Consider the following 115,343-nt stretch of genomic DNA (forward strand, 5'->3'; position numbering starts at 1 on the left):
AATCATCGTTGAACGTGGTAAAGAAGTTCGCGAGCGTACTAAAGATACCTTTGGTTTCTGGCGTAAGCGTACTTTGAACACAGAATCAAACGTACAGTATGGTGAAGGTGGCGCAGGTACATTCTCTGACGGTAAGCTCTACAGCCAAGTTAAAGATCCAAAACACTACGGCCGTAAAGTGATCAAAGAGTTCGTTGCAGCTGGCGCACCAGAAGAGATCCTATACGTAAGTAAGCCGCACATCGGTACCTTCAAACTGGTTACCATGATCGAAAAAATGCGTGCTTCTATCATCGAGCTGGGTGGCGAAATCCGCTTCAGCACTCGTGTAGATGACCTTCATATGGAAGATGGCCAAATCACTGGTCTAACACTTTCTAACGGTGAAGAGATCAAATCTCGCCACGTTGTACTAGCTGTTGGTCACAGTGCTCGTGACACATTTGAAATGCTGCATGACCGTGGTGTTTACATGGAAGCGAAGCCTTTCTCTGTCGGTTTCCGTATCGAGCACAAACAGTCAATGATTGACGAAGCTCGTTTTGGTAAGAACGCAGGCAACCCAATTCTAGGTGCTGCTGACTACAAGCTGGTTCACCACTGTAAGAATGGCCGCACTGTATACAGCTTCTGTATGTGCCCTGGTGGTACTGTGGTTGCTGCAACCTCTGAAGAAGGCCGAGTTGTAACGAACGGTATGAGCCAGTACTCTCGTGCAGAACGTAACGCAAACAGCGCAATCGTTGTTGGTATCGACCCAGAACGCGACTACCCAGGTGACGCTCTAGCAGGTATCCGTTTACAACGTGAACTAGAAAGTGGCGCATTCGTACTCGGTGGTAAGAATTACGATGCCCCAGCACAAAAAATAGGCGATTTCCTGAAAGGTCGCGATCCAAGTGCTCTAGGTGATGTACAACCATCATTCACACCGGGTATCCACCTAACTGACATTTCAAAAGCGCTGCCTGACTTTGCAATCGAAGCGATTCGTGAAGCAATCCCTGCGTTCGAGAAGAAGATCAAAGGCTTCTCTACCCCAGATGGCCTACTGACAGGTGTTGAGACTCGCACGTCTTCTCCAGTATGTATCAAGCGTGGCAAAGACTTCCAAAGTATCAACCTGAAGGGCTTCTACCCTGCTGGTGAAGGCGCGGGTTACGCGGGTGGTATCCTGTCTGCTGGTATAGATGGTATTAAGGTTGCAGAAGCACTTGCGTTGTCTATGGCAGAGCAGAATCAAGCTGAGAAGATAGAGCTTATTAAATAACTCTCCTGATAAAAGTCTAACTTCAAGGCTTATGCCTAAACACATTATTGTAAGTATCAAGATACATTGTTTGATTACAGGGCTATCAAACCGTACATACTATGCTCAACAGTATGTGCGGTTTTTTCTGTGGACTAGTCCACCTTACTCGAAATAATTTCACCCCAAATTACATTTTTACACGAGTGTTTGTTAGAAAAAGCAGCTCTCTACCATGTTAATTACTTGAATAATAAATGTGGAAGCCACGCCCCCCAAAAAGTAAAGTTGCTATTGCGTGGTCATATCTCTACGAAAGTGATCTTGTTGTTTACAAATCCTGCCCATTATTAACATGTTCGATAATTTGAAACTATATTATTGATTTTTCAAGGTATTCCCATACACATCTAGCAGCATAAGAATAAAAACCACCACTTCTTTTAGCCAAACAAATTTGCCTGGGATATTCGGGCGATATTGGAACAACACAAACATCAGGATGACTTTCTGGGACAGCAAGCTCTGCTACAATGGAAATGCCCAACCCAGCCCTAACAAGGGCAAGTATTGACGTCAATTGTACTGCGGTGTGTTGAATTTTTAATCGAGAGTATAAACAACCAAACCACTCTTTTATCAGCGGCTCACTTCCTCCTTTAGTCAATATAAAATCTCGGTCAATAATATCCTCACTTTTTAGCTTATCTTTATTCGCCAAAGGATCATTTTTATGTACTAGGGCCACCAAGCAGTCATTCTCAATATGAATAAAATCTAAGTCTAAATCTTCACGATCTAATACAATCGCAAAATCTACCCTGCCTTCTTTTAGTGCTGATAAGGCTTCATCATCATTAAACTCTAGAATTTCCACTCTGAGATTGGGAAACACCCGATAGATGGCACGAGTGTACCGCGGTAGTATATGCGTGGATGCTGACGCACCAAATGAAGCAATTCTTATTAGCCCCGCCCCCGATTTTTTTATCGCATCAAGTTGACGTATTAACAGCTGTTCCTTTTGCAGCTGCTGTAGTGCATAGTCAGCGATTAGCTTTCCTTCAGCTGTCAAACTCAGAGGTCGACGGTCTCTCATCACTAACGCTGTGCCTAAAAGATGTTCAGCACTCTTGAGAGCTTTGCTTGCTGCAGGCTGACTGACACCCAGGGCCGAAGCAGCATTTGTAATACTCCCGGACTCCATCAAATCCACCAATAGTTTAGGGACTAGTGATGGGATGTCATCAATTCTGTCAATTGCCACCTAACATAACCTCAGGTTATTTTGATATCCATCAGTATGCCACCAAAATACAGACTTACAAATGCCCACGCGAAAACTCTTTGGGAATTATGTACAAGTTAAATCTCACCTGATAAGGAGAATTCAAATGACCGTTGATACATGGTTAATATTTATCACTACTTCACTTATTTTAACGGTTACACCCGGGCCCAGTATTATTTTAGCTGTTGTTCATTCTGTTAAATTTGGTCCGAAGGTCACTCTATTTACAGCTTTGGGGGACATATCAGCTAACTTCATACAAATGACACTCGTTGCCATTAGTTTAGGGGCATTAATATCGATTTCCGATATTGTCTTTATGGTGATCAAATGGTTCGGTGTCGCAACATTATGTTACATGGGTGGGAAAATGTACTTCACGCCCAAAAGACTAGAAATATCTAATTCTTGCTCAATAAGACAAACAATATCTCCTTACAAGCTATATATCAGTGGCTTCGTAGTTGCGATTAGCAATCCAAAAGCGATTGTATTTTTTACAGCACTTTTGCCTCAGTTTATCGATACCACAAAGCCTCTTCTGGCACAAATGATGATTATATGCCCAACAATAGTAACCCTGGATTTTATTTGTGTTATGGTTTACGCAATTACCGCTAACCGGTTTCTTAGATTAATTCACAAAGCCCCACAGTATCTTAATAGGCTCGGGGGATTAACACTAATAGTCGCAGCCATTATGCTTTCGATAAGTAGCTATTAGGCGATTTAGATTAAGTAACGAATAGCTACATTCTAAATACCCTCGTCATAATCTAGACTTGGTCCCTAATACCGTTATAAAGCATCACTAAAGGCACAAAAGCAAAAGGGATTAAGTTTTCAATAACAATACCGACCTCTCACGGTCGGTATTTATACGTTGTCAGTACTGGGTAAACGCTACAGGCGGTTCGATACCTCTACCAAAGACTCTATCTCTGTAATCTGAGACCATATATCCATAAGAATCATCTGCTCAAATGGACGCCAACGAATTTCCGGTAATGCTAACACATGACTAAGCTGTTCATTAATCTCTATCCAATACTGGTCTCCAAGATAGACATTCTCGGGCACCGATTGGGTTAGATAGTAATGATGCGATTGTCCCTGATATAATGTCCAATTTGTAGTACTAGTTCTCCCATCAGAGAATGGTAATGCTTGAGCCCAGGGCTGACGAGAGTAGTACATGTATGTTTTGTCTAAAAAAGCACTAAACAACACACCTTGAGGCTGAGAAGGCCAAATGGCTTGCTGCCACTGCAAAGGTAGGAAGTTGAGCGATTGATGTTGACGCTGTTCATATTGAAATCGAAATATAAAATCGCCAAGTTTCGTCCAAGCGGTTTGGATATCTTCTTTAAACATCCTATTTCTTATCAATTGAAACAAAAACGGTTTAGCCTGTTCCGCTGATAAGTGACTTGGGATCTTCTCGAATATCTCAAACAACTCTGGCATGTCTTTTTTAATCACTTCCAACGAAGGGTTACCTTTATAAGGCAAAGCTGACAGACTTACATCTTCTCTATTTTGCCACTGTTGCCAAAGATTAATATAAGGCTCATCAAGCTCAACGTTTGTCCATCCACGTATAACACGCTCGTTGATGTAACTGCTCAAGTCGATGTTGTCCAAGGGCTCAGACAGCTTTTGTAAAAGTGGATCAGAGTCTTCATCAAAAAAGACTTCTCTGCCTTGATAAACTTGGCAAGAGTACACTCCGCAGATCAGCTCTCCTTCCCCAACAAGAAATCGCCCTGTTCGCTGCTCCTCTTCGGTAGCACGTCGCTGTAAAATCGACAAAGAAAAGTTATCAATCGCAATTCGCCGCGCACGTTGATATAAATACAGTCGATAACTTCGAATACTTCCGCTGTTTAAAGTGTCACGCACTAGAGTGTCAATACTATTGCGCTGAATTTCGAATATCTTTTCTCGCCATTCAATAATATGGCTCACTGCATTCTCTATAATATTTTGTTTATAAGCGAGGATATCGCCACGGACTTTGTCGATATGTGGATATTTTCCGATACCATAAAGTTGCCCGACATTTCCCATTAACATTCGATAGCTACATGCCCTCAAATTGTTAATAGCTCCACTAGATACAACACCCAAATTATTAAGTTCCTCCCGAACCTCTAACTTTGGGTTGATACAAGCTTGCTCACCAAATTTCTGAATCACGTGCGGTGGACGGTTATACAAATCCAACATTGTGCTGGCGTATTCGATATCAATTGCAGAAAACATTTTATTGATGACCTCCTGCAACTCTAATACTTTTGCACTATACGTTGCGTCATAGTGAAGTAATTGAATAGAAGCAAGTCTCTTAGTCAACTCGATAATATGCAGCTTTAATTGTTCATGTTGATGCTCAATGGATTCTGCAGACGCGGTGTTTAGCCTTTGGAGCACGGTTTCTTGTCCATAGCTGTAGTGCCCATTTTTCAGCCATTGATTAAGCCGCTTTTCTGGGTTGTCCAATGTAGACAGGTAATCATAGTACCCAATAGCAAAACCGACAAAAGGGATAGGCTCAGCAGTAACACTCAGTCGGTGTAATTCGCTTGCAGAGTCATCCCACATTGTTCTCGTTAAATCTTCAACCCAAGGTGCGAAAAAAACAATATCTAACACGCTTGAAAAAGCCCTACCTCCATTTTTAGCTAGTTGCCAAAGAGCTTGGCGCTCAGACACACGCTCCAGTTGGGCAATTCTTTTTGCACTGTTAGGCTGACTATTTTTACTATCTATTACAGCTGTAACTCCAGCCCAATGTTCAGCAAACATACCTTCATCGCTTATAGGAAGCACTAGACTTGGAATTTTATCCAATGCTGCAATTTCTTTAACATCAGTCAGTTCACTCTCAAATTCATAGTCCAACCGAGCCAGCCACTCGTGCTCTTCTTCAAGTGTTTCAGCTCCAAGATTACAAGTTTCCAATGCATTGGCATTCAAGCTTACGCAAAGACCAATGAACAATATTAAATTTTTGATCTTCATTATAGGCTCCAACACTTCTTTGACTTAGGTAATCTAGAGTTTGCCACTAGCGTTACATTGTCTTTTTCTGCGAGCTTAGACCAGCGCAAACGATTCGCGTATATCACACTTGGATTGGGTTGGTCAGATCTCACGATCCGATTGACTAATAGTTTTTGAGAGCTACCAGCAATATTTTCGGACATCGTCAACGCGGAAATATCGTCATTGGTCGAAATCAGGACCACTTGTTCCGATTGAGTTAACAAATCTCTGCCCTCATTACTAATTTCATCTGCGTTTATTTGAATGACAGAAGATGGGGTATTGCCTTTTTTAATACTATCCGCGGCCTTTTCAATCGTTGCTACTGTTAGGCGCTTTTCAACCTCTGTTAACGATGAAAAATTATCACCTTCGAGAAGAATAACTTTACGATCCGCCTTGATGGCTAATTCAAGGGCGGTACGCAACACTTTATCGAGTTTTGGGAAGCCATTTTTTCGTTCAATTAAGCTTGTGCTTATTAGTAAAAGAGATTGAGGGTTACTATGGAGTGCCTCACTTACTTTTGTCGTACTGAGTGATGTTGAGCTCAATACTCCAGAGGTAGTTTGTTTTACGCTTTTTAACGTTATATCGGTCGGAGTTGATGAGTAATCAATCATAGAACCCGGCCAATACATGTCACGAGCTTCATTTCCAAACTCTTTAGATAAATGGTATTCGGATACTGGCACTTCAGATTTCAAACGTTGAATATTAGTTTTAACGCGAGCGTAATCAGCCTTAGATACCGATTTATTCTTTAATGCTTCTTCCCAAACATTCATCACGCTTTCTCTTCTTTCGATAGACGATTGACGTGAAGTAGTGAGTGTTTTTAACTTTGTACTCCCTTTTTGGTAGGATAGTCCTGTCGCCTCTATCTCACGTTTCATTAAGCTAAATTCAACCACCTCTCCCTCTGTAAACTCTTCTCCATTATGAGTTGTACCAGCGACAGGTGCACGATGACGAATTCGTTGCGTACCCGTTGGTAATCCGCCAGTTAAATAGTCACGAGCATGTATAAGTTCATGCCCGAGTGCTATCGAAGGTTCAATAATAGTTGAGTCACCTGGGATTAAAACTGCATTATCGATGTCAAAATAGATTACTGCAGGAACACCAAGCCCATTTGATTGATAATTCACAAATTCAGGGGAGGCGATTAGAGGTTCTGTGACAAACTGCTTTCCGCCCCTAGGGGGCCTTATTACAACGTGAATCTTTTCTATAGTACCATCAACTAGACCTTCGGTATGGAACGCTAAAGCACGTTCTTTGTTTGGCAGCGCAATCGGGGCATAGTGAGAGGTTTGGTTGATAATGGCTCTCCCCGTACGAGTCTGCTTCAAGTTTTCAAATAAAGTAGCAATTCCGAGAACGAACTCCTCCGAATGTGCTTGTACATATATTCCACTTTCTACCTTAAATAAATAACCGTCTTTACTCTCTATATCAATAATGTTTTCCCCATCGGGGGGACCAAAATAAACTGATGAATGAGCGAAGGTTGATAAGAAAAGTGTGGTAATTGCTATTAGTAATTTCATAATTCTCCATAAAGCTATAAAAACATTTAAACCTCTTTATGCACTCTCCAACACTTATTAATACTTGTTATTAATGTGCATCAAAAATTATAACTAGCCAAAAAGCCCGACCATAGAAACCCCACAAAAAGAGGGCTATATTACAAGGCTAATTTCCCATAAATTTTAAACACTTCATGCTAAATCACTACAACGTATAAGATTGGCAAGATAAGATAATAAATATAGGAGGGTTATGTAGATAAAGGAGGGTTGCCAACATGCTTCAAAAGCACGAAAAATAAAACACTAACAGTTAAATAAAATTATGTCACCAACTATTACTCCATAAAAAAAAGAAGGTGATAATAGTATCAGTTTAAGGAGTAATTATGTTGTAGGTAAGTAGCAAAAGTTTCGTTTCATATTAATACTTATTTATAACTCTTTCTGAAAATCAAATTAATCCATTTCATAAAAATAGCAGTAAGTACTAAGTAAAATAATAGATTTTTCATTATACAAACTGCTTTTTAGGTTGCTGTTCAGACGTTCCAAACGATTATTAAGACATGTTAATCTGAGCGCCCACGCCCTTTTATTGTCCACTGGGAGACCACTTTTCCATCTTGTACGGCATACAAAGTATCGAAATTATTCAATGTCGTATCACAGTGGCTTGGCAACAGAATAACTTGCTGTCCAAGTTCAAAAATCTCGCAACCTTCTTCATGATGAAGGATACCGTGTTCATCCCCGCCAGTTTGATACCTTACTCCTTCACGACCTTCAACAATAGGCATGCCAAGATCAATAGAAAGACATTTCATCCCTGCATCAATCACGGTACGCGAAGGCGTTGGCTGACTAATCACGGTGCTTAGCACTTTGAGGGCAGGAGAAAATTGCTGATTCTTGGTTGCATTGGTTTCGTCTCCAATTGCAAGATAAGCCGCATCCATAAAAAGATACGAACCGGCTTGGATTTCACTGTACCCCAATCCTTGATAGGCAGTGTATGTCCCAGTTCCTCCTCCGCTAATTATCTGAGGGGCCATACCTTTAGGCTCTAAAGTAGATCTAATGAAATCAAACAAAGGCACCACAACAGATCTCGCCTGCTCATTTCGCGAACAGTACCCCTTAACATGTTGTAAGTGTCCACTATAAGCTTGGACTCCGGCATAGCTAACGCCATCCGTAATTTGAATCGCTTGGATAAGCTCCACTAAAGCGTCACCAACCTGAGCACCACATCGCTGCTGACCGCATTCCACCTCTATCATCAGCTCAACACAAATATTTGCCGCTGATGCGGCTTTGGCGATTTCTACAACATGATAATGATCGTCAATCACCTGAATAAAACGGGTGTCAGGATGACCTTGATGTAGAGTGATTAAACGCTGAATCTTCTTTTGTCCCGCAATAGGCGTGGTTATGAGAATATCCTTAATACCACCTTGTGCCATCACTTCCGCTTCGCCTAATTTGGCCACACAAATACCCTGCGCTCCCGCGTCTATTTGCATTTGTGCAACAGCAGGAATTTTGTGTGCTTTGGTATGAGGACGAAGAGCTAATCCTAAATCGTTAATGCGTTCCTGCATCAACTGAATATTAATACTCATTGCGTCAAGATCCGCGATCAATGAAGGAGTATCTAAATGACTGATATCCATAAAAGTATCCTAGCTAAAATAATAGTTTTTTATGACTGTAATATGCCCGGATTATAAGGTATGAATCACTTTGAGCAAGGCTATTTCTAGACAAATGAATAACATAACTTTTACTTGTGAACTAACAATAGGCTTTGGTTTAACACATATGCTCAGTTAAGATAATGTAAAGTGACCGAGAGAATTCCACTGCTGATTAGTTACCATTTACTTAACACTGATAGAGCTAAAAGCTTTTGATACTAGCGATACACAAGCAACATGGTAGAATGCCGCCATTAATCTTATCCTTGTATAAGATTGTTGAACCTTTCCATCGCTATTTAGCCAAATCATACCGAGAAACTTATGCCATTTTCCAAGCTTGGATTAAGCTCACCTATTGTTAAAGCCGTTGCAAAACAAGGCTACGAAAAGCCAACCTCTATTCAAGAAAAAGCAATTCCGATTGTACTTTCTGGTAAGAACCTTATTGCGGCAGCACAAACAGGTACAGGTAAAACTGCGAGCTTTGTTCTCCCTATCTTAGAAATGCTAAGTAAAGGTGAAACGCAACGTAAGAAGCGCATCCGTGCTGTGATCCTTACACCAACGCGTGAGTTGGCGGTTCAGGTTGAGAAAAACATCAAGAAGTACGCGAAGTTTTTAAACCTAACGTCTTTAGCAATGTACGGTGGTGTCTCTTACCAACATCAAAAAGATCGTCTGATTGAAGGTGTTGATATTCTAGTGGCAACACCAGGACGCTTGATCGACATGTATGGTCAACGCGCCGTCCACTTTGATGAAGTTGAAGTATTAGTACTGGATGAAGCAGACCGCATGCTAGACATGGGCTTCATCGAAGACATCAACAAGATCATCGCTCGTTTGCCACAAGATGTACAAAACCTGCTGTTCTCAGCAACGCTTTCAACACCGGTTCGTGCACTAGCGAAGAGTGCTATCAGTGATGCTGAAGAGATTTCTATTGCCAAAACAGACGCATCGAAAGCGAACATTGAACAATGGTTGGTAACGGTAGATAAAGATCGTAAGTCTGCGCTACTGAGCCACATGATTACTGAGGGTAACTGGGACCAAGCGCTTATCTTCATCGAAACCAAGCATGGTGCGGCTAAGCTCGTATCTCAACTTGAAAAGCGTGGCATTCATGCTGAAGCGTTCCACAGTGGGCGTAGCCAAGCGGTTCGTGAAAAGATCTTGGCTGACTTCAAGAAAGGTCACCTTAATTTCCTAGTGGCAACGGGCGTTGCTGCACGTGGTATTGATATCGACAACCTACCACGCGTTGTTAACTACGATATGCCTTTCCCAGCAGACGACTACGTTCACCGTATTGGACGTACTGGCCGTGCTGATGCAACGGGTGAAGCGATCTCTTTCTTGTCAAAAGACAACTTCAAGAACTTGTGCATTATTGAAAAGCGCCTTGGTCACTTGATTGAACGCCGAGTGGTTGAAGGTTTTGAACCACGTAAAGAAGTGCCTATTTCGGTGCTGAACTTTGTTCCTAAGAAGAAAAGAGAACAGCAAGCAAAAGAAGGCAAGTAATTAACCGAGCTTGATTTCAAGCCAAAGCGTATTGCTAAATTATGACAAAACGAAGCCAACTATGGCTTCGTTTTGTTCTTTAGACCAGTGAGAGTTAGAGGGAAGCCAATGATTAACCCAATTGCAACACGATTAACCCGAGGCCAAGACTTAAAGCTTGAACTACAAAAGCTAGTGGCTAAACATAACGTGGCAGCGGGCTCTATTGCATCTTGTGTGGGCTGTGTTTCCCAACTCAATATTCGCTTAGCAAACGCAAACCACACAAAGTTAATTCAAGCGCCGTTCGAAATCGTGTCTGCCATGGCAACACTGACACCGAACCACCAGCACGTTCACATTTCGGTAGCTGATGAGAATGGTGATGTGATTGGTGGCCATTTACTTGAAGGAACCATCATCGCAACCACCGCTGAATTAATTATTCATCGCTACGATACCTTGACCTTCAGCAGAGAGCATGACGATTCGACAGGTTACACTGAGCTCACTATCAGTGATGACCCACAATAAGCTGGATACACCGACAGCAATACCAACGCTTATATAAAGCGATACAGATAAACAGTTATTAGGAAACACCATGGCTCCACACTCCGCAGACTCCGTTATCGTTCTCGATTTCGAAACCACTGGCTTGTCCCCGAATATGGGCGATCGAGCGATAGAAATTGGTGCTGTGAAACTCGTTAACGGCGAAGTAGTCGGCACCTTTCAACAACTGATGAACCCAGGGTTTCGCGTGAGTGGGTTCATTGAAGGCTATACCGGAATCACTAATCGTATGTTAAGCACCGCTGCTAGCTGTGGAGAAGTAATGGATGAATTTGCAGACTTCATTCAAGACAGCCAATTAGTCGCTCATAATGCCTCGTTTGATAAACGCTTCCTTGATGCAGAGTTAGATAATATTGGTCGTGATTACAATGGACAATTTGCATGTTCAATGCTGATCGCTCGTCGCCTTATCCAAGACGCACCGACTCATAAGTTAGGTGACCTTGTGCGTTTCAAGAATATCGACAACGATGGTACTTTCCACAGAGCGTTAGCCGATTCAGAGATGACAGCAAGACTATGGTTATTAATGATTGATGAGCTACAGAGTGACCATGGTATACAACAACCTAGCTTCCAATTGATGCAGAAAATATCCAAGACAGCCAAAGGCGCTATTCCAAAGCTCCTTGTGAGTTGCCGAGGTTAATAGCGTTCACAACAAATAGTTTAGGTAAAAGGCCGCTTTATGTTTCTAGAGCGGCCTTTTCTTTTATTAGAAAGGCTTACTTACACCCTACTCTTGCAAGGTAATCAGTGTTGACTCAAGGCTCTCTAATTCATTTATGAAATAAGACCATTGCTTATCACTACTTACCGCTGCGATGTCCACTAAGAACTTGGCGGATGTCTGCATATTCTTATTGAGTTGAGATTCCAAACCGTCTGGGTAATAAGATTCATTGTTCAAAAGCAACTTCATAATAATCGGCTGAGAGATATGCAAGTCGCTCTTCTCTTCCATGAGCAGAGTGAGATCTTGATAAGTATTATTTTGATACTCTCGCCAGCTATCATTGGTATTTATCCACTCTTGAGACCAAGTCACAATAATCTGTTTTTGTTCTTTTGATATCGATCCTAACCATCGCTCTAAACGCTCTTCTATTCGATCGCGATATCGTTCTTTAGAATCATCATCATTCAAAGATAATCTCTCTTCGTAAAACTCTTGCTGCTTTTTTCTAAAGTTCGTTAAGAACTCTCTATCCTGCTTAGGGCTAAGCTGCATACTTAACGCGTAAATGTCAGGAGAGAATTTATTGACGATGCTTCGAATGTGATTCTTTATTTGCTCACTTTGCTCAACAACAAAAGCGGGGCTCAACTCTGAACGATTGATATTTTGTAGTACTTGCAACTGCTCAATATAAAGCGGCAGCTGAGTTTGTTTGTGCCATGCTTGAAGAGAGTCTAAACGAGCCTCTAACTCGGACTCTTGGCTATTAGAAAGAGAAACAAAGTCTTCTATGTAACTCACCACAAACCAACTGATGTTGTTATAAGCGAATTTAGTGCCACACCCAACAAATAGGAAACAGACCAATAGAAGTAACCAACGGCATTTTCTCATTACACCCTCTCACAGCCTATGACTAATCAGTAAACCCAAACGACAAAATAGATTTACTCTTGATCTTATAACATTAGCTATAAAAGCAAGTTCTCGTAAAACTTTCAGATAAATTGAGACTTAACCTTGCCAAATAAGCCATTTCGGCAAATGATTAAAATAAAACCTATTGTTAGCAGTGATGTTATTCGGCTTTTTTGCTTATTTGAAATGCAAGTTGGAAATAGCTGCATGATTTAAATGAGTATCGAATATTCAGTATTTGGGAGGGAAGCTATGGCCGCTATTCCTGAAAATACCAGCGCGTTAGAATACGAGCTTTGCTATTTTGACGATGGGAAAGTAACTACCATGACAATAATAGCGAGCAACCGACAGGAAGCGATGACTTGGTATCTTAACGAAGGGAAACATCTGAACGACCTTTATTCGATAAGGCCCGATGAATAGAGAGCAGATTAATCGTTATATAGCGTGGGGAAATAGACTAACCCATTGAGAAACACCCTTTACTGCGCCGTGCTTAACGTGACAGTAAAGGGCTAGAATCTCGAATTACTTCAGAATTCGGGCGCGGAATTGACGGCCCTTCATTTTGCCTGATTCGATCTTATTCAATGCTTTCTTAGCAACAGAACGCTCTACCGCTACGTAAGCGCGCATTGCAAATAAGTTAATCTTACCTACCGACTTGCCTTCGATACCACCTTGACCAGTCAATGCGCCAAGAATATCACCTGCACGAAGCTTGGCTTTCTTACCACCATCAATTTGGATCGTCACCATGTTTGAGTAGTACGGTTTTGCGATTGGTTTCGCTGGTAGTTCAGATGGCTCGATTGGCATGTCCATGTACTCATCAATTTGAGCCACACGGTACATCTCTTTTTCGCTAAAGAAGCTGATCGCCACACCTTTACTACCTGCACGACCTGTACGACCAATGCGGTGTACGTGAACTTCTGGGTCACGAGACAACTCGAAGTTGAATACTGCATCTAGGTTATCAACATCTAGACCGCGAGCCGCAACGTCTGTCGCAACTAGAATCGAGATAGTTTTGTTTGAGAACTGAACCAAAGCTTGGTCACGTTCACGCTGCTCCATATCACCATGCAGCTCGATAACGCTAAAGCCACGGTGGCTTAGTTCGTCAGTCACGTTCTGTACTTCTTTCTTCGTGTTACAGAACACAACCGCTGATTCTGGTTGATGATGAAGTAACAACAACTCTAGAGCATCGTCACGAGCCTCAGAACCTTCAAGCTTGTAGAAGTGCTGCTGAATGCTCGAGTGATCGTGCGTCGATTCAACTTTCACCATTTCTGGGTTACGCATGATGCGGTCAGCAACTGATTTAATTTGTTTAGGGAAGGTTGCACTAAACAGAAGAGTCTGACGATCTTTTGGTGCTGCATCGATAACTGCATCCAACGCGTCTTGAAAGCCCATCTCTAGCATGCGATCCGCTTCATCTAATACCAGCGTGTTCAGCTCAGATAGGTCAATGCGGCCTTTCTCCAAGTGATCAAGAATACGACCAGGAGTACCGACTAAGATGTGTGCGCCATGCTCTAGTGAGCCAATTTGTGGCCCCATTGGCATACCACCACACAGTGTCAGCACTTTAATATTGTGAATACCACGAGCAAGCGTACGAATCTCTTTTGCGACCTGGTCTGCCAGTTCACGAGTCGGACACAACACTAGAGATTGAACACGGAAACGCTTAACGCGTAGGTTTTGCAGCACGCCTAAACCGAAAGCAGCTGTTTTGCCTGAACCCGTTTTACCCTGACCGATAACGTCTTTGCCATTTAGGATAGTAGGAAGACTTAACGCTTGGATCGGCGTCATTTCAGTATAACCAAGAGAATCCAACGTATGCAGAAGCTCAGGTTTAAGGGCGATTGAAGAGAATTTTGAAGTGCTCAATGGAAATATCCAACTGGTGAAAAACAGAGTGCATTATGAGTGTTTTTGAAAATTATTCCACCTTAATCACAGTTTGGAAGAACCGCTCTGAGCGAAAAACAAAAAGCCAGCTTTGTTAGCTGGCTTTTACTTGTTTACGGATTGCTTTCTATGGCACACCATGGCCTTTAGAAGCCACCCACACGCGATACCATTGTTCGCGAGTCAGTTCGATTTTCAGTGCATCAACGGCTGTCTTAACGCGTTCAATCTTACCAGAGCCAATGATAGCAATTGGGTTAGATGGTAAACGACGTACCCAAGCGTAGATCACTTGGTCAATACTGTCTGCACCCACTTCTTGACGAATCGCTTCTAGTTCTTCACGAACTCGAATTGCTTGTTCTGAGTCACCAGTGAAGATACTACCGCCACCTAAACAAGACCATGCCATAGGACGAACACGGTTCATCTGTAGTTGATCCAAAGTACCGTCGTGGACAACGTCGAAATTCAATGGGTTGATTTCAACTTGGTTAGTCACTAACGGTTTGCCTAGACGAGATTGCAATAATTCGAATTGACGTGGTGAAAAGTTAGATACACCAAAGTGCTTAACCTTACCGACTTTGTGCAGCTCTGCGAAGGCTTCTGCTACTTCGCCAGCATCCATTAAGGCATCAGGACGGTGAATCAGCAATACATCGATATCGTGAACGCCTAGGCGCTCTAATGAGTTATTTACTGATTGGTAGATATGCTGTGCGCTAGTGTCGTAGTGATTGATCTTACGCTCAGGAGTGTGGTCACCACACAAGTTGATATCACACTTGGTGACGATTTGAATCTCGTCTCGAAGGCTAGGCTCTAGCGTGAGTGCTTCACCAAACAGCTTTTCACATTGGTAGTTACCATAGATATCCGCGTGATCAACCGTTGTGATACCAAGGTCTATGTGTTGCTTAAGGAAAGTTAGACGTTGTTGAGGGGTCATGCCCCACTCTGCCGTACGCCAGTATCCTTGCACCAACTCAGAAAATTCTGGGCCTTGTGGCGCTATCGTTACTTTTGCAACCATGGGTTGTCTCCTTTATCAATACTGAGCGTATCCTATGTTCGTTTTACCGACGGCTCAACGTTTAACAAATGGCAAAGGTAAACGCTTGCTAAAACTGTGAGAGCAACAGAAAAACGAACACTCAAATCAATAATAGCTTGCTGTCTGGCTCTCAGGCGTTCTACGAAAAAGGTGGTTTACTCGAATGAAAAATAACACTTTCTATAAATTTGAGTGATTAAAAGCGATTAAGTTCCACGGTCAAATTGTCTTCGTCACTCGTTAGAACGATCCAAGGAGAGTCAACATTTGGGACATTCCATTGGCTTATTTGCTCTGAAGAGTCGTGCGATCCATTCATAAACTCGATCAACTGCTTGTCCACTATGTCAGCACTTACTCCTTCCCTTTCTGCCAGTTCAAGTTGGCTCACAACATCGAACTCATCTTCCCCAATTCGAATTGAGCTGAGCGCAAAGCCATCTTGGCGCAGGTATGCTTGAAGTTTGGTGTAACTTAATTTGGAATATGGCAGTGTGAAACGAACGACTTCGACACTTGATGCTGTTAAGTCCAACTCTACATACACATCAAGATCGTAGTACTGCGTTAGGTCGCTACACAGCTGAGTGCCTTCGACTTCGCCACAATCCATTAAATCGATGTCGTTAATATAGTGTTGGGAACTAGGCTGAGCGTGGCTCGTGTTAAATACGGTCCGCAGCCACCAGCTTTCACTCGCTTGAACGGAGAAAGAGAGGATATTGAAAGCTAATAGTACGATTAGGGCAGAAAGACGTTTCATTAATGTTACTTATTCAAATCACTAGACGTGACTCATTATACGTAACCAAACAACCTACAACCTGTACAGCCACAAATGTTAGGCGAAAAAAAACGGGCATACATGCCCGCTAGATAAATTCATCGCCGAATAACGTAATCCGTCACGTTGAGAACCATTACGAAAGTAAGGATATCACTCCGCCGCCAACATTACAACATGACGTACCCATTATTTATATCCACCTTCAATAGCAGGTTCTTCAAGCGACAATCTCACTTTGTTACGTTGAATCGCTTCTGGCGGTAAGCTGATGAAACCGTACTGATTTAGTACCTCTTGATGGTCTTCAGAAAGCGTGAGGCCAATAAAGAACTTCTCTTGCTCGGTAAACCCTTTACGGTGTGCTGGGATGTTCAAGTACATATAGTACACAGTCGCTAATGGGTAACGCCCGGAGAGGATTGTCTCTTTATTAAGGTCGTAATTAACCCCTAAGTTATCGACAACACTCAGCCATTTTACATCAGAGATTTGATCCGAGTAGACGGTGTAACCAATCGCCGCCTCTTCATCCTCAATCTTGTTTATAAGATGTGGTAAGTCCGATAGGAACTGCGTATGTGCATATTCCCCATCCGCTCCACACTCAACCCAACTGGAAAAGGTAGTATGCCCTTTCAGGTTATGGTCAATGGCAAAGGGCAGCATATGGGTGTCTAGGCTTTCGCCGTTACGAGCATCACTACTTGATGACCATTTAGAGTGCTTAGGATCATTTGAGCATCCAAACACATCGATAAGTTCAGCGACCGTAATGGATGTGGCAGGGTTATCCTCATTGGCCAGAATTGCAATCACATCGGCGGTAAACATTAGCTCTGTCGGCCTATAGCCGTAGCGCATATCAAACCTTGCCATCTCTTTGTCGGTCCACTTTTTCGAAGTAATACCCACACGTGAACGCTGCATGATCATTTGTTCTGGCACGCTGTCACTCAACAAAAGCTCCAAGTCGATCTCTTGACTCTTGAGCAAGTCTTCAACTAAGGCTTCCATATTAGGTTCAATGGCGACTAAGCCGATCTCTGTGACGTCATTCGCCAATGTTACTGGCGAGAAAAGGGCCGGTATAGTGGCAAGCAGTAAGCCAGATTTACTCGATAGACTCTTCATTACTGGCCTCCTTCCGGGTCGATCATTATCTTAGATTCAACGTCACTGTTACTGTCTAGCTGCATCTCTGAAGTAAAAATATTCCAAGATGGATTCACTTCCATACTCTCGGTTTTTAACACAGCAATGGTTCTACGTTTACGCTTGTGAAGATGCTGAGTTAGGCTGGTTATCTGAGTAAATTCTTGTTCAAAGATACGCTTACTATCAATTCCGCGGTCGATCAGTGCGTCTCGGATAACGCCAGTCCTTTTCTTCGCCAATGCCTTGTTGTAAGTGTTGGTACCCTCTGAGCTGGTATCACCCACTAAGGTTACTGAAGCGTCTGGCTGCTCACCAAGCAAACGAACTAACTCATTCAACACCGCTGTATGCTCTGGTTTAAGGTCGTACTTATCGAAATCAAATGCCACGCTGAGTACTTCAACGTCTTCTACGATCTTCCAGTTCGCACAGCCTTTGATATCAACGGTTACGCCTTCAGGAGTGTCCGCGCACAGGTCTCGCTGGTTGATGACACCGTCACGGTCATTATCCGCTAAATCATCGATTTGGTGACGAGTCATCGTGGTGTCTGGCGTTTCAGCACAGCCCATCAGCAAAATAGAACTAAGTAGCGCGAGTTTAATATGTTTCATTACTTGTTCTCCCCTTGCCACTCTTCTGGGTGTTCAACCCTCAATGCGTAGGTCAACATGCCCATCGCGTTCAATACTCGGTATGCTGCCAGTGTCTGATCGTATTCTGTGCTGATGAAATTTCGTCTAGCTAGGAAAACCTCAACCTTGGCATCGAGAACATCCAATAGGCTTCGTCTGCCAACATTAAATTGCTGGATATAACCTAACTCGGCTATCTTGGCAGCATCCACGTTCTGTTGAAGCAACGACTTTTGCTGTTCAAGCATTTTGTAGGCATTCCAAGCGAGTTGAGTCCCCTCTTTCACTTCGCGCTCAGTTCTAACTCGAATCGCTCTAGCCTCTTCTACACGCCACGCTGACGATTCGACACGTGAGTCTGTAGAGAAACCATTAAACAGATCGTAATCCATGGTCAGCATGATTCTGGCATCTTCGTCGACGCCACCAGGCGGATTCGAGACGTTATCATTCTTATTCGCGTGAAGCTCTAATTTGACCTCTGGGTAGTAATCGCCTTTCTCTCTACGCATCTCTTTACGAGCAGCATCAATATCAAGTAAAGAGGCTTTGATTTCAGGGTGATTTTCTACCGCCTGTTCAAGAGCGACTTCAGCAGAACTAGGTAACAGAGCGTAATCAAAACGTGGATACACCAAGTTCACCGCTGGCTTGCCGACCAAACGTAGATATTGGGTTTGCAAATCAAACAGGTTGTTTTGAGCCGCGATCAATGAAGACTGTGCCGTCGCGACACGAGCCGAGATCTGAGCTAAATCTGAATTACTGCTTAAGCCTTTGCTCTTTTTATCTTGGATATCTTGATAGATCTCTTGGTGCTCTTTTACATTACGTTTAGACAGCTCCAAAAGCGCCTCAGCTTTCAAGATATCAAGGTAGTTTCGAACCACATCCAGTGACACATTTTCAGCACGAGAAATCAGCGTCAAACGCTCCGCTTCCGCTTCGTAAGTTAAACGGTAGACATTCGAGGTCGTTTTGAAACCATCAAACAGTAGCTGAGAGACTTTAACGCCAATTTCTGTTCGTGTTAGGCCTCGGTCGTCGGTATCAAGCTTACTGCCACTGTTATAACGAGTCTCTTCATAACCCGCTGCTGCATATAAATTGACTTGTGGCATATACAAGCCACTCGCCGCATCTCCGTCTCGTATTACCGATTGGTATCTGGAGTACTGCGCCAATATCTCTGGACTATAGTCAATAGCAAATGCCACTGATTCTTCTAATGAAGCAGCTTGAGAAAGCCCGCTCATTAGTAAGCAAGAAGAGAGTAAGAATTTTGAATGCATTACACTTCCTTTTATATTTATGCTTGACGCACTTCATCGCTCGCGAAGTGAGTTTTCCTTAGCTCGTAAAATAGGTTTCAACCAATAACTCAATACTGTTTTTTCACCGGTTAAGATATCAACCGCCACTTGCATCCCTGGGATAATGCTAAAGGCAGAGTTTTGTTGCTGGTCTTCGTTTAATTGAATATGGGCTCGGTAATACGCGTTGCCGTCTTCAGTTTGCAAGGCATCGGCACTCACGTAGGTCACTTCACCTTTTAACCCGCCATAAATCACAAAGTCGTAAGCCGAGAACTTGATCGTTGCCCCTAACCCTTTGTGAACAAATGCAATGTCTTGCGGGGAGATCTTAGCTTCCACAATCAGCTGACTGTTGGATGGGATCAGCTCAATAATCGGCTCACCAGGGCGAACAACACCACCGATAGTGCGAACAAAGATCTCTTTCACCGTGCCATCGACAGGCGCTACGATTTCCGTTCGTTTCAGTTGGTCTGCGATTGCCTGTTGGCTTTCGTTTAGCTGCGCGATTTTGCTTGTCACTTCATTGAGCTGACCTTGCACCTTAGTTCTAAAATCCAATGCAATGCTGCGGTGATCGGCAATAGATTCTGAGTACGCCGCCATCTGTTTCTGAGCTGCCACTCTTGAGTTCGCAATATCACCCTTAAGCTTCACCACGTCGCGATTCAGTTTTAATAACTCAACTTCTGCAACCGCACCGCTGGCCACCACATCTTTGAGCATGTTGCGCTCTCGAATCACGATATCTAAGCTGCTCTCAAGAGTCTGAATATTATTTAGGGTATCAACACGAGCCTGAGCTTGTTGCTCAATACGCAGTGCCGCCTCTTCCAGTTCCGACTTTAATTGCCCCAAACGCTCAAGATAGTTCGCTTTGGCGTTCATTAATGCAGGGTGGCTTGATACATCGACAACAATATCTTGTGGCACCAATACCACTCGCTCATACCACTCTTTAGCATCGTTATTTAACACCACAGTCGAGAGTTCGGCTCTTAACCTTAACTGTTGAGCAAGCAAAGTATCCGCTTGTTGAGCCGACTCTAAAAATGCAGCCTTAAAACGCGTGTCTTCTAATTTCGCCAGAGGCTGGCCTTTCACCACAGATTGACCTTGTCGCACCATGATCTCTTGAACCAAGCCCCCCTCTAAACTCTGAATCGTTTGTACGGAAAGGCTAGGCACCACTTTGCCCTCGCCAATCACCACTTCTTCGAGCGTTGCCCACGTCGCCCAGCCGATAATCGACACGATCAACAGTGCGCTTAGCCAAATCAACTTACGTGAACGAAACGCCAAGTGATTATTGGTCCATTGAATATCGTTACTCATAACGACCTCCTTTCACCACTGAAACCGTCTTAAAGCGGCTCGCCCCTTTAGGGACACTTTTCTTCTGTAGCGATAGAATATCTTTAGGCTCACCTTCAGCGACTATCTGACCTTTGTCCAACACAATCACGCGGTCACACATCATTAAGAAGGAAGATTTGTGCGAGCTGATCAGCATAGACGTTTCTCTCGGCATGCTTTGCAGTGCATTAAAGAACTGTATTTCAGCTTGGTTATCTAACGCGCTGGTTGGTTCATCCATGATCAAAAGCTTTGGACAGCGGTACAGTGCTCTTGCAATCGCCACCGCTTGACGCTGACCACCTGAGAGCAATCGACCGCCTTCGCCCACCGGCGTTTCCAAGCCATTACTTAAGCGTCCCATATAACCGTTCAAACCCGATTGCTGTAGTACAAGTCTTAACTTCTCTTCGTCAACGTTGGTCGCCCCTAGGGTGACGTTGTCGTATACGCTACCAAAAATAAGGTTGGTGTTTTGCCCTACCCAGCCCATACCACTTCGTAAGACACTGGTTGGCCAAAGTTGTCCATCAATTTCTTGATAGAATGCTTGCCCTGTCGTGGGCAGATATTGACGAGCAACAATCGATAACAGTGTGGTTTTTCCGGCACCTGCAGCACCAATCACACCCACTCGCTCACCCGGTTTGATCTCTAGTGAGATGTCCTTCAATACAGGGCTTTGCGTCTCTGGATAAGAGAAGGTCACTTCATCAAGTCTCACCCCACCATCAAAGTCGCCCTTGTCTATCACTTGGTGTTTCGACTCTTCCTGAGGTAGCTCCATAATCTGGTTCAAGCCTTCAACCGCCGAACGGGTTTGCTGAAACCTCAACATAAGCAGAGAAAGTTGATTAACCGAACTCGCGGCTCTGCCACTCAACATCACCACAGCAATTAAGCCACCCATGCTGAGCAAGCCCTCGGAGATCTGATACACGCCGAAGATAATGAGTGTGATGGTGACAATCTGCTGACTCGATTGAATGGAGTGCGTCACGATGTTGGAGTAATGGCGAGACTGAGTCTGCCATTGAGATAGCGAGGAGATCGTCTGCTCCCAACGCTTTTGAGTAATGCCTTCCGCGTTGTTCTGCTTGATGTCAGGGAGTGTTGTTAAACAATCGAACAGTTGTGCTTGTCTTTGTGTCGATAGACGTGCGGTTTCATCAAATGTTTTTTCTACTTTGCCCTTCATGGCAATGCTGAGCACGATCAGCACAAGCATGATAGCAACCGGAATGAACATCATCGCACCGCCGAGCCAACCGATAAGTAAAAGGAAAAGCAAAGTAAACGGTAAGTCGACCAGCGTGACCAAAGAAATGGAAGTGAAGAAATCTTTTACGCTATCGAAGTCTTGAAGCTGTCTTGCGAATGCACCTACCGATTGCGGTCGGTTTTCGAGCTTCATACCGAGAACTTTTGAGAACAACTGAGAAGACAGCTTGTTGTCCATATATCGCCCCGCCATATCAGTCACAGAGCTTCGTGAGCTTCTCAATACCCAATCAAAAATAACCACAATACCAACGCCAGCGGCCAGTACCCAAAGCGTGTTAAACGCTTGGTTTGGTACAACACGGTCGTATACGTTCATGGTAAAGAGCGGAACGACTAGCGCCAATACGTTAATCAAGAACGAAGCGATAAACAGGTCTCGGTACCAAGGTTTCACTTCTTTGACCACTCGCCACAACCAGCGCGTGTTTGATTTACTGTCACTGCGTTCGTGCGATTGAACACGAGCATCATCGAGAGCTTGAGCGCCAACTTGCCAAACATAAGGTTCGACTTGTGCAGCCAACTCTTTTAACGAGATAGTCTGACTAGAGTTAAATTCACAATCCAAAACTTCAAAATCATCATCAACGCCATGGGTAACAACTAGGGGAGCTCCTGTCGCTAATTTCACAGCAACAACCGGAAACTGACATTGCGTCAGTAATTCTTTCTTTACATGACTCAGAGTCAAGCCTGATTTCTCAATCGCTCTTGGGAAAAGGGACTCATTAAGCCTTCCTTGGTCTAAAGGTAGGCCAGACACTATTTTGGACGGGTGGCTACGCACATTAAAATGCTCGCATAACCACTCCACACAACCTAGCCAGCTGTCTTTTTGTTCTACCAATCTAAAACTTCCTTTTATAGACTGTACATCTAACTTACAGCGTTAAATTATTGTCTTCTATAATTTTTTGTAAAATTTGTGCTTCTAATGCACTGCTACTATCACCCTGATACAAATCATCATACGTAACATCGGCGAGCAAAATATTTTGTTGGACGTCATCGTCTCCATTGGCCTTGATAGAAATCGTTACGCCTTCCGCTGATTCTTCCAGATCGAGGTACTGTGTCGCACCAATACCCGTCGCGATACCTAAGCCACCCAGGATACCCGACAAATCAATCGCATCCGTGTCTGGTGAGGCATCAAAATCTTGAACCACATCGAAGCTCGGCGCATCAGCGCTACCTAAACCTGAAGATTCAAATACAAAACTATCCGAGCCTGTACCACCAATTAGCAAATCATTGTCGTCTGTTGCGTTAATCGTAGAGTCACCTTCAGCTACAAACTCAACCGATACGGTTTGTGGGAGACCAACCGCTTGGTTATTACCGATTTCTGCTGATGGCTCAATCGTTAGAGCAAATTGATCACCACTGTTGTAGCCGCCGGTAATCGCTAGGTTCGGCACATCCGCTAATTCCACGACATACTGACCATCAACCATAGAACCATGCGAGAAAGTTAAACCTGCAGGAATGTCATAGATGGTAATAAAACCCTCTTCTGAATCGGCAGGGTTAACAAGAGAAAGATCTAAACCAAGAGGAATAGTGCCGCTCGCTTCAGCGACAATTGATGGGTATTCAAGGCTTAGCAACGGAGCATCGGGCTCTGGTGTAATCACCAAAGTCATATCTTGTGAACTTGGTTCGCCAGTATCTGTGACCAAATTACCAAGCACCGTATTTTGGTCAACCGTTTGACCAGTGATCGTAATATCGAGGTTGCCCCAAGCGTCGCCAGCAAAGAACTCAAGCTCATCAACAGAACTTGCTTTAACGAGGATCGAAGCTTGTATAATGCCGCCAACATTAGTGAAAGAGCTTGTTTCAGAACCAATGCGAATTCTATCAAGCCCAGTTAAACCCGAAGGGTCCGAAGTCCCATTCACGGTGACTGTAATTAATAAGAACTCATCACTGTTGGTCTCGAAACTATTCGCATCAAGTGGAATAACAATGCCTTCATCTTCACTGCCTGTCATCTGCTCAGGTAAGTCGAAGAATTCCACCTTATCGCCAATAGGGTTAACACCAACGGTAAAGTCAGACTCGGTATAGCGGATTTCAGTGGTACCGATTTCTTGAGTGATAGCCTCAAGCACCAAATTCATGTCTCCACTGAAATCTCTTGGCGGCATAATGACCAAGTTCGAAAGTTGGCTTGGATCTAATTGCCACTCATAAGTAGGGTTTCCATTGAAGGTGCCGCCATCTGCACCGTTGTTTGGAACCAACTCATAAGAGTCTCCCACTTTAATCGCAACTACAGCGCCTTCAGGTACACCTTTTAATGCCAAAGACATGTTCTCAGAACCATCCTGGTCAATCAGTTCTGCACTGAGTGAGGACAATGAAATATAAGTGTCTTCATCTCCAAGAATGTCTTGTGTTACCAAATTAGCCTCATCGGCAACTGGCTCAACCGTGATAGTCACAACCGTGGTTTTATCTTGCGTATCGGTTTCAGTGACACAATCCGCTTCATCAGTAATGTTGGCTGTCACAGTCAGGGTAATTTCGCCACTATAATGTTCAGGAGGCGTGACTAAGACATCACTCAATCGGCTAGGGTCTGTAACCGTCCATGTACCGTTGCCATTATCAACCAGCAAACCTGTATCTGAAGGGCTTTCCGACAGCGTACCGCCGTTTGATACTGTGATGGTCAAAGAGTTAACGGTCTCTTTACCGGTCGCACTATTACCTTCACCAGTGATTAGCTGACCGTCTTCAATACTGTCACCCAACACAAGCTCAAGGTTAAGATCTGTCGCTGTATCTTCTTGAATTGTCGTGGAGTCAGCTTCCACTGTAATGTCATCAACAACAGGCAGAACTTGAATGCTAATTGTCTGTTCTGTGGTTACGGTCTGACCGTTACATGGCGAGGTCTCAATGGTCTCTATCGTAAAGTCGATACAACCAGCAAAGTCTTCATCCAATCCGGTTAAGGTTAACTTTGATAAACCATCAGCTGTAATCGAGTAACCAACAATTTCGCCCGATGCGTCATATTCTGCAATCACACCATCACCAGAAATCTCTACGCCTTCTGGTAGTGAATCTGCTGGAATATAGAAAGAGATTTCGTTGTCAGGGCCACTCGCTACATCGGTATTTAGCAAGCCCGTTAAGTCGATATCTTCACCTTCGGGAGTCTTAATCTCTCCAACAGGTTGGATTGGGCTAGGTGGTCCAACAGGGTCACAAGAGCCACCACCGCCATCATGCCCAGTGATCTGAATTTGAAATGAGGTATTAATGTACTTAGAGTCTTCGCCGTCAATAACACGAGCTCGAACAACGATATCTAGAACCGGTGTATCATTTGGGCTAGAGATTGTCATACCACTCAAGATTTCTTGAGCCAGTTCTTGAATAGAATCACTCGTCAGCCCATTTGCCGAAATAATCCAGTTCCCTGAACCATCTTGAGCTGCACCGTTAGGGTGATCGATAATCAAAGAATAACCATCAGGCACATCGATCAGGATGTAGTCTAAGTACTCTGAGCCATCGATATCAGCATCAACAAAAGTGACCGCATCCGATACGTTAACTGGTGAGCCATCATCGCTGATGTATATTTGCCCAGAACTTTCTAAACGAGTATCTAATTCAACTCTCGCATCGACAGTGACACTGATTGTGCCTGAAATGTCTTTTACATCCATTGCCCCTGTGGGAGAGGTGTCAGTCACTTCATAGGTAATTGGTATTGTGAACGTGCCACTCAAATCTTCGGTTGCGGTTACCGATAATCTGCCACTGTCTAAAAGCTCTGAAAGTGTTGGCGTCGTGCTATCTAATAGGCTCTCTAAATCTAAACCTGAAGCAGGCACTTCAATAACACTGCCGTCAAAGTAGAGAGTCAGGTCAGCAGGAAGACTGTCAATCACATACCCCGTCAAGGACTCACTGCCATCCACATCTTGATTCACAGATGGCTCTAGGTTCAAACCTATTTGGCTGTCTTCGATGCCTTGAGTGCTAACGACTTGACCATCTTCTTGATCAACGACAGGTGCTAGCTCGACCTTTAAGGTCATCGGAAATTCGCCCGAATCACCATCAGGTTCCGTTGAGATAGCAATAACAGTCAGCTCTAATTCACCACTGAAGTCAGGAACTGGCTTAAGGTACAAGTCATTGAGTTGAGCGTTAGAAACTTGGAAGACTGGCCCTGTAATGTCATCAATGTACGCAATTGTCAGCGATACTGGCTCTCCCAACGCATCCACCAGCAAAGTGCCTTCAGGGATGTTGGTGAGCAGTACGTTAATCTCTTCTGATACATCGTCGTCTGAAGTTTGGACCACAAAATCCAGTCGGATCAAAACATCTTCGTTAAGCACAGATTGATTACTGATAACTTTAGTATCGCTATCGTATTCCCAGTGCGCGTTGCCCCCGTCTACAACGATCGGCTGATCTACCACACCTTTAAGGAAAATATTGATGGTTTCAGTGTCGCTTGATGCCTGCCCATTGATCGGAATAAGCGAGTCGACAGTCGACTCTGTCGCAACTGCTGTTACTTTTATCGATAAGTCTTCAGTAAATGAACTGATGTCTTCTTTGGGTTGTATATAAGCAACACCGCTTTCGATTGCGCTCGCAGGCACAAAGTAAGTATTCGATCCGATTAGAGCAGTTCCATCTCCGAGTATTGACCACCCCTCTGGAACTTCAATAATATAACTGAGTGTTTCAGACCCATCGGTGTCAGTAAGAGAGCCCTCAATCACCTCTTTTAAATAGATAGGCTCGTCTTCAAGCCCTTTATAGTCTTTAACCGACAAGTTCGGGGTATCTGCATCTGGCGATATATCCACAGTGACAGTATGAACAATCTCGGCTGTTTTATCGTTAGGATCTGCAAAGGAGTTCCCGGCCTCAGTGGCAATCGCAGTTATCTCAAACTCGAATCGACCAGCAAGGTTCCCATCCGCTCTGACTTCCATTTTGTCGATTTGATTCTGAGTGTACTCTTTACCCTCTTTAACGGCATTGCCATTCAAGGTGATATTTAGCCCATTAGGAATACCTGTAATTTTATAAGTTAAGCTCTCTGAAGGGGTTGGAATGTCTTGGTCAAATAAAAGAGCTTCGATATCTAATTTAATGGGATCAGCATCATCTTCCACAGATTGGTAAGCGAATACTGAGTCAGACCAATCCGGCGCGTCGGCTACAGGCAAAACAGAAACAGTAATATCAGCGGTGAGCTCTTTTGGTACAGTGTCGGTACTTATGATGGCATTGATTGCCAAAATAACCGTCGATGTAGTATTCGACTCATTTAATGCAGGACGATAGGTTAACTGCCCATTAGGACCCGTAAACTGACTATCAATCATCTTCAGCTGGCTTCCTGATAAGGTGACCTTGCCGTCGACAACTTGAAGCAATACTTCATCAAGATACAAGCTACCGCCATTCAATGATGCTTCGGAGAACTCGATAGCGGTAACAGTTTCACTTTGGTCAATATCACCCGTTGAAACACTAACGACAATTATTGCATCGTTATCTTCTGTGGTTTCCGAATCTTCATAACGAATAAAACCTTCGTTATCGTCCAGCACGAGCTCTGCGTTACTGGTGACTTCATCGCCATCCGCATCCCGCACCAAATAATCAATGTCATCAACGATCTTTGGATCATTTGGATCAGTCGTTACATTAGGGTTCGTAGTGAGCTGGTAGCTACCATCAGGTGAAAGCGTAAACTGTCCGTAAGTCGATCCACCATCATAATCATTAATCAGGTTGATCGTGATTGGCGTGCCTGCATTATCAAACGTATAAGTGACATTACGATAAGTGAAGCTAATGATTTCTGCACCGTCGGCGCCTGCAAATTCTTCGGTTAAGAATTGTCCAGTAAGGTTATCACCCTCGACCATTTCAATAGAACCATCTCGAGCAGTCGGCACATCATCTTTTACGTTAACAGAATAAATAGCAGGGTCTGAGCTGTCTCCATCCGCATCGTTCACCACCAACTCAAAATTCAGAGCTAAGTTATTCTCGCCATTATTACCATATGCGTGATCTAGTGGTGCATAGAGGTCAAATTCAGTGGTCCCGTCAGTATTAAAACGAATTCTAAATACGTTATTGCCGTCAGTGTCTTGACCATAATACCAACCATCAGAATCAACAGTTTGAAGGGATATCGCTTTACCGGCACTGGTGTAGCCAAGTGAATCAAAAGCAGCGGTGTTGACCGTGACAGAAACAACATCATCAGAGCCTTCAATAATACCTAAAGAAGGACTGCTATCTTCGACTCCAACTTGCTGACCATCTCCTAGTAAACCATCTTCATCAACAGAGATGCTTCCAATCACCGAAATTTCAGGATCTTTACCGTCATAAATTTTAATATCAGACGCTTGCGTGTCTCTCGATCCATCGGAATCAATGGTGACGATAGAAGCAGGAATCGTCAGCTCGGTGTCTTTAGAAGCAGAGCCATGATCAATGGACTGATACAGCTCAATAACGACATCAACGTTTGTTGAACCATTGGCTTCGAGGCTGAAGCTATCCGGTAATTTAATTCTGAAAACAGCATCGCCATTACCAAGAACTGCATCAAAGGTACCATTACCGTTATCACGCCAAGTCAGTGCTTCACCATTGCTGGTTACCGCTGCACCATCGCTTCCAAGAACAGCTTGACCTGTGGTCACATCCAGACCTAAGAAAACCAGAGGGTCATTGCCCGCGGTAACAGCTAAGCTCACGTTCGCTGTTGAACCAACTCCCGATGGAGTGCTACCGGCAACAGGAACTTCACTCAATTCAACCATTCCAGAACCAATCGTTGGCTCGCCGCCATCAGTCACTGATACATTCAAGGTTAACTTGGTTTCATCGTTGTCATCATCTCTAGCGGTAACAACGAATGGAAGTTCGTCTGTAATATTATCTTGGTCGAGTCCCTTAAAGAGTTCAAAAGTATAAGTAACATCAGTATCCGCCTCACCTGAAGGAGAGGTAAAGCTCAAGGTGAATACTTTATTGTCAGCACTTTCAGAACCAACATAGCCAGTAAGTTCACTTCCATCCGCAGAGACCACATAAATGAGCTGTACACCGCCACTAAATAACTGCGGCTGATCTGCAGCATCGAAAAATACGGACTCGACAAAGTCACTCCCGACGTTGAGATTAAACACACCAGTATCAGAAACACTGCCATTAATAAGATCAGATTCGTCCACAGCAGCATTGCTAGTTGAAGTTAGTACCGAATCGGCCCCATCCTGGATAATCCAAACAAACTGCCCTTGTTCTAAAGCAGTACCATCCAAGTCTTCTCCATCGATGATAAGTGGCAGGGTAATAGAATCGTTGCTGATCAGGTGGTTTATAGGCTGCTCTAGGACTAATGTGACATCTGCGAGAACATCAATACCACTAGCAACCGCACTCAACGTTAGTGTGAATATCGTTTCACCATTTGCTTGTGCGGTAATCGTTTTACCATCAGTGGCTAACGTGTAAGTTAGAGGAAACTCCTCATCACCAGTCGTTAAGCCCAAGGCGTCTAACTGCACAAGGGTATTGGCATTAAATACAATCGAGGCAGGATCTGGATTGTCTGAACCTGCGGAAACAGTAAACTGACCGACTACAGTTTGAACTCCATCAGATACGTCACCTTCCGTACTGGTCGTTGTCCCATCTACTACGAATCCCGCATCACCATCGAAAATATCGATAACCGCGGTGCCATTTCCGAAGTCGTTACTGCTATCGCCAGCGACGTAGTTGAAACTGAAGTTTTGAGCTACCGTGTGATCTAAGTTTCTGTTGGCGACAAACGTCCAATGACCATTTGCAAAGGCGGTTAAAACACCTTCATCAAGAGTAAATGAAACTGGAGCGCTGCCTGATATTGTTTGTGTCGTCCCATCAACTTCAACGCTTCTTATAGTTAGCTGGGTATCGAGATCGATGTCGTTATTGAGTACATTGCCAGATACCACTTCACCTTCAATAACTTCATAAGATTCATCAAAAATGAGTGGGTCAGAATCTTTAATAACAATAGGTAGGTGGCCAATAACGAGCTCAGTGGTGCCGTCCGCATCCGTTTGTAAACCTTCAATGACCAGCGCGGTCTGAATTGAATCTAAACCAGCCTCTTGGTCGATCGCCTTATAGAAGTTGATGTTTACGTTACTGCCGGAAATAGCAGCATCGAATACGATTTGGCCATCGCTTCTTGTTCCAACCAAGCTTTGCTTGTCAGCCGATACTGCGACAGTAATCGTTAAGCCTTGAGAGGTTAATGACTCAGCTAGACTTTGATCATCACCAAATGAGAAGTCTGCAAAGTCGATACGGATATCGGATGTTTGTGTTTCGTCGCCAAAAATACCAATGATATTTTCCGAAAACACCACAGACTCAGGAAGAATAATCGTTGGCATATCATCGATGGCTTCGTTGCCGACAGTATTGAAAACTTTTGCGTCAATCGTCCATTCCGCAGACGAATCAAGGGCAGAAATATCAATATTCTCCACCAACCAGTTGCCCGAAGAATCAACAACGCCTTCAAAGACTAGGGTCTGAGTTCCATCGCTTACTTCAATGTAAACTGGCAACCCTTCAACAACATTGGTTGTACCCTGCATGGTGGTAAGTTGGCCACTACGAAATGCCAAAATACTAAAGCCATCTAGCGTATCAATATCAATAACAGGCGAAACGGTATCAATAACAATGACACCTGCACTATTTACTGCATTCGCTGGGTTACCAGCGATATCAATAGTGTCAGCCTCAATGGTAATACTGCCATCTGCAAAGCTCGTTAAATCTACGCCTTCGACAGACCAAGCACCGTTAACAACCGTTGCCGTCAATACGATAACATTGGTGGTGCTGTCTGAAATACGGATATTGACCGTTTGGCCATCCTCAACATTTTGGACGGTACCGAAGAACTTGGCAGACTGAACTTCGAAACTGTTGAGAACGCCATCGCCGCCATCGTCAACACTTGCAGTGATGCTCGCTAACGTATCTTTGATTATGGTGTCCGTCCCTATGGTTGGGTTTCCGGCAATATCGATAGTGTTAGCAACAACCGTCAGCTCCCCTTCCGCAAAACTTGAGTAGTCTTGTAGAGTAAGAGTCCATGTACCACCCGATACGGTCGTTGTGTATTCTTGCGTGAGGCCTTGGCTATCAGTAATAGAAATGCTTATCGTCTGACCATCTTCAACATTGGCAACGGTACCGACTAGCGCTCCGTTGGCAATTTCGAATTGGTTGTAGAACTCATCACCAAAACCATCGAAGTCAACATCGATTGTGGCTAGGGTGTCTTTGATTGTAGAGTCATTAGCTGCAATGCTATTGCCAAACTCATCAGCAATCACCGCATCGACCTTAAGATCCCCTTCAGCCAATGAAGAGAGATCAACGCCGTTTAACACATAGGTTTCATCGCTTGTGGTTGCCGTTGTGGTTACCGTATTACCATTGATGTCAGTGATCGTTAGAAGAACGGTGCGCCCGTCTCGAACATCAACAGCGGTCCCCGTTATCGTGACTGAAGGTACTTCGAACTGGTTTTCATACCCATCACCACCATCTAAAATATCAACAGTTAATGCAGCACTCGGTAAAAGTATGTCGAGGTTGCCTTCATTCGATGTTGTGTCTTCTTCAAAGTATTCTGTTGGTCGAGTATCAAAACCGGCTTCTGCCAGGGTTTCGTCTAGTGTAGATCGGACATAGGCAATAAAAGAGGCACTAGCGCTAGGTTGGTCGTTTGAAGCACTTGGCTGTTCTGGCGAGCTTTCAATGTTGTTTACAAGCTGTGTCACAACCTTTTCCAACTGTTGTTCTACAGCTTCTATTTGTGGTTCTGTCAGAGGTTGAGTCTGGTCCAAGTTTTGAGGTTCAATACTCACAACTTGAACACCATCGGCCTTCGCTTGGGAAGCGGGTAATGGCTGCCAAGTACCGTCAGGAAATACCTGCCAAATTACCCCACCAACTTCGATATATAAAATAGGATCCATCCTAAACCTCTTCCATACAAAACGCTGACATTGAGGGCATCAATGCGCTCAATAAAAGACTAAAAAATCAGCAAAAACACCCTAACCAACACTAGAGATCAACAAATTCTTAACAGTTAATTAATTACCATTGATATGCTGTAAAGTAAACCGATAGGCTGTGACTTTCATTCAGTTATATCTAACGTCACAAAATACATTCAGTGAATGTGTCATAATGTTGAAATTACTGGTTAATTTTCAAGGAATGTCATGACGGCAACGAACTACCTCAACCAACTGAATCACAAGTATCTTGCAACTCACAAAACCAAAGAAGACTTCTTTTGGGATACCTACATGGGCATCAGTGACGATCATGATGGTTCAACCCTCGCTCAAACTCAGTGGACCGAGTTTCTAAGCTCTGCTGAACAAATAAAGGCTATCGAAGCCCAACTAAAGACCGTCGACCAAATTCAAGATCATCTAGAAAAAGAGAGCACCTTAACCGGGCTAAATGGTTGGTTAGCTACGTTCAAATCGCATGCTATTGAATCGCAGAATTCACAAGCGCTAAAGGCAGACCTCATCAAGTTTGAAGGGGAATTGTTTGAGAAAAAGCAAAACCACGTGATGACTTACGTAAATGAAGCGGGACAAGAAACAGAAGGCTCGCTTCCTGTCCTAGGTTCAGCGGTGAGAAGTAACAGTAGTGAGCAAGTTAGACGTTCAGCACACCAAGCCTTATTGGGGCTAGAACAATGGCTACTTGTGAACGGCTTTATTGAACTCATCAAAAAACGTAATAAGTTTGCCCAATCTTTGGGGTTCAAAACGTTTTTCGATTATTCCGTCGTAAAAACGGAGCAGATGACCACTGAGCAACTGTTTGCGATTTTGGACGACTTTGAGGCACGTACCCGAGATAGTCACCAAAAAAGTCTCACCAACTTGGCTGCGCAAAAGGGTCAAAGCGCGCTCGAAGGCCATAACTTCACCTACTCTTTTGCTGGTGACGTGATGAATGACCTCGACCCTTACGTCCCTTTCTCAAAGTCATTGAGACGCTGGGTTGAATCTTTTGGCCGATTAAATATCGAATATTCTCAAGCCACACTGAAGTTGGATCTACTTGATCGTAAAGGCAAGTACCCAAATGGTTTTTGTCATGGACCTATTCCTTCGTTCTATGACCAAGACACTTGGGTGCCAGCTCAAGTCAACTTCACAAGTAACGCTAAGCCCGATCAAGTCGGAAGCGGCTATGATGGAATCAACACTCTGTTTCATGAGGGCGGACACGCGGCACACTTTGCCAACGTCAAAATGAACGCGCCGTGTTTCTCTCAAGAGTTTGCACCGACCTCAATGGCTTACGCGGAAACTCAGTCTATGTTCTGCGATAGCCTTTTAAATGATGCCGATTGGCTAAAACAATACGCAATCAATGATGAAGGTCAGCCAGTACCTGATGAGCTGATTAAAGCGATGATTGACAGCAAGCAGCCATTCAGAGCCTACCAAGAACGCAGTATTCTTGTGGTGCCTTACTTTGAACGAGCGCTGTATGAGATGGCTGAAGAAGATCTTACGCCTGAGAAGATCACAGAGCTCGCTCGTCGTAGCGAAAAAAGCATACTCGGTTTGGATTGCAGCCCACGTCCATTAATGGCGATCCCGCATCTGTTATCAGACGAAGCCTCTTGCGCATACCAAGGTTACTTACTGGCTCACATGGCGGTGTATCAAACGCGTGCTTACTTCACTGACAAGTTCGGTTACTTAACAGATAACCCTGAGATCGGCCCTTTATTGGCTGAGCACTATTGGTATAAAGGCAATAGTGTCAATCACAATGGAACAATAGAAAGCCTAACTGGAGAAGGTTTCAATGCCAAATACCTTGCTGATGAGTGCAACTTAACACCTGATCAAGCATGGGCAATTGAAGAGAAAAAGATCAAGCAACTGGCTTCTCGTGAACGTGCACAAGTCGCAGATTTAAATGCGAAAATATCGATCGTCGATGGCGCAACTGAATTAGCAAATAATGAAGAGTCGAACGAGAAAATGTGTGATGATTTTGAGCGTTTTATTGTTGAAAAATACGGACGATAATCAACGTTTCCAATTCACTATCACTCGTTGATTAAACCTTAGAAAGTAAAAAGGACGATATCAATCGTCCTTTTGTTTACTCGCCAATAAGAAGCAGTAGAAAATTAATCCAATTTACTTTACGCCGAAGTCTGCAAGCACCAGAACACAGATTGATAATTCTATTTATCTTGTTTTCCGCTACTCATCAGTTACTCTTTGCCTTCACTTAACGCGAACTTTATCTCATCCGATGAAAAACCTTTACGACAGAGCATCGCATAAGCCTTGGAGCGCTCTTTATAGTCATTAAGATCGTAAGACTTTTTCTGTAATTGTTCTAAACAAGACGAGTAGAAGTCCAGTTGCTCTTCGTTGATTAATCGGTCGATTAACGCTGATAACTCGCTGGTGTCGATTTGTCGCTGTTTCAGCTCTTGCTGAATGGCAGTCAACCCCTTCCCTTTTCGCGCGTATTTCAACACCTCTTTCTCCAAATCAGCCTTCTCGGCCTTGATCTGAAGATTACTCTTGAGCTCATGGGCTTGCGGATGCTGATCGATAGCAACCTTGATTTGTTGATAGCTGAAGCCACGTTTTTGCAGTGTCGCTACAAGCTTTTCATGGCTCATGGTAAAGCCTGAATAGTAATGATTGATTCGATCGATCAAGAGTACTTGTTCATCGATGTTTTTATCGGCAGATACCTTATGAATCGCATCCGAAATGACCGAATCGGTTAGCCCTTTCTTTTTCAACTTCTCAATGATGTATCGCGAGCCAAATTCACCAAAGAAGGCTTGCTCAACAAATTGCTCTGCAAAATCCTGATCTGACTTTAGATAGCCGTAACCTTTCAAGTTCCTTAAGGTTTCGTCAATCCAATCTTGATTGTCCGTTTTCACTTTCAGTTTCGCAGTCAACTCGCTCTCAGTCATATCCCTCTGAGTTAAATGCCACATGGCAGAGTTCATGACGCTTTCAATTCGTCGCGCTTTTCTTACCGTTGCTTTTTTAGTATCCGGGTTTTGCTGTGAATCATCCATTCAATTTCAACTATCAAGATTAAGCCTGCCCCATGATAACGTAATTCTGAGTCGAGCGTTGTAAAATCAAAGAATGAACCTTAAGCTAAAAAAGTAAGCTTAGATGGTTGTCTTGCTTTATAACACCAACTTCATCACAACTCCTATCATCATCAAAAACAACACAACTCAGATTAAAATAGATGACATTACAGTGGGTAAAATAACCTCTGTGTTTCGAATTAAATAAACACCACCTCGTAACCAATGTTGATAGTTCCAATCCATCGCCATTATCTGTAAAGTACTACCCCAATAACAAACCTAAGTAATCCAGGCCCTAAGCACATACAGTTAAGCGCCTTAGTCCCAGTAAGAGAATGAAAAATGAATAACGAACTTGATGTAATTAAAACGCTTGAAGAACTCGAGCAATTCCTTATTGCAGTAGAAGCTGGTGGTTTAGGCCTAGAAGGCGTTGAAGGCGTTGGTATGGCGACCAATAACTCTGACGGTCGTCACTTTGTTGCTGTATTCAATAGCAGTCACCAAGTCCTACTTGCTCGTTGGATCACTGACGAAGTTTTTGAAAATGGAAAAGACTTGGTACGTAATGGCTCACGTCGAAGTCACTAGCATGACTAATAAAAGTTTGAGAATTATCTCCCTCTAACGTCGTAAACATAACTTAAAGAGGCCCAATCAAGTCACAGGCAATGATTGGGCTTGCTTTCAACATAGTTTGTTACAAGCTATGATTGCGAGACTATGTTTGGATGAGACTATCGGACCCAAGCTATTTTTCAATTTCGACCAGCTTTATTTTGTAGAGTTTCACGCATTACATTAATGCTAAATGAACAGAATCTATCCTTTTTAGCTAACCTCTCTTAAAATCATATCAATTCACTAATAAATCAGAGGCGACGGTCAAATGATTTTAATCGAACTTTTAAAATATAACACACTCTATTATGTAGATATTTATAATTTATTAAAAAATTGTAAATATCACCCCGAAAAATAATTAAAAATACATTCTATATCAACAACACGATAGATTTTTATTTTCTTTATAATCCAAACAAGGTTAATGATGTGTCGATAAAAAGAACAACTACCGGTAAATAAAAGTACTATCACATTTCGACAATGTTGTTTGTTTAATAATATTAAGAGTTGAACAAGATCTTGGTTCATTACCTGACATACCTACCCGTATAGAAATATTCACTAGAAGTTTACTACGTTACTCTTATTTTTACTTTATTGTAATAGTCATTTACTTTTTATCCTATTGTTTATGTTGCTAATAATGAGAATATAAAAATGTTGATTGTCTATAGGCATTAACAGTTAGTAGTAATCATTTGCTATTAATTTTCACATTAACTGGCTAATAGCTCTAGTCTCAAAATAAAATGGAAATAATATGAAGACATTAACTGAGAAACCTGGTATCTCCCTGATAAAGTCTGGCTCTTTTAATCTTAATGATCTAAGTAAACTACTTAATGTCGAAGGGTTACAAAGTGATATGGCTGAAGTTACCGTGACAAACAAAGCTGCACCATTAACAATTGGTCATTTTGTAATGTCTCCCGGCGAAGAATTTGAGTATTTTTATGATTCAGTCGAGTATAAAGTAGTAACAAAAGGTAAAATCGTTATTCGCGATATAGAAGGCAATAAGTACGTTGCTGAAGTTGGTGACGTTATTATTTTTTCAGCCGATGTTAAAGTCATATTTGATGGAGAAAGCAATGGAGAGGCTATATATACTGCACACCGAAAAGCTGATGTAGACTTTCTACCAAAGAATAAAATCTAATTTCTCAAGTAACCAAAAAGTCCGTTTCTAAACTTTCGACTAATTAAAAGTTTGAGAATATTAAAATAAAGAATATTGGTAATAGAATTTAAGGAAGAAATAATGAAGAAGCGATTTATTGCATTTTTATTATCTAGTTCAGCTTTTTATACACAAGCTAACACATGCGATAACTTACCTAACTATCAAGAGCTAACCAGAGCCTTAAAAAGTGTAGTCGCAACTACTAGCCATGAGGCAAATGGAGGCTTGGAGTTAAATATGTGGGGAACCATAGTAGCAAGGGATGGTAGTGTTTGCGTTGTAACTAAAACAGGAGAAAACTTTGGCGACCAATGGCCAGGTAGCCGTGTGATCTCAGCACAGAAAGCAAATACAGCCAATGCCTTTAGCCTACCGGAGCTATCGCTATCCACAGCAAACCTCTGGAAAGCCACACAACCAGGAGGAAGTTTATTTGGCTTACAGTTCAGTAACCCTGTAAACTCAAAACTAGCATTTAAAGGAAAATCTAAATATTTCGGTCAAAAAAACGATCCAATGGTTAGTCACCGAATCGGTGGTCTAAATGTCTTTGGCGGTGGCCTCGCTCTGTATAACAATCAAGGTGAAATCATAGGTGGATTAGGGGTAAGTGGTGACACCTCATGTGCAGATCATAATATCGCTTGGAAAACTCGTCACGCTCTCAAATTAGACTATGTTCCTAAGGGGGTTTCTAATACTGGTGATGACAATATTATCTATGATATCGATAATGGGTTTTCTCATGTCAATTGTGGAAATGGTGAACAGCAAATAGCTGATAACTTGCCTAATAGTTTCCCTCTATCTAAGAGAAAATAAAATAAACTAGGCCTGGGGCGCCCTTAAGTACCTCAGGACCTATACTGCCTAGAATTATTGAAGTTCTTTATATGGGATAGGCTTTGCCCTGCGGTTACGGACTGCATAAAGTCTACTAGCTAAGTGTTCCAGAATATCGGAAATTCAATACATTATGAATGCTAAAAGCTCTTCACTAGCTCTAATTCTTTGAAAGGCCTCGTTATAAGTTTAACCTTTCTAATCAGGCCCTCAGCAAATGTTTCCAAACTCTTGGATAGGACTTTCAATAACATCGTAAAATGAATATTTCAAAAAAACAAAATTATGATGAACTTAACTCTAATCGCGGTGCCTTAACATTTAGGTTTGGTGATAGTACACCTGTGGGCTTTGACAGTTTTATGACTTGTAGCACGAAGCAAAGTTACCTAAGCTAGCCGCCGTGAAACGAGCTGTTTGATTACTCCGTGAGTAAACATAACTCGTCAACTTAAAGACCAAGACCCGATACTAACTGACTCTATTACTGATTGATTTGCTAAGCACACCTAGTTTCTTTTTAACTCCACAAAACCGCCAACTAAAGCAATCACTTTGGGCGCTTTTCCTTACCGGACTGGTTATCATAACTTGTCTGGAGAGCACGCTCTCTGCAAATAAAGTTACGTTTTCCAACTATTCTATTAGTCAATCAACGCGTCTTGGCACTGAAAGCAGTGATCCGCAAGCCTCTATGGCTTCGTCCGAAAAAATGTCTGAGCTTTATTCCAGCGTATTCGGTTCTCAAGCATCTAAATCACTGTCTGCGCCAACTTCGAGTGCCTGTGACCTGAGCTCTAAAATGCTCACCTTCGCGACACCTAAAACTAGCTGGCTAGTCCCTTTTATTCTTCTGATGGCTGTAGCATTCAGCCTTCCGCCTCAGATATCGAGATTATCTAGAGACAATCATCGCTCTGCTCGACCAACAAAGCACCGCTTACACTTAAAGCACTGTATATTTAGAGAATAAATAACCGGGCCATTACACCCTTTTATTTATTTTTTGGAGATACATTTGTGTACAACACACTTCTAACTAAGTTTGCCGATTGTTTGGCATTCTGCATGCGTACATGCGCGAAAACTATAGTCACTGCCCTACTGGTAATGACGTCATTTACAGCTCTGGCACAAACGACCGGCTGGCTGAGTGTGCCTGAGCACCCGCCTGTAAAGATGCGAATGATGTCGACTGGGGAACAATCCGATGACGGTTCTCAAATTCAGACCGTACTCGATGTCGTGCTCGATGGAGACTGGAAAACCTATTGGCGTAGCCCTGGTGAAGGAGGCATCCCGCCAAGCTGGGACTGGTCTGGCTCCACCAACATCAAATCAGTTGAGTGGCATTGGCCGATCCCTAAATATTACGAGCAGCTAGATGTAATGACATTGGGCTATAAAAAGCATGTCAGTTTCCCAGTTACGCTCACATTGAAAGACAACACCAAGCCTGCAATATTCAAGGCGTCTTTCACCTTTCCGTCATGTACCAATATCTGTGTTTTAACCGATTACGACATTGAATTGCCGATTGATCCACAAACATTGGAGCTCGATGAAGAAGCCATGTTTTTGTTCAATCAGGGCATGAGTCAGTCTCCACGCGAAGCTAATCGAACTTCTGTGAATGGCCTGTACTGGGACAAAAGCAAACAACAATTAGTAATTCAGCTGACGAGTAAAGATGGCTGGGATAAACCTATGGTACTGATTGACGGCGAAGAAGTAATCGACGACTTCTTCTCTCAGCCTACCGTTCATATTACCGACAATACAATGACCGCTGTGTTTGACGTGAGCAACTGGATTGGTGAAGTCGATCTAACCGATCGCACGCTAAGTGTCACTGTCTCAGATACCAACTTTGCTGAAGAGATGACAGCTAAAGTAGGCTCAGAGCCAATCGCTTATCAAGAGAGCAACAACGGCTTTATTGCGATGATCGGTTTCGCCTTAATTGGTGGTTTAATCCTCAATATCATGCCATGTGTGTTACCCGTATTAGGAATGAAGCTAAACAGCATCATTCAAAATCAAGGTGCCTCTCATCGTCATATCCGACTTTCGTTCCTAGCTTCTGCTGCTGGTGTGATTACTTCATTTGCACTGCTAGCGCTTGGCATGACACTTCTAAAAGTAGGTGGTAATGCGATAGGCTGGGGAATCCAATTCCAGAACGTTTGGTTTATCGGTTTCATGCTGATCATCACCTTGCTGTTCTCAATTAACCTATTGGGTTTATTTGAGTTCCGACTGCCTTCAGGTTTAAACACCTGGATGGCGACCAAAGGTGACGATTCACATTCGGGTCACTTCGTTCAAGGTATGTTTGCCACACTCTTAGCAACACCGTGTAGCGCGCCATTCCTTGGCACAGCCGTAGCTTATGCACTTGGGGCAAGCTACCAAGAACTATGGGCTATCTTCATTGCACTTGGCATTGGTATGAGTGCACCTTGGCTAATCTTTGCGCTGTTCCCAAGCCTAACCAAATTGCTGCCGAAACCGGGCGCGTGGATGTTCAAAGTTAAGTTGGTATTTGGCTTAATGATGTTCATCACCAGCTTATGGTTAACAAGCTTACTGACACCATTCATCGGTAAGTTCCCGACCATCCTGCTGGCTCTGTTTATTGTTGTTTCGGTATTGATTTGGATTGGCATGAAACTAGGTCGAAAGGTGCTGATTCCTATCATGGCGACCACGACTCTAACGTTTGGTGCTGTGCTTATCATCGGTAGCGTGACCGCTGATAACTGGGCGACCCCGATTGTCGATGACCTACCTTGGCAGAAATTAGATGCTAAACAAATTCCTCAGTTAGTTGAGGAAGGTAAAACGGTCTTTGTCGATGTAACGGCAGAGTGGTGTATCACCTGTAAAGCGAACAAGATCGGTGTGATTCTCCAAGATCCGGTGTACAGCCACCTACAGCAAGAAGACATTGTTTTAATGAAGGGCGATTGGACAACACCAAGCGAAAGTGTCACCCAATACCTGCAAAGTAATGGGCGATTCGGTGTTCCATTTAACATCGTTTACGGCCCAAGCTACAAACAAGGCACCCCTCTACCCGTGATTTTAGACAGCGACACGGTTGTTCAAGCTATCGATGCAGCGAGGTAATCAATGAAGACTCCCAACGCTAAAGATACAACTGGCACAACGGAAAGTGGCGATGCGAAGCACGAAGTGAAAAAGCAGAGCCGTCTTAAGAAGTGGGGAAAAGAGCTCATCTCAATGATCTTGATCGTAGGCGTTGTCTCTTTTGCCATGGATTTTTATCACAGTAGAAACATGCCTCAAGGAGATGCCATTCCAATCGTGGGTCAATCGATCCAAGGTGAGGATATTGACGTCATTGAGCTCAGTAAAAATGGCAAACCAGTGATTGTCTACTTTTGGGCTACCTGGTGCGGTGCTTGCAAACTAGTGAGCCCCACCGTGAATAGCTTAAGCGATTCACATCAAGTCGTCTCTGTTGCTTTGTCCTCCGGGTCAGATGAACGAGTACAACGTTTCATTGATGCCAAAGAGTATGATTTCCCTGTGATTAATGATCTTTCTGGTTCGATCAGCAGAAGTTGGGGCATCAATGTCACACCAAGTATTGTCATCATCAAAGATGGAAAGATAAGCAGTATCGCAACGGGCGTTACTTCTCCAATCGGACTTTGGCTAAGAACTTACTTTGCATAACATATCTGCAAAATAGATCGTTAGGTCAATTTAAACCAACTAAAGAACATTAGCGCGAGCGCAACTCAATTGGCGCTCGCCATTACAAGAATTTGAGATTAATAACATGAAAAAACTTCTGATTAGCACACTGATTTTAGGCTCAATGATGAGCGCAAGCGCTTTCGCAGAACTAAACAAAGAGCAAGTACAGCAGCTTGAGGAGATCAACCAATTCCTCAAAGAGAACCCTTCTACAATTTCGGGGCTACATGCCAGCTTAGAGCAGTATGTTGCAGGGCAAGCGCAAGCAAAGAAAGCTCAAGCAGAGAGCCATGATTGGCTGTACAACAACGATGCTCATCCCATTACCGGAAACCCTGATGGTAAGTCGGTGATCATTAACTTCACCGACTACAACTGCCCATTCTGTAAGCGTTTAGAAAAAGGCTTAGTTCAATTAGCTTCAGAAGACAGTGATATCAAGGTCATCAATGTTTACCTGTCGTTCAAGCAGCAACAAGTGAGCGGTCTTAATACCAATGCGGCGTTATATGCGATGAAAGTTTGGAAGGATAAGCCAGAAGCTTTCCCGGAAGTTGATCGACTATTGATGGCGAAAAGTGGTATCCACACCAAGTCATCACTGCAAGCTGTCGCGGAAAAAACGGGAACTGAAGCACAATTAGAAACGACACCTGATCAAAGCCAAACACTGCTAACCAACCACCAAACGTTTAGTGCACTTGGTTTAACAGGCACACCAACATTGATGATGAATGGGCAAATCTTACCAGGGTATGTTCCTTACGATCGCTTAAAAGAAATTGTGGATGAGGCTTTTTAATCACGCCAATAAGTAAAGATAAAGCCACCCAGTAAAAACCCCAAAAGCCTACTTGTTTAACTCACAGTAGGCTTTTTTGTTTATCAGTATTTGATCGCAGCGGTTTGAAGTCATGACTGTAAGGTCATCATTTTGAAATAGAAAAACACTCTAAGTGTCACCGTCTCGCAATGGATTCTTAATCTATTCTCGTTAGCCTAAAAGCAGTTCTGTCGAAGAGTGCGAAGACGTGTTAACTCGCGACAACTGTCCTTTGACCGAGCTTGGCTCGGTCTTTTTTAGGTGTTTCAAAGGTGATAGAGCAAGTGCCTAAAGGTGAAAGTCGATAGGAGCTAACTCAATAAACGACAGACAAGCGCACCAGGCTCTCTCAACGCATCCACGTTGTAACTGAGAACGCGCCCCGCCGATGGCGCATGATAGCGGCGGCACTCATTGCCAAACGCATCATATTGAACAGCCAACAAGTCTTCCTTTTCTACACTTTGTAGAAGTTCAACTTGAGGAAGGACAAATCCGCCAATATCAGCACGAATCGACACCACGTTGTTGCCTTCAACCCAATCCATTCCAGGTAATTGCTTATTTTCGAGGTCAGATACTTGAGCAGTTTCAAACATGTCATAGTAAGACAGCATATTAAAAACGCCGTTTACAGCTCTTTGAATCATATCCGGTTGGGTGAATTTACCCATCCCTACTTCGACCGTAATACTTGGGATTCCACTTCGATTCCAAACCGTTTCTAGAATACCGGGATCGCCGGGATCATTGAGCACGCAGTCCGGTCGCATCAGTCTTGCCATTTCTAAACATTGATCAATTCTGTAATCCGCGAACACATACAGCGGGTATACCGCACCACGAGTTTGAGTATGTAAGTCGACGGCAAAAGTAGCATTGTGCTTGAGTAAGCGCTCCCATAAAGAAGCAACAAAGCGCTCGGCTGCTAAGCCATGCGGGTCTCCGGGGAAAAGTCGATTGAGGTTCGCAGGGCAAGAACCCGGATCCGAAGAGATGAAGTCTCGGCTATGGTTTAGTAAACCTGACAGATTCACCGTTGGTACAACGGTCACAGTCCCTTTCAGCTCTTTCCCCACTAAATCTCGGATGATTTGCTGTGCAGCTAACACACCATTGAGCTCATCGCCGTGGATACCAGCGGTGATCATCAACTTAGGTCCATCTTGGCTACCTTTAAAAACAGAGACAGGCATATTTTTTGGTTGTCCTAACCCATCACTGGTGACTTGAAACCAAAACTGATGCTCTCCAATCGGCAAGTCTTCAACATTCAAAGAGCCAATAACCTGCCTACCTTGTAAAACATCCCCTAAGTACTCTGTTCTCATCCAACTTCTCCATGCTTTTGAACAAAATCTATTCTGTTGCCAGTTTTTGCATCATAGAGGATATCGTAATCAGTACAAGCAGTTAATCAGCCCAAGAGGCGCTACTCGCTTGCTCTCCTTTCCCACTTCCTCAATTTATCTTTCAGATTGAGACCAACCCGGTTACCACTCTCCAATTACTCTACTTGGATAACTATTCACTAATTACTCAACCAATTGAAATAAAAGTGCAATAAAATCAAAACTTAAAAAAGTTCCCTATTCACTGAAATGTAATTTTATGGAAATGAAAGCTTAATTTAGCTGCTCTAAATTAGCTTCATATCAAAACGGAGAGCACTTCGCTCACGGATTTTAAAATACAAGGTAAGTGATTATGAAAAAGGCAGTTCTAGCTTCTGCAGTGGTAGCAGCACTAGTTTCAGGTTCATCTCTAGCAGCAACAGTTTACAGCTCTGACGGTACTGAGCTTAAGATTGGTGGTCGTGCGGAATTCCGTGGTGACTTCATTGGTTCTGGTGGTGCTGAAGTTGAAGGTACAATGGAAGATAAGACTCGTTTCCGTTTAAACCTTGGCGGTAAAACAGAACTTACCGATACGGTTACTGCATTCGGTTTCTACGAAGCAGAGCAAAGCACTGGTGATAGCGAGTTTGATAACCGTTACATGTACGCTGGTGTTGATTTCGATGGTCAAGCAGTCTCAGTAGGCCGCCAAGACATGGCCTCAGTCATCGTATCTGACTTTACAGATATCACTGAATTCTCAGGTGTTCAGCAAGTAATCGACGCAGCTTCAGATAAAGAGGATAGCGTATTTGCATACCGCGGTGGCTTTGATGCCCTTCAGTTAGAAGCAACTTACCAAGCAAACAGTGAAAAAGACTCTGATGGTTACGGCATCTCTGGTGTTTATTCATTGCCAATCGGTCTGGATCTTGGTCTTGCATACTCTGGTCAAGATCTAGGAGCAGGTAAAGGAAGCGCAAACCAAATCCTTGCTGGCCTAGCATATTCACTAGATAACCTTTACCTAGCAGCAACTTACTCAACGGGTGACTTAAACGATAAAGCCGTTGGCCCTATCGCTGAGTCATTCACTGCAATGGAATTCGCAGCACAATATAAAATCACTAAGCAGTTTTCTGCTGCAGCAGTATACACATATCAAGAAGATGAAGCGGCAAACGGTTCTACGGCCGACTCTGTTGATGGCATCGAGCTTGTTGGCTACTACAAACTAAACAGCAACTTCCGTACATACCTTTCTTACTACATCAATGGCTTAGATGAAGTGAAAGACGTAACTACAGGACTAACAACTGAAGGTGAAGATACGCTTCGCCTAGGTGTTCGCTACGACTTCTAATCTAAATTTACTTTAGGTAGATACTAAAAAGGTTGGGCAATTGCTCAGCCTTTTTTCATCTTCGAATATTCTGACCAACTTCATCGATGCTTTTTCTGGTTAAGTGGTGCTAAATCCGTATCATAGGCAAACCACATCAAATAATTAGAAACATCATGTCACAACACCATCCGATCCAAGGCGCTAGCTGGATGCTTACCGCAGGCTTAGCCTTTGCCGTAATTAACAGCCTGACTCAAATTGCTAGCATTCATTTCGGACTGACTTCTACTACCGTTGCCGTCATTCAATACGCCATTGCTTTATTAGCCATTCTTCCTTACTTGAAAACACTAGGTATTCGCCGCGCACTCCAGACCGACAATCTCAAACTGCACGTATTCCGTGTCTTTTTGTCGGTCATTGGTATCCAGCTTTGGATATGGGCGCTCGCTTACCCTGTGCCGATCTGGCAAGGTATCGCACTGCTGATGACCTCTCCGTTGTTTGCGACGATAGGCTCGGGACTGTTCTTAAAAGAAAAAGTTGGTGCTGCACGCTGGGGAGCAACATTAGCGGGCTTCATTGGTGCAATGATCATTCTAGAGCCATGGGCCGAAGACTTTAGTTGGGCAACCTTATTACCTGTTGGCGCTGCATTCTTTTGGGCGTGCTACTCGCTGATGGTGAAGAAGCTGTCATCACAAGATAGCCCATCAACCATGGTGGTTTATCTCCTACTATTGATTACACCGTTCAACATCATGTTAGCCGTGCCTGACTGGCAAACACCAAGTGGCACTACCATTTGGGGTATTCTGGCTGTAATTGGTGTGTTAACCGCCCTCGCACAATGGGCCATTGTAAAAGCCTACTCAGTGGCTGATGCATCCTTTGTCCAACCGTTTGACCATGCAAAATTACCTCTAAATGTGCTGGCTGGGTGGCTAGTATTCAGTTGGGTACCGCCAGGTCGTCTATGGTTAGGTGCGGCAATCATTATTGCGTCTGTCGCCTTCATCACTCACTGGGAAACAAAAAAACCAGCTAAAACGAAGAAAATTTAGAAGGTTTGAAATAAATAGTTCTGATGTCCGTTCTATATTAATAAGAGAATTTGAAGCGAGGTCGTAACCATGAAGAAACCAATCAAGATTACACTGTACCGTTGGGCAGGCAGCTGGGGTCCATTTAAAGTAAACATCCCATGTGGAGAATGTACCCTTACCAAAGACATTCTGAAGGACACCTTTGAGAATGAACTGGCAGATGTCGATATCGAACTAAAAGTGAAAGATTGGTTGTCTCACTGGTGGGAGCCTCTAAAGCTTGGGGCTTGGCACGCTCCTATCTTAGTTGTGGAAGGTAAGGTAGTCAGCCAAGGTGAAGCGCTTAACCGTGGCGTACTCGTACAATCGGTAATCCAAGAGTGGACGAAACGAGATAGCCTAAAAGGCAATATTGTTTACGGTAAAGCGACCTGCCCATACTGCGTAAAAGCAAAGAAAATGTTGGATGAAGCGGGTGTCGAGTATACCTACCATGACGTGGTTAAAGACAGTGCAGCTCTATATCGAATGATTCCTGAGGTGAAAGCGCACATCGGTCAAAAAACGCCAGTAACCGTGCCTCAGATTTGGCTTGATGGTAAGTACATCGGCGGGGCTGATAACTTGGAAGCTTGGATGAAGGAAAACGGTTTAGACAGCATTCCAAATAACGTCGTCGACTTATCTAACCAATCAACAGGCTAATCTTCCTTAGAGAATTTCAGTCACCCATTAATGTTTTTTGTGTCCATCCACAATAGAACAAAGCGATAAAATCACCTATCGCGCATACGAAAAAAGCCTTAAACTTCAACGAGTTTAAGGCCTTTTAAAATTCCGTTTTGGAAAATGGTTACTTAGCCATTTTCTTCATCATTCTCTTGATGAAAGATGCTTTTTTCGGCTTTGACTTACCGTACATTGCTTCGTGCATAATGTTTTTTGCTGCCATTTGACCAAGGTATGCGTGGCCTAGTTCGTAGTTCATGCTGATCTCCGCACATAATCAACTTTCTTGTGCGCGGATTCTACACTGAAAACGCCTAAAAACAAGATCTAAATCACACTTTATTGCGAGTAACCTATTCTTATTACAACGCACCTTTTTAAGCGTAAGAGCGGCTTGAGATATTCACAAAAAAAGCAACTCAAGTGAGCTGCTCTTTATGAATGTTTTACTTAACAACATCCGTGTCAAACTATAACTGTTAGCGACAACGAACGCTTAGCTACGCTTTGGCTGACGATAAGTTTTACCAGCAATCTGGTAAGTCTCTTTTTGCTTTAGTTCGAACATTGTTTCAAAGAACCAAGCGGCAAATTTGATCAAGTCATCGCCTTCATTCATCACATGCTCGATGTACTCTTGCTCTTCACCCTGTTCGTTTTCTTGAAGTGTCACGTGGTAAATACGCTTTTCACCTTCAACTTCAGCTAGCGCAAATTGACCAGTCAGTGATGCGGCAGCCTCAGCGACTTCAGTATCTTCATTGGATTTCAATAGCTCAAGTGCCTGTGGTAGGCCATCTAGTGCACAGATAGCTTTTACCAGTACTTCAAATTCATTTTGCTGCATGTTTTATTACCTATTAAATGGACGCCGGTATTGTAGAAAACCATCTATCCAAATACAACGTATTAAAGGCCGCGTACACAAACATCAGCACAGGAAGCTAACCATATTCGACTTCAGTATCGCCAAGCTTCTTTTTCATTCGTGTTGAAGACCACAGCACCGAGCCCATAGCCGCACCAATCACTAAGTAGAATACACCGAGCTGCAGATGATTCGTCACCCAACTCTCTACCAAATAACCGCCCAATAAACCTGCTAAACACATTTGAATCGAGCCAGATAATGCAGAGACAGCACCCGCTTGTTTCTTATGTGGTTCCAACAACATGCTAATAGAGAGAGGGAATGAGATACCCTGGGCAATGGTCAGCCAAGTAAACGCCCATACCAAGTTAAAGATGGTTAATTCATGTGTCAGCAACCAAACTCCAGACGCTAAAATGATCAAGATTGCAAAGCTCATCAATTGAGGCGTACTAAAACGACGATTCAGAACATTCAATGTCACACTGCCAATCAGCAAGCCCGCCGAAGGCACAATCATTAATGACCCATATTCCGCAGCTGTTAGCCCCAATTGCTCCTGCATTAAGAATGGGAACAAAGACAACGACACCAAACTTGCCATGTAGCTCATCCAGTTGTAACTGGCACTACTCAGCACTTGTTGATTCGTTATTAAGCTTCCGTAGTTCTTGACGACTTGGCTTACTTGGAAACGACTCTTGCTATAAGGGAGCGTCTCGTGAAGAACAAAATAGCCCAGAGTGAATATCGCGAGTAAATAGAGCAAAACAAACAGGAACACCGCTTCCCAACCAAGATGGAATGAAATCCAGCCACCAAATACAGGCGCTATGATCGGCATGATCGAAGCGGTAATTGATATGTAAGACAAGGCCTTAGTAAGTTGTGCGCCATCATAACTATCGCGTAGAACACTGCGCCCAAGCACCGAAGCACTACCCGCCCCTAAACCTTGTAACAAGCGACCAACTTCTAACGCTGTCATGTTGTCAGAAAAGACGACACAAACAACAGTACCAATTAAATAAACACCCTGACCTAACAAGAAGATAGGTCTTCGTCCAACTGCATCTGACATCGGTCCGTAAAATAGTTGAGATAAGCCAAAGCCCACTAAAAATAGTGTGACGAGCAACTGTACATCAACTTGAGTGACACTTAAGTCAGCAGCAATCAGCGGCAGTGATGGCAGGTAAATACTGACACCCACTTGCCCAGTAGCAATGATCATCATTGCCAACAGTAATGGTGTTTTTTTAAAGGTCGATTGGCTCAAAAAATTTCCTTTTCGTTTGTTATTCGTTCAAAGATGAGTTTACATTCAGAGCCAGCAATTGATAATTAACCAAATTGGAATTTGATTAAGTCCCAACAGGAAAGAATATGGATTGGATACTTAACGTAAAAAGTTATGTAAAAGTAGTGGAAGAAGGCAGTTTTAATGGCGCCGCCCGAAAGCTTAATACCACCAGCTCTGCGATCAGTAAGCGGGTAAACTGGCTTGAAGAGCGTATCGGAACTCAGCTACTTAAGCGTACGACTCGCTCGATTAGCCAAACTGAAGCAGGTGCACTCTTTTACCAACGTGCCAAAGATCAGCTCGATAACTGGCAGTCGATCATTGATGAAACTCGCTCGGTTAACCAAACGCCCGCAGGCCTATTAAAAATTGGCGCAACCATCGCTGTTGGGTCTAAATTTCTGGTCCAACACATGGACGATTTCTTAGAAAAGTATCCAGACATAAAAGTACAGCTGATTACCACCACTTCAGGGCAACTGCCTGAACTTGGCTTAGATCTGGTGATAAGTCGCGAACTCGAGCAACTCAACTCGTTAAGCTTTAAAAAAACACCTTTGTTCGAGCACAAAGCCGGTTTCTACGCCGCTCCAAGCTACTTGGCGAAACATGGCTACCCAAGCTGTGAACAAGATCTAGAGCAACACAATTCGTTGATTTGGGGTGAGCGCCCTACTCGTGAGGTTACGTTAACGAAAGGACAACGAATCACATTGAATGGAAACTTTGCGACAACCAATCCTGAGGCTCTATTTCACGCGGCCAAGCGAGGCATGGGCGTATTATTAACCATCAAAGCCATGATCAAAGAAGATCTAAAACAAGGGACATTAGTTCCAGTATTGCCAAATATCACCGCTGATGAGGTGATGGTTTACGCTTACTACCCTAAGCTTGATTACTCGCATACACGAACCAAACTGTTTCTGGATCACCTCAAAGATAGGCTAGACAAAGAACGTAGCACTCAGATTTTGTGAAACTAGTCACAAATAAATTTGAAAAAATATGCAGCGAGGACAATAATAAACAAGACGCATATCACAATTGTACGCGATGATTCTGGTTAACTATGGATGGTGACTATGACTCAACATACACAGAAAGGCATAATAAACACAGAGCGCATAGGTCGCTTATTGAAGTTGGAAGGTGTCGATCTTCTTGAGTCTGCTGTACTCACCTTACATCAAACCTTTGATACGCAGTACACCAGCATCATTGAGAAGAAGTACTTTCCAGACCAAATTGTTCCTCTCGTTATCGCGCACTCTGATCATGTTTTACACGATAAGATAAACGCACGTCACGGGCATATCTACCAGCAGGCCGTTAATCAAAAGCACCCAGACTGCTCGTTTGCTCAGTATGTTGTTCAATCTCTACCGACATCCGCCTTTCGACAGGAGATCACTTCACAGAACTCTATCGCGATCCCAACTCGCACTCAGAGTGGTGAAGTGATGGGCGTACTGTTTTCAACTTTCACGTCACCGCTTAGCCCAACTCAGCAACAAGAGGTAATCAAACATCATCAGCTATTCGCCGATATCATTATCCATACACTAAGGGAGATGTGGTTCAACGACCGTTCTGAGCAACTGGTCAATCAACTTAGCTATGAAGTCTCGCACGACAGCTTAACAGGCTTACTCAACCGTAGCTGCTTGTCAGATACCCTAGAGTCAATCACTCAGCAAAGCGTGACGCCCTTCTCTGTTGCCTTACTCGATATCAACAGCTTTAAAGCGATCAACGACCAGCACGGGAACTATATTGGTGACAAAGTGCTGCAGTTCGTCGCTGAGACGTTACGCCGCACCTTACCCGAGAACAACCTTACATTTCGTACCGCAGGCAACGAGTTTGCTTTCATCACCTACCACTCCGATCCAATCGCCATCTGTGAGCAAATACTTGCGAAGATCAAACAAGGCTACTCAAGCGTCGATATCAAGATCGATTTTGAGGTCAGTATTGGTATTGCTCGCTCAGAAGGAGATAACAAGGATGTCGAGCAGATCATCTTCAACACAAGTTTGGCATTAAAAGAGTGTAAACAAAGCCCCGATACCCACATTCAATGTTATGACACCCATCTAAGATTTCGCTACCAAAGAAAGGCGGAGCTCATTGCCGCACTGCGAAGTGAACTTGAAAACCCTATTTCCAATAACCTAACGCCAGATGGCAATGGCATGTACGTGGTTGCCCAGCCTATCGTTGGCCAGGGGGAAAAACGTTGGGAATACTTTGAGGTGCTGACACGCTGGAAAACCGCGCAACATGGCGATATCTCTCCAGTGGAGTTTATTCAAGTCGCAGAAGAGTCTGGATTGATTGTTGAACTGGGTGAACGCATCATCGAGTTAGTATGCCGTGCAAAGAAAACCTTAGAGCAAGGGCTAGGCTATAAAATCAAGCTCGGGATAAACTGCTCTGCCCACGAGCTTAACGACTCTAAACGTTATATCTCTTACCTTACTCGGACCATTGAGCAACATCACTTTGCAGCAAACGAGTTTGTTATCGAGCTAACGGAGACCGTGCTGCTATCACCGACACAAGAAACGAAAGCCGCACTTAACTACCTCAGAGAGCAAGGTTTTACTATCGCTTTGGACGATTTCGGTACTGGCTACTCCAGTCTGAACTACATTCACAGCTATCCGATCGACTGTATTAAGATTGATGCTACTTTCATTCGCAATTTGCTGACTAACTCCACCTCGGAGAGCGTCGTTTGGTTGATTGTCCAACTGGCACATAGACTGGATGTATCACTAGTGGCTGAAGGCGTTGAGAAACGTGAACAGTTAGAAAAGTTACACGCAATGGGATGCGACAAGATCCAAGGATATTTCTACTCTCCTCCAATAAGACCAGAAGCCATTGTCAGCTACGTGACACACTCTGAGCCTCTCGCTTGAGCATGCCTAACATCGAAAAAGCCCCTAGCCTTGAGAACAAAAAAGCCGCGATACCTAGCCCAATAATTCAAAATTAGGCTCAGTATCGCGGCTATTTCATTAGTCTGGTCTTAAACAACTTATTAATGACGACTAATCGTCAATCATTAACTCTTGTTTGATTGCGCTTCTAGTTCTTTCTGTAGCAAAGCATCCGCTTCATCTCTCGCCACGATAAATGTTGATTTTTCCTTTTTCGGCACAGAGTCTGCCATTGGAATATTCGCTTTCATCGCATCGACAGGACGGCCACGTTCAATCAGTTCGTAATGAAGGTGTGCGCCAGTAACTCGACCCGTTTTCCCTGATAATCCAATACGTTGGCCACGAGAAACCGTTTGTCCTTTACGAACCAGAATCTTGCTCAAGTGCAGATAGCGCGTTTTATACGTACTACCGTGTTGAATCACTACGTAGTTACCTGCATAAGGGTGTTTGCGCGTCATGATCACTTTGCCATCGCCCGTAGCCTGAACTGGCGTACCAATCGGCGTTGCGAAGTCAGTACCATTATGCGGTGAAATTCGGCCTGTCACAGGGTGCAAACGCTTAGGGTTGAATTGGGAGCTTTGACGCCAGTTGCTGCCTACCGGATAACGCTGGAAAGCACGTTGCAAGCTATCACCGTTTGCATCGTAGTACTGTCCATCAGTATGCAGATACGCAGACACAACACGGTTCTTGTTGATGATCTTAATCGCTTCAATTTCGCGCTTGCCAGTGGCAACACCATCGACAAACTGTGCTTTCTGCAGCACTTCAAACTTATCGCCGGCACGTAGGTCGCGGCTAAAGTTCAACTTGTCTTTTAACAAGCTAACAACGTGGTCAATCTCAAGGCCATTTAGACCCAGTTTATTTGCTGATACAGAGAAACTGCCTTGAATGTCACCCACTAAAGGTTTTTGTTTCCACTCTCCTGGAATAGAGATGTCTTCAAATTCATAAGAGCCGTCTTCAAGCAGTCGGTAAACCACTTTGTCAGCAACGCTGAATTGAAGTTCCATTTTGGATAGATCACCTGTCGCCTCATCACGCCAGAAACGGAGCGTGTTACCAGGGCGAAGCGTATCAAGTGCAAGGAAGTTTAAGTCGGTTTCCATCACACTCATCATCGATTTGTAAGAGAAACCAAGTTGAGTGAAGATGCTACTTAGGTTGTCACCCGTTTGAATTTGATACTCAAACGTTGGCGGTTCAATAACCACGACAGAAGAAGGTGACAAAATAGACTCAATCACGGTTGAGTCAGGTAAGTTCAAATCGATCGTTTTCGTCAGATTCGATTGGGACGATTGCAGAGCAACGACGATTGCGGCAACAAGTGGCAGTCCTAAAATCGCTACTTTTTTTACAGGTGAAAGCTCAGCAAACGGAGAGGAAAATATTTTTGAATACACGGTAAACAGGTCTTTCTACAACATAAAGGTATAGGATATGCTTTTCAAACGCATAAATCATCAACGCATTGTCATAATATGACGCGAATCTTACTGGATATCGCTAAGTCATTGAGTTGCCGAGGCTGAAGCAAGGCATCCCATTAAATAAAATTAACCGCTAAATTTGAAAATAAAAAAGCAGAAACGGCTAGTCTCTGCTTTATATTGATTTACGTTATTCCGTTTCGATTGATTAATAACCGAAGCGAATTAGTGAGTAATTTCATCGAGCCTCGGAGTGGGCTTCGAGTCGCTCAACCAACTCACGTTTGGTAAAAAGTGCTTAGTTTCTGAGGCAGCGATTAAGCGCTTACCGTTGATACCAAGCAGTTATCTTCACCAAACTCATTAGGGATGTAACGATCGGCATTAGCATCGTTTACCCATTGCTGATCGTCAACAAGGTAACGGAATTGAAACTCGCCATCTTTAGGCAGACGAGTTTTGAACTTATATACTTTCCCTTTCGCCAACTTCTTCATTGGCGTCGCTTTCCAATCAAGGAAATCAGCAACGATAGACACAGAATTCGCTTCTTGAGCTTCGAGCTCAAAAGTCACTTCAACTTCATCTTTCGTTTTAAAAAAACGTTTATTAATCATTAGCAAGCTCCATTTGTAAAGTAAGCAGACACAAGGTTATGAATGTCTAAATTTCGTTCATCCACATAAGATAATATGTAATTTAGCTCACATAAACAACAGATCCTTACACTAACAAAAACGTTATTGCTTACCAATTGATTGCGTATCAAAAGAAAAGCTCATTAACACCTTTTCAGAAGGCGCTTCTGCAAATGATTGTTCCGCAGAATGCTGAGTAAAGCCGATAAAACCTTCCCCACTTTGTTTGCCTTTTGATTGAGTGCCCTCCTGTTTAGCGACCTCTAAAGTTTGGATCTCAACACGATCGCCGATGAAGAGTTGATCCACCAGCACCACACGACTGCGCTGTTGGTCATGCTTGAACAAGCCTAGATAATAAAAGACACCGCTACCTTGGTTAGACACCGACATTGGCGCGACATAAAAGTGAGTTTCTCCCAATTTGGCAGCGAATAGCTTTTGAGTATCAACGGTTACCACTCCGCGCTCCACGCCTGAATCGTAACGTCCAAAAGCCAGCGATTGAGGCTCATCTACTTCATTAATAAAAGCGTAAGCATTCGTTTCAGGTACTTTGATTGTCCATGGGTTAGTTGTCTTCAAGTCAAACACAGTTTCCACAACCGAGTCGTAACTGACCTGAGAAGAAGGGAACTTCGCCAAGATTTCTTCATCACTTAAGCTGAAGCGGTAAACCCCAGCTACGATGACAACCACCAACATCACAATGGGAATGAGTAAAATCAGGGGAATCGGTAAGATTTTCTTTTTCATGAGCCATTTTATTCTTTTGTTTTCATCCTGTTGTGCAGACCATAAAGGGCTTTAGTATAATTATCAATACAGGGTTAATCAGAACTGGAGCATGGATGGATATCAATCATAGTAAAGATAAAAATATCAGAAGTTGCGAATGTCGCTGCGGTGCAGTCAATCTCGTGTGTAGAGGGGAGCCTCAACGAACCTCTGTCTGCCATTGCTATGAATGCCAAAAACGCACCGGCAGTGTGTTTGGTGTACAAGCTCGATTCCCAACAGAACAAATTTCTCTGAGTGGAGAGGTAACCTCATTTTCGCGCATTAGCGATACAGGCAATGAAGTCACTTATCAATTCTGCCCAAAGTGTGGCACCACCATGCTGCTACAATCCGTCGCAGCCTCGGATTTTTACATCATCCCGCTTGGGTTGTTTAAAGAACAAGATTTCCCGCTTCCGAGCTTTTCAGTCTACGAAGAGCGCAAACATGGTTGGGTAAAATTTGACCATCAAATGAGTCACTATAGTTAGTGTCTTCTATCCTCCGAGTATTGTGACAATGTTTGTCGGAAAACGAACTGCAATACTGTTGCCTAAGATCAATTATCGATGCTCTACAACGCTAGCGAAACTTTTTGCTAGCGTTATAATCTGCCCCTCTTTTTAACCCAGGGTGAACCACATGATTTCTAAGCTACCTCGCTGGGTTGAATACGGCGCTCTCCTGTTAGCTGGCCTTGCTGGCAGCGTAAATGCTATCGGTCTACTTGGCTTCCAACACCAGGCGATCTCACACATTTCAGGCACAGTCTCTTTGCTAGGGAGTAGCTTACTTACACCTACTTCAGCTTCTTTGCACCTATTACTCGTTATCATGAGCTTTATGTTGGGCGCGGCTTTTAGTGGTTTTTTCATCGAAAACCAAGCACTGAAGCTAGGGCGCCGATACGGCGTTGCTCTCTGTATAGAAGGTGGGTTGCTGTTCCTAGCACTTTGGGCACTTCTACAAGGTTACACCTCAGGCCAATATTTTGCTTCGGCAGCTTGTGGCTTGCAGAACGCAATGATCACCACCTACAGCGGCGCCATTATCCGTACTACTCACATGAGTGGCATCATCACGGATCTAGGAATCATGATTGGTGCACGCCTAAAAGGTACCCCCTTTGATCGCCGAAAAGCAAAGTTGCTCATGTTCATTGTCGTAGGCTTTCTATTTGGCGGCTTAACGGGCGCATGCTTGTTCCAACGTTTTGAGATTTTGGCTCTCGCTATCCCTGCCTCTTTCGCCTTTATTATTGCGTTTAGCTACTGGCTTTATTTGACGTATCGAACAGACACCTCAGCGATTTTATAAAAAACTGGCAATATATCCTCAAATTACGTAACATCCGCAACACTTTATTCTAAACTCTTAATGTATAGCAGAATAACTCGCATGAATATTTAGCGATATTTGATGAATAGTATTGCAAGCAATATTAATACTGGGTAATCTTGCATCCAATAAGAAAACACGGACGTTTAGTGAATAAAAATGCCAAGGAAATGGCTTTTTTACGTGTAGAAATTCGAGAACAATAACATGTCTAACAACACGAATACTGCTCAACCAGAGAAATCTAAAGGCAGTTTCTGGGTTTTCCTAATCCCATCATTGATTGGTTTATTCCTTTTCATGGCTCCAATTAGCTACCAAGGCGATCTCACCATCCCTGTTGCTATCCTAGCCAAGTCAATTCAAGCGATTTTCGGTGAATATCTAGTCTCTATCATCACTGCGATCGTCGCTTTCATGTCTGTAGCTTCGGTTTTAAGCACCATTTTCAAGCCTACATTCATTACATCGAATTCATTTTTAAACGGCCTTTTCAACCCTTCTCCACTATGGTTGGCGGTTCGTCTGATTGGTGGTGCCGCTGCATTCATGGCGTTCTTCCAAGTTGGCCCTGAGTTTATCTGGGAAGAGAACACCGGCGGCTTGGTTCTAGAAGGTCTACTTCCAACACTATTCTCAGTGTTCATTTTTGCTGGTCTTTTACTGCCTCTTCTACTTAACTTTGGTTTGTTAGAACTGTTTGGCACGCTATTAAGTAAAGTTATGCGTCCTATTTTCAACCTACCTGGTCGTAGTGCTATCGACTGTATGGCTTCTTGGTTGGGTGATGGCAGTGTTGGTATCCTACTGACAAGCAAACAGTACGAGAAGAAATTCTACACTCAACGTGAAGCTGCAGTTGTGGGTACCACTTTCTCAGCAGTATCTATCACGTTCAGCCTTGTGGTTATTGCGCAAGTAGAGCTAGAGCACCTGTTCTTACCTTTCTACGCAGCAATCTGTCTAGCGGGTATTGTTGCAGCGGTAATCATTCCTCGTCTGCCACCTTTGAGCATGAAAAAAGACACTTTCATTGATGGTAGCAAGCCAGAGAAAGATGCAGATGCAATCCCTGCCGGTCACTCAACGTTCTCTTGGGGCCTTGAGCTAGCAGTAAACAAAGCATCACAAGTTAAATCAGTGAAATCTGTATTTGGCGAAGGTGTTCGTAACGCGGTGGACATGGTATTTGGTGTACTACCTGTAGTTATGGGTCTTGGTACAATGGCGTTGGTCATTGCAGAGTACACTCCTGTGTTCTCGTTCCTAGGTCAACCTTTCATTCCGTTCCTTGAGCTATTAGGTGTTCCTGAAGCAGTTGCGGCATCAGAAACTATCGTGGTTGGTTTTGCAGACATGTTCATCCCAGCGATCCTTGCAGCGTCTATTGATAACGAAATGACTCGCTTTGTGATTGCAGCAATGTCGGTAACTCAGTTGATTTACATGTCTGAAGTTGGTGCTCTACTTCTAGGCAGTAAGATCCCTGTAAATATCGCAGAACTATTTATTATCTTTATTCTGCGTACATTAATTACACTTCCTGTTATTGCTGGCGTTGCTCATCTAATATTCTAATTTAGATACTGCCTATGTGATTAAACCGTTTAAATTAAAAAGCCCCACTTTGTGGGGCTTTTTAATTGGACAAAATATGGACACCAGGTCACCTTATATTCAGATTCTTAGTTAACAGGCATATCAGTTAATTTCGTATCTTTTCTCTAAATCCCCTCTTCTATATAAAAAACAAAGTGCATAAAAGTAAAATTAATACATTTTTAATTTCACCTTAAAGTCCGAAACTTCTAACTCCTCAACTCATTGAAGCAATTAATAAAATTAACAATTATGTGATGTAGTGAATTTTGTATTGTTTAGGTTGTTGTATTTTTGTAGTCTATTTTGTGAATTTACATTCAAGTAAATTGCCATCCTGTCGATATATATAAATACAAAAACACAATTAACTTTAGTCTTCGCAAAGCCTGTGAGAAGGGGAAAATTCAATGAAATTTAGCCATAAGGTGGTTGCTGCATCATCAGCCTTGCTGCTAGTGACAGTATCATTGCTTTCAATACAACAACTTTACACTGTGAGAAGTGCTGTACAGAACAACGTAAATGCGAGCCTAGAAGAGATGGTATCTGGTGTTAAGAACACCGTGGTATCAGAAATGGACGCTAAAAAAGCATTGGCGCAGTCGACGACTGAAGTCATCGAAATTAACCCTCAAGATCGCACCTACGTTAAAACTATTCTTGAAAAGTCAAAGCTTAAAAACAGCTTCCTAGCCGTTGGTTTTGGTTATGAAGCAAACGGTTTCGTTATCGAGAATGATGACGGTTGGGAAGCGGGTCCAGATTACGACCCTCGAATTCGCCCTTGGTATATTGATGCTAAATCCAAAAACAGTTTAGTAGTCACCGCTCCTTACGTGGACGCATCAAGCAAGAAGGTGATCATCTCAGTCGGTACTCCAGTTAAAGACAACGGCCGCTTCACAGCAGGTATGTTCTACGATTTGGAACTCACTAACATGGCGAAATTGATCAACCAGGTAAACCTATTTGATGCAGGCTACCTATTCCTTGTGACTGCTGATGGTACAACGATCGCTCACCCGAACGCGAAAAACAACGGTGAAGTGCTTTCAAGCTACATGCCACAAGCAACCATTCGTGAGGGCTCTCAAGAGATCGAAGTCGACGGTAAGATGTTCCTAGTTAACTTCACTCATATCCCAAGTGAAGATTGGTACATTGGTGCCATCCTTGATGAAGAGATCGCTTACCAAACGGTCGAAGACTTAAAACACAGCTCAATGATCTATTCTTTGATCGCTGTGGTTCTTAGTATCGTTGCACTAACGGTTCTGATTCGTGTGCTAATGCGTCCACTGGATGCTCTTAACGAAGCGATTCAAGACGTAGCGAGTGGTCAAGGTGACCTGACTAAGCGTCTAGATACCAACACAGACAAAGAGTTCTCTGACTTAGCAAAAGGCTTCAATACCTTCACTGAAAACCTACAAAATCAAATCATTCAATCGAAGGCGATTGGTGTGGAGATTAAACGTGGTACTGAAATCACAGTAAGAGGTGCTGGTGAATCAGCAAGCGCTATGAGCACTCAACTGCAAGAGCTAGAGCAGCTTGCGACTGCAATGAACGAGATGGCGGTAACGGCAACCGAAGTAGCCAATAATGCTCAAGGTGCAGCAGCTGCGGCTCGTGAAGCGGACGAGGCTACATTAGACGGCACATCAGTCGTAAGTGAAACCACACAAGCGATTGATAACCTATCTGAGCGTATCGACCAAGCCGTTGCTGAAGTACAAGTTCTAGAATCAGCAACAGCGAATATCGAAACGATTCTTAAGGTAATTAACGATATCGCGGACCAAACCAACCTATTGGCACTAAACGCAGCGATCGAGGCAGCACGTGCGGGTGAGTCTGGTCGTGGTTTTGCTGTCGTAGCAGATGAAGTTCGTACTCTGGCGCAGCGTACTCAAGAGTCGACAACTGAAATCCGCAACATGATTGAACAACTTCAAGCCGGTGCGAGCTCTGTATCGAATGCGATGAACCAAAGTAAAGACACAGCTACTGACGCCGTTGAACGAGCTCAGCAAGCCAACTCTTCACTAGACCGCATCCGTGACGCCATTCAACGTATTTCTGATATGAACATTCAGATTGCATCAGCGGCAGAAGAGCAGAGCTTAGTGGCGGAAGAGATCAACAACAACACGGTTAAGATCAAAGACCTTTCAACACAAGTGTCTACTGCAGCTCAAGAAGCAAATGAAGCGATGCAAGTGCAAACCGACAACGTTCGCCAACAAGACGAACTGCTGAACAAGTTCACGGTTTAGTCACCTTTAGCTTTGAGTAGCTAGATTCCTAGCTTCAAATCAAAAAGGCCCGCTTACTCAAACGAGTAGGCGGGCCTTTCTTTTAATCTCTTCTTAAAGTGATCCGATTAACTGTTCACAGGCTCGGGGTCATTGGTTGTCAGCATCATGCATTGATTGGATTCAACCTTGATCGTTACTTTGCTATCAATGCAATCAATCACTTTGCCTGACAGCAAGTCCGTTACAGGTCCAGTCCAAGAGAGCGATGCCGTTTTGCTTCTCTTAGACTTATTGATCACTACAATGCCTTTGTCTCCACGAACAAACACCATTAAGTCATCATTGGCTTCAACCACACGCATCGCCTCACCATGAACATGATTGTGGAATTGAATCATGCTTTTCATGTATGGCGCTTGCCAATCATTGAGCCAACGAGGCTGGCCATGTTGATCCAGAATACCGCTGGTGCTCAGCTCACTGTATATAAGCGGCACACCGCCATCGCGACCAAGAATGAAAGCGTGAGCAAGACGTTCATCAACTTCATCCATAATATGTTCCAAGAACACATCATTGTTTGGGATATCATGGGTCACAGCAAAGGTGATGGCTCTCATGTTCGATAGAGCTTGGCCAAAACAGTAAGGGTTGATCAAAGACTTAAAACTACCCTGTTCTTCAAACGCTTTATAGATAGTATTAAACAGTGGAAAATCGTAAGCACCTAAACGAGTGTGCTTTAGGTAGGGCTCGAGAAATAGTTGGTACTCTTCCTCCGTCGCGCCACCATCAGTGATAATTTCACCAAAGATATGCATTTCTTCACAGATATCATCCGTCCACACTTTTCTCAGGTGTGACAGTGTCATGTGTTTTGCTGCATCAATACGAAAACCTTTCACACCAATCGCTTTCAGAGCTTTTAAATACGCTCGCTGCTGCGCGACCACATTGTCGTTGTCTAACAGGGTTGGTAGGCCCGGATCACTGGCTCCCCCTGTAATGCGACCGTTTTGAACTTCCCACGTATCTTTCCAGTTTTTGATGCCGAACGCTTCTACAAAGTCATTTTCATTAAAAAGTGGCTTAGACAGATCACCAAACAAACGAATTGATTCATAGTATTCAGGAGCATTTTGATAAGACGTCAGATCCTGTGCGTTTGGATACGTTAAATCGCTGCGGATACTAGATTCATTCGCCATGTGGTTGAATACCACATCGACATAAGTACGAAGGCCGTGCTGCTTTAGCGCCTTCACCATCGCAATAAAATCGATCGTATCACCGAGCTGGTTATCAATCATACGATAGTCTTGTGGTTGATAACGTTGCCACCACTGAGTTCGAGACGCTCGACCGCTATCTTTGGACGCGCGTAGTGATTTCATCGCTGGTGAAACTAAAACCGATTTATATCCCAACTCCTGAATAAGTGGGGCGTTCTTCATTACGTCAGCATAGCACCAGTCAAAAGCGTGCAAGATAACATCTGTCGCTGGGTTGCTTAACATAGCTGAACTGTCCATGTTGTTCTCCTACCAAACTCGTTTACAGCTTTGTAGATAGGCTAAAGGCAAAGCTGTTTAAATGTCCTCAAGAATGGCATTTATTATATGAGTTACTCATTAAAACCCCTCCTCCTCCTGCCAATTACTCGCGGTGGATGATGAAGGGCGTAGCATTAATTATCGCATATCGTCCGGGATGAACACTCAGCCATAATCCAATTAAATTCATCAAAAAGTCACAAAAAAGGAGCGTATATACGCTCCTTTTATTCCATCTAATACATATCTTACACTAGGTTCTGTAAAGAACCTTAACCACGTGCCAACCAAATTTCGTTTTAACAAGATGTGGTACCAGCGTCTCGCCAGAGAAACAAACCTTATCAAACTGAGGCACCATTTGCCCTTTACGGAACTCACCTAAATCGCCGCCCTTTTTACCAGATGGACACGTTGAGTACTTCTTCGCTAGCGTTTGAAACTTAGCGCCTTTTTTAAGCTGCTTGATGATGTCTTCTGCTTGTTCTTTGTGCTTCACCAAAATATGAAGCGCTGCTGCTGTTCTTGCCATGATAACTCTCAGTTTGTTGCAGTCTGCTTGCCGACTTATTTCATCGACAGCGAGTATTTAGCGTGATTTTAACCCAAGTGCTACCATTCTTCACTCAATAACCGAAAACAAGCACCTTAAAGCCCCTAAAAACCGTATAGTTACTTGCCGCGGCTGATATTTACCTTTAAATTAATCTTTATAAATTAGGCGTATAGTAAACAGGAGCCACTTATGGCCAAACCGATAAGTAAAGCGAGTCAGTCACAGGGAATGTTGATGTTTAAGCTGTCCCTCACTCAAAGTTTTGCTATTGGCACGCTTAAGGTCAGGGAAATTGTTCCTTTTCAACCAATGACCCAAATCCCCTATTCTCATCACCATGTGATTGGCACAGTGCCCATCCGCGAGCTCACGGTTCCTGTCATTGATATGTCTGCCGCGATAGGCTTTCGTCCGATCACTCCGGCTGAATACCAAGATTGTGTACTCATCGTGACGGACTGTTTGAGAACCGTAGTCGCATTTTTGGTTCGCTCGATCGATAAAATCATCGAATGTGATTGGAAGAGCATTGAATCGCCACCAGCAAGCGTAGGACGAAATGTGTTTGTGACGGGCATTACGCGCTTTGAAGATCGTATCGTACAGATGCTCGACGTAGAGTTGCTACTCTCCAAGATCTACCCTGATTACGAGAACGCACAAATCCCTATGCTGACGGACGTTGAACGAGAGCGTCTAAAAGCACTGAATATCTTATTAGTGGATGACTCTTTGATTGCGCGTAAGCAGCTATCTGATGCTCTGGACAGCATCAACATTCCTTACAGTATTTGTAACAACGGATTAGATGCGATCGACCTAATGAGACGCCAAGCTAGCGTGGGCAATACGGTCGACCTGTTAGTGAGCGATATTGAGATGCCAGGACTCGATGGCTATGAGCTTGCGTTTGAAGTACAAAATGACAGCGCACTGAGCCATGCCTATTGTATTTTGCACACTTCACTATCGAGTGAGATCTGTGTGGACCGAGCTAATCAGGTTGGTGCCCATGAAGCACTTGAGAAATTCAATGCAGGTGAATTAATCGAAGCCATGCTGCGTGGTGCAAAAGTCTTAAACAACGCCTCTACGACCGCTTAAACTCTATCTTAGGAGCTAAACCATCATGCTTGATGGTTTAGCTTGGAAACTTCTTAGACTTTCATCGATTAATCAGAACAGGACTAAACGTTAGTCTTTCTTTTTAGGCATCGAGCTTTTTGGCATAGAATAGCTCTTACTCACAAACTCCACTTCCTCAACCTCATTGATACGATTGGTATAAGACGCCAAGGCATACAGAGTGTTCGCGACTAAGTTAGCGTATTTAAAAAGAATCGGATCCGGCGACTTTTTACTTTCATGGTGCTCAATGCTCACCAAAGCGCGAACAACTTTCTTCGCCTGACAACGGCACAAATGAAGTTCGCTCGATACTCGATGCCCGCCAGGCAAAACAAAACCTTTGAAGCCACCTTCTAGCTGCTCACGAATACGGTGGTAATCTTGCTTAAGCTCGACCAATTCGGACTCAGAAATCGCTAGCTTGCCACGCACCGAGCCATTCAAGTGGTAGATGTTCGGCTGTAGGCGTTGCAGGATCTCACGAACTTGTGGTTCTAACTCTAGAGACAGCACCAATCCAATTCGGCAACAGAGTTCATCCGATAGAATCTCAAAATCACAGATAGGACTGTCTTCATAAATAAATGGATAACAGAACTCGTCCCAATCTCGACTTACTGGTTTCACGTGGCGATCCTTACACATAACTATTAATCAGACGCCAATATAGCAAACTCTTTAGCTGAGTCTGCTTTTATCATCTCAACGACACTCAATTTCTTGGTTTACTGATGAAATAGCAGAGACAATCAAACGAAAAAAGCCCTCCGAAATGGAGGGCTTCTTAGTAATCCTTTAAATGAGATTACTCGTTCGATACTTTTTTGTGACCTTCTTGCAGGTGAACGAAGTCAACTAGGTCATCACCAGACACTTGGTACGCTTGACCAAAGCCTTTAACGAACAGGCCATTCTCTGCTTTCAATTTGAATAAAGAGAAATCTTGAAGTTGGCTCAAGCCATCAATGATCTCGCCAAAGCGCTCTTGCATCTGGCCAATCACTTGAGTCCAAAGCTCTGTTTCACGCTCAACAACACTTGCTTGAGCATCAAACGTTAAACGCTTACGCGCGTAAAGCTGCTTTGAACTCTCTTCATCTTCAATCATCATCAAAGAAACTTGTGGGTTCGCTTTCAAGTTACGAGCGTGACGAGCAATATCAGAAATTAGAACAAAGTAACCTTCTTGGTTTTGAACGAAAGGCGCGTAGCTCACGTTCGGGCGGCCCTCTTCATCAACCGTTGCCAATTGAAGGGTACGACGCTCTTGGCGAAACTCTTTAATTTCTGGACCTAGGCGACCTTGTAGACGTTCTTGTTTTACTTGTTGTTCCATGGGTAATTCCTTACTTCGCTTTCTCTGATTTATTATGTTTGCTCAAGGTTGAGCGACCCTAGTGGCGATTTACAACGGCCATTAATCTATGTGGTCCTCGAGCATGAATGTTTTATTAACTGCTGCTGATTTTTCTTAAGCTTGTTCTTTTAGTGCTTTGAAGCGTTCTACTTGGTCAGCGATAAGCTCACGCTTTTCATTGCGGCCTAGGTAAATCTTGAAAATGTTCTCACCAGATTCACTGAAGAAACCAAAGTAATGGCTTTCACGACCCATAAACGCTTTGCTCACCAAACCGATGTGTTTGATATTGTCTAATTTAAGGTGACCGTGAAGCTCACCATCTTTACCCATCAAGTTGTAGTAGCCACGCGCTACTTTACCTTTAGGGAACGGCGCCTTTACTTCAAAGATAGAGCCAAATGAGTGCACGATCGTGGTCACTGGTCCCCACCCCACTAAGCCTTCCAAAATTTCTTGAGCACGGCTGCCATCTAGCATCACTGCCATGTCGTTTGGAAAAGCAGCGACGACTTCAACCTCTGAGACGCCAAGCTTCTCTGCAATAGCAGTTGGCAGCAGTTTTGGTTCTTCTTCTAGGATGTTAGCAACACGTTGCTCTAGAGTTTCTGTTACTTCTAATGTTGTATCTGTCATTGGATATATTTCCGTGTAAACAAGTAATTACGTAAGTTATAAAATGCAAATTCGATATTAAGCGTGCTTCGAACTTGCGTGTGGATGAACACCCGCTGCAGCTGCAATCGGAGCCGGGTTCGCAGCCTGATACTCATCGTTAAACACTTGAATAACACTCCGAGCTAGGCTTACTGCCCAAAAGCTACCAGCAATAGTAAGACTCAGATAATCTTCTGAAAGCTCAACCAAACCATTCTGTTCCCAATGTCCGAATAGAGGTTTCAGGTAATCAAAAATGTCTTGTCCCATGAAGCTTGGAAGTGTGCTTTTTCTAACCACACCAGAATCAAAGCCGGCCTTTAATGCAGAAAACGTACGTTCCAAGGCACTCTGTTTGGTCATCATGGCTATTGGTAATTGCCCTTTCTTAATAGACTCCATATAGCCGTCTAAAGTTCGATGTTGCATCACACAATGACCACCGATATTACCACCAGCACCACAACCAATAGGCAAAACCTCGGTATAGGTTTTCGCTAAACTGTTGTAAATGCTGCGTTCGCGATTATCGCAAGTCCAGTGATTGACGCTCAGCTGTTTAACATTGTGCTTAGCCATGAACTCAACACCCGCTAAATACATACTTGCTTTATCTGGCGTATTAGCCGGTGGTGGGACCTTCCCTTTATCAACCAGATTAAGCATAGGAGCACTGCCCCCTACAATCAGTTGGTAAAGGTCAATACCGTGTGCCCCCGTCGCCATGTAGTCTTCTAGATCTTGTTGGAACACATCCATCTATTGGTACGGTAACCCATACAGTAAATCGAGAACGATCGGTGCTTGCTCGGTGCGACTCAAAGAGCTGATACGTTCAAGAACCACTTCACGGTCATCTAAACGTTTCGCGCTGCGTCGTACTTTGGTGTTGAAACTCTGAATACCAAATGAGAAGTGATTGAAGCCACCTTTAAGTGCACTATCGAACATGTCATCACCGAATCGGTTGATGCGTCCTTCTAAAGTCATTTCAACATCATTAGCGAGTAGAAAATGTTGGCGAATAACCTTGCCTATTAGCTCGACTTGTTTAGGCGACAAATCGGTTGGAGTTCCCCCACCGATATAAATGGCATGAAACAACCCAGACTGTGCCCATGGTGTTTTGGCTTTTTGCTTGAGCTCTACCATCAATGCATCGAAATACTCGTCTACCTATTTGCGACTTGCCGCATTTTGGAAAAAATTACAGAAAGTACAACGCACACGACAAAAAGGAATATGGATATACAAGCAACGTTTATCCTGTTTTTTCCCTTCACTCAGCATCAGTTCATCAAAGAGCTCCAACTTCTTGCTCGAATCAACCGGAATTGAGCTTCCTCCGGCGTGTGCAGAATGCTTTTTGGCAAACGCAAAACGAGCGGATCAGAGCTAGAAATGCCCAAGATTAATTCGTCAAATTTATAAATACCAAGACGCATATAATCTCTCTAAACACTTACGTAGCAAAGTCTGGAAGACTATTCGCTAAAAACTGAGAGAATCATAAATAGCCTAAAATGATAATGCAATTGATAATTGATCTTATTTAGATTCTAAGCAATAATCCGGTACAGAATTGAGATTTGGTAAAGGATTGAAAGTGAACGTTCCTAGGTATGTTATTGCAGGCGGTGCATCGTTAGTGATTCATGCGGCGCTATTATTTGTCGCTCAAGAATCCAAAGTATTTGCGATGCCTGCAGGTAGCCAATCGAACACGGTATCGATCAACTTCACTCCGAAGCGCGCACCTTCTCAAGCTCAACAAAAAACGGCCACTGAGCCCGTTGAACCAGAACCAATCAAAGAACCTGTTTCAAAGGCAGAACCTAAACCAGTAGAGCCAAAGGCCGTTGAGCCAAAACAGGCTAAACCAACACCGAAGAAAAAGGCGATCACCAATAAACCACAGCCAAAGAAAGTCGAAAAAAAGATTGTTCAAAAGAAGCCAGTTCAAAAAAAGTCAGTTGCTGAAAATAAGGTCGTTAGGAAAGAGCGCCCTGAGCCAAAAGCAAAGTCAAAACCTACGTCACAACCAGAAAAGCTAGCCGACAAGAAAGTCGATAAAGATATGGACGCGTCTGCCAACCAGCCTCAGGAAGTAAACCAAGGCCTATCAAACAAAGAGCCCGTATTAATCACGAAGCCATCATTTTCTTCTCGCCCTACACCACCGAATTACCCTCGCCAAGCACGACGTCGTGGTATTGAAGGTGTAGCAACTTACGAGATCTGGCTAGACGCTGAAGGTAAACAAGTTAAACAAGCATTAGTAAATTCATCAGGCGCACTGATGCTCGACAACGCCGCATTAGAAGCCATTAAACAATGGAAGTTCTCACCTCACACTGTCAACGGCCGAGCAATCGCTCACCGTGTACAAATACCTGTTCGCTTTAGGTTGGATTAATCATGCAACAAATCAGTTACTTACAAGATCAACTTGGCTTAATGACTTGGCCGCTTCTCATCTGTTCAGCACTCACCGCAATGATCATCGCCGAGCGAATCTTCCAAGTCATGCTCAGCATTGGTGTTGGCAAACGTGCGATTCGCCGCGAGCTAAACCAAATTTCACCAACTAACAGCCAAGAAATCGAAGCACTTGCTCATTCAATTTCAGGCAAAAGACCTTTGCTCTACAAAGGCGTCTCTATGCTGCTCGCTCACCACTCATTTTCCAAAGGGTTACGTGAAGATGCCGCTGGTATTTGGCTTCAAGAAAAACGCCACCAACTGCATGCAGGATTAAGACTGTTGGGCTTAATCGGTGTTATCAGTCCACTTATCGGCCTACTTGGTACGGTACTTGGTCTTATCGAGATGTTTCAAGGTGTTGCAGCGACAACAGGCAGCATCACACCCAATGATTTGGCAGATGGTCTTGGTTTAGCAATGAGAACGACCGCTGCTGGCTTGATGATTGCTCTACCTGCTATCTCTGGTGCGCAACTGCTCGGGCTGTGGGCTGACCGAGTACTTGCTCAACTAGAACACACTCTGAATTACGTAAATGTATGGCTAGAAGGCATGTCCATCCAAACGAACCAGTCTGGTGATGTAAATCATTCGTCTGCAAGCCAAGCCTCTGTAGGTAATGTGAGCCAAGCATGATTAAAACGCCAAACTCATCCCATACGCAGAGCCTGACGCCCGACTTAACGCCTCTGCTCGACATCATTTTTATTGTGATGGTTTTTCTACTGCTTACCGCTTCGGTAAAGCTGGAATCGCTAGAAGTTGAGCTACCAAGTTCAGACGTCAAAAACGTTTCAGAAGTCCACAAAGATTCGATTAGCGTCAATATCTTAGAGCATGAACCTTACTGGGCTATCAACGGAAAAGAGTACATTGAATGGGAAAACTTCAAGATCGCCTTACTGGAAGAAACAGGCTCAACGGATAAAAAGCCAATCATTATTGGGGCCGATAAAGCTGCCAACGTTGAGAACTTAGTGAAGCTATTGTCTTTCCTTCAAGAAAACGGAATTCCTGCGACTCAGCTGCTCACTGACGATGGCTAGAGCTACTCGATAACTTGAAACAAACACGATAGTTAGAACAACACATTATTCAAAAGGCTTGGCCCTTGGTTACTAAGACCAAACAGCCTGAACCTAGCCTCTCTTTTGATTAGAACTCACAATGCGAACGGACTGCTCACTGAGAATCTTCGCGATACAAAAAGACAGTATAAAGACAGTATAAAGACATTATTATGAACAACTTAAACGTGCTCAATAAATTAAAGACCAAGACTTCTCTCTTTTCATTGGCAGCAATGAGCTTAGCTCTTAGTGCACCAACCGCGATGGCTAACGACATTGAACAACCGCGAATCATCAGTGCTGGCAGCGCCGTTACAGAATTGGTTTTAGCGCTTGGCGCAGAAGAACAATTGGTTGGCATTGATGTGACCAGTCGTTTTCCTCAAACTGAAAAACTGCCAAAGATCGGCTATCACAGAAACCTATCTGCTGAAGGTTTGCTTGCTTTAGAGCCAACCACACTGATTGGTTCTGATGAGATGGGGCCGGACAATGCGATCTCTCAAATGAAATCTGCGGGCGTCAACGTCGAAATCGTGAACACTGAGGCTAACGTTGAAGGGCTACTAAAACGTATCGACCAAATCGCAAAGATCACCCACACCGAAGATCACTCACAGCAAGTCAAAGCCGAAGTGAATCAAAAGATCGCGGCACTTAAAGCGAATCAAGTACCGAGTAACCAAGCCAAGAAAGTACTATTCCTATTGCTGCACGAAGGTCGCCCTGCCAACGTAGCGGGTGGTGAAACATCACCAAATGCGATCATTGAATTGGCTGGCGGTATCAACCCAGCAGCTCAAAGCCTTACATCTTACAAACCATTATCAATGGAATCGCTTGTCGAGATGCAGCCTGATGTCATTTTAGTGAGTGGTCGCAGTTACCAAAAAATGGGCGGCGCTGATGCGATTCTTAAGTCGTTACCTATGTTAGCGGTAACCCCTGCAGGTATGAACAAGCAAATCATCACTGTAAATGGCAGCGCTTTAGTGGGCGGACTTGGTCTAGAAAGCCTTTCAGAAGCGAAACGACTAAACGCACTTATCTATCCGCTATAACTCGACTACCTATTCCAACTATTGCTGTAGCCTAGCTCCATTACCAATCCTTAGAACCATGTTGGTGATGAGCCTTCTAGATAGCAATAGACATTGAGGCCCTTTATGTTGCTACGATCCGTCCCCCTAAAAACAACGATGATAGGCCTAGGTGCAACCCTAGCCTTTGTCGCGCTGTACTCAATCACTGTTGGGCCAATGAATATTAGTTTAATGGACAGCGCAACGAGCTTAGTTATTCCAAACAATGACTTAGCGCCTCACATCAATTTAGTCATTCAAGAAATTCGACTGCCTAGAACCATACTATGCATGCTAATTGGTGCCATTCTCGCACTATGCGGTGCTGTTATGCAGGGGCTATTCCGTAACCCACTCGCTGAGCCTGGCATCATTGGCGTGTCAGCCGGTGCGGCCTTAGGGGCTGCGCTAGCTATCGTTCTGTTCTCTGAGCTTTCGCTTCAATACTCGGCATTCATGAACTTTGCCGCAGTACCTGTCTTTGCTTTCTTGGGCGGCGCTCTAACCACATTGTTGGTTTACAAACTTGGTACTGGCAAATTCGGAACTTCAGTAACTATCATGCTACTGGCAGGTGTCGCGATCAGCGCACTTTCAGGAGCAGGGATAGGCTTCTTAAACTTCATCGCTGATGATCAAATGCTGCGTGACCTTTCGCTATGGTCGATGGGCTCATTAGCTGGAGCTAAATGGTCAGGGATTATACTTGCTGCAATTACGCTCGTTGGACTGTTCGTCATTTTCTACCGACAAGCGATGTCTCTGAATGCCCTGCTCCTAGGTGAGTCAGAAGCTCAACACCTGGGTATTCCAGTTCAAAAACTGAAACGACAGCTTATTCTACTGACAGCAGCGGGGGTGGGTATCACGGTAAGCCTATCTGGCATGATTGGTTTTATCGGACTGGTTATCCCACATTTAGGTCGCATGCTCGCAGGCCCTGATCACCGAGTTCTGTTACCTTTATCAGCGGTACTAGGCGCACTACTATTAACAGCAGCAGACATGTTCTCACGCGTTGCTCTTGCCCCAGCAGAGCTACCAGTAGGGATTGTCACTGCGATTATTGGCGCACCCTTCTTCTTATACCTACTATTCCAACAGAAAGGGAGAATCCTTTAATGTTTCCTGCAGCGCTAAAAGCGACCGATATTGAAGTAAAGTTCGGCAGCAAAAAGATACTAGATAGTGTATCCATAGAAATTGAAGCAGGAAAAGTAACCACACTGCTTGGCCCAAATGGAGCCGGAAAAAGCACTCTGCTCAAAGCCTTATGTCAGGAAATATCCAGTACTGGTGACATTCAATATTTTGGGCATGCTAAAGACAAATGGCCTTCACACAAGTTGGCGAAACATCTAGCTATGCTTCCTCAACACAGTACGTTGACCTTCCCGTTTCTGGCGCACGAAGTTGTCGAGCTTGGTGGCATCCCACTGCAAGAGTCAAACAAGACGCTGACCAATATCGCGAACCAAAAGATGGACATCGCCGATGTATCTCACTTAGGAGAGAGACTTTATCCTTCTCTTTCCGGTGGTGAAAAGCAGAGAGTTCACTTGGCTCGAGTACTCACTCAGCTTCACTACTCTGGCGATCAATGCATCTTAATGCTTGATGAACCCACCTCTGCATTGGATCTTGCCCACCAACACAACACGCTAAAGATCGCGAGAGAACTTGCAGACAATCATAATGCAGCCGTCATCGTGGTGTTGCACGATCTAAACTTAGCTGCTCAGTATTCCGACCGATTGGTGGTATTGAAAGATGGGAATTTAGTATGTGATGGCAGCCCTTGGGAAGCTCTCAGGCCGTCAATGATTGAGGATGTTTATGGGTACAAAAGCATCGTAGAAAAGCACCCGACGATGAGCTTCCCTCAGGTACACCCAGCACAATAAATTCAATTTAGATCCTGCTCATTTTTAGCACCCGGAACTAATGACGATTAAATCATTATAAGCCTCGGTTTTATCGAGGCTTTTTTATTGGCTCATAGCCTCTCTCTCGCCTTAAACTTAATTTTACCAGTAACCATAGCAATACTCCCAAAACGTCTCACCTCGAGCCTTTGAGGCGCTAGAAATGAACATCATCAGTAGACACTCGCCAAGTTAGATTGAAAAAGATGAGCACAAGGCAAATGTAAGCCTATAAAAAGAAAAGAAATATCGCTATTAGAGAAGCGAATAAACGAGCTGCTTTAGAGAGTGACAAAAGAAAAGAAGTGACAGATATCAGACGATAGGCACAAAAAAAGCTCCCTCAGGAGCTTCTTTTAATATGTATTGATTATTGGCTCATACGAATCAGTGATTTACCAATCAACCACTCAAGTTCTTTACCGCTTGTATCACCAAACTGAGTCTCAGTTAGCTTGTAAAGACGATCAATACCGTTTGCCGCAAATTCGTGTGCGTTTTCAGCTGTAACGATATGGTGGAAAAGTAAACGTAAGATTGCTAGGAACTCAGCGTCTTCAAGCGCTTTAACCCAGCTAGCTGAAAATGCATCAAGACCATTTTCGAAATCAATGTGCTCCATGAACATCTTGAAGATTCGACCGTCTAGAGCAGCTGTGAAATCTGTTTTCTTTGGAAAGTGGTGGCTTATACCTGTACGAGAAACGCCCGTTTGCTGACTCAACGTCGTGTATGACATCTTGTCGTAACCCAACCTTAGTAACTGGTCTACAACGGCATCCATAATCTTCTGGATTGTGATTTCTGTATCTTCTTTACTACGCTTTGGCATATTCAGGCTCTTCTCTTTGTAAATCCATCTAACTCAATAAAATGAAGTCAGAATGAAAATTGTTATCAGCATTATGTGAGCAAGGCATTTTTTCGCAAGTATTTCCATTAAAATACCCGCCAGTACTTCGCATAAACAACTTTACAGTGCTGCCTCTTTGGGCACTTTGTCTAATTATTCTTCGAAAGTAACCTTACCGCTCTAAGTGGTTAATCTAAAATAACTACTTAGAATATCAAATACCCAACAATAAATTCATTGTATAAATACCTATCAAGCAATAGATAGTCTTATAAAATTAGTCACGACGCAACTAACTGAATGATATCCTAACAAATTAATGACACTGCTTTTCAACAAAACATGAGATAGATCACATACATATTTGTCGGCGCGAATGTACATATTCATTTAATCCCACAACAAACAACATAGCATACCAGTGCGAATTAGTTCAAAGATTTTAATTTTTGTAGATACAGTTCAAATTGCTCGTTAGAATAACCTCAGATTTTGTAAGAGGATTATTTATGAGCCAAGATATGGGTAACAACGACGTATGTGAAGCTTGCGGCTGTGCCGGCGAAATCGGGTTCATCATTAAAGAAGGTGACGATGTTGCTGAAGTAACTGTATATGGCAACTCGAAGGCACTCATTGAAGCTGAATTTGCAAAGTACGTAGAGCTAGCAAAGCAAGTGTCTAGCAATGTTGAGTATGAAGCGTCAGAAATGACCGAAGAAAGTACTGAATTGCATGCACGCTTCAAGTTCGAAGTAAGCGCAGAAAAGATTATTTTCGAACTTAAGACTCGCTCTCTAGCGCGTTGATATAAGCATTTATGCTCTTATATAAAGACGAGTTAAATTACTCGTCTTTTTTTATTTGTATCCAAGCAAGTGCGCCATTCGTTTCAAAATCGTTTTCCGCAGCACAATGAATCACAACACCAGAGACTTCGAGCACCGCTCCAATGCTGTATGCCTTGTCATCGTAATAACAAACTCGTTGCTGTTGACCACTTTGAGTAACCACCACCGCAGCCTTCCCCGATGTTGAAATTACTTTGTTCGCACTGGCAGGCATTGAGCAAAACATTGCACTTGCTACCAAAACGCTCTTAACTATTTGTATATTTACTCTAGTCATCCATTTACCTACAATTGTCGTTTAATTTCTGATTAGCCAAACGATTTCTATTTTATCTACCGCCAAATGGGTAAAACACTATGCGAGAATAATTTTTCCATTATAGTGTTAGCGTCTATCGTAATAAGAAGCCTATTATGCTCAGAATAATTGCACTTATTATTGGTTCTTTAACCATAACAAATGTCAGTGCAGAACCAATCGATCACTATCAAATATTGAACCATCTGGACAATTACGGAAACTTATATCTCCGAAATAAGCCTTACACAGCGCTTCCAACCGGTTTAGTTGTCGATGGTAATCTTAATATCGAAAACACCCCGATCACACGTTTACCTAAAGGGTTAGATGTTAACGGCAGCCTCAAGGCTTCTAATAGTCAGCTAACCAGAGTAACAAGTGGTATAAAAATCAAAGGCTATGCCGATTTCATGGGCAGCAAAATCACCAGCTGGCCAAAAGGCGTCAGAGTCGGCGGGTTCATCAATTTCACTGACACTCCACTGCAAAAGCTTCCCAACGGCTTGCGAGTGAGAGGCGACCTGAGTGTTATTCGCACCCCTTTAACCGAACTGCCAAATGGCATTGTGATTGACGGTGACCTATATATCGGCGGCTCAGCAATTACTGCATTCCCAGAAACGATGACGGTGAAAGGCAATATCTATTTAGGTGGCAACACCGTCACGACTTGGCCAACAAATTTGGAACTGGGCGGTGCCGTTGCTCGCTAGCCTTGCCTGTAGCTTTACCTTTTTCCATCAAAAGTATAAGCAGAAAAACAAAAAAAGGAGCTCAAGGCTCCTTTTTCAATTCAATCAATTCAGCGAAATGTTCGCTAACCAATGTTCTTCACTGGGTTCGCATAGCTGTCGATCAAGTACTGACGCGCACCTTTTGGTAACGTCGCTAACTTATCTTCGAACTCTTTCTTAACCGTAGCAGTGATCGAGTCATCTTCTTTCTCTGCCGCCAATAGATTTACTGGGAACAGTTTGTAGTTATCATGGATCTGGCGATCAATCTCTTCAGCCAATGCTTCTGGAGTCTCAAAGTCTTGATCGATAACCTGACCAAAACCAACATGAATGCGGCCTTTGTTGCCCACAATACCTTGGATAATGCTCTCAATATCTTCAAATTCGCCTTTTTCGTAGCTGCCGTTTACATCTTTTTCAAACAACTCGATCGCTTTCGCCGTATCACAAGGGTCATTTTCATATGAGATAGCAACAGGAACAATCTTCAGTGACTTCACGTATTCAGGGAATGCCACCTTCTGCTTGCGTCCTTCAACATGGAACATTTTAAGGATTGCAGGATCAGTGAAATCATTACCGTCTTTTGCACGGCCTTCTTTCTGAGCGATCCAGATAGAGTTACCAGTATCTAAAGAGTGCTTAATGTAAGAAGAGAGCTGACCTAACGCTTTCATCATTTCACGCGGCCCTTTAAGAGAGCGCTTAACGATAAAGCTCTTATTCAAGCGCATCAGTTCTGTCGCACACGGCTTCTTCAGAAGGTTATCACCAATCGCAATGCGACAAGTTTGGTGATTTTGTTGATGCAATGCGTAGTTCACCAACGCCGGATCCATAGCAATGTCACGATGGTTTGATACAAACAAGTATGCTTGATTCACATCCAATGACTCTAAGCCTGTGTACGTCACACCGTTTGTGGTGTTCGCTAACGTGTCACGTAAGTACTTTTTCACTTCAATCTGAATGGATTCAACGCTAGTCAGCTTGCTCCACTTCATTTTTAAGTAAACACGTAGAATTGGGCTCATTAATGCTTGGAACCAAGCTGCGTGATTCGAAAAACGGTAGTTCAGAATCGCACTGATGAATTCTTCATCATTAATAAGACGGTTTAGTGCCGCTGGAATTTCATCATCGCCGTAAGGACGAATATCAACATATGGATCGGTTGGAGAGGTCATTTTTTCATTCATATAATAAAAAGCTGGCTCATTCTACGCGTTGTTTTGACTTCTCGCAGCTACAGAGCCCATACTTTTGACAAGGTCAGACCAGAAACAGTGAAAATAGCCTGTTATTGTTGGCATTCTTTGAGATTAACGGTAATCTTGACGCCCCAAAATTAAGGTACTATCTATGAACTTCGCTATTGAATATACATCGGCTTACTTTTCACACCTGGTGATCACACCACGCAAGAAAGTACTAAAACATAGCCTTGTATCGGTTCAAAGTGGCTTGGTTTTGATCAAACTGGGTAAGCAAGAGTACGCCGTTGAACCTGGCCAAAGCGTTTGGATTCCATTTGACTGCTTAACTTCGTTGACCTACTTCCCTAACACTCAAGTTAGCCGTGTCGATTTCTCTGTTCGACTGACAGATGCTTTCCCACGCCAAGCAGGTTACATCACGCAAACTAACCTCTCTTTGGCGTTGCTAGAGAAGCTAGAGCTTACTCACGGCCGATCTTATGGTGCTAACAATACCGAGCAAGCGTGCAAAGACATGCTTTCTGTACTCAAGCAAGAAGTGTTGGCATTCAAACCACTGCTTTGTGAAAGTGCGTTGTCTCAACGATTCAATCAGTGGAACATTGATGACTCTAACCTGCCACAAGAACACACCTTAGTGATGGTAATGCGCGAGGCGAAGAAGCGCATGCAATCAGGTCAGAAGCGTGCAGCTGTGATCGATGACCTATTCTCAGGTAAAGAAGAAGAGTTTGAACAACTGTGTATGCTGGTGTTTGGTGACGACCTATAGTTGCTCATACGACATAATATCGCTGAGAAAAGCCAAGATTTAGATACTAAAAAGCCGCAAAACTGAGTTTCTGCGGCTTTTTTAATTCTTATTACTAATTCAGGATAAACAAAAGCTAGATTTACAATCTTATAGAAGGATCGCGTTCGTCTAAAACGGTAACTCGACTTGCATCATCAAATCGGCATCTCTTGAATCGTGCCAACGATAATCAAAACGCATACGAGGTTGACCTTCTACTTTCTCACCGAAGCCAATGCTCAATTGCAAACCATGATTCAAAAGCCACTCTTCAGTCGACATATCATACTGTTCGTCTTCTAAGTCTTCAGGGAACCACATTCCCAATCCAACATAGTTAGACTCGAGGCTTTGCGTTAACAGCGGCGTATCCTTGGTTTGAAGTACCCAGTCAGACCAATAGTCAGGTGTGCTCTCGGCTTCTTCTTCACTCATACCAGTGATTTCTAGCATGCGCTGACCGAAAGAATCGATGCTCGTAGAAAAATCTAGACAGCTATTTTCATCATCAGAAGCCAGCATGATTGAGTCTAAGCTAAAAAAGTCACATTCAGCCTGTGCAGGTAAACTGCATGCTGCAATGATCATCGTCGCTGGTATCGCGCGCTTTAGCATAGTCATCAGACCTCTTGAGTTAGTGAATCTACATTATTGTATACAGTCCACTATCTTGCAATATCTTTGTAACTGACTTTGTACTCAGTTTTGATACATCGCTTCCACTTATCAATGCATTACGAATGTCTGTGCTGCGGATCTTCACCTTCTCCGGGCAAGCCATTACAGACCATCGCTCGGTAATCTCATCTGATTTATAGAAAGATGAGAACTTGAAGAAGTTGTCCGGCCCAATCACAAACGTAAGTTCAGCGTCACCATGTAACTTTTGTAATTCACTGAGTACAGCATAAGTTGTCACACTTTCACCGGGTGTGAACAAACTCTTTTCGATCAATGATAGTTCAACTTGATCCAATGAAAGATCACTAATAAATGCATTAACTAACTGACATCTCGTATCAAAGTCTAGCATCTCTTTTCCCCAAGCATGGGCAATACTTGGTACCAGAAGAATCTTGTCGAAATGAGCCAGTGAATCAATCACACTTTTATGCCCTAAGCTCGGCGGATTAAACGCACTACCGAAAATGGCTATTTTTTTCATTATTAATTGCTGCCTTCTCTTTCTAAGCTTGTGCAAAGAGGTTTTTAAATCGAATGATTTAGGTATGATAACACTAGATTTTTAATTTGCTTGCAGGAAAGGAATACGAATGGAACAGTTAATTCGTGACGAAATGCGCGTACTACCTTCAATTGACCCTCACTTCGAAGTGACTCGTCGTGTGGACTTTATCAAAACGAAACTTCAGCAGTCTGGCTGCAAGTCCCTGATCCTTGGTATCAGTGGTGGTGTAGACTCGACTACTTGTGGTCGTCTAGCACAACTGGCAGTTGACAGCTTGAATGAAAGCACAGGTAGCAACGACTACCAATTCATCGCAGTTCGTCTACCTTACGGTGAGCAAAAAGATGAAGATGAAGCACAACTTGCTCTCTCTTTTATTCAGCCTTCTCAATCAGTTTCTGTAAACATTAAAGCGGGTGTTGATGGACTTCACGCGGCTTCTCACGTTGCACTTGAAGGAACGGGTCTACTACCAACAGACTCGGCGAAAATCGACTTTGTAAAAGGTAACGTAAAAGCTCGAGCTCGTATGATCGCACAGTACGAAATCGCAGGTTACGTTGGTGGTCTTGTGATTGGTACCGATCACTCAGCAGAGAACATCACTGGCTTTTACACTAAACACGGCGACGGTGCCTGTGATTTAGCGCCTCTATTTGGCCTAAACAAGCGTCAAGTTCGTGAACTAGCGGCAACACTAGGCGCGCCAGAGCTGCTAGTTAAGAAAGTGCCAACTGCCGATCTAGAAGAGCTTGATCCACAGAAAGCTGACGAAGCAGCGCTAAACTTAACTTACGATCAAATCGATGATTTCCTTGAAGGTAAAGAAGTACCTCAAGACGTATCAGACCGCTTAGTGAGCATCTACAAAGCAACACAACACAAGCGTCAACCAATTCCAACAATCTACGATTAATACTTTAAGTTAAACTCAATTAAAAAGGCCGGAAGTTCAACTTCCGGCCTTTGCTATTTTATGAAGGGAGTGACTTAATTAGCCATTAACCCACAACTTCGATATCGGTTTGAGGCACACTGCAACATGCTAAAATCTGACCCATATTTCGTTCGTGCTCCTGCAGCGCTGGTACATCCGGTTGATGAACTTGCCCAGACTCAAGGGTCACTTTACAAGCACCACAAAAACCGGCACGACAGCTTGATGCAATGGATACACCCGCCGACTCAGCTTGCTCTAGTAAGGTAGACTGATTGTTGCCTTCGAATAGATAGCCATTAACACTTAGCTGTAGTTGCTTAACTGTCTCTTCCGTTGATTGTGCGACACCAAATGCTTCTTGATGATAGTGCTGAGGATTCAAGCCCATTTGAATCAGTAGTTTCTTTGCATTATCCATGAAACCATCAGGACCACATACAAAGGCTTGGCGTTTATGAAGCGCTTCAATTTTCGCTACATGCGACACGCTCAAACGACCAGACAAACCCTCCCACTCTTTCGTTGGTTGGCTCAATAAATAGATCACACGTAAGCCCTCGTGCTCTTTGGCGATCTGGTCAATCTCAGCTTGATAAGGAATATCTTCTTCGCTGCTGCATTGGTGATAGAAAACCACATCATTAATTTGATCATGGTCTGCCAGATAACGAAGCATCGACAGCATAGGCGTGATACCGCTACCCGCAGAAAGTAATAATAATGGGTGCGTTGGGTTCTCTTCTAAGTAGAAAGCACCATCAGGGTTTTGCGCGACTAAGGTATCGCCAACTTGGAAATGGTCGTTCAACCAGTTGGAGATCTGGCCGTCATTGACGCGCTTCACTGAAATAGCTAAACGACCCGCGCGAGATGGGCTCGAAGATAGCGTATAACGACGAGACACTTTTTCACCATCAATAACCATTTCAATCGGCAGATGCTGACCTGGTTGGTAACTTGGTAAAGAGTGGTTCTCTTTCGCTGGCTCTAACCAAAATGTCGTAAAGTCTCTAGCGATCTCTTCACGCTCAACGCAAGTTAAATGTAGCGACTCTACCCATGTGTCTTCGTAATGTTCTTTTTCTTTGGTTTCGAGTACTTCAACCAAATCACCGGCTCTGACTAAGCCTTCGTTCTTAGCAACTAGGTTCTGACCAAAGAACACACCACCACGATCATTGGCTCTGAATTTAGAGAAGGTATTCAGTGGCTCTTTTGTCGCTCTTAACTCACCACTGTTAACATCAACCGTGGTTAGAATACAACGTTCACAAGGCTTCACCGCCTCGAACTCAACCTCACCAATTCGAATGCGCTTCCAACCATCTTCAGCAAACGCTTCAGTGTTTGAGACCACGAAGTTGGTACGGAACTGATCCATAGAATGCGTTTCAGGGCTGCGGCGATTCAACTCATCAAGCGAAGCTTGGCTGATGATCAACATCGGGTAACCGTCGGCAAAACTCACGTTATGGCCCAACTTTTCACGAACACGATTCGATTGTTCACCAGAGAAAAGTAGCTCAACACGTACACCCAATACATCACTAAACCAGTCATCAGCTTCATCACTCGTTGTGTAGGCCGTGAAGCTGTCTTTCCACACTGTTGCTGGCGCTTCTTGCATCTTGAAGTTCGCATACTTAAGGCGCAGTGGCTCTTTGCCTTCGTAAGTAAAAATCAAGCCATCTGGCAGCAAGCTGGAAGACACTTTGACCATTTTAGGATATTTACGCGCCGTAACCATTGAGCCGTCAGCCAATGCCAGCATGAAACGTCTGTCAAAAGTGAGACCTTGTTTTTCAACCCAAGCAGAAGAAAGCGCAATGCCGCCCACTGATTTAACCGGAAACACATTGATTTGAGATAAGGAAGGAGCTTGCTCTGAAGCCTTTCGATCTAGAGGTGACTGCGACATAACGATTCCAATGTTTTGTAGTTTGTCCCAATGCTAACAAATGGTTATAAAGAGATAAACTGGCAGCTATTAAACACTTGATACTAAGCGAATATCTTGAGATGTTTAACTCATTGTCTTCTATACATTAAGGCAGCAATGCATTAACACTCTTCAGACCTTCTATACTGTGAATACAGTTAGTGCATTGAACTTTCATTGAATAAAAAGGATTTATCATGAACAAACTCGTCATTATCATCTTATGTGTACTGCTTCCCCCTTTGGGTGTGTTTTTCGCACGAGGCGCAGGCAAAGACCTTTTGATCAACATCGTCCTCACTTTCTTCTTCTGGGTTCCGGGAATGATCCACGGGTTGTGGGTAGCGACTCGATAATCCATCTTCAAAAACAAATACCGAATAAAATACGCGGAAAGCAAGATCCCAACCCTGAAGAGTTAAAAATAGGATGAAATGAAAGTGCTTTTCCACTATCATCCTGTCGCCTAAACGTAAGCGATTGCTTTCACAGATTTCGCCGAGTTTAGGCTCCAACTACATAACACTTCAAATGGTGGGAGCCTTCAATGACACAACTTACGATTACTCGTCCTGACGACTGGCACGTTCATCTACGCGATGGCGAAGTATTAAAAGATACAGTGCGCGATATCAGCCGCTACAATGGTCGAGCGTTAATCATGCCAAATACCATCCCACCGGTAACTGATACCGAAATGGCTCTAGCTTACCGTGAACGCATCATGGCAGAGCAGCCAAGCGAGCAGTTCCAGCCTCTAATGGCACTTTACCTGACAGACAACACAACACCAGATGAAATTCGTAAAGCGAAAGAATCTGGCGCAGTTGTGGCTGCGAAGCTTTACCCAGCAGGCGCAACAACTAACTCTGACTCAGGTGTAACCTCTGCGAAGAACATCTACCACGTACTAGAAGCTATGCAAGAAGTTGGCATGCTACTTTTGGTACACGGCGAAGTAACGACGCACGATGTTGATATCTTTGACCGTGAAAAAGAGTTCCTAGACACCGTTCTTGCGCCAATCGTGAATGACTTCCCTAACCTAAAAATCGTTCTAGAGCACATCACGACTGCAGATGCTGCGAATTTCGTAAAGAACGCGAACGACAACGTTGCCGCGACAATCACAGCCCATCACTTGCTTTACAACCGCAACCACATGCTGGTTGGCGGCATTAAGCCACACTTCTACTGCCTACCAATCCTTAAGCGCAACACTCACCAAAAAGCGCTAATTGAAGCAGCGACAAGCGGCAGCAAGAAGTTCTTCTTAGGTACAGACTCAGCACCACACGCAAAAGGCGCAAAAGAGTCAGCATGTGGCTGTGCGGGTTCTTACACGGCACACGCAGCTGTTGAACTGTACGCTGAAGTGTTCGAATTAGAAGGCAAGATTGAGAACCTAGAAGCGTTCACAAGCCACAACGGCCCAGACTTCTACGGCATCCCACGTAACACAGACACTATCACTCTAGTAAAAGAAGAGTGGAACGTTGCTGAAACCATGCCATTTGGTTCAGACATCGTTGTACCAATTCGTGGCGGCGAGACCATCGCTTGGTCAGTAAAATAAGCACTCGCAAGGCAAAGTAAATACGTTGTAGATGCTTCGTAAAGACTTCGCTTCAACTAAAAAGGGTCACCCCATTATGGGTGACCCTTTTTGTTTAGTATCTGACAAACTCATTGCCTAAGAGGTTGTTTAAGCCCTACTTGCCCCGAACCTTCTCTATCACACTCCAAACCGCGACAACAAGTAACCCTGCCACTACACCAATCACGCCATTCAACAAAGTGGGAACAACTGCAGTCGCTATCGTATGCCCGCTGAAGTCCATGATGATAGGTTCAATCAAATGATGAATCGCAGGAACGTTATGAACCACGATACCACCACCAACCAAGAACATGGCAGCCGTACCGACAACAGCAAGCATCTTCATTAACTTTGGCGCAAAGGAAACAAGCCCATTGCCAAGCTTTGTTTTGACTGCGCTACCGTCAGATGTACGTTGAAGATAGAAACCTAAGTCATCCAACTTCACTATCCCTGCAACCAAGCCATAGACACCAATCGTCATCACGACAGCAATCAAGCTCACGACAATAATCTGGGTCAAGATGCTGGTCCCCGTCACGGTACCCAGAGCAATCACAATGATTTCTGCGGATAAGATGAAGTCGGTGCGAATTGCGCCTTTAACCTTTCTCTTCTCATAGCCCTCAATGGACTCACCGGTTTTATCTTCTTCTCCTTTGTCGTTATCTTGGTGGGCGTGCGGGAAGAACTTTTCTAAGATCTTCTCAGCCCCTTCGAAACAAAGAAACAAGCCACCAATTAACAACAATGGCATGATCAACCAAGGAATAAATGCACTAATCAATAAAGCGGCAGGCACAAGAATCAACTTGTTCTTGAATGAGCCTTTTGCAACCGCCCACACCACAGGGATTTCTCGTTCAGCAGACACACCCGAAACCTGCTGTGCGTTAAGTGCTAAATCATCGCCCAATACACCTGCGGTTTTCTTCGCCGCAACTTTAGACATCAGTGCAACATCGTCTAGCACTGTGGCTATGTCATCTAACAGTGTGAGTAAACTTGCTCCAGCCATTTTATTGTCTCTTTTAAAGGATTGAACAACAGATAAAATGTAACACTATCAATTCACTCATCAAAGTTATGAGTCTGTAAAAAATAAAGTCACAAACTGTGTTTTCTATTGCCGTCTCAGCGAGACAGGACTAGTCTGTCTGCATCTTTCACGAACATAAAAGAAAAAGTATAGATGAAAAGTGAATACAGCTACCCAATCGGTGAACCTGGAAAAAAATGGCAAGAAGCAGAACGTCAAGCATGGTTTGCTCAAAGAACCGTTAAGCGTGAATACCAGCAAGAAGTTGTTCCTAAAATCCAAGCATTAGCAGGCCGCTTTGATATCGAGCAATACGGCGCGCTGAGCTACGATGAGGCGCGTTTCCCTCTATTTGCAATCAAGAGCAAAAACTGGGATGCATCAAAACCAACCGTTCTAGTAACAGGCGGTGTTCACGGTTATGAGACCAGTGGTGTACACGGTGCGATCAAATTTGCAGATACTCAAGCAGAGAAATACGCAGCGCATTTCAACGTAGTAGTTGCACCTTGTGTTAGCCCTTGGGGTTACGAAGTCATCAACCGCTGGAACCCAAATGCCGTTGATCCGAACCGTTCTTTCTATGAAGGTACCCCTGCTGAAGAATCAGCAAACTTACGTGCATTAGTGGCGTCTCTACCAGAAGTGCTGGTTCACGTTGATCTACACGAAACGACAGATTCTGATGAAACTGAATTCCGCCCAGCACTTGCTGCTCGTGACGGCATTGAGTACATCGAAGGTATGATTCCAGATGGTTTCTACACAGTAGGTGACACGGAAAACCCTCAGCCAGAATTCCAAGCGGCTGTCATTGCTTCAGTTGAAAAAGTAACGCACATTGCACCAGCAGATGCAGACGGCAAGATCATTGGCTCAGAAGTGACACAGCACGGTGTGATTAACTACCCAATGAAAGAGCTTGGCCTTTGTGGCGGCGTAACGAACTGCAAGTACGGCACAACGACAGAAGTTTACCCAGACAGCGACAAAGTAACAGACGAAGAGTGTAACGACGCACAAGTTGCAGCTGTCGTTGGTGCTCTAGATTACGTGATTCAACACGAGCTAAATGCGTAAGCGAATAATTTATCTCTAGAGAACTAGAATAAAGTTGAAAAAAGCCACAAGTGACGAATCACTTGTGGCTTTTTTATTTCTGGATAGCGCACATAAAAAACTCCCTCGCAAAGAGTACAAGAGAGTTTCAGTAATACTTAGGGCGTCATTAGCGAGTAATTTACCTCACTAGAAAATCGCCCTATTTCGCTGTTTCGCTTACGTTTGCTTGGCCTTTATCTACTTCTGTAAATAGACCTTTCAGCAGGCTCACACAGCCAATCAGAAGAATGATAGTGAACGGCAGCGCTGCGATAATCGTAATAGATTGCAGTGCTTGGATAGATTGAGTACCACCAATCCACAGCATCACCATCGCAATCGCACCTGAGATAACCGCCCACACTACTTTCTGTTTCACTGGTACTTCAAGCTTACCACCAGCCGTCATGCCATCGATAACAATCGAACCTGAGTCTAGTGTCGTAACGAAGAACACAATGATCAGTGCTACTGCGATAACCGATAGAATGCTGCCAAACGAGTACGCATCTAACATGTGGAACAAGCTTAGCGATACATCGGTGATGCCTTGATCAAGACCAAGTTGACCAACATGATTAATGACCTGTTCAATAGCCACACCACCAAACACAGACATCCAAGCCGAAGTTACTAGCGTTGGGATAATCAGTACGCAGAACAAGAACTCACGAACCGTACGACCTTTAGAAATACGCGCTACAAACATACCGAAGAATGGTGCATACGCTACCCACCACGCCCAGTAGAACACCGTCCAACCATGTAGCCATGTCGTGTCTTCACGACCAGAGCTTTGGCTCAATGCCAAGATATTTTTCACATAGCCCGTTGCCGCTGTTGCTACAGAATCAAGCACAGTTGTGAAGTTAAGCACTGCAATAAGGCCAAGGAATACAAACGCAATAACCATGTTTAGGTTACTTAGGAACTTAACACCACCATCCATACCACGAAGTACAGAGATGATCGCCAGACCCATGATCAAAACAATGATAGATTGCTGAAGTAGGATATTGTTTTCCAAACCAAACACGTGGCTAATACCACTTGCTGCTTGTGTACCACCCAAACCTAACGAAGTCGCCAAACCAAACAGAGTAACCAGTACTGTTAGCACGTCGATCACATCACCTGTTTTGCCCCATACTCGCTCACCCAAGATTGGGTAAAATACAGAGCGCATAGATAACGGTAGACCTTTGTTATAAACAAAATACGCTAGGCAAAGCGCGGTCATGCCGTAGATAGCCCAAGCATGGAAGCCCCAGTGGAATACGGTTGCACCCAGCGCTAACTCACGACCTGCTTCTGTAAAAGGTTCTACGTTCAATGGAGTACCAAACCAGTTGGTAAAGAACGCAGTTGGCTCAGCAACACCCCAGAAAATAAGTCCAATACCCATGCCGGCTGCGAATAACATCGCAATCCAAGAGGCCATCGAATAATCTGCCGTTGCGTCTTCACCACCTAAGCGAACTTTACCTAGCGGTGAGAATGCCAAAATAACAGCAAAAATTAACATGATGTTGGCTCCCCACATGAACAGGAAGTCAAACTTTGATAGAACCGCACCCTTGATGGAGTCAATTGCCGCTTTGGCATCTGCAGGAGGCAGAGCAAGAAGGGTGATGATGAAGAGAAGAGATAAGCCAACAGAGGCTACGAAAACTGTGTTATGGACATCCATGCCCCATTTACTGACGTTGTCTTGACCAACTTGATAGTCAGTAGAATCAATACTGTACTTTTTTGATTTAAAACTCATAAATTATGATGTTCGTATATCCGATTCAACGAATATAAGGACTCGCTCCATATCCAACTACTACTTGATTGGCTCGCCAAATCACCCAAACAAAGCATGGTGAAAGTCACTATTTGAGATAGTGAATGGACTTATTTGCTCAATCCCAAGCCGCACAATATAGCACAACACGAAGCATTTTGACTGAGTTTTAGCTCAATAGTTACTCATAACCGCCTGGATAATGATAATTAACCTAATAAAACCAGAATAAAATAAATCAACAAAATCATTTAAATACAATAACTTAAATCAAAACCACACACCGTAAAGTCACATCCAAATTTTCTGTATATAATTTTAATAATCGTCCAATTTACTTATAGCTCTAATAAAAAAGCCCCGCTATAGGGGCGGGGAAATTACCAAAGGTAAAAGAGAAATTGATGTTAGCGCTGCGCACTGCAGCGCTCGATATTAGAGTGCGAAACAGAATCCAAGATTGTAATCATCACCATTTTTCGCAGTGAACTCTTTATCTTCACTTGATGCATTTGGTCGGCCGCTTTCATCACCCTTCACTAAGCTAACCCAATGTCGGATTCCAGAAGAAATACTTGCGTCTGTTTGACCAAATGTGGTGCATGTCTCTAGTTGGATGTCTTCGATATCAACAAGCTCAAGGTTACCTGTACCTTTGCGAGCACCAATCGTCACTTCCACATGAGTACCACTTTCATCACGGAACAGGATTGATGATGGCTTAGATTTATCACCTGTATATGCCACAAAATGCTTCGCGCGTTTTAGGCCTGTATGTTCACCATTTTTGAAGTAAACCTGAACATGTCGGTAGTCAATCTCATAGCTCACAACATCTTCATGAGAGCCCGACTCAAGAGGAAATAGAGTATCTAGCAACTGTTTCGCCATCTTCTGCTTTTCGAGTTGCTTGTCTGCTTTCACCATTTCGACGGCAAAGACAGCTTCAGCAATAAAAGTTGAATGGTTTCTGTGAAGTTCTGTTTTGTCTAGTGTCAGCATATTCATAGTCTATCCCTCGTACGGCTTTAAATTTCACTCGGGTCAAACATCCTAATTGACCCTTTTCAGATTTGTTCTTTACTGCTTGGTTTCCATGTTTTTAATACTACTGTTATTTTTGAAACAATTTCACAACAAAAATTACACACTGTGAATTTTACTAAATTGCTTTTTTACACAGCCTTACTTTTGGGGGTAATATGGATAACAAGCAACTAATTTTTATAGACTTATGGGGCGTAATATTCTCATTTCAGGTCTTGTTTGATTCGTGTACTAACTTCCTCGTGAAAATAGTGAGTAACAATTTAGTGATCCATTGACGGAAAGAGTACATTTTAGTTGCTCATCAATAAGGAACCACAATGCTCAAAATCAACAACAAGCAATTACTCTCTTTTATGGTGACAGAAGCAGATAGCGCGGTTGCGGTCACCAATCCAGCAACCGGTGAGCTCATAGGCTATGCGCCAATCTCTACCGAGGTAGAGCTAGATAACGCTATCAAGCGTACAAATATCGCACAGAAAGAGTGGGCAAAAGTTCCAGCCAAAACTCGCGCAGCGCTGCTGAATAATTGGTATAAGTTGATCCTTGAAAACAAAGATGATCTTGCTCGCTTGATGACAATGGAGCAAGGCAAACCGTTGGCTGAAGCGACTGGCGAAGTGGTTTACGGCGCAAGCTTTATTGAGTGGTTCGCCGAAGAAGCCAAACGCACCTACGGCGATTCGATCCCAAGTACTGCGGCAGATAAGCGTTTAGTCACTATCAAACAACCGATTGGGGTTGCCTGTGCCATCACACCATGGAATTTTCCCGTGGCGATGATCACCCGTAAAGCAGCGCCTGCATTAGCGGCTGGCTGTAGCTTCATTGTGAAACCTTCTGACGAGACACCACTTTCTGCGTTTGCGGTCGTTAAACTGGCTTACCAAGCTGGAATCCCTGAAGACCTTATTCAAGTGGTTTTAGGTAACAGTCCGGAACAAATCGGCGAACTGTTTACCTCTCACCCATTAATCAAAAAGATCTCATTTACTGGCTCTACCCGTGTTGGCAGCATCTTGATGGCGCAAGCTGCCAAAGGCATCAAACGTACCTCGATGGAGCTTGGCGGCAACGCACCCTTTATTGTGTTTGACGACGCAGACATCGACGCTGCCGTGCAAGGAGCAATGGCATCTAAATTCCGCAATGCAGGGCAAACTTGTGTTTGTGCTAACCGCTTCTATATCCACAGCAAGGTACACGACGAATTTGTGGCTAAGTTCGACCAAGCAGTACAACAGCTTAAGGTCGGAAATGGCTTAGATGAAGGCGTCAATATCGGCCCAGTCATCAGTGAAAGAGCAAAGCAAAATATCCAAAGCTTAATTGACCGAGCGATTGAGCAAGGTGCACAGCCAGTGACAGCAACTCAATTACTCGATGGCCAGTTTATTCAACCCGTCATTCTTAAAGACGTGAAACATGACATGGACATCGTTCAACAAGAGATCTTTGGCCCTGTCGCTCCAGTTATGAAGTTCGACAGCGATGAAGAACTCATCGAGATGGCGAACGATACCATTTATGGTTTAGCGTCTTACTTCTACAGCCAGAATATTCACCGTGTGTGGAAGGTAGCAGAAGCGCTTGAATACGGTATGGTTGGCATCAATGACGGCTTGATCTCTACTGAAGTAGCACCGTTTGGTGGGGTGAAACAGTCGGGTATTGGTCGTGAAGGGGCAAAAGAAGGCATCGATGAATACATGGATATTAAGTATCTATGTTTTGGGGGAAATTAAGGCTTCGGTGGAAACTAGGCTTTTCTCTTCGCTTCTCACAAACTATCTGAAAACGAAAGCAAAAAAAAGCCGCGCTATATTGCGCGGCACCTTGGGCTCGGTTAAGGGGGGTTACTTTTATCGTTGTTATTCTTTTCTTTCTTATTATCCAGTTGTTTTGCTACTTAAGTGATTTCAGCTTCAAGCGCATAGCGTGGAGTACTGGCTCGGTATAACCGCTTGGCTGAGCACAGCCTTCAAACACCAACTGACACGCTGCAGAAAACGCAATGCTGTTTTCAAAATTAGGCGCCATATTCTGGTAGCTTGGATCCCCAGCATTTTGCTCATCAACAACAGCAGCCATGCGCTTCATCGTTTTCATCACTTGGGCTTCATCGCAAATGCCATGGCGTAACCAGTTTGCAATGTGCTGGCTCGAAATACGCAGCGTGGCACGGTCTTCCATGAGTCCTACATTATTAATATCAGGAACTTTCGAACAACCTACACCTTGGTCAATCCAACGCACTACGTAACCTAGAATGCCTTGCGTGTTGTTATCCAATTCATTTTGAATGTCTTGTGCAGTCAGCTTTTGATTACCCAGTAGAGGAATGGTAAGGATATCGTCAACGTTCGCTCTCACACGCTCGCGCAGCTCTTTTTGGCGACTCGGTACACTGACCTTGTGGTAGTGCAATGCGTGTAACGTGGCAGCGGTTGGGGAAGGAACCCAAGCGGTATTAGCACCCGCTTGTGGATGACCAATTTTGGCATCCATCATCTTCGCCATGTTATCTGGTTCTGGCCACATACCTTTACCAATTTGGGCTTTACCTTGCAGGCCACAAGCTAAGCCCAGATCAACGTTTTGATCTTCGTAAGCGCCAATCCATGTCATAGTTTTCAGTTGTGTTTTAGGAGCAAATGGACCCGCTTCCATACTCGTATGAATCTCATCACCCGTTCGGTCTAAGAAACCTGTGTTGATGAACACAACACGATCTTTAGCGGCGCGGATACACTCTTTCAAGTTCACAGAGGTGCGGCGCTCTTCGTCCATAATGCCGACTTTAATCGTGAAGCGCTCAAGACCTAATGCATCTTCAATGCGACCAAAAAGCTCATTGGTAAATGCCACTTCTTCAGGACCGTGCATCTTAGGTTTTACGATATTGATGCTGTTAGCGGTCGAGTTTTGGTACGGGCTGTTACCTTTCAAGTCATGCATTGCGATCAGTGAAGTAATCATGCCATCCATGATGCCTTCAGGGACTTCATTCCCTTCATCATCAATGATCGCAGGGTTCGTCATTAAATGACCAACATTACGAACAAACAACATGCTTCGACCTTTAAGCGAGATCTCACCACCCGTTACGCTGGTGTATTGGCGATCTGGATTCAGGCTACGAACAATAGTTTTGCCATTTTTTTCTAGCGACTCTTGTAGGTCACCTTTCATCAAGCCTAACCAATTGCGGTAAGCCAATGCCTTATCTTCACCATCTACGGCGGCTACTGAGTCTTCGCAATCCATAATGGTAGTCAGTGCTGATTCCACAAGCACATCTTTAATACCGGCTGCATCAACGCTGCCGATTGGCGCACTAGGATCGATTTGAATTTCGATATGAAGGTTATTGTGTTTAAGCAGGATACATGACGGCGCACTAGCGTCACCTTGATAACCAATAAATTGATTGCGGTCGATTAGCGTGACTTCTTCGCCGTTATCGAGAGTCGCCGTAAGCGTGTTGCCGATGCTCACATTGCTGATGCTGTATTTGGTCACGTCTTTATGAGAAACGCCATTGAGCGGTGCGGCATCATCAAGGAAACCACGAGCATAACTCACCACTTTGGCACCACGTACCGGGTTAAAGCTACCGCCTTTCTCTGCGCCATCACTCTCGCTGATCACGTCTGTGCCGTAGAGCGCATCATATAGACTGCCCCAGCGCGCGTTTGCTGCGTTAAGTGCAAATCGCGCGTTCATGATAGGCACCACAAGCTGCGGCCCAGCTTGCGTTGCGATTTCAGGCTCAACATTGGCAGTCGTTACTTGGAAGTCATCGCCTTCAGGTACTAGGTAGCCGATCTGCTGTAGGAACTGTTTATATTCTGCAGCATCCAGTGTTTGACCAGTGCGTTCTTGGTGCCATACATCGATTTGATGTTGGAGATCTTCACGCTTGATAAGCAATGCACGATTCTTTGGTGCCAGATCTTTGAGGATGGTTGCAAATGACTGCCAGAAGTCTTCTGCAAGAATACCCGTGCCAGGGATGATCTGCTCATTAACTAGTTGGTAGAGGGTGCTATCTATGTTCAAGCTTCCCTGTTGAATACGACTGCTCATAAAATCTCTCTCAAGTTAATCACTGACTACTCACTTAAATTTACGTAACTGACGAAAATTTAGCTAATTTATGCCACTTATAATGGACATTCACACAAGAAATACCCTAAAGATAGGGTTATTCTGTCACACCACTTTCGATTTCATTGGCGACACTTTTGATCAAGCGGCGCATCCACTGGTGGTCTGGATTGGTTTGTAATAAGGGGCTCCACGCCATCTTCACTTCAAAAGGTTCGATGGCAAAAGGAGCCGGTTTGATCAATAACTTAGGGTTGTTGCGTTGCAGCTGTGCTGCTTTGGTTGGGATGGTAAGGATTAGGTTTTTCTGTTGCGCGAATAGAATCGCTGACAGGTAGTGTCGAGTAAACACAGTAATGTTTCGGGTTTTACCAATACGCATTAGCGCTTCATCGATCCAACCTAATTTCTGCGCTTCACTTGGGTTAATCCCAACCCCCGTACCCATGCCGGTTTTGCTCACCCAAATGTGTTGCGCTTTTAAATAAGAAAGAATATCGAAATTGTCAGCTATCGGATTGTCGCAGCTAAACAAGCAAGAGAAGCCGTCGTGCCATAGGCTCATCTGGTGAAAGGACTGGGGAATATCGTCGAAGCGGTTAATGATGATATCAACGGTACCCTGCTCTACATCCTGATAACTGACGTCACTTGGAGTCATAATATCGAGGCGTATTTTCGGCGCTATCTCACTCAACCTTTTTAATAACGGCTGAATAATTGTGGATTCAGCATAGTCACTCGCCATGATACGAAATACGCGCTCACTGTCTTCTGCGTTAAATTCTGTCGTCGGTTGCAAGGTCTTTTCTACATTCGCCAAGATGTTGCGAATCAAAGGTTGCAACTTTTGCGCACGCTCGGTTGGCACCATCCCTTCACTTGTCCTAACCAGCAACGGATCCTCAAGTAAATCGCGTAATCGGCGCAGTCCATTACTCATTGCAGGCTGAGTAATCCCCAACTGATTCGCTGCTCGCGTAACGTTTCTTTCACGTAGCAACATGTCTAAATACACAAGTAAATTAAGGTCTATACGAGCAATATTCATATAAAAAATACCGAATATAATAACTATAAATTAACAAAATTATCACATGCATGATTATTCTTTGTCCATAGCAAAGTTTTAATCCAAGCCAAGTTGGCAACCATACCCACGTGAAACTAAGGAATAGTTATGTCGCAAATTACACAAGATATCGAAATGATAGAAGTTGCAAAAAGCGCTGCAGGTGCTTCATGGGATGCAATCGATGCTGAATCTGCTGCTCGTATGCGAGCTCAAAACAAATTCAAAACAGGTCTAGATATCGCACAATACACGGCAGATATCATGCGTGCGGATATGGAGGCTTACGATAAAGACAGCTCTCAATACACTCAGTCTCTAGGTTGCTGGCACGGTTTTATCGGCCAACAAAAGCTGATTTCTATTAAGAAGCACTTTGATGGTAAAACAGATCGCCGCTACCTATACCTTTCTGGTTGGATGGTTGCAGCACTTCGTTCAGAGTTCGGTCCACTACCAGACCAATCAATGCACGAGAAAACATCAGTTGCAGCGCTAGTTGAAGAGCTATACACCTTCCTTCGTCAAGCAGATGCACGTGAACTAGGTGGTCTATTCCGTGAACTAGATGCAGCTCGTGAAGCAGGTGATGTTGACCTACAAGATCGCATCCAAGACCAAATCGACAACCACGTAACACACGTAGTGCCAATCATCGCAGATATCGATGCTGGTTTCGGTAACGCAGAAGCAACTTACCTAATGGCTAAGCAGATGATTGAAGCTGGTGCTTGTTGTCTACAAATCGAGAACCAAGTTGCCGATGAGAAGCAATGTGGTCACCAAGACGGCAAAGTAACCGTACCTCACGCTGATTTCCACGCGAAACTTCGTGCACTTCGTTACGCTTTCCTTGAGCTAGGCATCGACAATGGCATCATCGTTGCTCGTACCGACTCACAAGGTGCTGGTCTAACAAAAGAAATCGCAGTAGTGAAAGAGCCTGGCGACCAAGGTGACATCTACAACTCTTACCTAGATGTTGAAGAGATCGATGTAGCTGACATGAAACAAGGCGACGTTTGCTTCAACCGTGAAGGCAAGCTGGTACGTCCTAAGCGTCTACCATCTGGCTTATACCAATTCCGTCAAGGTACTGGTGAAGACCGTTGTGTATTCGACTGTATTGAAGCAATCAACGCGGGTGCTGACCTGCTTTGGATTGAAACAGAGAAGCCTCACATCGGCCAAATCAAAGAGATGATGGATGGCGTTCGTGAAGTACACCCTAATGCAAAACTAGTATACAACAACTCGCCATCGTTCAACTGGACGCTAAACTTCCGCCAACAAGCATACGATGCGATGGTTGAAGCTGGTGAAGACGTTTCTGCATACGACCGTGCGAATTTAATGAGTGCTGAATACGACGAAACTGAGCTGTCTAAGCGTGCTGATGACAAGATCCGTACGTTCCAAGCAGATGCTTCTCGTGAAGCGGGTATCTTCCACCACTTGATTACTCTGCCGACTTACCACACGGCTGCGCTGTCTACTGACAACCTTGCAAAAGAGTACTTCGGTGACCAAGGCATGTTGGGCTACGTTGCTAACGTTCAACGTAAAGAAATCCGTCAAGGTATCGCATGTGTTAAACACCAAAACATGTCTGGTTCAGATATGGGTGATGATCACAAAGAGTACTTTGCAGGAGAGAATGCGCTGAAAGCTGCGGGTGAGTTGAATACTTCACACCAATTTGACTAATCGCTAGCACTTTTGATTAGCCACTAAAACTAAAGCCTCCCCCGCCCTTCTCTCTTACTTCGGTAAGATCCGGGGGAAGGCTTTGAGATAAGGCTTGTACTGCCGGCTTTATCTCAAAGTCTCAGATTTGTGCCCTAACCTACGGCCAAGTGAGCAACTTCAGTTTAAGCTAACTGTATTCATGTTTTATGAGATTCCTGTTTGTTGAAATTTCTTTTGATTGAGAGCGCCTATGACTTCAATACCTAAACACCTACAAGATGCAAAAACACTGCTAACAGAGAATGGTTTCGCAACAGGTGATACTTGGTATCACGGAACCTCTTCAGCATTAATCGCTTCCATTAAAGGCCAAGGGCTAAGACGCTCGGGCGATAAAGCACTCAACCAAGCCGCCGTAAAAACCATGGCAACCATCGGCAATAACTACACCGAATCTGTAGAGCCGGTCTTCCTAACTCAGAGTAAAGAGCTTGCGTACTACTGGGCACAACAAACGGTGAGAGAGCGCAGCGTTCGTTTCGAAGGTGAGGAGCAACCTGTTGTCTTAGAGGTGAATTTATCTGAAAAGCAACGCGCTAAAGTAAGACCAGACGTTGGTGCAATGAGCTTGCTGATGATGAGTGTTGGCGAACAGTTCATGGCGCACCTCGCTAAGGTTTACCAAGAGAACGACATTGCAGGCCCAGATATCGATCTTCGTACTGCAGACCGCATGGAGTACCTGAACAAACTGGGCATGGCGTACATCGATGAAGACATCAGCCGAGCTTGCGTTGTGGAGTTATCCGAAAGCAAAGTATCAGAACCTGAATTATCTGAGGCGTAATAAACCGTTACGAGCTCGAGATAAAGCGCTAACCAGAATTAAAATGGCTCCCAGTCGGGAGCCATTTTTGTGTGAGATATTATGTTCGATATCTCATTGAGGCTATTGGCACAAGCGCCCTTGCTGCGCGGCCTGAACCATTTCGATATCGCCTTGTAGAGAGCGGTATACAATCGTATTCCACACTTCACCATTATCCATTTCAAACTCAATCGCATAATTCAAACCAGCCACAACTTGAGTTCGAACGCTCAAAATCTGTTTAAGCTTTGCAGACGTGTTCATTTGACTAAGCACAGCGTCTAACGCTTGCTCAGCTTGTGGTGTGACTTCACTTTTCGACCAACCACCTGTTAGGTTTTTAGTACTACAGATCGGATTCGTATTCTCTTGTGATTGGTTCATCACTTCACCATTCTGACTGCATCCAGCCAGAGCAACCACGCCAACTAAAGTCGCTACTCCAAGTAGTGATGTTAATCGTGCTTTCTTCATAAATCCTCACTAAATAAATCATTCAGTTTTAACAAGTGACCACACCGTTATCTCAGTGTTTCATATGCTTACAAGCTTAAACTGCTAATGTCATCACTTCATCAGAGATTATGGTGTAACTACTCTATAAACACAGAAAACTGTCAGAAAACAAAGCCGAGTATTCATGCTCGGCTTGTTATTTCACCTATTCGAGATTTGTGCCTTAATGAAAATAGACCAACATCTCGACATCATCACCTTGCTGTCCTGCACTTAACAAGAAATGTAAGTACCCTTCTTCAGTCACTGGTATTTGTAGATACTCATTGCTGCCACGATAATCCGACGCATAGTCATGCTGCCCAGCGGTTGGCCAATATGCACGGCTCGCAAACAGATCAACATTGCCTTGTTCTGTTGAACCACTGTTTTGATCGGTTAACCATACGCGAACCTCTCGCACTCCCTCTGGAACATAAACAGCAGCGTAACGTTGTTGATGAACCGTAAACAGGTGAGTGTTACCAGATTCTAATACCACAGGCGTTAGGTCATCTTGCTCTGGAGTTGGTGGAACGGATGGCTCTGTTTCCAACGATGCAAGTAGCTTCACCCCGTTGAATTCAGTTCGTCCCGTAACACTCATGTAGTAACGACCGGGCTTAATATATCCCGTTGCCTCTGACTCAAATGTCACCATCTCATTGCTGCCACTGCCATATTGACTGAACTCAAAATCATAGTAATGCGCAGTGCGGTTATAGCTCATGTAGAGATCTGCATCCCCCTGAGCTTGCCCTACAATTGATACCTCAAAATGAGTGGTGCTCTCAGGTACGTCGATGTAGAACAGTTGCTCAGTGTACGCTTTACCGCTCAACACCACATCTTGGTTAACGACAAGAGCCTTAATTTGATCGCTTGGTTCTGTCGGCTCAGTTGGTTCTCCGGGTTCTGGTTTTGGCTCGCCCGCTACTGTATCTAACCAACGCTTAAACTCACCCTCGTACTGCTGGCCAAACACTTTAACCTGCTTTGCCCAGTCAGCGAACTGACCAGAGCGAGACAGTGCCAGTAAGCCTTGCACTTCGTTGGGGTGCTCCTCTAGCATAAAACGTGTCGCTAAATATCCCCATCGGTAAATACGATTAGAATCATGAGAGTAAGTGGTCGCGAACACATCCGATAGGCGCATCTTGCCACTATTAATCAAGCGAATTGCAGCATCGTAGCCTTGCTTATAGTGCATGTATTCAGCGAAGCCTTCTAACCACCACACTACATAACCATGAGCCAAGTTATCATCAAATGAACCATGTAGATTGAAGCGTGCATCTAGGTAATGCGTATATTCATGTTCAAAATTCAGAATAGATAGCTCATCACCATCGTCGAATCGGTAAGCCACGAAGCGCGCTACATTCTCCAAGTCAGCCGGATTACCCTCTAAGTACTGACCACCGTTAGCTGTCGTATTACCAAACAGGAATGAAGAGTAGTCAACGTAGCTACCTTTGCTACCAAATACCGCGATCTCAACATTATTATTGTTGTCATTAGCCACCGGTTGGTGCCCAGTATTAGCCACTTGATGGAAATCTGCCTCTTTTGCCGCCAATACATCACATGCCTTTGCAGCTTGTAACTCGGTTAAATTTTGAGAGCGCAGAATAGCAGGGCCTTGGCACTCGTAGCGGTTAGGTAAGATACGTCGAGCAACGTCGCGTTTCGCTTGTTCAAGATCGAGCCCGTTCAAACCCTCTGGTGCAAAGTATCCCAGCATTTCTACCGCCGCTAGCCACAGTTTGTCTTGCTCACTACCCAATGGATTTTGCGCCATCACATCTTGCATCACTTGTAACGCTTTATCTTTGGTCGCTTTATCTGGGCTTGCTAGCAATCTCCCAGTCTCGCGAACTGCGTTGTAAACCAGAAAACTTGCATCTGTATCCAAAGCCCATCGATTGTCGCGAGCAAATTTCGCTAGTGTCTCTATGTGTTGAGTGTTGTTTGCTAGGTAATCGTAGAAGTCATCCCGAGCGGCATGCCCGGCCATCGCTCTGAATAGATTATTAAGCCCATCGACCCAGTGTGTGTCTAACGCCGTTTCACGGTTGAAGTGGCTAAGTGCCGCAAGTTGTGCATCCATAGTGAGTGGAAGTTGCTTCACGTTGTCGACCATTAATGTCAGGCTCTTCAGCGCACCAACTTGTTCTCTCCCTTGGTTTAGCGAATTCGGATTAGCAAGGAATGCATTAGTTGAGTGTGCAAAGCGCTCGCTTAATTCCTCAGAAAATTCCTCCGCCTGCGCGTTATAACGAACGTAATAAGCTGCACGAACAAATTCACCCAAGTTTTCAAGTTTGCGTGCTTGGTCAGCTTCGCCTTGGTAACGGGCTATCTCTAAGTTCAGTAAATGACTAACTTGGGTCAGGCTGTTTTCACTGTAGATATTGGTTAACGAACTTTTTGATGCAGAGAACCAAGAGCTATAACAACTGTTGTCGGCTAATGAAACCGCATGAGCAAGATCTGGTGACAGCTGAAGTTCAGGCACCTCACATTGGCTTTGAGCAAAAGAGAAAGTAGATGCACTAGAAAGTAAGCAAGCGAGCGCCAAGCGAGGACGTGGAAATAAACGAGTATGAAGCATAATTGTATTTATTGATTGTATGGTTAACTCGTCGTTATATTCCCCATAATTATAAAGGTGAATTTAGTTACGTATTAATTATGAGATTGCTTCAAAAAATAGATATTTGGTATCAGTTTATAAAACCAAAGGTTTATGCTCGCGGGCTGCATGTTAAGTTAGAATTGTAAATACCACCTAAGTTATTGAGAAAAAACTAATTTAGCACTATATAAACTAGAGAAAGTTCGGTTGTTAAGAAAATACGCAAGTAGTAGACTTGCGCTCGATTACGCAACTTGTTTTCATTTCATAGACACAAGCAACGTTATTTATACACAACGAAAATAACGTTAGTTCAAGGCTTACATAATATAAGTGTCAGAAAATAAGTGCAGATCGAATAAAAATAATTATATAAACCTAGGCTAGGCTCACACCATGAAATTACTGTCATCTTTAGACTCGCTGTTGGCCAGCGATGAGTCTATCGAAATAAAGCAACATACATTGATAGATCTCATAATCAATACTTATCAGCCACAACAACGTACAACTCTTTTTCAAACCGTTACTGACTATCGACGAAACCTCCTGGAATCTTTGTTCCCGGAGCATCAAAACAAAAGCTTGTCAGTGTTGTTTGAGTTGATGGACTATCGCGATCTCATTCAGCGATATCCAAGCACTTTGTCCTCTGAATTGGTTTTGCTAGAGAAGGCCGCAAGCCAATGTTATATGTCATGGTTAGACTTTTGGTGCGAATGCGAGATTGCCGTAATAAAGGCAAGATCACCACTGAGCGCTCCTCCCAACTCACGTATCGAGTTACCTATTAAAGATTCCGCGTATTATGGCGCGATCATTGAGCACATCGAGTCAGATTCACTCATGGTGCAAACACCGTGTCATCCACAAGCCATGCCCATCAATGATGCAATTGCTTTAAGTAATCTAGAGATCTTCATAAAAGGTGAAAAATGGTATGAAATGCTGCCTTTATTACACCTTTCGCAATCTGGTAAACACTTTATCTTACTCAAGCACCCAGTAGATGAAGCGTTTCCAACACTAGTATCCTCGGCACTTCTGCAAGACTGGTCAACCAAGGACACTTGGTTAAGCTATGCGCCTCCCTTCAGTAATGAACACTGGCAATACTCTATGCCACTTCGCAGCTATGATGAACTGACAAGATTGAAACTCTTTACACCGCCAGATCTATCGCAATGCAATTCTATTGTGCAGTTTGATCATCACTTCCAGTTACAGATATCCGATACATTGGTGCTTTGTGAAATACTTCGTCTAACCGTCAACGGGAATACCACACAAAAGCTCTTCTTCCTCTATCTTGCACAAAAAGAAATGATTAATCTTTTATACCAAGCCAACTATAAAATAGGCTTCACCATAATTGATCAACCATTGATACTCGACTTTTACAAAGCAATCGGCCCCCAAGCTTACTTTCATTTAGGCGTATGTGATTTAAATGGAAATGGCACGAAGACCTATCGCGGGCTGTGGAATATTAAACTCATGTTAAGAGCGTTTGAGCAAGTTAACTTTCGTGACTACCGACGTATGCTTCGTGAAAACAAAAACAGTACGTGGTAGTCAACAATGAACGTTTTTGATTTTAACTTAGAAACCATCTCCTATGCGAAAGCAATTATCCTTCTTGCAACTTTAGCAATTGTTGTAATGTGGCTATTTTACTATTGCATTCGCTTGCGACAAAAAAATGAAAGTATTTGGCGATCACATCATGCATCTTATATTGCTTATTCCTGCTGTATAATCGCATGGATAGGATGTAATGCATATTTCCATACTGACTTACTTGTGTTTTTGGGGATGGATACAGCGATCTTCATGGCTAAGTTTGCAAACATTGCCTCTTCTTTGGCTTTTGCTTTTGCTTTTTACTTCTCATGTCAACTACACGCAGAGCAGAGAAAAGACAACGTTTACTTTTGGCAACGTCTCACCTTCAGCCTACTGGTTACATATTCATTATGTGTAAACTTACAACAAGATCAGACAGTTAAGTACGTGGAAGTACTAGGACCAAGTCAGTTCAGTATAGAGTTTGGGCCACACACCTCATACTTTTTCAACGCTATGCTTTGCTCTATGCTACTCACTTTATTCAACCTACTAGCTATGAGGGTCAATAGTAATCGCTTAACACTCACAAAAACTAGCTACATGATCTCTGGGATAATGGTCTACATGCTATCCACTCTGGCGATACAAGTCGGAATGACTTACTTCCTCAAAGACTTTTCGCTAACTTGGCTACCTCCCGCACTATCCATTAGCGAGATGATGTTTGTTGGCTATGCTCTGCTGACTTCACGTTTTTACAGCGTGAAATACCTTGCTTACCTTGGTCTTAATACACTTTTGGTGTGCATGATTTTAGCAGTTCCATTCGGCGCGATATTCATCCCCCAGACTGACGATAACCAATGGTTAATCGCAATCCCAATCTGTGCGATGATCGGTATCATCTGGCAATTGATCTACAAACGTGTCAGTCGCTATGCGTCTTTCTTCGTTTATGGAAAAAAGAAAACTCCAGTACAACAAATCCTCGATTTAGAAGAAGATTTTAAGCTATCGATTGACGATGCAATGCGCCGTTTGGGTCAACTATTGCAAATCCCTGAAGACAAGCTTCGTCTTGTTAACAGCAGCTACAACGAAACCTTCTACGAAGACTACCTTTCAACAAACGAGTCAGTGCTAGTGTTCGACGAGTTATCTCAAAAGCTGGATTACAAAGCACCCTCCAAACTTTCGCTCAAAGCGCTGTATGACAAGATGAGTTTGAACAATACCGCCTTGGTAATGCCGCTATTTGGGCAAGGGAAGTCTGTTACACATTTACTGGTCTCGTCGCACAAAAGCAACGATCAAATGTTCTCCAATGAAGAGATCTCAGCCCTACAGACCTTACTGGCCCGCGTTCAAAGTACCATAGAAGCCGATAGACGAGTCCGCCAAAGCCGAGCACTCGCCAACTCCATAGCTCATGAGATGCGTAACCCACTTGCTCAAGTGCAACTTCACTTCGAGGTCTTGAAACAGCATATCGAAAACCAAGCCCCAGAAAAGCAGGTCCAACTTGACATTAAAAATGGACAAGCGGCCGTTCAGCGCGGGCGACAACTAATTGATATTATATTACGAGAGGTTAGCGACAGCTCACTTGAGCACGGGCCTGTCACAATGACTTCAATCCACAAAGCAATAGATCAAGCAGTCAGCCACTACGGGTTTGAAAACGAGAAGATCATCGAGCGAATTCGCTTGCCTCAACACACTGATTTTGTCGCAAATTTAAACGAAACTTTATTCAATTTTGTAATTTTCAATCTTATCCGAAACGCAATTTACTATTTTGATTCGTACCCAGATAGCCAAATCGAAATCAGTACCCAAGTCGGTTCTTACGAAAATATCCTCACTTTCAGAGATACAGGGCCAGGTATTGATGAAGCGATTAGACACAAGATCTTCGACGACTTCTTTTCTTACCAGAAAAGCGGTGGTAGCGGCTTGGGGTTAGGCTACTGTCAACGAGTAATGCGTTCATTTGGCGGCAGAGTTGAGTGTCAATCCGAGCGCGGTAAATTTACTGAGTTCCATCTTTATTTCCCTGTGGTACCCAATGCACCAAAAGCGGACACCTTACGGACACCTTACTTTAACGACTGGCAGCAAAGCCAGCCCCATGTCGAAAAAGCCAATGAAGCCGTCTTGCAGCCCCAAAAAATCAGAACTGAAGAAAAAAAATCCGATGCAATAGCGACACAAGTTACTACGAATAGCATAGCCCCAACCGTGCTCATCGTTGACGATAAAGAGGTGCAACGCACCCTAGTTCAAATGTATCTAAGCAGACTGGGCGTAAACAGCCTACAAGCAAAAAATGGGGAAAATGCCATCGAACTGTTTAGAAAAAATCACGTCGATTTGATATTAATGGATGTACAAATGCCAGTCATGAATGGTTTTGAAGCAAGTCAGATCATCAAAGCACGCTCACCTAACACACCTATCATCGCCCTTTCTGGTGAGTCAGGCCAGCGTGAGTTAGAGACGATCGAACAGTTAATGGATGCCCGCCTAGAGAAGCCAACCTCACTAGACGCACTGCAGGTTGTGCTCGACGAATGGCTGTACAAAAACACCGTAAAAGAGGCTTCCAAAGAAGCGGAAAGTGAATAGTTGGTTACCAATTGTTGGTGGCTGATAAGCGCATCAATAGTTAATCAAAAATCCCCTCAGGAGTTTATTTTGAGGGGATTTTTTGTGGGCACAAATTAAGTGGTCAAATTGTCAACTCAATCAGTTATCTAACTCGAACTTGGTTAAGCGACCGGTACTTCATACGTTTTTCGCTGGCACATGTACATAATAATAATTGCAACGCAGCTAATCAGAGACAATGACCAGCAGCTCAAAACCATCACCTCGTGAGTTGCTGGAACGAGGGATAAACAAAACGTAAAACCAAATGCTCCAATCATCTGAAGAGCACCGTAGATAGCACCAACCTGCCCCTTGTGATTTGGAAACAAATACAATGCCGAAACGCCTGCTATTGCGAGTAAAAATGCGGAACCAAAAGCCATCACCGCAAACCCAAATAACATTATTGAATAGCTATGCAGCAAAAGGCTTAATGTTATGACAACGCTACCCAAAACCTGAATCAGACCACCATAGACTAAAGTCATATTTTCGCTGATACGATGTTTCAGAAACTGGTTCCAAATTAATCTGGATACTACGCTACTCACTATCAAAACCATTGACCCAACGCCATAATCCGCGGCCGTCAAATCAAACTGATTCTGAGCAACAAAAGAACCTGTTACTTGGAAAAGTAATAGACAACTTGTCCCGCTAAACATCATTGCCAAATAACACAGAAACGTGACGTTCGATGTTATGAAAGCATAGTCTTTTAGTATCTGTTTTGGCTTAATGGCATCTCGATTCTTGTGACTGATCGTTTCACGTTTCATGACTGCAATAATCAATAGCGTTGCAGTCGATAAACATACCATGAAGACAAAATTACCTTGCCAACCAAAATGCTGAGTGAGATATCCCCCAAAAATGAGCGTTAGACCAGGTAGGCTCATAAATAGAATCCCATACCAAGCAAGTATCCCCATGAGTTCCGACTTGCTGAATGCGTCTTGAAGGATAGTGCGGCAAAGTAGATAAAGGCCACCAACACCTAAGCCTTGGATTACCCTGCCCAGCAATAGAACATTTATGCTGTCAGCCATAAGAGATGTCATCGAACCAATAACAAAAATCACAGATGAAAGAACTGCGACGGGCTTTCGTCCATACCGCTCGGATAACGGTCCGCAAATTAGCTGACTGCATGCTAAAGCGATAAAAAACAGACTCAAAGTCTGCTGTACTAACGCCTCTGATGTGCGCAGTTCACTTTGTATATCTGGAAAGCTTGGCGTATACATACTCGACGCAAAAAAATAGCTCGATGCCATTAAGATGCTGATAAATATAATAGTTATTTTAGACACTCGATTTCCCATGAACGTTAAGAACAGAGCATCATATTAAAAAGATCCTCAAACTAAGTTTTTGGGTGAAGCGCCACGATGTTTACAATTTACGCCAAGTTTAATTCTGGGGTGCTTTTTTCTGATGTTCTTTAAATGCAGTAGAGAAAGCAGATAGGCTTGAGTACTCAAGTTCGAATGCAATTTCAGTAGCACTAATCCCCTTTGCCATCATTTTCTCAGCACGCTCCATCACTACTTTTTGGCGAATCTCCCTGAAAGATGCTTTGAAACTAGCCAGAAAAAGTCGGTTTAAAGTACGTACAGAAGCCCCTGTTTGTTTAGACAAGTTTGAGATAGATAACTTAATACTCGGCTTATTTGATAGTGCATCAATTACCGGTAGCAGCCTTCTGTCCATACCTTCCTTTGCAATTAGCGGATTGTGGACTGCCTTACAGAGGGTGCATTGATCCATGAGAACCTGAATGTAATGAGGCTCAAGCTTTGGCTCCGGACCGCCATTTTCCCATAAGCTGAAAAGTTGAGTAACGATGGGAGAAATATCCAAGATACATATTTCGGATAGTTCAGGGATTGAACCTAGTGGTAGGCGAAGTAAGGAGACCTGTGACTGCTTTAAGGCATCGGCACGATGTGGTACGCCAGCTGGAATGTAAATTAAAGAGCCGGGCATAGAGAGCAAACTATCCTTGTCAGTAGAGATAATTTGACACCCTTGATGTATAAAAACTAAGTGCGAGTATTCATGGCTGTGAATCTCACTCGAATAATGAGATTCATAATGTTTAACCATCACCTGATGATCATCCAAATTAATTATCTCCCCCAGCCTTTCATTAAGATGCATCCAAGTATCACTCCTGTTGTGAATCGGCATTCCATTCATATTCTCAAGTCATCGTGAATCGAGTCTAGTTCTCTGACACTACCTCAGATAAACGCGGAATAATTTATATATTACGACAACTCTTATCGATGACACGACAATAGGTCGGAACAATGCAGGTCCCCTAGTCGCTATACTTCAAAAAGGAACATATAAGAGCCACGCCTGTTCAATTCTCTCTCAATAGGTCAGGCATCGATCATTTTTGAACAATTTCATGATTTAAAAGGAGAAAAGAGTTATACATAATAATGTGTTATTTAATCGACTAATTCATCATGACGCTCAAAGAAATCCTAAAAATTCCCAATGTTCGCTACTTCCTAATGTTTCGAAGCAGCTACTTTGCGCGTTTTTATTACCCAGTATTCACTCTACTCTACTTAGATTACGGCCTAACCCTTTCGCAATTTGCCATGCTTAACGTAGTGTGGGCGGCGACCATTGTGCTTGCTGAAGTCCCATCTGGCGCATTTGCTGACACCTTGGGTCGTAAGAAGCTAGTGGTACTCTCTTCCCTAGTGATGTTTGTTGAAATCGCCATGATTGCCTTAGTGCCGACCGAAAACCCAAACTTGGTGTTCATGGTCTTTTTAGTCAACCGGATACTCAGCGGGTTAGCCATGGCATTGGCAAGTGGTGCTGATGAGGCACTGGCGTATGACACTTTAAAAGAACAAGGCAATGAGGAGCTGTGGCCTCGTGTGTTACAGATTCAGCTTCGTATCGCCTCAAGCGTCGGCATCTTTGTCACCTTAATTGGTGCTGCCATGTACGATGTTAACTTCATGACGAACATTTTCCATGCTCTAGGGTTAAGCGCACCAGAAAGCACCAAAGACCTAATGCGTATTCCTGTATTCGCCACCTTATTAGTTGCACTACTCGCGATTTATGCTGCGGTAAATATGTGTGAAGAAAAGAAAGTAATACCAAATGGTCAAACGAAATTAGCCACAACTATGGCTAGCCTCAAGCTCACTGCTGACACAGGTAAGTGGGTACTCGCTACGCCCTACGTGCTTTTCATACTGCTCTACTACAGCCTGTTCGAACACACATCGCGCATGTTCCTCACTATGAACAGCCAATACTATCTTGCCATCGATATTCCAATTATTTACTTCGGTTTTATTGGCGCGGGAATCAGCCTATTAAAAATCATTTTAGCGGGTCAAAGCCGCAGACTGGCAGAAAGTATCGAGCCGAAAACCTTTATTACCGTCATGGGCTTAGCAAGTATCGCTACCTATCATTGGATCAGTTTGGGCTGGTCAATCTATGGGGTGATTCCTGCATTGGTACTGATCTTTATCATCATGACGATGAACATTTTCATAAGCTACCACTTAAACAAAAAAACCGAGTCGCATAACCGAGCCACGGTTCTTAGCTTCAAAGGTTTGATGTTTAACCTCGGATATGGGCTGATCGGTATTTTGTATGCTTACTACTACAAATTAGTTTCTAACAATTACACCGAGCAAGAGATTGAGCAAAACCTTGCGTTCTTGGCGTCGCTATCTTCGTTCTGCTATTACTTCACCTTTCTGTTCGTATTAATCAGCGGATGGTTCTACTTCAAAAACAAGAAGACACCAATCTTTTGAAATATAACGTAACAGCAACTTAAAAATGAGGTGATTCCCCTACCCATAAATAGGCTATATCACTTCTTATTATCTGTTTTTTTATTACTATAAATCAGACCATTACATCACTCTTGGAAGTTTTATGTCTTTTAGTTGGATTGCCTTTACCCTCCTTGCAGCCTTCAGCCAATCTTGGCGGAATGCCTTTCAAAGCAAATTAAGTGGCACCATGAGTGTCGCAGGTGTAACACTAGCAAGATTCATTTGGGCTGGTCCGGTCGCCCTCATTTACCTTTACACTTTATATCAATGGCAGCCAGTCTCCGCCCCTCATTTTTCCGGAGAGTTTGTTTTCTACATTGTTGCAGCCGCAATTATGCAGATCATCGCAACAGGCTTAATGGTAATGCTATTCAAACTCGAAAACTATGCCATTGGTGCGGGACTTGCTAAATGCGAAGCCCCTGTTTCAGCGGTGCTCTCAGTATTATTTTTTGGTACAGCATTAACTGCTACTGGCTGGATAGGTGTTCTAATTGGTACTCTGGGAGTTCTAATCATGAGCTGCTCTTCTGGGTGGCGCAGCCTATCTCCAAAGGTCTTTTTTCTTGGTATGGCTTGCAGTACCGCCTTTGCTCTTACTTCTCTTTGGGTACGTGAGGCGAGCTTAAGTATTGGTCTTCCCTTCCCTCATCGCGCCGCTTGGGTTCTGTTTTTGGTGATCACTCTTCAAACACTTATAATCTGTACTTATCTCTTTCTTAAAGAACGTGAAACATTACGCCAAATATTCAAGAAGTCGAGATTAGTTCTGATGACAAGCCTAACAAGTGTGATTGGTTCTCTTGGCTGGTTTAGTGCGATGTCTCTTCAAGCCGTGCCATACGTGAAAACATTAGGCCAAGTCGAAGTGGTCTTTATGGTCTTGATTTCTTACTTCTGGCTAGGACAAAGTATTGCCCGCAAAGACATTATTGCGCTGATATTACTTTCAGTCGCTGCAATCTTGGTGATGTGGCAATAGAGGCTGTGTTGCAACAAAAAGCCATGTAGTAATAAACAGCAAGGTTCAAGCAACCAATTCAGTGGTTATCTCAAAACCTTTGCGCCTGCGGCAGCTACAGTCAATGCAATAAATACGACAAACTAAGCACAAGAGCCCGACATATAGTCTCAAAATCAGAAACATGAAAATGAGTTACTTGGTTGAGCAGCACCTGTCTGGCATTATGAAATAGCACTGATGGGAATAACTTTTTAGATCCCACCAGTGCATATCCTATTGCCAACACAGACGGCTTGTTAACGTGCTATCTAGAAAAAGAATGCGTCCACTTGACCCAACTTAAGTAATCGGCTCATGACAGATACCAAAAGAAACACCCGTATTAGCCAGTTCCGATTCGGTCAGCCGAAAGAATCTCTCAAGATCGAACATGTCACTTTAGGAGCACTAGATAAAGGTAAGGTTCGAGTACAGATTGAAGCGACCAACATTAACCCGAGTGATCTGTTGTCGATTCATGGTGTGGGGCAATATAAACACAGCCACCAGCCGCCCAGAGTTCCAGGATTTGAAGCAACTGGTACGATCTTAGAGTCTCAACATACTGATTTTACTGTGGGCCAGCAAGTGCTGGTGGCGACAAGTGGAACATGGCAAAGATACATCGATGTGTCACCTGACAACCTTTTCCACCTGCCTCAACATATGGATAACGGCTACGCATGTCAGTTATACATTAATGCGCTCACCGCGTGGGTACTGACGACAGAAGTGGCGAAGTTGACCAAAGAAGATGTGTTGATCATCAATGCCGGCAGTTCAGCGATTGGTAAGATTTTCTCCCAATTATCAAGGTCACTTGGATTTCCAATCATCGTCGTAACGTCACAACCCAAACGCGCTCTTACGACTTCGAAACATGTGTTGGATGCCAAAAATGACTTAGTTGCACAAATCCAAAAACTTGGCCTACCGCAACCAACGGTTGCCTTTGATGCGATTGGCGGCTCACCCGGAACCGAGCTTATTCACACGCTGGGCAAACAAGGGCGCTTTATCAACTATGGAACGCTCTCTCTGGATTTTTATGAACCACGTTTCTTCGAGTATGCTAAAAACCAAGCTATCGAGTTCAGCACATTTTTCTTACGTTATTGGGAAGAAGCTGAAGGTAAAAAAGTGCGCCGTGATCAATTCGAGTCCATGCTCGCTCACTTCATCAAGAACGAGATTCAACTCGATGTCGACCGTTGCTTTCCTTTAGAGCAAGTTCAGACCGCGATTGATCTTATCGAATCTAAAACCACACGATTGGATGGCAAGATCATCTTGCTGCCTGCTTAAGTTGAAGAGATTTAGGAATGCACTTTCAACCACCAGAGTGAGGGTCGAAAGTGCCAGTGTGAAAATAGTGGTTAGAGTTCCATAGGCTCTATGGTTAGTGAACTTTCCAGATTAAACCAACAAGCTACTTGCGCCAGACAAGGTACAAAACAAACAGCCCGCCCAGCGCCGCTGTTACAATCCCAACTGGAAGCTCTTGTGGTGCCAATATCGTCCTACTGACCACATCCCCAAACAGCAAAAGCACCGCACCCCAAAGTGCGATCAAAGGAATGGCTCGTTTATGGGTTACCCCAGAAAATGGTCGAACAAGATGAGGCACCATCAAACCAATAAAGCCAACTACTCCAGTCATTGCAACGATTGATGCAGTACAAAACGCACAGCAAAGAAAAACCTCACTTTGTAGGCGATGAACGTTGATGCCCAATGAGCTTGTCGTTTGCTCACTCACTAATAAGGTGTCGAGTTCGCGATAACGCTTAGCCACTAAGGCAATCAGACACAGCACACCCACCAGAGCAAAAATCAAATTATCCCAACGAGCAAGCCCTAGACCTCCCATCGTCCAGAATAAAATTGAGCTCGCCGCTCTTTGATCGCCGGAATAAATTAAAAAGCTGGTAATTGCACCAAATAGGAATGAAATCGCCAAACCACACAAGATCAGATTGTCGTTGCCCTTTTTCTTCTGCATCGAGAACAGCATCAAAACGGCTGTGGCTGAAACAATACCTCCTGAGAACGCCGCCAACGGCAATGACCAAATGCCCAAGGCATCACCCAGTTGAGTAATCACCAACACCGCACCAGCAGACGCACCTGATGACAAACCAAACAGAAATGGATCCGCCAAGTCATTACGTGTCGACGTCTGGAGTAAGGCTCCTACCATCGCCAGCCCCGCACCAGCAATAACAGCGAGTAACGCCCTAGGCAACCTAAGGTCGAACAGTATTCTGCTTGCCATATCAGGGCTTGGATCATTAAAAGAGATCAATCCAACCATCACCTCTTTAAAAGAAAGAGGGATAGAGCCAAATTGTAAGCTCATCATAAAGGCGAGCAGCATTGCGCCGATACCCATCAACCAAGCTGCTCGATATTTATCAAATAAAATCAAAAAACTACTACTCTTTTCGATAATAACCTTGCCAGCTATTCAGAAATAAACGCGGCTGCAAGTTTCTCAATAGCATCAATATTGGCTGGCCCAGGGGTTAGCTGCTCATAACGCAATTTGACATAGCGACCAGCAGTCACCGCATTGGTGTATTTCATTAACGGATGCGCTTCTAGAAAACGTTGCAACGAATCGGCACCACTTGCAGTTTGGTAGTCGAGAAGAATGATGACATCAGGGTTGGCGCTAGCCACATTTTCCCAAGAAGTTCGTGCCCAGCTGGCTTCCATATCACCTGTAATGTTTTGTCCACCGGCTGCTTCAATCATAGCATTAGGCATTCCGTACTTACCTGAAGTAAAAGGCTTGTCTTCACCGGAATCAAACAGAAAGACTTTTGGACTAGGTTTTCCAGACGCTTTTTGTTGTTCAGCGACTTTTGCAATCCTCTCTTTCCAACTGTTCACCAGAGCCTCAGCCTCTGACTGTTTATCGAAAATAACGCCTAGCTTTTCGATATCATCATAAAGTAGGTCCATGGTAGCGCCTTGCTTTTGTCTCTGAGTATGAATACAGCTTTCCGACAACACTAAGGTATCGATTCCATAAGGTTTCAGCGTTTGAGGCGTCACTTCTCCCCCTACTTTCATCCCGTAATTCCAGCCAGCAAAAAAGAAATCGGCATCCGAGGCAATCAATGTTTCTAATGACGGGTACTTAGGTGCAAGCTCTGGAATATCGCCTAAACGTTGTTTGAATGAACCAGACATCTTGTACCAGCCAGTAATGCCCGTCACACCCACCATATCCTCCTGAAGGCCAAGAGCAAATGCCATATCAGCCATGTTTATATCATGCACGACCGCACGCGAAGGGTGCTTATCAATCGTTAGTGGGCTCCCGCAATTATCTACCGTAACCGGGTATTGAGTGCTTGTAGCGTGGGCAATAGATAAAGGTAAAAGACACAAGAGGCTAGAAATTACAGGCCACTTCATTGGGCTGCTCCTATTAGAGATAAATTAGAGTGATTGGATGCAGCTTCAAAATGATGGATGGTGCTGCACATATTGGGGTGATTGAACGACAAAACGCGCAATCCAAAAACGGGAACCATATAGCGGTCTTGAATGACCGTATCTGGCGATGCAAATATGACCATTTTTTGGTCAGACATCAGAAGAACTTTATCGGCAAATGGAGCGACTAAGGGCAGATCATGCAGCACGACAACTGATGCAATGCCGCGTTGCTTAATAAGGCTCAGAAGTTCAAGACGAGCCAGAGGGTCAAGATGATTAGTGGGCTCGTCTAGCAACAAAAGCCTCGGCTCTTGTGCAAATGCTCGCGCAATACTTGCACGTTGTTGTTCACCACCCGATAACTCACCAAAGCTATGTTGGCTTTTATGTAATAGCCCAACATCTTCCATTGCCTGTTTGACTGCTCGCTTGTGCTCTTTCGCACTACAGCAAAAAGTATGCGGCGTACGGCCCAAGCCAACGTATTCAGAGACACTCAAACGGGGATCCACATGCTCATGTTGTGTAACCACCGCGACCTTTTTCGCTACCTGTTGCCTTGCTAGACTTTCAAGTTCGATACCAGACAACAACATCTCACCGGCAACGGCTTTGTATTCGCCTGTAATTCCTTTTAGTAAGCTAGACTTTCCACTTCCATTCGGCCCAATGATGGCAATACACTCCCCATCATTCACGTCAAATGTCACATCCGAGACCGCCCTCCAGTTTGCTAAACCATTGGCGCAGAGCCCCTTCACTGACAAAACAGGTTTATTCAATTTCCCCACCGAGTATCAAAAAACAAGATTTGGTTATGTTATAACATAACAATAAATTAAAAATATAGTTATTCGTAAATAATCTTAGAAGGTGCCAATCAACGCGAGAAACCCCAAGTACCCTAACCGAGCCTAGAGAATAACAACCTATTTAGGGGGGACTTATCCAGCGCCAACTGATCCATCCCTTCAAGAATCAAGTACAAGTTATTAATAATTCGATATAAATCGCTCTATATCCTCAAATTGTCGTCTACAGTTTGAGAGAGTCTATCGTGATAGTAATCACCAACAAATAACACCTTTGGTGATCGCTTTTTGATTACAAGGAGAGGAAATGGAAAGCCCAGTGGTCACACTGCAACAGGCCAGTAAGAGCTTTATTGATGGCAAAGAGAGCCATCAAGTGCTAGACAATATCGACTTCAACCTAGGAACTGGTGTCAGCGTTGCTTTGACTGGTTCAAGTGGCAGTGGCAAGAGTACTCTACTCAACTTAATTGCGGGCTTTGAACCTCTTTCCGAAGGCGAGTTATGGCTCGATGGTGAAAATACTTCAGCTTGGAAAGACCAACACTGGAGCAGTTTCCGCCATCAAAAGCTCGGCGTTATCTTTCAGCAGTTCAACCTGCTCACTCCACTCAATGTAAAACAAAACATCGCCTTTCCATTGCATTTAAACCAACAGAAATGGGGATCTTGGTGTGATTACTTAGTCGAAGCATTAAGTATCAGCGAACTACTTAATAGACACGTATCTGCCCTCTCTGGTGGTCAACAACAGCGGGTCGCTATCGCTCGAGCATTGGCTCACAAACCTAAACTTTTGCTTGCAGATGAGCCCACAGGAAATCTAGATCATAAAGCAGGGTTGGAGGTGATGAGATTACTAAGTGAGATCACAACACAAGGCAACACCGCTGTATTATTGGTAACGCACAGCCCTGAATGCGCCGATTTTATGCAGAGACAGCTGGTATTAGACAATGGAAAACTCAAGCATGTAGACCAAAAGCAAGCTAGTGAGATGACTCATGCCAAAGGCTAATTCTACTAATACGCCAGCTCGCTTAGCGATCACGCACACCAAACTGACGCTAAACCTATTCGCCGCGCATTATCGCCATTCTCCTTTGCAAGCTGCGGCGATCTTGATTGGTATTGTGTTGGCCGTCACTTTATTCGTCGCAGTACAAGCCATCAATTTGAATGCCAAACGCAGCTATGCAGAATCTACCGAGCAACTGAGCGCTCAGGCTCAGAACCTAATCATCCCACCAGCAGGACAAAACTACTTACCTGAATCGCTCTACTTCAAGCTAAGACAAAACGGACTCAGCGCGATACTACCTGTGATTGAAGGGCGTGTGAGAGAAGAGCAAGGACGTCGTTGGTCAATCCAAGGCAGCGAGCTCATCGCCGCTCTTACCTCAAGAGCTCGCTACTCCAAAGAGAACGAACAAAGCATATCTCTTTTTGATAATGCACTTCCCCTACCTCAGCTCTTAGCAGGCAAGCCCATTGTGATGGTGAGCCAGTCGCAACATCAAAGCTTAGACGAAGTGGACACGCTGATCCTCGATGACATCGTTACCCAAGTGGTCGTGCTGCCTGATGAGTGGCAACTGGGGAGTCGAATGCTGATGGACATAGGATTCGCTCAACAACTGCTAAACAAACAAGGTCAACTGAGCTATATCGCCGTTTTTAATGTCGAGAACCAAGTACAAGATAACTGGCAGAATCTCATCGCAGAACAAGGGCAATGGATCACCAATAATCAAAGTACCGACCTTGGATCCATTACCGACAGTTTTCACCTTAACTTAACTGCCATGAGCTTACTCGCGTTCTTGGTTGGTTTGTTCATCGCTTATAACGGCGTGAAATACAGCTTACTGAAACGTAATCGGCTGTTAGTACAAATTCAGCAAGCAGGCGTTTCACCAAGCATTGTGTTTTCTGCTTTGCTCATTGAACTTACCGTTCTTGTCACCCTAGGAGCTTCACTCGGTTTCATTTTGGGTATTCAATTAAGCCACTGGCTCCACCCCACCGTGGCGATCACGCTGGAACAACTTTACGGAGCAACACTTCTGCCTGGCACATGGCAGTGGTCTTGGTTAGTTCAGGCCTTATTACTCACCTTAGCCGCCACACTTGCTGCCTGCTGGCAGCACTTTAAACAACGCATTCACCAACCGATCTCCTCTCATGGTGGCTTTTATCAAGCGCCAGAGGCTTCAAACGAAAACCAACTGTTTATCATCGGAATAACACTCACGGGTATCGCATTAGCTGGCTTGTGGCTTAGCGAAAACCACCGTTTCACTATGGCGTGGCTTGGCGTATTAGTGGTATCTATTCCTTTGTATTTGCCTAAAACGCTCAGCGTATTAGCAAATTGGAGTGAACAGCGCACTCAGTCGGGGTTGATGCAGTACCTGTTTGCTGAATTGAGAGAGCTCATCTCTCCACTCTCCCTTGCCATGATGGCGCTGCTTCTTGCTGTAACGGCTAACATGGGAATGAATACCTTAGTAGGCAGCTTTGAAACCACCCTAAAGCAATGGTTAGAACAGCGGCTGCACGCCGACATTTACGTTAGTCCAGCTCAAGGTGAAATCGCTAATGTAGAGCGTGCGTTAGAACAGTTTGAGAACGTTGAAACCGTTTATAAGCAATATTATGTCGACGATAACCTACAAGGCTTGCCCACGTTACTCGGCACCAAAGACAAAGATACATTAGCGCAAACCATGGTGTTCCAATCGCAGCTTGATAACTTTTGGCAGCGCTTTTACCAAGGTGAACTGGTTGCGATAAGCGAACCTACGGCAGTGAAGCTTGGCTTGTCTTTGAACAGCGAACTTAAGCTCGACTCTATTCCAAGCAAATCACTCGTCGTCGGAGCGATTTTCCACGACTACGGCTCGCCCAATGGCGAGGTATTGCTTGCTCCTAACTTATGGTTTGAAAGCGGTTTTACTCACTTGCCGACTAGCCTAGGGATTAAAGTCTCTGGAAACCAACAACGAGTCTACGAACAGCTGCGCAAGCAGTTGAACTTGCACCCAAGTCAGCTCTACGACCAAGCACAGATCAAATCCCTCGCTTTGGATATCTTTTCACAAACGTTTGCCATCACACGCGCACTGAATGGCGTCACCTTGATGGTCGCTGTGATTGGCTTATTCTGTGCGTGTTTTATGCTGCTCGATGCTCGTAAGGCCGCTATCGCAAGGTTGTATGCGCTTGGCGTAAGCCGCAAAAAGCTGATTGCGATGGTTCTCGGGCAAATCGCTGTGCTTGTGACCTTTACTTTGGTTATCGCCATCCCGCTAGGTGCTATGGTGGGCTACGTACTAACCGACATCGTCACCCTACGCGCCTTCGGTTGGAGCTTAAATTACCAGTGGAATTGGAGCGATGCGCTTATCATTTCCCTCATCACAATTATTGTGGCAGTGATTGCAACACTCATTCCTCTATGGCGATTAGTCAGTAAGCCTGTGGTATCTAGTTTGCAAAGTGAGGTGTTGTAATGAACATTGGCTTGAAACCTAAGTTAATCAGACTATTTACTCTCTCACTTGGTCTGCTAGCTCTATGGGGTTGTGACAAGGCTGATCCGAATTCCGCTCAGAACATGGGAGCAATACTCGGCGGGAGCAGTGAGCAGCAGAGTAATCAATTCAGTCCCGTCATTAAAGGCGTTGATCTCAGCTTCCCTAAAGACCATCAAGCACACCCGAATTTTCGTCATGAATGGTGGTATCTAACCGCTAATCTCATCGATGAAGACGGGAATGCGCTAGGCGTACAATGGACACAGTTCCGTTTTGCCGCAGCTCCAGAAGACATC

At 43.8% G+C, this 115,343-nt stretch carries 92 protein-coding genes and 1 pseudogene (2 of these 93 cut by a window edge); 47 read left to right on the top strand and 46 right to left on the bottom strand.

Annotated features, from left to right (window positions below; all coding sequences use genetic code 11):
• On the top strand, positions 1–1,270 hold the 3' portion of the coding sequence (locus tag BTO10_RS04765) for an NAD(P)/FAD-dependent oxidoreductase (protein WP_105023745.1). 365 nt of this gene lie to the left of the window's left edge; the window shows 1,270 of its 1,635 coding nt (coding positions 366–1,635); the start codon falls outside the window, past its left edge; its stop codon occupies positions 1,268–1,270.
• Positions 1,271–1,622: 352 nt separating this feature from the next.
• Here BTO10_RS04765 and BTO10_RS04770 read toward each other — a convergent pair whose 3' ends face one another.
• A complete protein-coding gene (locus tag BTO10_RS04770; RefSeq protein WP_258096994.1) occupies positions 1,623–2,516 on the bottom strand; it encodes a LysR family transcriptional regulator in 894 nt (297 codons plus the stop codon).
• Between the two features lie 127 nt (positions 2,517–2,643).
• Between BTO10_RS04770 and BTO10_RS04775 the strand changes: the two genes are divergently transcribed.
• Positions 2,644–3,264 (top strand): LysE family translocator, encoded by a 621-nt coding sequence (locus tag BTO10_RS04775; protein ID WP_004737803.1) that lies wholly within the window; start codon positions 2,644–2,646, stop codon positions 3,262–3,264.
• 179 nt (positions 3,265–3,443) lie between these two features.
• On the opposite strand, the gene BTO10_RS04780 is transcribed toward BTO10_RS04775, so the two are convergent.
• The 3 genes from BTO10_RS04780 to BTO10_RS04790 all read right to left on the bottom strand — a co-directional run bounded on the left by BTO10_RS04780 (position 3,444) and on the right by BTO10_RS04790 (position 8,802).
• Complete coding sequence (locus BTO10_RS04780; RefSeq protein ID WP_105023746.1) at positions 3,444–5,564, bottom strand: hypothetical protein; 2,121 nt, start codon at positions 5,562–5,564, stop codon at positions 3,444–3,446.
• Positions 5,564–7,141 (bottom strand): hypothetical protein, encoded by a 1,578-nt coding sequence (locus BTO10_RS04785; RefSeq protein WP_105023747.1) that lies wholly within the window; start codon positions 7,139–7,141, stop codon positions 5,564–5,566. Before BTO10_RS04785 ends, BTO10_RS04780 begins: the two co-directional genes overlap by 1 nt.
• Before the next feature lie 554 nt (positions 7,142–7,695).
• Positions 7,696–8,802, bottom strand: coding sequence for a DSD1 family PLP-dependent enzyme (locus BTO10_RS04790; RefSeq protein ID WP_105023748.1), 1,107 nt, complete (start codon positions 8,800–8,802; stop codon positions 7,696–7,698).
• A 348-nt stretch (positions 8,803–9,150) separates the two neighbouring features.
• Here BTO10_RS04790 and BTO10_RS04795 point away from each other — a divergent pair, with 348 nt between their 5' ends.
• From BTO10_RS04795 to BTO10_RS04805, 3 genes are all read left to right on the top strand, one after another.
• Complete coding sequence (locus BTO10_RS04795; RefSeq protein ID WP_105023749.1) at positions 9,151–10,356, top strand: DEAD/DEAH box helicase; 1,206 nt, start codon at positions 9,151–9,153, stop codon at positions 10,354–10,356.
• Between the two features lie 108 nt (positions 10,357–10,464).
• On the top strand, positions 10,465–10,869 hold the full coding sequence (locus tag BTO10_RS04800; protein ID WP_105023750.1) for a PPC domain-containing DNA-binding protein: 405 nt from the start codon (positions 10,465–10,467) through the stop codon (positions 10,867–10,869).
• Positions 10,870–10,939: 70 nt separating this feature from the next.
• On the top strand, positions 10,940–11,563 hold the full coding sequence (locus BTO10_RS04805) for a 3'-5' exonuclease (RefSeq protein ID WP_105023751.1): 624 nt from the start codon (positions 10,940–10,942) through the stop codon (positions 11,561–11,563).
• An 87-nt stretch (positions 11,564–11,650) separates the two neighbouring features.
• On the opposite strand, the gene BTO10_RS04810 is transcribed toward BTO10_RS04805, so the two are convergent.
• A complete protein-coding gene (locus BTO10_RS04810) occupies positions 11,651–12,487 on the bottom strand; it encodes a DUF6279 family lipoprotein (RefSeq protein ID WP_004737795.1) in 837 nt (278 codons plus the stop codon).
• A gap of 276 nt (positions 12,488–12,763) precedes the next feature.
• On the opposite strand from BTO10_RS04810, the gene BTO10_RS04815 reads away from it, so the two are divergent.
• Positions 12,764–12,937 carry a hypothetical protein gene (locus BTO10_RS04815; protein ID WP_004737794.1) on the top strand — a complete coding sequence of 58 codons (174 nt, stop codon included), beginning with the start codon at positions 12,764–12,766 and terminating at the stop codon, positions 12,935–12,937.
• A gap of 105 nt (positions 12,938–13,042) precedes the next feature.
• On the opposite strand, the gene dbpA is transcribed toward BTO10_RS04815, so the two are convergent.
• The 9 genes from dbpA to BTO10_RS04860 all read right to left on the bottom strand — a co-directional run bounded on the left by dbpA (position 13,043) and on the right by BTO10_RS04860 (position 32,103).
• Positions 13,043–14,422 (bottom strand): ATP-dependent RNA helicase DbpA, encoded by a 1,380-nt coding sequence (dbpA, locus tag BTO10_RS04820; RefSeq protein WP_102424864.1) that lies wholly within the window; start codon positions 14,420–14,422, stop codon positions 13,043–13,045.
• Positions 14,423–14,570: 148 nt separating this feature from the next.
• Entirely contained in the window at positions 14,571–15,479 is a 909-nt protein-coding gene (locus BTO10_RS04825) for an aldo/keto reductase (protein WP_105023752.1), read from the bottom strand.
• A gap of 217 nt (positions 15,480–15,696) precedes the next feature.
• Positions 15,697–16,263, bottom strand: coding sequence for a hypothetical protein (locus BTO10_RS04830; RefSeq protein ID WP_105023753.1), 567 nt, complete (start codon positions 16,261–16,263; stop codon positions 15,697–15,699).
• 210 nt (positions 16,264–16,473) lie between these two features.
• Positions 16,474–17,418 (bottom strand): PstS family phosphate ABC transporter substrate-binding protein, encoded by a 945-nt coding sequence (locus BTO10_RS04835; RefSeq protein ID WP_105023754.1) that lies wholly within the window; start codon positions 17,416–17,418, stop codon positions 16,474–16,476.
• Positions 17,418–18,056 carry an OmpA family protein gene (locus tag BTO10_RS04840; protein ID WP_105023755.1) on the bottom strand — a complete coding sequence of 213 codons (639 nt, stop codon included), beginning with the start codon at positions 18,054–18,056 and terminating at the stop codon, positions 17,418–17,420. Before BTO10_RS04840 ends, BTO10_RS04835 begins: the two co-directional genes overlap by 1 nt.
• Positions 18,056–19,369: a TolC family outer membrane protein gene (locus BTO10_RS04845; protein WP_105023756.1), complete on the bottom strand. Its 1,314-nt coding sequence runs from the start codon at positions 19,367–19,369 to the stop codon at positions 18,056–18,058. Before BTO10_RS04845 ends, BTO10_RS04840 begins: the two co-directional genes overlap by 1 nt.
• 33 nt (positions 19,370–19,402) lie before the next feature.
• The gene (locus BTO10_RS04850) at positions 19,403–20,728 is read right to left on the bottom strand and encodes an HlyD family type I secretion periplasmic adaptor subunit (protein WP_105023757.1); all 1,326 of its coding nucleotides are present in this window, start codon (positions 20,726–20,728) and stop codon (positions 19,403–19,405) included.
• Positions 20,721–22,880, bottom strand: a complete 2,160-nt coding sequence (locus tag BTO10_RS04855) for a type I secretion system permease/ATPase (protein WP_105023758.1) — start codon at positions 22,878–22,880, stop codon at positions 20,721–20,723. Before BTO10_RS04855 ends, BTO10_RS04850 begins: the two co-directional genes overlap by 8 nt.
• A gap of 34 nt (positions 22,881–22,914) precedes the next feature.
• Positions 22,915–32,103: a T1SS-143 repeat domain-containing protein gene (locus BTO10_RS04860; protein WP_105023759.1), complete on the bottom strand. Its 9,189-nt coding sequence runs from the start codon at positions 32,101–32,103 to the stop codon at positions 22,915–22,917.
• Between the two features lie 252 nt (positions 32,104–32,355).
• Between BTO10_RS04860 and BTO10_RS04865 the strand changes: the two genes are divergently transcribed.
• Positions 32,356–34,203, top strand: coding sequence for a M3 family metallopeptidase (locus BTO10_RS04865; RefSeq protein WP_105023760.1), 1,848 nt, complete (start codon positions 32,356–32,358; stop codon positions 34,201–34,203).
• 191 nt (positions 34,204–34,394) lie between these two features.
• On the opposite strand, the gene BTO10_RS04870 is transcribed toward BTO10_RS04865, so the two are convergent.
• Positions 34,395–35,228, bottom strand: coding sequence for a RecX family transcriptional regulator (locus BTO10_RS04870; protein ID WP_105023761.1), 834 nt, complete (start codon positions 35,226–35,228; stop codon positions 34,395–34,397).
• A 366-nt stretch (positions 35,229–35,594) separates the two neighbouring features.
• Between BTO10_RS04870 and BTO10_RS04875 the strand changes: the two genes are divergently transcribed.
• From BTO10_RS04875 to BTO10_RS04905, 6 genes are all read left to right on the top strand, one after another.
• A complete protein-coding gene (locus BTO10_RS04875) occupies positions 35,595–35,843 on the top strand; it encodes a hypothetical protein (RefSeq protein WP_004737787.1) in 249 nt (82 codons plus the stop codon).
• Positions 35,844–36,639: 796 nt separating this feature from the next.
• A complete protein-coding gene (locus BTO10_RS04880) occupies positions 36,640–37,038 on the top strand; it encodes a hypothetical protein (RefSeq protein ID WP_063525268.1) in 399 nt (132 codons plus the stop codon).
• Positions 37,039–37,140: 102 nt separating this feature from the next.
• Positions 37,141–37,884: a GlcG/HbpS family heme-binding protein gene (locus tag BTO10_RS04885; RefSeq protein WP_004737785.1), complete on the top strand. Its 744-nt coding sequence runs from the start codon at positions 37,141–37,143 to the stop codon at positions 37,882–37,884.
• 1,089 nt (positions 37,885–38,973) lie between these two features.
• Entirely contained in the window at positions 38,974–41,037 is a 2,064-nt protein-coding gene (locus BTO10_RS04895; protein ID WP_105023763.1) for a protein-disulfide reductase DsbD family protein, read from the top strand.
• Between the two features lie 3 nt (positions 41,038–41,040).
• Entirely contained in the window at positions 41,041–41,610 is a 570-nt protein-coding gene (locus BTO10_RS04900; RefSeq protein ID WP_105023764.1) for a protein disulfide oxidoreductase, read from the top strand.
• Positions 41,611–41,716: 106 nt separating this feature from the next.
• Positions 41,717–42,436, top strand: a complete 720-nt coding sequence (locus BTO10_RS04905) for a DsbA family protein (protein WP_105023765.1) — start codon at positions 41,717–41,719, stop codon at positions 42,434–42,436.
• 332 nt (positions 42,437–42,768) lie between these two features.
• Here BTO10_RS04905 and BTO10_RS04910 read toward each other — a convergent pair whose 3' ends face one another.
• Positions 42,769–43,788, bottom strand: coding sequence for a succinylglutamate desuccinylase/aspartoacylase family protein (locus BTO10_RS04910; RefSeq protein ID WP_105023766.1), 1,020 nt, complete (start codon positions 43,786–43,788; stop codon positions 42,769–42,771).
• A 376-nt stretch (positions 43,789–44,164) separates the two neighbouring features.
• Between BTO10_RS04910 and BTO10_RS04915 the strand changes: the two genes are divergently transcribed.
• The 3 genes from BTO10_RS04915 (at position 44,165) to BTO10_RS04925 (ending at position 46,890) form a co-directional block, all read left to right on the top strand.
• A complete protein-coding gene (locus BTO10_RS04915; protein WP_105023767.1) occupies positions 44,165–45,157 on the top strand; it encodes a porin in 993 nt (330 codons plus the stop codon).
• Positions 45,158–45,312: 155 nt separating this feature from the next.
• Positions 45,313–46,203 carry a DMT family transporter gene (locus BTO10_RS04920; RefSeq protein ID WP_105023768.1) on the top strand — a complete coding sequence of 297 codons (891 nt, stop codon included), beginning with the start codon at positions 45,313–45,315 and terminating at the stop codon, positions 46,201–46,203.
• A 69-nt stretch (positions 46,204–46,272) separates the two neighbouring features.
• Positions 46,273–46,890, top strand: coding sequence for a glutaredoxin domain-containing protein (locus BTO10_RS04925; protein ID WP_105023769.1), 618 nt, complete (start codon positions 46,273–46,275; stop codon positions 46,888–46,890).
• A gap of 148 nt (positions 46,891–47,038) precedes the next feature.
• Here BTO10_RS04925 and BTO10_RS23680 read toward each other — a convergent pair whose 3' ends face one another.
• From BTO10_RS23680 to BTO10_RS04935, 3 genes are all read right to left on the bottom strand, one after another.
• Complete coding sequence (locus BTO10_RS23680) at positions 47,039–47,173, bottom strand: hypothetical protein (RefSeq protein ID WP_258096996.1); 135 nt, start codon at positions 47,171–47,173, stop codon at positions 47,039–47,041.
• Positions 47,174–47,410: 237 nt separating this feature from the next.
• Entirely contained in the window at positions 47,411–47,761 is a 351-nt protein-coding gene (locus tag BTO10_RS04930; protein ID WP_004737776.1) for a hypothetical protein, read from the bottom strand.
• Positions 47,762–47,858: 97 nt separating this feature from the next.
• Positions 47,859–49,064, bottom strand: coding sequence for a multidrug effflux MFS transporter (locus BTO10_RS04935; protein ID WP_105023770.1), 1,206 nt, complete (start codon positions 49,062–49,064; stop codon positions 47,859–47,861).
• 107 nt (positions 49,065–49,171) lie between these two features.
• Here BTO10_RS04935 and BTO10_RS04940 point away from each other — a divergent pair, with 107 nt between their 5' ends.
• Positions 49,172–50,068, top strand: a complete 897-nt coding sequence (locus tag BTO10_RS04940; protein WP_004737774.1) for a LysR family transcriptional regulator — start codon at positions 49,172–49,174, stop codon at positions 50,066–50,068.
• A gap of 105 nt (positions 50,069–50,173) precedes the next feature.
• Entirely contained in the window at positions 50,174–52,018 is a 1,845-nt protein-coding gene (locus BTO10_RS04945) for a putative bifunctional diguanylate cyclase/phosphodiesterase (protein WP_105023771.1), read from the top strand.
• Between the two features lie 146 nt (positions 52,019–52,164).
• Here the strand turns inward: BTO10_RS04945 and BTO10_RS04950 are convergent, their stop codons facing one another.
• The 3 genes from BTO10_RS04950 to BTO10_RS04960 all read right to left on the bottom strand — a co-directional run bounded on the left by BTO10_RS04950 (position 52,165) and on the right by BTO10_RS04960 (position 54,878).
• The gene (locus BTO10_RS04950; RefSeq protein ID WP_105023772.1) at positions 52,165–53,457 is read right to left on the bottom strand and encodes a peptidoglycan DD-metalloendopeptidase family protein; all 1,293 of its coding nucleotides are present in this window, start codon (positions 53,455–53,457) and stop codon (positions 52,165–52,167) included.
• A gap of 344 nt (positions 53,458–53,801) precedes the next feature.
• The gene (locus BTO10_RS04955) at positions 53,802–54,101 is read right to left on the bottom strand and encodes an isoamylase early set domain-containing protein (protein ID WP_004737771.1); all 300 of its coding nucleotides are present in this window, start codon (positions 54,099–54,101) and stop codon (positions 53,802–53,804) included.
• Between the two features lie 123 nt (positions 54,102–54,224).
• Positions 54,225–54,878, bottom strand: a complete 654-nt coding sequence (locus tag BTO10_RS04960; RefSeq protein WP_105023773.1) for a hypothetical protein — start codon at positions 54,876–54,878, stop codon at positions 54,225–54,227.
• A gap of 32 nt (positions 54,879–54,910) precedes the next feature.
• Between BTO10_RS04960 and BTO10_RS04965 the strand changes: the two genes are divergently transcribed.
• From BTO10_RS04965 to BTO10_RS04980, 4 genes are all read left to right on the top strand, one after another.
• Positions 54,911–55,393: a GFA family protein gene (locus tag BTO10_RS04965; protein ID WP_181143958.1), complete on the top strand. Its 483-nt coding sequence runs from the start codon at positions 54,911–54,913 to the stop codon at positions 55,391–55,393.
• Between the two features lie 151 nt (positions 55,394–55,544).
• Positions 55,545–56,219, top strand: coding sequence for a YoaK family protein (locus tag BTO10_RS04970; RefSeq protein WP_105023775.1), 675 nt, complete (start codon positions 55,545–55,547; stop codon positions 56,217–56,219).
• Between the two features lie 228 nt (positions 56,220–56,447).
• Complete coding sequence (locus BTO10_RS04975; protein ID WP_105023776.1) at positions 56,448–57,818, top strand: YjiH family protein; 1,371 nt, start codon at positions 56,448–56,450, stop codon at positions 57,816–57,818.
• A gap of 431 nt (positions 57,819–58,249) precedes the next feature.
• A complete protein-coding gene (locus BTO10_RS04980) occupies positions 58,250–60,121 on the top strand; it encodes a methyl-accepting chemotaxis protein (protein WP_105023777.1) in 1,872 nt (623 codons plus the stop codon).
• A gap of 107 nt (positions 60,122–60,228) precedes the next feature.
• On the opposite strand, the gene BTO10_RS04985 is transcribed toward BTO10_RS04980, so the two are convergent.
• Both BTO10_RS04985 and ppiC read right to left on the bottom strand, forming a co-directional pair.
• Positions 60,229–61,635: an alpha-amylase family glycosyl hydrolase gene (locus BTO10_RS04985; RefSeq protein ID WP_105023778.1), complete on the bottom strand. Its 1,407-nt coding sequence runs from the start codon at positions 61,633–61,635 to the stop codon at positions 60,229–60,231.
• A 274-nt stretch (positions 61,636–61,909) separates the two neighbouring features.
• Complete coding sequence (ppiC, locus tag BTO10_RS04990; RefSeq protein ID WP_080566519.1) at positions 61,910–62,200, bottom strand: peptidylprolyl isomerase PpiC; 291 nt, start codon at positions 62,198–62,200, stop codon at positions 61,910–61,912.
• 201 nt (positions 62,201–62,401) lie between these two features.
• Here ppiC and BTO10_RS04995 point away from each other — a divergent pair, with 201 nt between their 5' ends.
• A complete protein-coding gene (locus tag BTO10_RS04995) occupies positions 62,402–63,316 on the top strand; it encodes a chemotaxis protein (RefSeq protein ID WP_105023779.1) in 915 nt (304 codons plus the stop codon).
• Positions 63,317–63,406: 90 nt separating this feature from the next.
• Here the strand turns inward: BTO10_RS04995 and BTO10_RS05000 are convergent, their stop codons facing one another.
• The 4 genes and pseudogenes from BTO10_RS05000 to hutW form a co-directional block, all read right to left on the bottom strand.
• Entirely contained in the window at positions 63,407–63,967 is a 561-nt protein-coding gene (locus tag BTO10_RS05000) for an ATP:cob(I)alamin adenosyltransferase (protein ID WP_105023780.1), read from the bottom strand.
• A gap of 178 nt (positions 63,968–64,145) precedes the next feature.
• Positions 64,146–64,676 (bottom strand): heme utilization protein HutZ, encoded by a 531-nt coding sequence (hutZ, locus tag BTO10_RS05005; protein ID WP_105023781.1) that lies wholly within the window; start codon positions 64,674–64,676, stop codon positions 64,146–64,148.
• A 135-nt stretch (positions 64,677–64,811) separates the two neighbouring features.
• Positions 64,812–65,333 carry a heme utilization cystosolic carrier protein HutX gene (hutX, locus tag BTO10_RS05010; protein ID WP_105023782.1) on the bottom strand — a complete coding sequence of 174 codons (522 nt, stop codon included), beginning with the start codon at positions 65,331–65,333 and terminating at the stop codon, positions 64,812–64,814.
• Positions 65,334–65,390: 57 nt separating this feature from the next.
• Positions 65,391–66,799 (bottom strand): annotated as a pseudogene (gene hutW, locus BTO10_RS05015) (heme anaerobic degradation radical SAM methyltransferase ChuW/HutW).
• Positions 66,800–66,960: 161 nt separating this feature from the next.
• On the opposite strand from hutW, the gene BTO10_RS05020 reads away from it, so the two are divergent.
• The 6 genes from BTO10_RS05020 (at position 66,961) to BTO10_RS05045 (ending at position 71,894) form a co-directional block, all read left to right on the top strand.
• Positions 66,961–67,770, top strand: a complete 810-nt coding sequence (locus BTO10_RS05020) for an energy transducer TonB (protein WP_105023783.1) — start codon at positions 66,961–66,963, stop codon at positions 67,768–67,770.
• Positions 67,771–67,772: 2 nt separating this feature from the next.
• Complete coding sequence (locus BTO10_RS05025) at positions 67,773–68,474, top strand: MotA/TolQ/ExbB proton channel family protein (RefSeq protein ID WP_105023784.1); 702 nt, start codon at positions 67,773–67,775, stop codon at positions 68,472–68,474.
• Positions 68,471–68,884, top strand: a complete 414-nt coding sequence (locus BTO10_RS05030) for an ExbD/TolR family protein (protein ID WP_105023785.1) — start codon at positions 68,471–68,473, stop codon at positions 68,882–68,884. Before BTO10_RS05025 ends, BTO10_RS05030 begins: the two co-directional genes overlap by 4 nt.
• A gap of 194 nt (positions 68,885–69,078) precedes the next feature.
• Complete coding sequence (locus tag BTO10_RS05035) at positions 69,079–69,969, top strand: heme/hemin ABC transporter substrate-binding protein (RefSeq protein WP_105023786.1); 891 nt, start codon at positions 69,079–69,081, stop codon at positions 69,967–69,969.
• A gap of 105 nt (positions 69,970–70,074) precedes the next feature.
• Positions 70,075–71,112, top strand: a complete 1,038-nt coding sequence (locus BTO10_RS05040; protein ID WP_105023787.1) for a FecCD family ABC transporter permease — start codon at positions 70,075–70,077, stop codon at positions 71,110–71,112.
• The gene (locus BTO10_RS05045; RefSeq protein ID WP_105023788.1) at positions 71,112–71,894 is read left to right on the top strand and encodes a heme ABC transporter ATP-binding protein; all 783 of its coding nucleotides are present in this window, start codon (positions 71,112–71,114) and stop codon (positions 71,892–71,894) included. The genes BTO10_RS05040 and BTO10_RS05045 overlap by 1 nt, the downstream gene beginning before the upstream one ends.
• Positions 71,895–72,285: 391 nt before the next feature.
• Here the strand turns inward: BTO10_RS05045 and BTO10_RS05050 are convergent, their stop codons facing one another.
• Positions 72,286–72,747: a TetR/AcrR family transcriptional regulator gene (locus BTO10_RS05050; protein ID WP_004737753.1), complete on the bottom strand. Its 462-nt coding sequence runs from the start codon at positions 72,745–72,747 to the stop codon at positions 72,286–72,288.
• A gap of 530 nt (positions 72,748–73,277) precedes the next feature.
• Between BTO10_RS05050 and BTO10_RS05055 the strand changes: the two genes are divergently transcribed.
• A complete protein-coding gene (locus tag BTO10_RS05055; protein WP_004737752.1) occupies positions 73,278–73,577 on the top strand; it encodes a YfcZ/YiiS family protein in 300 nt (99 codons plus the stop codon).
• Between the two features lie 37 nt (positions 73,578–73,614).
• On the opposite strand, the gene BTO10_RS05060 is transcribed toward BTO10_RS05055, so the two are convergent.
• Entirely contained in the window at positions 73,615–73,911 is a 297-nt protein-coding gene (locus BTO10_RS05060) for a YnjH family protein (protein WP_105023789.1), read from the bottom strand.
• A gap of 122 nt (positions 73,912–74,033) precedes the next feature.
• On the opposite strand from BTO10_RS05060, the gene BTO10_RS05065 reads away from it, so the two are divergent.
• Positions 74,034–74,633, top strand: coding sequence for a hypothetical protein (locus BTO10_RS05065; protein ID WP_105023790.1), 600 nt, complete (start codon positions 74,034–74,036; stop codon positions 74,631–74,633).
• A gap of 104 nt (positions 74,634–74,737) precedes the next feature.
• Here BTO10_RS05065 and BTO10_RS05070 read toward each other — a convergent pair whose 3' ends face one another.
• Positions 74,738–75,844: a 1-acyl-sn-glycerol-3-phosphate acyltransferase gene (locus BTO10_RS05070; protein ID WP_004737749.1), complete on the bottom strand. Its 1,107-nt coding sequence runs from the start codon at positions 75,842–75,844 to the stop codon at positions 74,738–74,740.
• A 175-nt stretch (positions 75,845–76,019) separates the two neighbouring features.
• Here BTO10_RS05070 and BTO10_RS05075 point away from each other — a divergent pair, with 175 nt between their 5' ends.
• Entirely contained in the window at positions 76,020–76,646 is a 627-nt protein-coding gene (locus tag BTO10_RS05075; RefSeq protein WP_105023791.1) for an AraC family transcriptional regulator, read from the top strand.
• 150 nt (positions 76,647–76,796) lie between these two features.
• Here the strand turns inward: BTO10_RS05075 and BTO10_RS05080 are convergent, their stop codons facing one another.
• Together BTO10_RS05080 and BTO10_RS05085 are read right to left on the bottom strand one after the other, a co-directional pair.
• Complete coding sequence (locus BTO10_RS05080) at positions 76,797–77,288, bottom strand: hypothetical protein (RefSeq protein WP_105023792.1); 492 nt, start codon at positions 77,286–77,288, stop codon at positions 76,797–76,799.
• A 22-nt stretch (positions 77,289–77,310) separates the two neighbouring features.
• Positions 77,311–77,832: a nicotinate-nicotinamide nucleotide adenylyltransferase gene (locus tag BTO10_RS05085; protein ID WP_105023793.1), complete on the bottom strand. Its 522-nt coding sequence runs from the start codon at positions 77,830–77,832 to the stop codon at positions 77,311–77,313.
• A gap of 109 nt (positions 77,833–77,941) precedes the next feature.
• On the opposite strand from BTO10_RS05085, the gene nadE reads away from it, so the two are divergent.
• A complete protein-coding gene (gene nadE / locus BTO10_RS05090) occupies positions 77,942–78,772 on the top strand; it encodes an ammonia-dependent NAD(+) synthetase (protein ID WP_004737659.1) in 831 nt (276 codons plus the stop codon).
• A gap of 85 nt (positions 78,773–78,857) precedes the next feature.
• Here the strand turns inward: nadE and BTO10_RS05095 are convergent, their stop codons facing one another.
• The gene (locus BTO10_RS05095) at positions 78,858–80,714 is read right to left on the bottom strand and encodes a hybrid-cluster NAD(P)-dependent oxidoreductase (protein ID WP_105023794.1); all 1,857 of its coding nucleotides are present in this window, start codon (positions 80,712–80,714) and stop codon (positions 78,858–78,860) included.
• Positions 80,715–80,932: 218 nt separating this feature from the next.
• Between BTO10_RS05095 and BTO10_RS05100 the strand changes: the two genes are divergently transcribed.
• Both BTO10_RS05100 and pyrC read left to right on the top strand, forming a co-directional pair.
• Positions 80,933–81,091 (top strand): YqaE/Pmp3 family membrane protein, encoded by a 159-nt coding sequence (locus BTO10_RS05100; RefSeq protein ID WP_004737661.1) that lies wholly within the window; start codon positions 80,933–80,935, stop codon positions 81,089–81,091.
• A gap of 191 nt (positions 81,092–81,282) precedes the next feature.
• Positions 81,283–82,311, top strand: a complete 1,029-nt coding sequence (gene pyrC, locus BTO10_RS05105; RefSeq protein WP_105023795.1) for a dihydroorotase — start codon at positions 81,283–81,285, stop codon at positions 82,309–82,311.
• A 136-nt stretch (positions 82,312–82,447) separates the two neighbouring features.
• On the opposite strand, the gene BTO10_RS05110 is transcribed toward pyrC, so the two are convergent.
• Entirely contained in the window at positions 82,448–83,353 is a 906-nt protein-coding gene (locus tag BTO10_RS05110) for a DUF808 domain-containing protein (protein WP_105023796.1), read from the bottom strand.
• A 174-nt stretch (positions 83,354–83,527) separates the two neighbouring features.
• Here BTO10_RS05110 and BTO10_RS05115 point away from each other — a divergent pair, with 174 nt between their 5' ends.
• Positions 83,528–84,454 (top strand): M14 family metallopeptidase, encoded by a 927-nt coding sequence (locus tag BTO10_RS05115; RefSeq protein ID WP_105023797.1) that lies wholly within the window; start codon positions 83,528–83,530, stop codon positions 84,452–84,454.
• A 181-nt stretch (positions 84,455–84,635) separates the two neighbouring features.
• Here BTO10_RS05115 and BTO10_RS05120 read toward each other — a convergent pair whose 3' ends face one another.
• Both BTO10_RS05120 and BTO10_RS05125 read right to left on the bottom strand, forming a co-directional pair.
• Complete coding sequence (locus BTO10_RS05120) at positions 84,636–86,243, bottom strand: BCCT family transporter (RefSeq protein ID WP_105023798.1); 1,608 nt, start codon at positions 86,241–86,243, stop codon at positions 84,636–84,638.
• A gap of 456 nt (positions 86,244–86,699) precedes the next feature.
• Positions 86,700–87,272, bottom strand: a complete 573-nt coding sequence (locus BTO10_RS05125) for a malate synthase (RefSeq protein ID WP_004737666.1) — start codon at positions 87,270–87,272, stop codon at positions 86,700–86,702.
• Between the two features lie 359 nt (positions 87,273–87,631).
• Between BTO10_RS05125 and BTO10_RS05130 the strand changes: the two genes are divergently transcribed.
• Positions 87,632–89,059: an NAD-dependent succinate-semialdehyde dehydrogenase gene (locus BTO10_RS05130; protein WP_105023799.1), complete on the top strand. Its 1,428-nt coding sequence runs from the start codon at positions 87,632–87,634 to the stop codon at positions 89,057–89,059.
• A 160-nt stretch (positions 89,060–89,219) separates the two neighbouring features.
• On the opposite strand, the gene BTO10_RS05135 is transcribed toward BTO10_RS05130, so the two are convergent.
• The gene (locus BTO10_RS05135) at positions 89,220–91,403 is read right to left on the bottom strand and encodes a malate synthase G (RefSeq protein ID WP_105023800.1); all 2,184 of its coding nucleotides are present in this window, start codon (positions 91,401–91,403) and stop codon (positions 89,220–89,222) included.
• Between the two features lie 118 nt (positions 91,404–91,521).
• Complete coding sequence (locus tag BTO10_RS05140; RefSeq protein WP_008215742.1) at positions 91,522–92,475, bottom strand: LysR family transcriptional regulator; 954 nt, start codon at positions 92,473–92,475, stop codon at positions 91,522–91,524.
• Between the two features lie 129 nt (positions 92,476–92,604).
• On the opposite strand from BTO10_RS05140, the gene BTO10_RS05145 reads away from it, so the two are divergent.
• Positions 92,605–94,203: an isocitrate lyase gene (locus BTO10_RS05145; RefSeq protein ID WP_105023801.1), complete on the top strand. Its 1,599-nt coding sequence runs from the start codon at positions 92,605–92,607 to the stop codon at positions 94,201–94,203.
• Between the two features lie 232 nt (positions 94,204–94,435).
• Positions 94,436–95,032 carry a hypothetical protein gene (locus tag BTO10_RS05150; protein ID WP_105023802.1) on the top strand — a complete coding sequence of 199 codons (597 nt, stop codon included), beginning with the start codon at positions 94,436–94,438 and terminating at the stop codon, positions 95,030–95,032.
• Between the two features lie 102 nt (positions 95,033–95,134).
• Here BTO10_RS05150 and BTO10_RS05155 read toward each other — a convergent pair whose 3' ends face one another.
• Both BTO10_RS05155 and BTO10_RS05160 read right to left on the bottom strand, forming a co-directional pair.
• Positions 95,135–95,527: a cystatin domain-containing protein gene (locus tag BTO10_RS05155; protein ID WP_105023803.1), complete on the bottom strand. Its 393-nt coding sequence runs from the start codon at positions 95,525–95,527 to the stop codon at positions 95,135–95,137.
• Between the two features lie 205 nt (positions 95,528–95,732).
• A complete protein-coding gene (locus BTO10_RS05160) occupies positions 95,733–98,162 on the bottom strand; it encodes a M9 family metallopeptidase (RefSeq protein ID WP_105023804.1) in 2,430 nt (809 codons plus the stop codon).
• Positions 98,163–98,582: 420 nt separating this feature from the next.
• Between BTO10_RS05160 and BTO10_RS05165 the strand changes: the two genes are divergently transcribed.
• Together BTO10_RS05165 and luxN are read left to right on the top strand one after the other, a co-directional pair.
• Entirely contained in the window at positions 98,583–99,761 is a 1,179-nt protein-coding gene (locus tag BTO10_RS05165; RefSeq protein ID WP_105023805.1) for an acyl-homoserine-lactone synthase, read from the top strand.
• 6 nt (positions 99,762–99,767) lie between these two features.
• Positions 99,768–102,383, top strand: coding sequence for a quorum-sensing autoinducer 1 sensor kinase/phosphatase LuxN (luxN, locus tag BTO10_RS05170; RefSeq protein ID WP_105023806.1), 2,616 nt, complete (start codon positions 99,768–99,770; stop codon positions 102,381–102,383).
• 143 nt (positions 102,384–102,526) lie between these two features.
• On the opposite strand, the gene BTO10_RS05175 is transcribed toward luxN, so the two are convergent.
• Both BTO10_RS05175 and BTO10_RS05180 read right to left on the bottom strand, forming a co-directional pair.
• Positions 102,527–103,720 (bottom strand): MFS transporter, encoded by a 1,194-nt coding sequence (locus tag BTO10_RS05175; RefSeq protein ID WP_105023807.1) that lies wholly within the window; start codon positions 103,718–103,720, stop codon positions 102,527–102,529.
• Positions 103,721–103,820: 100 nt separating this feature from the next.
• The gene (locus BTO10_RS05180; protein WP_105023808.1) at positions 103,821–104,570 is read right to left on the bottom strand and encodes an AraC family transcriptional regulator; all 750 of its coding nucleotides are present in this window, start codon (positions 104,568–104,570) and stop codon (positions 103,821–103,823) included.
• A 317-nt stretch (positions 104,571–104,887) separates the two neighbouring features.
• On the opposite strand from BTO10_RS05180, the gene BTO10_RS05185 reads away from it, so the two are divergent.
• From BTO10_RS05185 to BTO10_RS05195, 3 genes are all read left to right on the top strand, one after another.
• Entirely contained in the window at positions 104,888–106,219 is a 1,332-nt protein-coding gene (locus BTO10_RS05185; RefSeq protein WP_105023809.1) for an MFS transporter, read from the top strand.
• A 124-nt stretch (positions 106,220–106,343) separates the two neighbouring features.
• Positions 106,344–107,225 carry a DMT family transporter gene (locus tag BTO10_RS05190; protein WP_063525320.1) on the top strand — a complete coding sequence of 294 codons (882 nt, stop codon included), beginning with the start codon at positions 106,344–106,346 and terminating at the stop codon, positions 107,223–107,225.
• A gap of 336 nt (positions 107,226–107,561) precedes the next feature.
• The gene (locus BTO10_RS05195) at positions 107,562–108,551 is read left to right on the top strand and encodes a zinc-dependent alcohol dehydrogenase family protein (protein WP_105023810.1); all 990 of its coding nucleotides are present in this window, start codon (positions 107,562–107,564) and stop codon (positions 108,549–108,551) included.
• A 124-nt stretch (positions 108,552–108,675) separates the two neighbouring features.
• Here BTO10_RS05195 and BTO10_RS05200 read toward each other — a convergent pair whose 3' ends face one another.
• The 3 genes from BTO10_RS05200 to BTO10_RS05210 all read right to left on the bottom strand — a co-directional run bounded on the left by BTO10_RS05200 (position 108,676) and on the right by BTO10_RS05210 (position 111,463).
• Positions 108,676–109,623 carry a FecCD family ABC transporter permease gene (locus BTO10_RS05200; RefSeq protein WP_105024247.1) on the bottom strand — a complete coding sequence of 316 codons (948 nt, stop codon included), beginning with the start codon at positions 109,621–109,623 and terminating at the stop codon, positions 108,676–108,678.
• A gap of 86 nt (positions 109,624–109,709) precedes the next feature.
• Complete coding sequence (locus BTO10_RS05205) at positions 109,710–110,672, bottom strand: ABC transporter substrate-binding protein (protein ID WP_105023811.1); 963 nt, start codon at positions 110,670–110,672, stop codon at positions 109,710–109,712.
• Positions 110,669–111,463 (bottom strand): ABC transporter ATP-binding protein, encoded by a 795-nt coding sequence (locus tag BTO10_RS05210; protein ID WP_105024248.1) that lies wholly within the window; start codon positions 111,461–111,463, stop codon positions 110,669–110,671. The genes BTO10_RS05205 and BTO10_RS05210 overlap by 4 nt, the downstream gene beginning before the upstream one ends.
• A 352-nt stretch (positions 111,464–111,815) precedes the next feature.
• Between BTO10_RS05210 and BTO10_RS05215 the strand changes: the two genes are divergently transcribed.
• The 3 genes in view from BTO10_RS05215 to BTO10_RS05225 are tightly spaced (each overlapping or abutting the next) and all read left to right on the top strand, a layout consistent with a single transcriptional unit that may run on beyond the window.
• Complete coding sequence (locus BTO10_RS05215; protein WP_105023812.1) at positions 111,816–112,526, top strand: ABC transporter ATP-binding protein; 711 nt, start codon at positions 111,816–111,818, stop codon at positions 112,524–112,526.
• Positions 112,513–115,023, top strand: a complete 2,511-nt coding sequence (locus BTO10_RS05220) for an ABC transporter permease (protein ID WP_105023813.1) — start codon at positions 112,513–112,515, stop codon at positions 115,021–115,023. The genes BTO10_RS05215 and BTO10_RS05220 overlap by 14 nt, the downstream gene beginning before the upstream one ends.
• Positions 115,023–115,343, top strand: partial view of a lipocalin-like domain-containing protein gene (locus BTO10_RS05225; RefSeq protein ID WP_105023814.1) — the 5' portion only. The gene runs 810 nt beyond the window's last position; only the first 321 of its 1,131 coding nucleotides appear in the window; its start codon is at positions 115,023–115,025; its stop codon lies off the right edge, out of view. The genes BTO10_RS05220 and BTO10_RS05225 overlap by 1 nt, the downstream gene beginning before the upstream one ends.

This window comes from Vibrio chagasii (assembly GCF_002954585.1).
In the GTDB taxonomy this organism is placed as follows: domain Bacteria; phylum Pseudomonadota; class Gammaproteobacteria; order Enterobacterales; family Vibrionaceae; genus Vibrio; species Vibrio chagasii_A.

What these genes read in the sequence shown, in the direction of transcription:
- BTO10_RS05220 (WP_105023813.1), top strand. Translation starts at nt 112,513, where the DNA reads ATGCCAAAGGCTAATTCTACTAATACGCCAGCTCGCTTAGCGATCACG.
- BTO10_RS04975 (WP_105023776.1), top strand. Translation starts at nt 56,448, where the DNA reads ATGTCTAACAACACGAATACTGCTCAACCAGAGAAATCTAAAGGCAGT.
- BTO10_RS04825 (WP_105023752.1), bottom strand. Translation starts at nt 15,479, where the DNA reads ATGGTTGCAAAAGTAACGATAGCGCCACAAGGCCCAGAATTTTCTGAG.
- BTO10_RS05045 (WP_105023788.1), top strand. Translation starts at nt 71,112, where the DNA reads ATGTTTCCTGCAGCGCTAAAAGCGACCGATATTGAAGTAAAGTTCGGC.
- BTO10_RS05040 (WP_105023787.1), top strand. Translation starts at nt 70,075, where the DNA reads ATGTTGCTACGATCCGTCCCCCTAAAAACAACGATGATAGGCCTAGGT.
- BTO10_RS04895 (WP_105023763.1), top strand. Translation starts at nt 38,974, where the DNA reads ATGCGTACATGCGCGAAAACTATAGTCACTGCCCTACTGGTAATGACG.
- BTO10_RS05185 (WP_105023809.1), top strand. Translation starts at nt 104,888, where the DNA reads ATGACGCTCAAAGAAATCCTAAAAATTCCCAATGTTCGCTACTTCCTA.
- BTO10_RS04930 (WP_004737776.1), bottom strand. Translation starts at nt 47,761, where the DNA reads ATGCAGCAAAATGAATTTGAAGTACTGGTAAAAGCTATCTGTGCACTA.
- BTO10_RS05190 (WP_063525320.1), top strand. Translation starts at nt 106,344, where the DNA reads ATGTCTTTTAGTTGGATTGCCTTTACCCTCCTTGCAGCCTTCAGCCAA.
- BTO10_RS05120 (WP_105023798.1), bottom strand. Translation starts at nt 86,243, where the DNA reads ATGAGTTTTAAATCAAAAAAGTACAGTATTGATTCTACTGACTATCAA.
- BTO10_RS05135 (WP_105023800.1), bottom strand. Translation starts at nt 91,403, where the DNA reads ATGAGCAGTCGTATTCAACAGGGAAGCTTGAACATAGATAGCACCCTC.
- BTO10_RS04810 (WP_004737795.1), bottom strand. Translation starts at nt 12,487, where the DNA reads ATGAGAAAATGCCGTTGGTTACTTCTATTGGTCTGTTTCCTATTTGTT.
- BTO10_RS05110 (WP_105023796.1), bottom strand. Translation starts at nt 83,353, where the DNA reads ATGGCTGGAGCAAGTTTACTCACACTGTTAGATGACATAGCCACAGTG.
- BTO10_RS05085 (WP_105023793.1), bottom strand. Translation starts at nt 77,832, where the DNA reads ATGAAAAAAATAGCCATTTTCGGTAGTGCGTTTAATCCGCCGAGCTTA.
- BTO10_RS05125 (WP_004737666.1), bottom strand. Translation starts at nt 87,272, where the DNA reads ATGAATATGCTGACACTAGACAAAACAGAACTTCACAGAAACCATTCA.
- BTO10_RS04795 (WP_105023749.1), top strand. Translation starts at nt 9,151, where the DNA reads ATGCCATTTTCCAAGCTTGGATTAAGCTCACCTATTGTTAAAGCCGTT.
- BTO10_RS04970 (WP_105023775.1), top strand. Translation starts at nt 55,545, where the DNA reads ATGATTTCTAAGCTACCTCGCTGGGTTGAATACGGCGCTCTCCTGTTA.
- BTO10_RS04805 (WP_105023751.1), top strand. Translation starts at nt 10,940, where the DNA reads ATGGCTCCACACTCCGCAGACTCCGTTATCGTTCTCGATTTCGAAACC.
- BTO10_RS04865 (WP_105023760.1), top strand. Translation starts at nt 32,356, where the DNA reads ATGACGGCAACGAACTACCTCAACCAACTGAATCACAAGTATCTTGCA.
- BTO10_RS05155 (WP_105023803.1), bottom strand. Translation starts at nt 95,527, where the DNA reads ATGAAGAAAGCACGATTAACATCACTACTTGGAGTAGCGACTTTAGTT.
- BTO10_RS05160 (WP_105023804.1), bottom strand. Translation starts at nt 98,162, where the DNA reads ATGCTTCATACTCGTTTATTTCCACGTCCTCGCTTGGCGCTCGCTTGC.
- BTO10_RS05035 (WP_105023786.1), top strand. Translation starts at nt 69,079, where the DNA reads ATGAACAACTTAAACGTGCTCAATAAATTAAAGACCAAGACTTCTCTC.
- pyrC (WP_105023795.1), top strand. Translation starts at nt 81,283, where the DNA reads ATGACACAACTTACGATTACTCGTCCTGACGACTGGCACGTTCATCTA.
- BTO10_RS04850 (WP_105023757.1), bottom strand. Translation starts at nt 20,728, where the DNA reads ATGAGTAACGATATTCAATGGACCAATAATCACTTGGCGTTTCGTTCA.
- BTO10_RS04940 (WP_004737774.1), top strand. Translation starts at nt 49,172, where the DNA reads ATGGATTGGATACTTAACGTAAAAAGTTATGTAAAAGTAGTGGAAGAA.
- BTO10_RS05025 (WP_105023784.1), top strand. Translation starts at nt 67,773, where the DNA reads ATGCAACAAATCAGTTACTTACAAGATCAACTTGGCTTAATGACTTGG.
- BTO10_RS04870 (WP_105023761.1), bottom strand. Translation starts at nt 35,228, where the DNA reads ATGGATGATTCACAGCAAAACCCGGATACTAAAAAAGCAACGGTAAGA.
- BTO10_RS05050 (WP_004737753.1), bottom strand. Translation starts at nt 72,747, where the DNA reads ATGCCAAAGCGTAGTAAAGAAGATACAGAAATCACAATCCAGAAGATT.
- BTO10_RS04945 (WP_105023771.1), top strand. Translation starts at nt 50,174, where the DNA reads ATGACTCAACATACACAGAAAGGCATAATAAACACAGAGCGCATAGGT.
- BTO10_RS04905 (WP_105023765.1), top strand. Translation starts at nt 41,717, where the DNA reads ATGAAAAAACTTCTGATTAGCACACTGATTTTAGGCTCAATGATGAGC.
- BTO10_RS04860 (WP_105023759.1), bottom strand. Translation starts at nt 32,103, where the DNA reads ATGGATCCTATTTTATATATCGAAGTTGGTGGGGTAATTTGGCAGGTA.
- BTO10_RS04925 (WP_105023769.1), top strand. Translation starts at nt 46,273, where the DNA reads ATGAAGAAACCAATCAAGATTACACTGTACCGTTGGGCAGGCAGCTGG.
- BTO10_RS05130 (WP_105023799.1), top strand. Translation starts at nt 87,632, where the DNA reads ATGCTCAAAATCAACAACAAGCAATTACTCTCTTTTATGGTGACAGAA.
- BTO10_RS04835 (WP_105023754.1), bottom strand. Translation starts at nt 17,418, where the DNA reads ATGAAGAGTCTATCGAGTAAATCTGGCTTACTGCTTGCCACTATACCG.
- BTO10_RS05145 (WP_105023801.1), top strand. Translation starts at nt 92,605, where the DNA reads ATGTCGCAAATTACACAAGATATCGAAATGATAGAAGTTGCAAAAAGC.
- BTO10_RS05030 (WP_105023785.1), top strand. Translation starts at nt 68,471, where the DNA reads ATGATTAAAACGCCAAACTCATCCCATACGCAGAGCCTGACGCCCGAC.
- BTO10_RS04980 (WP_105023777.1), top strand. Translation starts at nt 58,250, where the DNA reads ATGAAATTTAGCCATAAGGTGGTTGCTGCATCATCAGCCTTGCTGCTA.
- BTO10_RS05165 (WP_105023805.1), top strand. Translation starts at nt 98,583, where the DNA reads ATGAAATTACTGTCATCTTTAGACTCGCTGTTGGCCAGCGATGAGTCT.
- BTO10_RS04845 (WP_105023756.1), bottom strand. Translation starts at nt 19,369, where the DNA reads ATGCATTCAAAATTCTTACTCTCTTCTTGCTTACTAATGAGCGGGCTT.
- BTO10_RS04875 (WP_004737787.1), top strand. Translation starts at nt 35,595, where the DNA reads ATGAATAACGAACTTGATGTAATTAAAACGCTTGAAGAACTCGAGCAA.
- BTO10_RS05140 (WP_008215742.1), bottom strand. Translation starts at nt 92,475, where the DNA reads ATGAATATTGCTCGTATAGACCTTAATTTACTTGTGTATTTAGACATG.
- BTO10_RS05080 (WP_105023792.1), bottom strand. Translation starts at nt 77,288, where the DNA reads ATGACTATGCTAAAGCGCGCGATACCAGCGACGATGATCATTGCAGCA.
- BTO10_RS05095 (WP_105023794.1), bottom strand. Translation starts at nt 80,714, where the DNA reads ATGTCGCAGTCACCTCTAGATCGAAAGGCTTCAGAGCAAGCTCCTTCC.
- BTO10_RS04900 (WP_105023764.1), top strand. Translation starts at nt 41,041, where the DNA reads ATGAAGACTCCCAACGCTAAAGATACAACTGGCACAACGGAAAGTGGC.
- BTO10_RS05070 (WP_004737749.1), bottom strand. Translation starts at nt 75,844, where the DNA reads ATGACCTCTCCAACCGATCCATATGTTGATATTCGTCCTTACGGCGAT.
- BTO10_RS04815 (WP_004737794.1), top strand. Translation starts at nt 12,764, where the DNA reads ATGGCCGCTATTCCTGAAAATACCAGCGCGTTAGAATACGAGCTTTGC.
- BTO10_RS04910 (WP_105023766.1), bottom strand. Translation starts at nt 43,788, where the DNA reads ATGAGAACAGAGTACTTAGGGGATGTTTTACAAGGTAGGCAGGTTATT.
- hutX (WP_105023782.1), bottom strand. Translation starts at nt 65,333, where the DNA reads ATGACAGATACAACATTAGAAGTAACAGAAACTCTAGAGCAACGTGTT.
- BTO10_RS04995 (WP_105023779.1), top strand. Translation starts at nt 62,402, where the DNA reads ATGGCCAAACCGATAAGTAAAGCGAGTCAGTCACAGGGAATGTTGATG.
- BTO10_RS05065 (WP_105023790.1), top strand. Translation starts at nt 74,034, where the DNA reads ATGCTCAGAATAATTGCACTTATTATTGGTTCTTTAACCATAACAAAT.
- BTO10_RS05200 (WP_105024247.1), bottom strand. Translation starts at nt 109,623, where the DNA reads ATGCTGCTCGCCTTTATGATGAGCTTACAATTTGGCTCTATCCCTCTT.
- BTO10_RS05180 (WP_105023808.1), bottom strand. Translation starts at nt 104,570, where the DNA reads ATGCATCTTAATGAAAGGCTGGGGGAGATAATTAATTTGGATGATCAT.
- BTO10_RS05215 (WP_105023812.1), top strand. Translation starts at nt 111,816, where the DNA reads ATGGAAAGCCCAGTGGTCACACTGCAACAGGCCAGTAAGAGCTTTATT.
- BTO10_RS05115 (WP_105023797.1), top strand. Translation starts at nt 83,528, where the DNA reads ATGAAAAGTGAATACAGCTACCCAATCGGTGAACCTGGAAAAAAATGG.
- BTO10_RS04985 (WP_105023778.1), bottom strand. Translation starts at nt 61,635, where the DNA reads ATGGACAGTTCAGCTATGTTAAGCAACCCAGCGACAGATGTTATCTTG.
- BTO10_RS04880 (WP_063525268.1), top strand. Translation starts at nt 36,640, where the DNA reads ATGAAGACATTAACTGAGAAACCTGGTATCTCCCTGATAAAGTCTGGC.
- BTO10_RS04790 (WP_105023748.1), bottom strand. Translation starts at nt 8,802, where the DNA reads ATGGATATCAGTCATTTAGATACTCCTTCATTGATCGCGGATCTTGAC.
- BTO10_RS04785 (WP_105023747.1), bottom strand. Translation starts at nt 7,141, where the DNA reads ATGAAATTACTAATAGCAATTACCACACTTTTCTTATCAACCTTCGCT.
- BTO10_RS04780 (WP_105023746.1), bottom strand. Translation starts at nt 5,564, where the DNA reads ATGAAGATCAAAAATTTAATATTGTTCATTGGTCTTTGCGTAAGCTTG.
- BTO10_RS04840 (WP_105023755.1), bottom strand. Translation starts at nt 18,056, where the DNA reads ATGAAACATATTAAACTCGCGCTACTTAGTTCTATTTTGCTGATGGGC.
- BTO10_RS04775 (WP_004737803.1), top strand. Translation starts at nt 2,644, where the DNA reads ATGACCGTTGATACATGGTTAATATTTATCACTACTTCACTTATTTTA.
- BTO10_RS23680 (WP_258096996.1), bottom strand. Translation starts at nt 47,173, where the DNA reads ATGAACTACGAACTAGGCCACGCATACCTTGGTCAAATGGCAGCAAAA.
- BTO10_RS04830 (WP_105023753.1), bottom strand. Translation starts at nt 16,263, where the DNA reads ATGAAACGTCTTTCTGCCCTAATCGTACTATTAGCTTTCAATATCCTC.
- BTO10_RS04960 (WP_105023773.1), bottom strand. Translation starts at nt 54,878, where the DNA reads ATGAAAAAGAAAATCTTACCGATTCCCCTGATTTTACTCATTCCCATT.
- BTO10_RS04800 (WP_105023750.1), top strand. Translation starts at nt 10,465, where the DNA reads ATGATTAACCCAATTGCAACACGATTAACCCGAGGCCAAGACTTAAAG.
- hutZ (WP_105023781.1), bottom strand. Translation starts at nt 64,676, where the DNA reads ATGGAACAACAAGTAAAACAAGAACGTCTACAAGGTCGCCTAGGTCCA.
- BTO10_RS05055 (WP_004737752.1), top strand. Translation starts at nt 73,278, where the DNA reads ATGAGCCAAGATATGGGTAACAACGACGTATGTGAAGCTTGCGGCTGT.
- BTO10_RS05150 (WP_105023802.1), top strand. Translation starts at nt 94,436, where the DNA reads ATGACTTCAATACCTAAACACCTACAAGATGCAAAAACACTGCTAACA.
- luxN (WP_105023806.1), top strand. Translation starts at nt 99,768, where the DNA reads ATGAACGTTTTTGATTTTAACTTAGAAACCATCTCCTATGCGAAAGCA.
- BTO10_RS04920 (WP_105023768.1), top strand. Translation starts at nt 45,313, where the DNA reads ATGTCACAACACCATCCGATCCAAGGCGCTAGCTGGATGCTTACCGCA.
- BTO10_RS04885 (WP_004737785.1), top strand. Translation starts at nt 37,141, where the DNA reads ATGAAGAAGCGATTTATTGCATTTTTATTATCTAGTTCAGCTTTTTAT.
- nadE (WP_004737659.1), top strand. Translation starts at nt 77,942, where the DNA reads ATGGAACAGTTAATTCGTGACGAAATGCGCGTACTACCTTCAATTGAC.
- BTO10_RS05195 (WP_105023810.1), top strand. Translation starts at nt 107,562, where the DNA reads ATGACAGATACCAAAAGAAACACCCGTATTAGCCAGTTCCGATTCGGT.
- BTO10_RS05075 (WP_105023791.1), top strand. Translation starts at nt 76,020, where the DNA reads ATGAACTTCGCTATTGAATATACATCGGCTTACTTTTCACACCTGGTG.
- BTO10_RS05100 (WP_004737661.1), top strand. Translation starts at nt 80,933, where the DNA reads ATGAACAAACTCGTCATTATCATCTTATGTGTACTGCTTCCCCCTTTG.
- BTO10_RS05205 (WP_105023811.1), bottom strand. Translation starts at nt 110,672, where the DNA reads ATGAAGTGGCCTGTAATTTCTAGCCTCTTGTGTCTTTTACCTTTATCT.
- BTO10_RS04915 (WP_105023767.1), top strand. Translation starts at nt 44,165, where the DNA reads ATGAAAAAGGCAGTTCTAGCTTCTGCAGTGGTAGCAGCACTAGTTTCA.
- BTO10_RS04955 (WP_004737771.1), bottom strand. Translation starts at nt 54,101, where the DNA reads ATGATTAATAAACGTTTTTTTAAAACGAAAGATGAAGTTGAAGTGACT.